Raw genomic sequence first — 108,158 nt, forward strand, 5'->3', positions numbered from 1 at the left:
GGGAGACGGGCGGCCTGTATGATACCGTTGAGCCGTATAACGAGGAAACCGGGGAAGGAACCGGGTTTACCTTTGTCAATTATAATGCGCATGAAATGCTGGAGGCTGTGGGGCGTGCCGTACACACTTACAGGTGTTCGCCGTCATGGCAGAAGATGATAGACAATGCGGGGAAATTGGATTCCAGCTGGAGACAATCGGCAAAGCAGTACAGCGCTTTGTATGAATGCTTGCTCACACCATGAGGAGGAAAGACGTATGTTTTCCAGTAAAGAAGTTTTTAAAGAGGAATTTATTGAGAAATTAGAGAGCATGCAGGGAAAGACGGTAGAAGAAGCGACCAATATTGACAAATATCAAGCGTTGGGACATATGATACGCGAGTATAGCAATAAAAATTGGATGGCTACAAACACATGCTATTTCGAGAAACATGAAAAGCAGGTGTATTATTTCTCAATGGAATTTCTCCTCGGCAAGCTCATGGAAAGCAATCTTATGAATCTCGGTGTACGGGGCGTATGTGAGGAAGGATTGCATGAACTGGGGATTCGGCTCGATGACATTGAAGCGCAGGAACCCGATGCGGGGCTTGGAAACGGGGGCCTTGGCCGGCTGGCTGCCTGTTTCCTCGATTCCCTGGCCTCGCTGCATCTGCCGGGACACGGCTGCGGCATTCGCTATAAGTACGGTTTGTTTGAGCAAAAGATTGTCGACGGGTATCAGGTTGAACTTCCGGAATACTGGCTGAAGGAAGGGAACATATGGGAAATACGCCGCTCCAATCTGGCGGTGGAGGTACGCTTCGGCGGAGAAGTACGGATGGAAGAGCAAAACGGACGGTGGTATTTTCTGCATGAAAAATATGAATCCGTCCTGGCGGTTCCATATGACGTGCCGGTCATTGGCTATAAAAATAAAACAGTGAACACCTTGAGGCTATGGAGCGCGGAATCGAATATCCGCGACTTTGACTTCCAGACGTTAAATAAACGCGATTATCATAAAATATTAGAATATAAACGTTCCGTTGAATCGATTTCAGAGCTTCTGTACCCGGATGATTCCAACCATGAAGGAAAGATTCTCCGGCTTAAACAGCAGTATTTTTTTGTGTCAGCCGGGCTGCAGAGCATTATCCGCAGCTATAGGAAGCTGGAGGACACATTGGTGGATTTTCACCGTAAAGTGGCGATTCATATCAACGATACACACCCGGCGCTGGCCATCCCGGAACTGATGCGCATTTTGATGGATGAAGAGGGAATGGACTGGGATGAAGCCTGGAAGATTACCGTCCAGACGATATCCTACACGAACCATACAACGCTAAGCGAAGCGCTTGAGAGGTGGCCTGTTGATATATTTAAGCCGCTGCTCCCGCGCATCTACATGATTGTGGACGAAATAAACGAACGCTTCTGCCGGGAACTGTGGGAGAAGTACCCGGGCGATTGGGAACGCATCCACAAGATGGCGATCCTTGCTGACGGGCAGGTGAAGATGGCCCACCTGGCGATTGCAGGCAGCCACAGTGTGAACGGGGTGGCAGAGGTTCATACGGAAATTCTAAAGGCAAGGGAAATGAAGGAATTCTATGAACTATCACCGGATAAATTCAACAATAAAACGAACGGGATTACCCACAGGCGCTGGCTGCTTAATACGAATCCGCGCCTGGCTGGGCTTATAACAGAAACGATAGGAGACCGCTGGATTCAGCACCCGGCCGAGCTTCTTCATTTGCGAAAGGCGGCAAACGACAACTCATTTCAGGAGCGGACCGCGCAAATTAAACAGCAGAATAAGGAAAATCTGGCTCGTATGATTAAGGATAAAAGTGGGCTTCTCGTAGACACCCAGTCGATTTTCGACGTGCAGGTTAAGCGGCTCCACGCGTACAAACGGCAAATTTTAAATGTATTGCATATTATGGACCTGTACAACCGGCTGCGCGCCAATCCGAATTTAGATACCGTGCCGCGCACGTTCATTTTCGGTGCCAAGGCGGCGCCCGGCTACCACCTGGCAAAAAGCGTAATTAAATTAATTAATACCGTTGCGGCAAAGGTAAACCGGGATAAGACGATCCAGGGGAAATTAAAAATCGTGTTTCTCGAAAACTACCGCGTATCCCTCGCCGAAAAGATTATTCCGGCGGCAGATATAAGTGAGCAGATTTCTGCTGCCAGCAAAGAGGCTTCCGGCACCGGAAACATGAAATTTATGATGAACGGAGCCATTACGCTTGGAACGCTGGACGGAGCCAACGTGGAAATCCACCGGGAAGTCGGGGACAACAATATCTTTATTTTTGGCTTAACGGTAGAGGAAGCGCTGTCCTGCTATGCGGGCGGCGGGTACCGTGCGAAAGACATTTACAACCGTGACCTGCGCATAAAAACCGTGCTCGATCAGCTCGTCAATGGTTTCTTCTCCGATGATGGTGTTCAGTTCAACGATATTTATTACTCTCTGCTTACGAACAATGATGAGTTTTTTGTTTTAAAGGACTTCTCATCGTATGCCAGAGCGCACCAGATGGTGGACGATGCATACCGCAATAAGAAAAGGTGGTATGAGATGAGCATTATAAACATCGCGCACTCCGGAAAATTCTCAAGCGATCGGACCGTTTCGGAGTATGCAGAACACATCTGGAATATACATCCGGTGACAATAAGTTGATCCCCGGGAAGGAGGGTGAGTTCGGTGAACGAACAGTGGATGGTTCATGATTCTTATGATACCCGGTTCAGAAATCCATTCGGCGCGGTACCTGCCGGACAGTCCGTCACCCTTCGCCTTCAAGTGCGGGAGCCGGAAGCGCCGGAGGTTGTTCTGCTTCGAATCGGGAAAGACGGAGCACAAATGCAGGACATTCAGATGCAGCCGGTGTGGAGCACGGATGGAAAAACGATGTTTGAGGCGGTTATTTCTGCTCCTGTGGAGCCCGGATGGCTGTGGTACTATTTCCTTTGCCAAAAAGACGGGCACACCTTTTATTATGGCAACAACAGTAGTGAATATGGCGGAAGAGGAGATATCTCGCACCGGGTTCCACCCCCCTACCAGATCACGGTATACCGGCATGGCGCGGCAACCCCTTCCTGGTTTAAGGAAAGCGTAATGTACCAGATTTTTGTTGACCGTTTCTATAATGGCTGCGAAGATGGCGCGGTGCTGCAGCCTAAAAAGGAATGCCTCCTCCACGGGCAGTGGAACAATACTCCCCTGTATATTCGCGATCCGAAAACAAACCGGGTGATACGCTGGGACTTTTATGGAGGAAATCTGTACGGCGTGAAGAAGAAGCTGCCGTACCTGCAAAGCTTAGGCGTTAACGTTATTTATTTGAATCCGATTTTTGAGGCCCCGAGCAGCCACAAATACGATACGGCAGATTACCACCAGGTTGATCCGATGTTCGGCAGCAACGCGCTCTTCCAGGAATTGTGCCGGGAAGCGGAGACATTTGGCATTTCCATTATTTTAGACGGAGTGTTCAGCCACACAGGCAGTGACAGCCTGTATTTCAACAAGGAGGGCAGCTATCCCGCTGTTGGAGCGTACCAGTCGAAAGATTCGCCTTATTATAAATGGTATTGTTTCAAATCGTATCCGAATGAATACGATTGCTGGTGGGGGGTCGATGTGCTTCCAAATGTAAATGAGGAGGAACCTTCTTACCGCGATTTTATTATTCATGGTGAGGACAGTGTGCTGAAGCACTGGCAGCGTCTTGGAGCGAAAGGTTGGCGCCTTGACGTGGCTGACGAACTGCCGGATTCATTCATTCAACAATTCCGTGCCGTTATGAAACAGCAGGACGAGAACTCGATCCTGATCGGGGAAGTGTGGGAGGATGCCTCCAATAAAATCAGCTACGGTGAGCGGCGCGGCTATTTACTGGGGGATGAGCTTGATTCTGTCATGAACTATCCGTTCCGCCGCATTGCGCTCGATTTTGTGCTCGGACACTGCGATGCGGGAGCGGCACACGCTGCGCTTATGAGTTTGTATGAGAATTATCCCCCCATCATTTCTACAGCCTTATGAATCTCATTGGCAGCCATGATGTGCCCCGCGTACTGAGTGCACTGGCGGAGGCCATCCCACTGGATTTCCCTGCAGAGGAAAAAGAAGCCATCCCTCTCAAGAGGTTAAAGCTGCTAACGCTATGGCAAATGACGTTTCCCGGTGTTCCATGTGTGTATTATGGCGATGAAGCGGGGATGACGGGAGGGGATGACCCGATGAACCGGGGGCCTTATCCATGGGGCTGCGAAAACAATGACCTCCTTGCCTGGTACCGCACTGTCATCGGGCTGCGAAACCGCTATGATGTGCTGGGTACGGGGGAATGGTTTTCTTTCGCATTGGAGAACAATGTATACGGCTATGTGCGAAGCATTACAGACGGCTGCGATCGGTTTGGCCGGCCGAAACAGGACAATACGGCGCTTCTTCTTTTTAACCGGGACCTGGTCAAAGAATGCACCGTTACGGTAGATTGCGGTGCGTGGGGGATTGAACGGCTGTATGACGTGCTTGATAACGAGCGGGAAGTAAAAGTGGCTGGCGGAATACTAAGGCTGTCCCTTCGCCCTCTGGAAGGAAAAATTCTCGCCCAAAACGTACAGCGGTAGTTTTCTTTGGCAGTAAAATCGTTTATCGTAAAGAGAGAAACATAATTTAAACATACGGGAGAGAACAATGGATTTTACAATACAGTTTCTTTCCTTTTTTGTTGTGCGCGTCGATGGACAGGGCGAACAGGCAGAAAAGGCTTTTAAACATTACCAAACAGTTGACGACACAGAATACGAAGCAAGTGAACTTAAAGATTTTCTTGATGGAGAGTTTACACGAATCGCAAAGCGAAAGGTCGAAAGAAACCCGAAGTCCGAGCAGGTTCCCACGAAAATCGGCCGCTTTATCGTCGAGCCGGGATATGACGTGGACAGCAATCCTGACTACAACATGTTTTCCCGGATCCGTAACGCGCAAACGAAGGATGAGTTTCATAAGCACAGCAACGAACTCGTACGGGCGTACATGGATACAAGCGCCATCCGCGGTGGTGTCCTGCTTGTGGCTTCGGCTAAGCTGACGAAGTATTTCGATGAACCGTTTGTTTTTGTGCTGAAATGTGACTTTGAGCAGAAAATTGCTTCCATTTCCGATGAAAGAAACATGATTCGCCAGGTGGAAATGGCGATTAACGCTAAGAACATGAAATCGATCCAATACCCGTATATGCCGGAAGAGGGGATGATCGAGGAGTGGGAGCTGAAAATCCACCAATCTTCCCATGCCCGTTACTTTGAGGATTTCCTCAAGTTTGTCGGATATGAGAAATCGATTCCTGAGATTGTGAATACGCAGGTATTCGAAATGGTCCACCAGTATATCGAAGAAAGCTATGAGAAGGAAAGCGAAGAGCGAAAGCAGGAAGAACAGGACGTTGAGCTATGGGCAGCCAGCGAGAAGCGCGAGCTGCAGCAGAAATGGTCTGCTGAACAGGTGAGGGAAGCTACCAGCTACCTCGTAGAACAGAAGCCGGATTTGGAAATGAAACTAAAGCTTGACCATGTGTCAGTCAAAGCACTGCTTGCGGATTTCGGCGAAAATATCCACATTGCGAAAATGGCGGATCGCTACGTCATTCTCATTGAGGGCGATATGTTCCAATTCGAGAAGGGAGTTTCACCTGTTGAATTGCTTCGGCCGGACCAGCTCGACTCGGTTTTGGAAAAAATCAAGGCAAAGAGCCACATGAGGGCTTCAGCCCCCTTTCACGCAAGCGACGATGAGCCGCCGTTTTAAAACAACCAGGGATTAAAAATGAATCACCCGTTTCCTGCGTATATATTTCTTAAGATGGGTAATAGAAAGAAAAGAAATCATACAACAGGAGAGGGTACCATGATCGTTGATTTTAAAAGGGCTGCTATCGCCCGGCACACTAGAGATTACATGGATATCTACGTTGAGTACCAGATAGCTCGAAAACCCGCAAAATATTTACTTCATTCACGGAGAAACGATATCGCCCAGCGGTACGAATTTCTTTCCCTGAAGAAGTGGAACGAAAGTTCAGGGCAATATGAAGTCATTAGCGAGAATATTGAGCATTCTGAATATGAGATGATTGCTTTCCTTGCCTTACATACTGCGATTGGCTGCGATACAACGGACGAGCAGTTCTGGAGCATTATGAAAAAATTACGGATTGCACCAGCGCACCAGGAGAAACGAAAAACAGGCACCCTATAAAAGGATGCCTGTTTTTTGCTGTGATCTTGCACATTCGGCTTGTAAAAAAACATGAGAATGGCCATAAAAGCGAGCAGGATAAATACCAGCATAAGAATAAGACGACGGACAAATTTTTTCTCCTCCATGCGTCCCTCCCCCTTATTATGTTTTTTCCATTATACTATATTTCGAGCGGTACCATGGACATGGCCGCCTGTTTTCCGCTCACCCGGATTCCTTTATCCTGCCTGCCGCAGTTTTTTAGATCGCCGGCCATACGTTTCAGGAGTTCCGAAGCCCGCGCTGCTTCATTCCCTTTTTGAAGCCGGACGATAAACTCAACCTGATCGCCTGAGCGCAAAATTTTCTCTGCCTGTCTTAGCTTCGTTTCGTAATCATGGACTTCAATCGATGCACTCAGCCTGATTTCCTTCACCTTCGGCCCTTTTTCTTTTTTCAGCTTTTGCTGCTTCTCCTTCGTGATTGCTTCCTTTGCTTTTTTGTAATCGACAAGTTCACACGGAGGAGGGCTGGATGATAAGGATGTACATACAAGGTCAACCTTTAATTGTTTGGCCATGCGAAGCGCCTCTTTAAGAGAAACAATGCCGAGGTCCTCTCCGTTTACTCCCTTCAGCTCCACTTCGGACGCTTTTATCTTTTCGTTCATAATCATCGTAAGCATTCCTTTCGTTCTTCTTTATCCATAAGTGGATTGTACTGGAGTATTTGGGCGTATGCAATGGTATATAGGCTTTCTGCTATGGAATAACTACCCATTTTCTCTGCATTTTACGTTTGTGAGTAAACAATGGAGCCTCACTTGATTACCATAGTAATAAGAAGACATGGCACCGAACGAAATAAATTGTGAGGTGATGGGAGGGTATGGAATGTTTCAATGTGGGAGACTGGGTGCAATTTCCATATAAAGAAAATGGGAAAGTGATCCATCTAAATGGATATGTAAAGGACATAAACGAAGGGAACATGATGATCACTGTTTTTGTTCCAGTGACCAATGAGCCGTTAAAACAATCCCTGGTACGCGGAGGGCACTTCAGAGTTCCGCTTGATTTAGCCGAACAAATAAGCAACCTTGAATTGTATAAGGAAGACTACAATGCGCTTATCGATATCGCGCTGGACACAAAGGACATCAGATGGTTTCACGAGTTAGTTACAAAACGGGATAAATAAGAGCGGAGCGAAAGGGGTATCGTAAAAAAGATATTCCTTTTGTCTGTTTACAGAAGCCAGGTATTGCTATTGCTATTTTTTAAAAATGATCTTATGATATAATTCTAATACAAAAAAATATCTGTCGACTTCTCTCGTCTGCCTGTTCGTAAGTAAAACTAACACGAAGGAAGTGGCATTATGAATAAAAAAACATGGAAAACACTTATCATTAGCTTGATTACTGTTCTTGTTTGCGGAAGTGGGATAAGCTATGCCTATACATCCTTTACCCAGAAAGGAAGCGTTGCTGCCATGCCAGATGCCAGCACAGGCCAGGGCAAACCAGTGCCATTTGAAACGATTGCTCCGCTGCAATTTAAAGACAAGGCCAATTTGCCGGAAAAAGTTAAGCAATGGTATGACACACACCGCCAAACCGAGTTTAAGGGCGTTATGCAGGACGGCAGCGAATCGTATGTCCTCATATCCCGCGGACAATCACCTAACCTGGGCTACCGGGTTGAGCCGGTAAATGTAACAGAAACGGATAAAGAAGTCATTGTCACTGTTAAGTATATAAATCCGGAACCGGACAAAATGTACGCACAGGCGATTACGTATCCTTCCGTTATCGTGAAGGTGAGCGACGTCCAAAAACCGATCCATATTAACATTGTTAAATAATAAAGAATAGCGTGCTGGTGTTCTTAAACCGGCACCGGTTTGAGGCTGTACTCCGCGATGAGTGCAGCCTCTTTTCTTTGCAAACACTATTTGGAAAAGCTTGCAGAGAATAGCTGGATTGAAATTAATAAATACTTAATATAGCAGGCTAATAGGGGATGGAGAGGAATGAATAACAAGCATAGGGCAGAAAAGCTGTTCTGGTCAATTGCACTTCCGGGTTTCGGTCAGTTACTGAATGGAAAATATGTCAAAGGGCTGGTCCTCATCGCCCTGGAAATTATAATTAACACGAGATCTAACTTGAATGAAGTTATTATTTTCAGCTTCCACGGCCAAATTCAAGAGGCAATTGGGCAGACGAATTACCACTGGCTTATGTTTTACCCTTGCATTTATATGTTCGGAATATGGGATGCGTACCGGGACGCAGGAAACGAAAACAATCCGTACAGTTTCCTTCCTTTTGTTTTTGCGGCATATATCGGAACGATAGGGGTTATTTATTCACCAACCTTAAGCATATATGGAGTTAAATTCGGGCCTGTGTGGCTTCCCATTTTGTTTCTGTTTCTGGGGGTTGGGATTGGTTATTTGCTTAAGCGTATGTGCATGAGAATAGCATTGGGAATGGGAGGGAATAAGACAAATAAATTAGTTTTTATTCGTACCTATTCCCGAGGCAAGTGCCATTTTCACTGGAAAAGATAAAAGGGAAAAGAGTTGTGCCCTCTTTTCCCTTTTAGTTAAGTATTATTTGTTCTGCCTGTACCTATCCTGTATATTGTTGGTTGCTCCTAGCGACCGCCAGCACCGCCGCTAGTACCGCCCCCGCCCCCGCTAGTACCGCCACCACCGCCGCTAGTACCGCCGCCACCACCAGCGCCACCGCCATGTGTACCGGCACCGCCGCCACCTTGTGGACCGCCATCAGATGCAAAAGCTGGAGCTGATGAGCAAACAAGACAAAGAGCTAGAGTTAATGCAGTTATTTTTTTCATTTTCATTCTCCTTTATATTGGGATTATAGGTCATCTTCCTACAAATCGTAGGTTTCCTTTATTTTTTATTTTTATTCAGGTAATTATTTATTCTAGTGTTTCGCGTTGAACCGATGCGATCGGTTTTGCCTGATCGATTTCCTGCCGGGTCGGCATTACTTCAGAGGCGGTAACTTTAGCAGGTGCAGGTACCACTTTGGTTTTTTCGGTTTGCTGGTGTTCAGACGATGGATTATGCGGCATTTTTAGTTCCTCCTGATTGAAAAAATAGTGGTTATGTTAAAGGGTGGGGGGCCGGGTCGTTTTCAAAATCCTTCTCCAGGTGGATATTAGGATGCGGCATCTGGTTTATCATTTCATGCTCTACCTCCTGGCTGGCATCCATAAGCTCCCCATCAAACCGGTTAAGAAGCCCGATGGTGTTTTTAAATCCGTTATACAGCTGCAATGAATGATAAGCCTCTGCGTTCATGGTTTGCTTTTGAGAATCAGATGCTGATTCAAATTGTTCTTTACTCTCGCCGAGAATACGCCGGTATGCCTGTACAGACTCATCCTGGGATTGTTCCAGGCGGTTTGTCATTTGCTGTACAGTCATCCTCAAGGAAGTGATGCCTTTTCGCACTTCTTCCATTTGTTCGTTTGCTATTCCACTTGTATTCGCGCTGTTTGCCAGCTGCTTGAATGATTGCTTAATAGCATGAATGGATTGGTTATAATGAGAGAGCGCCCTGTCCTGGCCAGCCAGTGACTGAAAGGAATCCGTAAGCTGTTGAAGCAGGTCGAGCGAATTCTTGAAATCTTCGTTTTCCATTACATCACCCCCAAAAAGTTTATGCGTATATTACAAGCGTTTGCATTTCGGTTTAAAAATATGTAGGTGAGTTCTTCTATCCATGAATGTGGGAGAACAAGCCAACATAGGCGAGAATGGTGCCTGCTATAGAGTAGTTGGTATAAAGGGTAGAACCATCTTCTCACATAAATAAACCATACATATAGGAAAATTAACATATTTTCAACTTTTTAGTTAATTCTGTATAGTAAAAGCTTTGTGTTTCCTATAAAATACATTCATAAGCTTTTCCATATACTACAATTATAGATTGAGAAAGGGGTCCATTAATGAAAAGAGTTGTCTTCACCACCGTCACAGCAGCAGCAATCGCATTATCGTCTCTTTCCGCACCATTTATTCCGGTTAGTACACAGGTTGTACAGGCTGCTGCTGCAGAAGCTTTACCTACATATAAATCTCGTGCCGATATTCCGGCAGAGTACAAGTGGAAAACAGAACAAATTTACCAGGACAAAGCAGCATGGGATGCGGATGTGCAGAAGATTGAACAGCTCGCCGGCAATTTTGCGAAACTGGAAGGAACGATTACATCGTCGGATACGCTGAAAGTTGTCCTGGATTCTTACAGTGATTTAATGAGCTTAAACGACAAAGCATACGTATACGCCCATTTAAATTTTGACGTAAATTCTTCAAACAGCAGCATGCAGGCGCTTTCGGATCGGGCGGACAAGATGTCCAACTTCGTGAAGCAGAAAACAGCCTGGCTTTCCCCGGAACTAAACAAAATTGATGATAAGCAGATGGCGGAATACCTGGCCGATCCTCGCCTTGTCGATTACAAAACATTTGTGGGCGATATTCTGCGGGGTAAGCCGCATACGCTCTCCGCAGATATGGAGAAGCTCCTTTCCGAAGTGGCTCCGCTGGGAGACACGCCGGACGATATTTACACCATGCTTGCCAAAGATGTGAAATTCCCAACGATTAAGGATGAGAGGGGCAAGGATGTTCAACTAACCCGTGCTAATTTTATCAGCTATATGGAAAGCAAAAATCCGACAGTCCGCAGGGCAGCCTTCCAGGCGTACTACCAGACGCTGGATAAGTTCAGGGATACCTTTACGAAAACACTTGCCGGCCAGGTGAAGGTAAACAATGTAAATGCCAAAGTGCACAAATATAACACTGCCCTGGAAGCAGCCCTTACACCGAACAACGTACCTACAGCTGTGTACGACGAGCTTATCAGTACAGTTGATCAAAACCTGCCGCTCCTTCACCGCTATATGGGTTTGAAGAAGAAACTGTTAGGGTTGAAAGAACTCCACATGTACGATATTTACACGCCGATCGTTCAAGCGGATCAGAAGTACATCCCGTATGACAAAGCGAAGCAAATGGTGCTGGACGGCCTTAAGCCGCTTGGTGAAGAGTATGTCGGTGTGCTTCGGGATCAGGCATTCTCTAAGGATGGCGGCTGGATTGATGTTTATTCTACCGAGGACAAAACATCCGGAGCGTACCAGTGGGGTTCCTATACAACGCATCCGTACTTACTGCTGAACTATCAGGGGACCGAGGATGATGTGTCCACCATGGCCCATGAGCTCGGCCATGCGATGCAATCGTATTATACAAACAAAAATCAGAAATACATCAATTCCAACTATCCGATTTTTACCGCGGAAGTTGCATCGACGATGAACGAGGCGCTCCTATTTAAATACAATTATGCGAATGCAAAAACAAGAGAAGAAAAATTATTTTTGCTGAATCAGCATCTTGAAAACTTCCGCACGACGCTATTCCGCCAGACGCAGTTCGCTGAATTCGAAAAAACGATTCACGAAGCCGAGCAGCGCGGCGATGCATTAACATCGGATTTCTTAAAGAAAACGTACCTTGATATTAACAAGAAGTACTATGGGCCATCGATGGTTTCAGACCCTGAAATCGCGATGGAGTGGGCGCGAATCCCGCATTTCTATATGAATTTCTATGTGTACCAGTATGCAACCAGCTTTGCGGCTTCTACGGCACTCTCCAAGCAGGTGCTTGAAGAAGGGAAGCCAGCAGTCGATCGTATTCGTGATAAATTCCTGTCAGCAGGCAACTCCGCGGCACCGATCGACGTTCTGAAAGCAGCCGGAGTAGATATGTCTACTCCACAGCCAATTGAACAGGCGATGCAGGTGTTTAAGGAGTCACTGGATGAATTCGAAAAACTTGTGAATCAGAAGCCGTCCAAACCGGCAGCGGGAACGGGCGGGAAAATTACAGTGAAAGTAAATGGCAAGACGGCATCTTTCACCCAGGCGCCTTTCACTGAGCAGGGCAGAACATATGCCCCGATGAGCGCCATTTTGAAATTGATGGGTGCGAAAGTGGACTGGAACAGCAAGACAGGGGTCGTAACAGCGACGAAAGGAAAGGATACTTTCACCTTGAAAATCGGTGAGGCAAGCGCTCTTTTTAACGGGAAGAAAGTTGACATGAAAGGGAAATCCCAGGTTAAGAAGGGCACAACGTTTATCCCTGTGGCGGCGATTGGCCAGGCTTTTGGTGCAAAGGTAGCGTGGGATACAAAAACGCAAACGGTGAGTATTACGACAGGAAAATAGTTTTATAAAAAGGAGAGGGTATTCCAGAAGTGAATTTTGGGACACCCTCTCCTTTGAAATGTACTTTCTCGAAGAAAAAACGTGGATTTCCCTTTTTAAATGAGAGGATTTCTTGTTTTTAACGTATAATATAAAGGGATTTTATGAATATGTGAAGGAGGGCTGGTTCTCAATGCAAATAACCGTTACGAAGTGGATGGGCATGAACTTTCTTCCGGCTCTCCTGTGGAGCTCTATGTGTACGACAAGCACGACGAACGGCACGATTGGGTAGCAATACGAATTGAACATGCAGACCAATATGGCGGATATTACGCTTAGCTTATGGTTATCCGGAATTTCCGTTGGAAGGTGCAAACGCTCGCGTCCGTTACCAATGGTAAGAAGATACCTGCTTCAAACTGAACACATAAAACGAATGGGCAGCCATAACGGCTGTCTTTTTTGTTAGCTAAAAAAAAGAAAAGCCCCCGACTATATATCGGGGACAGTACGAATCATTAACTTGTTAATTAACACTGAAGGGGTATATAAGTGTTTTACCCCTTTATTCCTTAATCAAACAAAATCAAAAACCCTTTCAAATTAAGAAAGGGTTTTTGATTGGAGGAGTGAAGAATCATGAACACCTGTAAATGATTTTACGCAGTTTAAGGGTGTCCCCCCTGAATTAAATCCAGAGGGAACGGGTGTGGAGAAGGGGTGGATAATCCCCTCATGATAATTCTCGCCCATATATTATTGTTTTAAACAAAGAACAACAGGAAGCCCTCCCATTTATCATGAAAAACAATCATCACCTTATCTATTGTTGTATGTACTGTAATATTAACTATCAGCTTTCTAAGGTTACGTATATATTGCTTTAAAGTGTTAAAGGAAATTACTATCATGGGACCGTGCGGTCCTGAATTCAAAGAAAAACATCGCGGGCGATGACGGCTCTTTTCTTTCCCCCCTGTGGAGCGCGCCTGCCATAGGGCGAAAAAAGACCGGCAATTGTCTTCAACACCTAAGCTACCCAGATGTTTTGCCGGTCCGCCCGGCGTGAGACTAAGTGGCCGTCCAACTTCCAGAAGGGGAAAGGACGAGCGGCATGCCCGCGATGTTTTTCTTATGTCGGCGGAAAACAAACAAAAATAAAAAACCTCACCATTTAGGCAGGGATTAATCCATGTTTATCCTTCTTTTATCTTTCCTTCTTCACGTAGCCGGTCTAGTTCATTCTCATTGACTATAACTTCTTCTATTTTAGTTTTAATAATTGGAGTGACTGGCAATCCTTTTGTTCTACGACGTATAGATTTAGCGAGATTTTCAGCATCTAACTTCGCTTGATTCCTGGTAAACCAATGGGTATGCGTGCCGATTTCATCCAGGCCAACCTTAGCAGCTGTATCATTAAGGATCCGGGAAGCTTGGATTCGAGTGATTGGCTTATCTGTTTTCTTTGAAGGGAATAAATAGTCTTCCTCATCTAATCCAGCAACGTAAGCGTCTATCTCCATCCTCAGGTTCCCGTTAATGGGAAAACGTTTATCCTTTCCTGCTTTTTATTTTACCCTGCATGTAATATTCTCAAAGCAAAAATTTCAGATAAATAAAAAATGTGATCTTATAGGCGGTATTCGTATAATTCCCCCCCTTATATACAGCGACTGTTTTCGTCGTTTTTAGGCTTACGCACATTTTTAGGAAGCTCCACGCTTGTCCGGTTCGAATTCATTCAACTTTGCATTATCTATAGTAAATCGAATGAAGGAGGTGATGGACATGCCACAACAAACTCGCAGGTTCGACGTAGTAACCATCCATTTTAGACGTAACCGTGCTACAGGGAGAAGGCATATTACCAGCTTCAATGTTATGGGGCGTGCTTTTCCTTGCAGACACTTATTACGTGTAGGAAACCGAGTAAGCCCAGTTCGAAGATGCCTGCTGCTAAATGGTTTTGTTCTTACAGCTTCTACAGCAACCACTTTAGTATTTAGACGCAGACGATAAAAAATCCAAAGCCATTTAAGAAGTCTCCGCCGCCCAGATTAGGGTGGCGGTTTATACATACGGATTTTTAAGTCAGATTCAGATAGAGTATGAATAATATGAACAGTATAAAGTGAGCAAACTATGCTCCCGATATCATCACCAAAAAAGCCGCCCCCCACCAAAGAGCGGTACAAAAGTGAAGGCATATCCACGAAGAGCGAGGTACAGAATGATAACATTACTGACCTGTCATACATGTTAGTCTCTTTATTTGCATGAGTGTGGGTAACTGTTAATTTATTCCAATGTATAAATGGGTCTTTTATGTTAAATATCAAGCATGGTAAAATCAAGGAAATGTACAATTGTAACGGGGGTTACTATGCAAAAGCCAGAAATTGAACTGCTTTCCATTCTCTCCAAAATGATTTATGAATACGAGGAAACAAATGGACCTTTGTATTATTACATAAAAAAAATAAATGGTATTTTTTTATTTGTTTATGTAAACCAAAATTTATTAGAAGGTTTGGGTCTACCGAAAAGCTTCATTGGAATGGATATATACAACCCCATTTTTTCAAAGCAGTTTTCCGATCGAGTTTATACTATATTCGAGGAAGCATGGGGAGGGAATACAGTCTTTTATTATGCAATGCTCCCTACAAATCCAGATGTATTTTTTGTTTGTATGTTAAAACCAATCAAAAAGGAGGGAATAGTGGTTGAGGCAAAGGGACATTGCGTCCTATTCAATAAAACGGACTTTGAGCAATTTACAGGGGTAGTTACCAGCATGGGGGTATGTGAAATATGTGAAAAGCTGGGTGGTGGCAGGAACCTCCAGTGATGTGTTTTTATTATTAAGATAGATTTAATTCTCTTTGCTCTTGTTAATGTTTTCACGTAAATTTCGAATAATGGAAACGATAAAATCAACCTCTCCTTCGGTTAATCGTTCTCCATCCAGCTTCAGGTTATATTTTTTCTTTAAATCTTCCGAAGCAATTTCTAAATTTCCTAGAAAATCACATTCTGTAGGGGAATATTCACTTTCTTCCTCAAAAAATGTCTTTATATCTACACAGTAAACGTCTGAAATTTTTTGAATCAACTCAAGGGAAGGGCGATAAATCCCACGCTCTACTTTAGAAAGGTTGCTGTAATCATAATTTATTTTTGCTGCTAATTCTTTTAATGTATGACCATTCTTTTTCCTCAATTCTTTAATTCGGTTCATTATTTGTAAATCCCCTTTTACATTTCCTTCTTTCATTGTAAACGCAGATAAATTATCTGTAAATAATTGAATTTTTGTATCTTTAATTGGTTTTTTTGTAAAAATCCATACTTACTGATTTATATTTTACATAAACAAAAAACAAACCACCTTTGTTTGAGATGACTTACTTATATTGAACGTAAGTAATTAAATATATGTCTTATTCAACTTTTACCCCGGTAGCTGAACAAGAAAACCCCAACAAGGTTTACCATATTGACCTTATTGATGGTTAATCGTAACAGAATAGGTATTGTGTTACATTGATTGCGAAATTTTATAAAAGAAAAAAGTCCCACTCTATGAAAGAATGGGATTCATTATATTTTAAAAGTAGGGGGAATTAGTGAAAAAAGTGTGCCTTAGCTATGGAACATTAATTTTGAGAAGTTACAGCAGAAGTTTCAGTACTTGTGCTGCTGTTGGATGTTGAAGCATCATCATTCGTTTCGCCATCACCATCTGTTTTAGCATCATGCTTCTGCTGCCATGTTTGATCCACCATCTTTGTTAGACGATCCTTTTCATTTTGAACCAGTTTATTAATCAAATCATCTTTCGTGATCCCTTTGTCTTGGGCGATTTGAGCCAGCGTTTTTCCGGATTGTAATTGGGTTTGGAGTGACTGTTCATCGATTCCTAACACAGAGGCTGCTTCTTTCAATTTTCCTCCTCGTTCACCATGTTCTCCTCTGCCAAATCCGCCTTTATTTTCTACCCTGTTCTTGATTTTAGTCTGTGCGTCCGCTTTTTCTTTTGTCGCTTGATCCTGTGTTAATTTACCGGCTTGTACGGCTTGATCTAATCGTTGAGCGTCTTGACTTACCAAGAGGTCAATCACTTTTTGTTCGTCTACTCCTTGCGCTGCAGCGATATCGGCCAATGATTTACCACTTTTGAAATTTTGCTGTAAAGTGCTGGCATCCAGATTCAACAAGGAAAGAAGCTCTTGATTATTAAATTGTCTATCATGTTTATGTACAGAAGCTTCTTGTTGTGTTGTGGAAGTGGTTGAAGTGGTGGTAGCTGTTGAAGCGGCAAAAGCAGACCCCGCAATGGCCATGACAGCTAACCCAGTCGTAGCGAAAGTAAGTAATTTTTTCATGGATAACACTCCTTAAAATTGTTTTTTTTGTTTGGGACAGTTCCTACTTTACCCAGGAAAAGTGAAAAAACGGTGAAATTTTCAAGAGAAAGAATTTTTTTTATACCGATGGAACTTTTGTTTTACTTTCCATATATCAGAAGAAAGGCACTCCATCGACTTGATGATGACCGGACGGGCCCTTTATCAAGTCGATTAGTTGCGCTTTTTCTTTTGCAACCCCCTTTTTTTCATTTTCATCATTTTTTCACTTTTCTTCTCTATACTCAAATCTGTCAGAAGGACAAGCAAGAGGAGGAAAAAGATGGGGATTTTTAAGCGAATCAAGGATATTACAATGAATGAGGTACACACACTGCTTGATAAAGTGGAAGACCCGATCAATATGTTGAACCATCACATGCGGGAAATGGAGGAAGAAATCAATAAGGGGCAACAAGCCTATGCCCATCAGTTCTTTCTTGAGAAAAAACAAATGACGTTAATCGTGGATACACACACAATCATAATTAAAAGGGAACGCCAGGCAAAACTGGCTGTCGATAAAGGGGAAGAATCTATTGCCAAAATGGCTTTGCAAGAAAAATTGAACCAGGAGAAAAACCTAAATTTATATAATGAGCAGTACGAAACCATTGCAAACCAGACAAAAATCCTGGGTGAAAAGCTGCATCAACTTAAAGACAAGTATAGTGAACTGCAGAACAGAAGACTGCTTTTGCTTTCGAGAGCCAATGTGGCCCAATCGATAAAGCAGATGGACAACATGGTTGTTTCATTCAATACGGATCATATCGCCAAAGGCTTTGCTCGTGCGGAAGAACGCGTCTTACTCTTGGAGGCGCAAGTAGAGGCAAGCAACCGCCTCTCCCATCAACCGCAAGAGATTCACGACTATTCCATTAATCCTACAATGCAACAAGAAGTAGAGAAGGAATTTGAAAAATTAAAGGCGATCCAAAAAGAATAGTTTAATTCTTCTGCTTGCTTCAGGCAAAATGCATGTAGTTATTGCATGAAGTAACATACAACCACATGTGGTAAGTTATCGCATGTGGTTTTTTCATGCTCTTTTTTAAAATTAGCAGGAGAAAAAATAAAATAGTTCTCCAGGAACATACTACGCATCATTAAAACAAGACATACATTAAAAACGGGAAGGATTCAAGTCATAAGAACAGGAAAGTCTATTTGTGACAAATTTATGAAAAATGAGGGGATACGACAACCGATAAATGTAGTTTTATGATAATATTAGACAAAAATAACTATAATTCGTCAGATCATCTTATCAAATTAGGACAACATAATTGGATAAAAAGGCATGTCAGTCATACATATAACCATTATTAATACGAAATGAATAAGTGTCACCATTTGTCGAGATAATTTTGTGGTATGGAATTGTTCGGTAATACATAATGGAAAATGTGCTTGTTGAATTTATTGCTTGCTAAGGAGAGATAAGGTTGAATCAGAGAGTGGAGTTAGATTTAATGATTGACCAATTAAAGAAAGAATTAGCAGATAGAGTAGCACAGCATGATTTCAACTTCCAACATCCAGATGTACTGCACATTAGTCAGGAACTCGATTCTTTAATTGTAGAGGAAATGAAGTGTAGAAGATCGGAATTAATCTATTCCTAATTTGTACGATGTACAGTAAAACAAACTTTTCTTTGCTATAGAAAAGAAAATGAGGAGAAGCCATTGCGCTTCTCTTTTTTTATACTCTTATTTACATTAACGAGTGAATATGTAAACACCTACAATTTATTGATTTACTTATTTTTATTAAGAGGTATAATTTTCTATAGGAAAAACATAGGGGAGGTATTATATTAATATGGATTTCTTTGAAGAGATAAAATCAATCAACGATGTGGAAGTGCTAACGTCATTTAAAAAAGATATTCAGGATAGAATAACCCAACCTATGCACTGGACAGAACGTATGGACTTATACACTGAAGTTCAGTTGATTAATAAGCAAATACAAGAAATAAATAATAGAAAACAACTCCAACAGCGGTAACTTTTGACCAGATTAGCGATGAACTCTTAGTAGGCTCATTTATTTTAAAAAACAAACCTCCTTATCAGGGCTATTTTGAAGGAGCAGAATATGAATTTCTGCAGTATGAACAAAACGAACCAGATATACTTATCAACCGGCAGCCATAACGGCTGTCTTTTTTTATTAGCTGAATCTCCAAGGATAAAAGAAAAAGACCCCAGTATGTAACTGGGGCCTTACTAAGATAACATAGCATGTGTTTAAAGAAGGTTGTATTAATATTTCCCTTTTTGTTCCACAACTAAACAATGGAGATAAATTAAATAAACATTTATACAAAAACCACCTTTATCGGTGGCTATTTCTTAAAACTTATCGATACATAAAACAATGGGCTGATATTTAAATGGTATTCTGTTGGATCGGATAATTTGAATAGCCACTCTTTATGTTCTTCATCTACACCCGAAATAATGATTTTACCCTGCAATTCCTTTTTATTAAAATAGCCAGCGATTTCTGTAACGGCTTCTCCATTACCACCAAGATGTACAGTTATTTCTGTTTCATTCTCCATAAATTTAACAGTCATGTTAGCAAAGATTAGTTCATTAACAGTAACAATACAATCACTTAGGACCATACGATATTCTCCTCCCTAACCAATTATAAATTCGCCAAAAGTAATTATTTCCCTTTTGAAAGGTAGGATTATTGGATAAGGGACTTAATACGTTCCTATAATTTGTTTCACTTACTTTTTACAAGGTCCGATAACGTACGTTCAGTAAACTAAAATAAAACATATAAACCTTTTGTACGACTGGATTTATCCTCTTATTCAAGTTTACATAATAAAATAAAAGCCATATTCAGATGGTGATTCGTTGTATTCACACTTTTTTAGAGAACGTTTGTTTGTATTTTTTGTCACTGTCTTAAATTTGAGATTATATTCCATTAATGAAATTCTGCATAATGAGGATGGAATAAACTCCCTTAATTCTTAAATTTTTAATGGACTCGCCATAGAACGATAATAATTAATCGATACACTATCTTTAGTAACTAAGGAAATTACTTAAATTAAGAAAAGGGAATGACAGTAATGAATCGTTATATTGAAGGTACATTCTTTAAGGCTTCGAATGATTCTCCTATGATTTATATAAATGAAACTTCAGTGGTTTTGCTCATGAATGGAGAAGTAGTGAGAGTTAATTTTGATGGAGAATGGATAAGCGGTATACATATAGGTGGAGATATTATTAATTATGGCGGAAAGGCTAAATTGCGAATCGGGGATAGAATTAGAATTAAAAATGCATATTATAAAGCCTTCTCTAATAACATTTGATAATATTATTGTTTTCCAGAACCCCTGGCCAGCAGTGGGGAAAATATAAATTACCGTAATCTGGTTTTGATTGCATTCCAAATTAGCTTGTATGGTGTTATAAAACGAGTTGGTTCCTAACCATGTACAGTGAATACATCACATTAACAATCGCTGGTATATTATTTGGGAAGTAGGAGGGAAAAAGGTTATGATACTTGAAGGGCTTCCTCCGAAAACCATATAATTGAATCAATTTCATAATTGCTTTTTAAAATTTCAATACCTACAGAATTTTTGTATTCAATTTTAAAAACGACCGGAGGTCGTATTCTGCTAAGCGGCTTTAACGCTCAATTTGGTATTGATACGATTGACAGCTAATTTAGAAGCATTAAACAATAGACACAGCAAATCAACCTGGACTTTCGCTAATTCTCCAGAACGATATCGGATATTGTTGAGCTGAAAATACTCCTTTAAGTACGCATTCACTCCTTCAACAGAAGTACGTTCCTTGTAAAGCTCTTTCCATGACTTACTTCCACGAGCGGGAGCTGGATACCGGCGCAAATCGGCTGTCTTTTTGATTTTCATGCTTTTTTGACAGAGTGTGTCGTGAGCAAGTGGACAGTCCGCACATTCCTTTGGTCTTGTATACTTGAGTGTTTCGTATTTTTTATCATAGCTGTCATAACGGTAGGAATACTCACGAACACAGGTCGGTGCAAAATACTTATCGACACCGATAGGTGGCGCTTCATTCCGCTTATTATAGGCAATGATACCATCTGCTTTCATGCGGTAAATCTGCTCATAAATCGGGTTGTAATCATACCCGGCGTCCGCCATCACTTTCGTGATGGTAAGCTCAGGAAAACACGCAGCGACTCCTTTTAACAAAGGAATGGCAGCTTTCGCATCATTCATGTTTCCTGATGAAAGCAGATGGCCTATAACATACTGGCTTTTTGTTTCTACCGCTAAATGGAGTTTGTAGCCGTACCAAAAAACATTTTTATTTTCGGAGTTCTTTTTAACTCCCCACCTGGGAGCGTTTGGCATTTCTTTTTGAAGCTCATCGAAGGTGTAATTCAATTGTTTTTCGATTTTCTGCTCAAAAACAGGCAGGTTATATGGCTGCCATCAATAAAACCTTCTTCCATCGCTTGTGATAGAAGTTGATGGTTCATTTCGGCCAACACGTTTGAGGTTTTGATTTTTCGGATTAAACGTGAAAAAGAAGCTTCAGATGGCACCCGATCGGAAAAGGAAAAACCACAATCCAGACGGAAAAGAACATCTTGTTTTAAACGGCGAACAAGAAGTTTTATTGTTGGGATCCCTTCCAAAATACGAGCCAGCATGGAATAAATCATCGCTGGATAATTAAGCGACTGAGGGGTACCATCACATGTTTTCTTAAACGTAATTTTAAGCAGTGGCATAATATTGATGCCTTCAAAAATCGCCGTGTAACGTTCGGTAGGTTCTAAATCTAACAAATCTTGCAGGGAAAACAAATGTCCTTGACGAATAGAGTACATAAGGAGACCAACCTTTCTCATTGAGTTGTGGTAGCAACTACTCTATTCGAGATTTAGGGAGGTACTCCTTTTTTTCATGTCGATTGAACCTTACGGTTCAAGGACTTTGAGTTATGAAATTGATTCAATTAAATTAACATTATATATAAAAATAAATGTGATGTGTACTGTAGATGATTGCTCCCTTAAAAATTGAGAAAAACCCGTTCACCCGTTGAGCGCTTCGTCCCCATACGCAGTACACCTGCGCATGGAAACAAGACATAAAAATCATCGATTCCTCTACGATTTCGCTTTGTTTAACCAAATACAAGTGGGCCACGTTTCGAAAGACCAAAGCGGGCGTAAAAATCCACCTTCGTCTTGCCTTTCTAAAGGACAACGACGTTGTCCCTGAAAAAGTGAAAGTGACCCCGGCAAAGCCGACTGATCGGACGCAGATGGAGATCTTGATTGATGAAACGGATGCCACCTATGTATTTGACCGTGGCTACGTAGAGTATGACAAGTTCGATGAGTATCGTGATAGGGGCATCTTTTTCGTGACGCGTCTGAAAAAAATGGCATGACACGAGCGATTTATTCTTTTCGACTTCCTGAAAATAGCTCCGTCCTTTCGGACCAAATGATACGGGTTGGCACGCCACAGAAACGAATGGACAATTACCTGCATCTCCTGATCAAAATCGAGACAAAAGCAGAACGAACCTTGTTATAACTGTCTCGACTCTTACGAAGTTATCTGTGGCAACCTTATGAAAAATGGTTGGAACGGAACCCAAACGAACGTCGCGTGGGCGAAAAAAGAAGCAATAGAGGCATTTCCCTACATAAAAAAGGAGCCGGAAAAATAGCCAGCTCCTTTTTTTGCGTGTCTCTATGATGAATTTTCAACAACTGTTAGAATGTCAATTAAAACAAGTATATTAACAGTAGACTTAAGGCTTTGCAGCGCGGAAAAGAGTTAAATCTGTTGTAGGATGGTAAATAAAGGAGTTGAAATCCCCCCTTGTCTCTTCCTTTTGGGAGGTTTTTTTTTGTTTAAAACAGGTTTATAGTAATTTTTAATAGAGTGTGAAATAAAGGGATAAAATGTCGAACTTTTATGATGTTATAATAATCGAATCAAAAAAATTCATTTGTACTTCTGATCTTTTTATTATCCGATTGACAGAATGAAGATAAATATGTATTTTAAGCCTCGTGAAGAAAAATAACTTTCTTAAACCCAGATTCCTTACCAAGAAGAAAGTAGAGTAGAATATGAAAGAATCTATTAAATTAATTGCTGACGTCAATGAATTGATTACACTTAAAGAGAAAATTAAGACAGAAATTATTTTTCCTACTTTACATTGGGAGAAGCGAATTAAGTTATATAGACAGGTTGCTTCGATTAACGAACGAATTAAAGAACTGTTGTGAAAAAAGATCTTAAGTTCGCAAGGATTGAGTGGCAGAGAACCATGGAACGTTGCTCTCCTTTGCGGACCTTCTGTTACTCTGGTCCTTGTCATTATTTCGCTGATTTTACAACTACTTGTAGAGCATGGTTGCAAAAGAAGCAAGTCGAGCTTAAATCACTACATTCTAAAGATGAATAGGATTAAGGGTGAAAGGAACCTATGGAAAACAAAAACTATAAAAGGCGATATATCTACCAAGCAATAGAAGAAGCTGGTATTCCTCCTTTGTTAGCTCTCTGTATTATAAGAGAAGTCTTTGTTGAGTTAGGAGAAAAAGACGCTGTAGAAGTATTGGAGAAGTATATCAGATGGTTTTAATCGGGGAGTTACGGCGTTTTACTGTTGTATAGAATATATAAAGAGTTTAAATGTCTTGATTTTTGTATTTCTTCCTTTTGAATTTCTTGTGAATATCAATTTTTACCACTAAAATCCTTCTCGATTATTTTGCTTTAAAATGGACAACCGCCGAATAAAACGGTCTGCCGGACGCCGGGTCAAAGGCAACCTGGTGGCTTACCGAATGCACCTCCAGCATAAGCACCTTATTATTCTCAATCTGTTCGTCTACTTTCTTCTCCAGCGTCTTTATATCCCACGCTTCAAAAAATTCAACCTTATCATTGATTCTTTCCAGTTTAAAGTCCATACGATCTCCTCCTTAGTGGTATAACCGCCCCTGGTATTATCACCCTCGTCCGTATCCATATTACTACTACCCGCCATACGGATATGGGTATCGTGAGGGTGAATAGAGCGAAATAAAGTTTGATGCTTTACAGAGGCCTCCTTTCTCCAAAAGCAGAAGGAGGCTGTTTTTTTATGAGATCTTCTTTGTGTGCTTGCATATGAAAAATATCATAAACTACCATATAAAGAATATCGGCGGACATTTTTGTCGCATGCTCAAGGTGGTATTTTGTTTGCAAAGACAGGCTATCCACGGAAACATGATTTACATTTAGAAAACGAAGTACATCGTCTTTCGTCACTGCGCTTGAATCTGCAACAGGATAAGGATACGTAAACGATAGGGCAGTACCCGAACGCTCCGCGGCACGGGTTACATACATGGCAAAAGCTTGCCGGCTTCGCTCCTCGTCCAGCTTATAGTCATTCATATATCCGCCTTCAATAATGGCATATTTCCGCAGAAAGGCTACGCCAGGGTAAGCCCAATGAAGCGTGAACGGGTCCGGGAAAGAGAGAATAGGGCGTAAATAAGCTTGTCTGGCAACAAGCAGGCGCTGTATCTCCTTTATATGCGACCCGTCTTTCGCGTTCGTTATCATGTGAAAATCTACATGGTGCGTGTTGGCGTAAGCGGAAGCGATGCCTGCCGCCTGGCCGACTGCCATGCCCACAGGAACGACCCGGATGCTTCCATGGGCAAGAGAATCATAGCTTGCGCTCCTCGACGCGACCAGAAGGTTCGTGTATTGCTTTGGCGTAAGTGCCCGAAAAGGAATACTGTACAACGCCGGGTCGCCGATAACCATGCCAGGCTGGTCAGGGCTCCTCTGCACGTCAACGGGATAAGAACCGAATGCGATTTTGTCAGGAAAATCACGGTTTTCCAGCACATCATCAAGCGTAACCCGATACTGGCCCACCATATGGCGCGTTTCTCTTACATATAACTCGGGTGCTACACTGACTAATTTCACATTAGAAAGACCGGGCATATGCTTCATATACTGAATAACCCGGGGGACTTCGGCTTTTCCTTTCTCCCACGCCGCTCTTCTTTCATCTGGATTCAAAGCGTTCATATCCAGTATTTGCAGGGCGTTTATGAGAGCATTGCCATTAAACTGTCTTCCCATATTCAATCCACGCATCCGAATGGAAGGATCCGAACTTCTGTAGCGCTCCATTTCACTGCCAAAACCCCAGGCGGAATAACCATCCGAGCCGCTTGCGCTGTCTCCATCGCTCTTCAAATACGAGCGCAGTTCATCCCAGTTCACCCCGGAAACTTCAAACAGCAGCGTGACACACATCATCGTTTGCACCCGCCGGTAATCCTGCTGTCCGAGCGTAAAAGGAACACCCGCAGCGGCGGCGAAATCAGCATCCTGTGTTGAATCGATAAATTGCTTTCCGGATATGACACGGGATGCGCCTGCAGCATCCGTATAGCTGACGGCCGTTATTTTGTTTTCGCTCTTTAACGGAGCGACTCTATTTGCAGAGAGCGCGATCGTTAAATTTTTCTCTCGGTATGCCATCGTATCAAACAGGCTCTGCGCCTGGTCGGTGTCAAAAGAGCTGCTTCTGCCAATTCCATTGAAGAACTCCTCGAACAGTCCTTTCGTAACAAGGATGCCGCCACTGGGCGTATAATTCATATCGAGTGTATTGAGCCGGCCTAATGTATAAAGGCCGCCAAGCCTCGGTTTTTTATCCACAAGAAGCGTTCGCTGTCCTTCTCTTGCGGAAGCAACTGCAGCAGCAATCGCTTCCGGCTCGCTTCCGATTACAACAACATCATAAGAGGGGAGGAGCGGCTTCGGTGCAAATAAATGAATCGCCTGTTCTCCTCGAAAGCGGACGATATGCCCTCCGAATGCGTCACTGGTTTCTTGAAGCGGGACGAAGGGCTCGCCGTATATTTTCACCGGTGCTGCCCTCAGTACGACCTGTTTTCCATTTAACAGGGCCGCTTTCTCCCCGATTGTAAAGCGAGATTGAGTATCTCCCTTTCTTCCTATAAATACACCTGATTTCTCATTCCATTCCGGCCTGATTCCATAGCTTTCACACAATTTGTCAGCGGAAACAAGCATGGTTCCTTCTCTGACAGCAAGCGGAATAGCTGATTTTTCTTCATCTACTAGAACGATAAGGTCGAGATTGATTTTAGGATCTATGATAGAAAATGATAAAGTAAAAAGGAAAAGTATAGGTAAAGCTAAAAACAGTCGTTTAATCGTTTTTCTCCCTCTCCGTACAATAAATTCATCGGCTACTATGCAGATAGATGCCCGTATTGTATGCTATCATTCTATTATAGGGGAAACAAGCGAAAAAAATACTAGTACACTTCTGGATGTAAAATAACAAAGAGAAGGTGGAATTATGGAGCAAACAGGCCTTGTATTGGAAGGAGGAGGAATGAGAGGAGTTTATACGGCAGGCATTCTTGACTTCTTTATGGAGAAGGGGGTGTACCTGCCGTACGTCATCGGCGTATCTGCCGGCGCATGCCACGGCTCTTCCTACGTATCACGGCAGCCGGGGCGCAGCAAAGCGGTAACGGTAGACTATATCGAGCATCCGCGTTATGTGAACTACAGGAATTTTATCCGTGAACGAAGTCTCTTCGGAATGGACTTTATCTTTGATGAACTGCCCAATCGCCTTGTGCCGTTTGACTTTCCGGCTTTTTTTCAGTCGTGCCAGGAATTTGTTGTAGGAACGACCGACTGCGTAACAGGAGACCCTGTTTATTTTACGAAAAATCAGGACGCTGACATGCTTTCTGTGCTGCGTGCCTCCAGCAGCCTGCCGCTTCTATCCCCGCCTGTATCTGTAGATGGGTACACCCTATTGGACGGCGGGATTTCTGATCCGATCCCCATTCGTAAATCCGAGAGGGATGGAAACGCTAAAAATATTGTCATTCTAACGAGGGACAAAAACTATCGGAAAACACCTGTCAAAATGGAGTGGCTGGTAAGAAAACTGTATCCCCGGTATCGGAAGCTGGTAGATAAAATAATCGAACGCCATCGGATTTACAACGAGACGCTTGATTATATCAATAAACAGGAGAAGGATGGAAACGTGTTCATTATTCGTCCTGCGAACCCTGTACAGGTAGATAGAATTGAGAAGAACAAAGAAAAGTTAAACAACCTGTATGAACAGGGCTATGAAGATGCGCAGCACGCCTACCAGCCGCTTTCACAGTGGTTACATACCAAGTAAAAATAGAAGACCGATTTGGATGCCTGGCAACTCTTGCTTCACTCATGGAGTTTCGCCAGGCATTTTGCTTTTTTTCATAGGACAGTAGAATCGTTTAACGGTACTTTTTCGCACGATTGCATGTTTTCCCGTTTCTCTTTATTCTGCGGAGGTATGGTAATAAGAGAACGAGATGAACCAACATTTACAGCGAGGTGAAAAGTATGAAGGAAGAAACGATCTCAATTCGCATCAATGGGACAGAGAAAACAGCTTTAGAAGGACAAACGATTCTTGAGGTCGCAAAGGCCAGCCAATGCTACATACCTGACATTTGCTACCATCCGCAGCTAGGCTCGATTCAGACCTGTGATACATGCCTTGTTGAAATAGACGGTGAACTGGTGCGATCGTGCGCAACAAAAGCCAGGCCGGGAATGGAAGTGACAACCTCGAGTGAACTTGTGAAAGAAGCCCAGCAGGAAGCGATGTCGCGCATACTGAAAAATCACGAGCTGTACTGCACGGTTTGTGACAACAATAATGGCAACTGCAAGGTTCATAACACGACGGAACGTCTTGAACTGGCACACCAGAAGTATGAGTTCCAGCCAAAGCCGTATGAGGCCGATACCTCCCATCCTTTCTACCGGTACGAGCCTGACCAGTGCATTCTGTGCGGCCAATGCGTAGAGGCCTGTCAGGACCTGCAGGTAAATGAAACGCTGACCATCGACTGGAACCGTGAAAACCCGCGCGTAATCTGGGATAACGATGTCCCGATTGATCAGTCGTCCTGCGTTTCCTGCGGACACTGCGTAACCGTATGCCCTTGCAACGCGTTAATGGAAAAATCGATGCTGGGGGAAGCGGGCTATTTAACGGGGATTGTGGCGGATGTTCTTGAGCCGATGATCGATTTGACGAAGGAAGTAGAGCCAGGATACCGGGAAATCTTTATGGTTTCGGAAATGGAAGCGGCCATGCGCAAATCACGCATTAAACGGACAAAAACCGTGTGCACGTATTGCGGGGTAGGGTGCAGCTTTGAAGTGTGGACAAAGGATCGGCAGATTTTAAAAATTGAACCGCAGGTTGAGGCACCGGTCAATGGTATCTCCACATGTGTCAAAGGAAAATGGGGCTGGGATTTTGTAAATAGTGAGGAACGCTTAACAAAGCCTCTTATCCGCCAGGGGGATTCGTTCGTTGAAGCTACCTGGGATGAAGCGCTCGATTTGATTGCAAGCAAAATGTCGGGAATCAAGGAAGAATACGGGCCGCATTCGATCGGTTATATCGCCTCATCCAAGTGTACAAATGAGGAAAATTATATTTTTCAGAAGTTTGCCCGTGCAATTATGCACAGCAATAATATAGATAACTGTTCACGCTACTGCCAGTCACCGGCAACGTCAGCATTGCTGCGTACGGTGGGCATGGGCGGCGACGCGGGCACAATGAAAGACATTGAAGGCAGTGAGCTTGTCATTATTGTTGGAGCTAATCCGGCTGAATCGCATCCGGTGCTGGCTACACGGATTAAGCGCGCCCATAAACTCAATGGACAGAAGCTCGTCGTGGCTGATTTGCGAAAAAACGAACTGGCAGAGAGGGCGGACATGTTCCTTCATCCGAACCACAGTACGGATTTAATCTGGTTAAACGCAGTAACGAAGTACATTATCGATCAGGGCTGGGAAGACAGAGAGTTCGTAGGAAGGAAAGTAAACGGATACGAGGAGTTCGTTGCTTCTCTTGAGACGTATACCATGGACTATGCGGAGAAAATGACCGGAATTAAACAGGAAGACCTTATCAAGCTGGCAACGATGATTCATGAAGCCGGGTCTGTGTGCATGCTGTGGGCGATGGGTGTAACCCAGCACATGGGCGCGACGGATACGAGTACAGCCATCTCGAACTTGCTGCTTGTAACAGGAAACTATGGCCGCCCTGGAACCGGAGCCTATCCGCTGCGCGGGCACAACAATGTACAGGGCGCGTGCGATTTCGGAACGATGCCCGCATGGTTCCCTGGATACGAGCCGGTGCAGGATGAGAAGGTGCGGGCCCGCTATGAACAGCGATGGGGAGTCAAGCTGCCGGAAGAGCCGGGATATGATAACCATCAAATGGTCGAAGGAATTTATAAAGGAGAGATTAAAGCCCTCTACCTGTTTGGAGAAGATATGGCGCTTGTGGACGCGAACTCCAATCATGTAGACAACGCATTCGAGAAGCTGGATTTCTTCGTCGTCCAGGATATCTTCTTCTCCAAAACCGCTCAATTCGCAGATGTCGTGCTGCCTGCCGCACCAAGCCTTGAGAAAGACGGAACGTTTACGAATACAGAGCGCAGAATCCAGCGCTTCTACAAGGTGTTTGAACCGATGGGAGAATCGAAACCGGATTGGGAAATCATCCAGATGGTTGCCAATCGCCTCGGTGCAAACTGGAACTATACGCATCCGGGCGAAATTATGGCGGAAGCGGCCAGCCTTGCTCCACTGTTTGCAGGCGTATCGTACGAGCGGCTGGAAAACTGGAACAGCCTCGTATGGCCGGTTGCACCGGACGGCAAGGATACACCGCTCTTATATACGGAAGGTTTCCCTTTCCCGGATGGAAAAGCGAAGCTTGTCCCTGTAGGCTGGACCCCGCCTTATCAGCCAGGAAAAGATTATGATTTACACTTAAATAACGGGCGTCTGCTGGAGCATTTCCACGAGGGCAACATGACATACAAATCGAAGGGACTTACGCACAAGGTGCCGAATCCGTGGCTGGAAGTATCCCCCGAGCTTGCGGCTGAACGCCGATTGAAGAATGGAGCGCTTGTTCGTCTCACCTCGCCTTTTGGTGTCGTTGACGTTCGCATCCTCATCACAGATCGTGTAAAGGGCAATGAGCTGTATTTGCCGATGAATACATCGAAGGATAATCAGGCTGTAAACCGGTTAACGAGCAGTGAGCATGACATTATCACCCATACGCCGAACTATAAGGAGATGGGTGTTAAGCTGGAGATTCTTGAAGAGGAAGGGGAAACGCCGCTGCCAAGGGTGAACCACCGGTTTGCCAATCGTGTGCCGCAGATAGGTGTGAAGGTTGAGAACAAATGGAGCCGACCTGAATATGTCACTGTAGAGGAGACAGTAAAGGAAGAGAGGGCTAGCTATGGCAAGAGCGATTACACGCGTTGAGAAGCGGATACCGACACAGGCCCAGAGGCAGGAGGAGTCGTTCGGGGACATTCTGCGTGTCCTCAGTGAAAATCGAGAATCCGTTGTCGCCTTCCTCGACATTATGAAAGAACTGCACCAATCGGGCCTATTTGACATTGTTCAAGGCGTTTTAAAGAACAAGCATGAGATTGGAAAAGTAGGATTCGAGTTTATCCAGGTTGCCGGCATTCCTTCCATGCTCAAAAATGGCATTGTTGCCATGCAGTTCTTAAGCAAGCTGGATCCATTGAAAGTTCAAATGATATTAAGCGGGCTGAGCAACGGTTTAGAGAAGGCAACGTCGGAAGAGGACAGCCATACCAGTGTATGGGGGATCGTAAAAGCGCTTCGCGATCCGGAAATTAACACAACGGTTACTTCCCTTCTCGGTTTTCTGCGCGGGATGGGTGAGGAGTTAAACAAGGATAAGGCGGAAGTGAAGAGGGATATACACGAGAAATAAAAAGCTGCTCTAAAACAAAATGCAGGCAGAGAAAGAGCTGTTTCACTGTAAACAGCTCTTTTCTAGTATTTACTCATATTAGTAAGAGACAACTGTGAATACTCTATGAATATTCGGTGAACATTTAGTGAATATTTACCCTTCTTACTCATATGTTTTTAATGGTGACTGTAATTATGTTATATAATTAATATAGAAATACTGTGTTTATCTTATTTAAAGGGAGGAAAATGACGATTGGAGTATGTAAAGGAACAAAGCAAAACGCACAAAAAGCTATCAAAAACAAAATTAGCAAAACGAATTCTATTTATCTTTTTAGGTGCTGCCCTTGTCTCTGTAGGATTAGAAATTTTTTTGGTGCCAAATCACATTATTGACGGTGGAATTGTAGGCATATCGATTATTCTTTCTCACCTGACAGGTATGCAGCTGGGAATTTTTCTTTTTTTGCTTAATTTGCCGTTTTTGCTGCTTGGTTATAAACAAATGGGGAAAACCTTTGCGCTCTCAACCCTCTTCGGTGTAATCGTAATGTCCATTGGCACTAGTTTTCTTCACCCTGTACCGGAACTAACCGATGACCCTCTGTTGGCTGCGGTATTTGGTGGAATTATTTTAGGTATAGGCGTTGGCTTAGTTATTCGGTTCGGCGGTTCGCTTGACGGGACAGAAATTGTTGCGATTGTTTTTAATAAAAAACTTCCTCTTTCCGTTGGGGAAACGGTGATGTTTTTCAATATTTTTATTCTCGGCAGTGCAGGATTCATTTTTGGCTGGGACCACGCCATGTATTCACTCATTGCTTATTATATTGCCTTTAAAATAATCGATGTTACCATCCAGGGGCTCGATGAATCCCGCTCGGTATGGATTATTAGTGATAAACCTCAAGAGATCGGAGAGGCGCTGCTTGCACGCCTGGGCCGTGGAGTCACGTACTTAAAAGGAGAAGGTGCCTACACCGGTGACGACAAAAAAGTGATTTTCTGTGTTGTTACCCGCTTAGAGGAAGCAAAGTTGAGGTCCATCATTGAGGATATTGATGAAACCGCCTTTCTTGCTGTTGGTTCAGTCAACGATGTCAAAGGCGGGAACTTTAAAAAGAAGAGTATCCATTGAAAAATAATAGCAAGCGCCGGTCTCTCAAGAATGAGGAACCGGTGCTGTCGTTTTTTACAGGTTACCGAACATACTCCGCGTCGTACGAGTTTTCTCCCGCATGCACCGCGAGAAGTGTGTTGGCATAGCCGACCAGCCGGTTTACCACCTCATCGGCAATAGAATAAACAAGCGGATGAAGTTCAGGCTTATATAAAGCAGGGTCATCAAAAATAATCGTTGTATTGATAAAAATATCCCGGTTTCCATATAAATTGTAATGAAGTATCGCTTTGCCCGCCGCGCCTTTTGTCCGTGGATCGAGATAACCGGGCAGGAAGACATACCATTCCTCTGCTGTAGCGGAGCGGAAGTTTTTTGTGAAGGTTAACCCGCTGATTTCCGCCGCGATTTTTTTCTTCATTTCAGGTGTCATCATATTTACGATTTTTTTATTCATCTGTCCTCTCGCATCCTTCGTTATATTTCATACTGTCTGTTTTCTAGTGTAACCATATAGAGAGGGTATAATTTGAAGACAAATTGAATGAAAAAGGAAAACTGCGGATACATTGGAATAAAGCGAATAGTAAATGAGAGGAGCATGCCGATGCAAAAGGTTTTGTTTCGCAAGTTTTTTGGTGGGATTGACTCAGCAAACTTCCATGTTACGTATTGGGATGACGAAACAGATAAGCACGGGGACGGAGAGCCCGCTTTTTCACTCAAATTCCATAAAAAAATTCCTTTTTCGGCTTTGGCTTCGAACCCGGTCCTTGCGTTTGGTGAAGCGTATATGGATGGAACGATTGATATTGATGGCCCAATTGAAGAAGTAATGAAAGCGGCCTACCGCAATAAGGAACAGCTATGGACGAGGAAGCTGCCCCGTATCCCCTCGTTTGCTTCTTTGCGTAAACAAAAAGAAAACGTACAGCACCACTATGATGTAGGAAACGAATTTTATTCTTTGTGGCTCGATGATACGATGAGCTATTCGTGCGCATATTTTCGCAGCCCGGAAGATTCTATTACGCAGGCGCAACTGCAAAAAATCGACCATGTTCTCAAAAAATTGCAGCTGAAACAAGGAGAGACACTGCTTGATATCGGCAGCGGCTGGGGCTGGCTGATTATCCGGGCCGCTAAAGACTACGGCGTAAAAGCAACAGGGGTCACGCTAAGTGAAGAACAGTATCGAAAGACGAAGGAGCGCATTCAAGAAGAGGGGCTGCAGGATCAAGTAGATGTGCAATTAATGGATTATCGCGAGCTCGCGCGGTCCGGACGAACGTTTGACAAAATTGCCAGTGTCGGCATGTTCGAGCATGTTGGGCAGGCCCAGTATCCGCACTTTATGAAGGCGGTCCGGACGATGCTGGCAGATAGAGGGCTTATGCTGCTGCATACGATTACCCATCCGACAGAAGAGGCACCGGATCCGTGGATTGAAAAATATATTTTTCCGGGCGGCTATATTCCGTCGCTGCGTGAGGTGATGCACCTGCTGCCGGATTACGATTTTCATACAATGGATGTGGAAAGCTTAAGGCTTCACTACGCAATGACGCTGGATCGGTGGGCTGAGCGGTTTGAGAACCAGGTTGATAAAGTGAGAGAGATGTACGGGGAGCGGTTTGTACGAATGTGGCGGCTTTATTTGCGTGCCTCTGCGGCATTCTTCCGAACAAGCGGTTTAAACATCCACCAGCTTTTATTTTCGAAAGGATTAAACAATGAACTGAATATGACACGGGATTTTCTCTATCGTTAATCGCTTGATCTACATTAGGTTCATCAAAAGCATTTGCCTGCCGCATAAAAACGGGCAAGTGTTTTTCTTTTTTACTGACAACTTTTTAGTGTTCTCATACAGTTCTGAGCGAATAATTTGTTCGATCCCTGCGAAAGTTGGTAATACAGTTATATAAGGACACAACTCGGAGGGAATTATGGAGAGACCTCGCATTCAAGAAAAAAAAGTAGAGACGGCCTTAATCCAGTTTGTCTTTCCTTTCTCTATCCGGAAAGGATGTTCAGAGGCACTAAAAGAACGGCTAAAAAAAGATGGGTACGAGTATTTTCACCTGGAAAGAACGGAGATGGAAAACAGATATTACGGAGAGGGGTACAAGGTTTCCCACCGGAATATGGAGCGTTATTATTTGCCCTTCACAGCGAGCGTTTTGTTCCCCCATTCTGAGGAGCAGGAGGGGTTTCAACGCTATTCAAGATGCCTTGGAACGGACGGTGTTTTATCCCTCGCTCATAGTGATATAGGCTTTCGCATACATTCTATCGACATTGCTCTCTGCCCATTTGACCTCGGGTTCATTACATACCGGACGGAAATTACGGATGCAGACATCACATTCAGCGCTGCTCTTGAGTTCGCGAACAAGCTTCGCCAGCTGGAAAATATCTTGCATGACCCGCACTATCCGAATCTGTACGCAAATAGCAGGAAATACCCGGAAGTGCAGGCGTATTTGCTGAAGGAGCTGGCTTCAAGCCTGCTTCCTTATCTTGATAGAAAGAACGAGAAGGAAGCATACTTTGAGACCCTGCCCTTTTTTGTCGATGAAAAAATGCATGTTCAGGCCTTATTTTCTTTTAGGAAGGGCACAGAGCTTAACGAAGTTGACGTTTATCGGGCGGGCCAGCTGGACGGCGTTGATGAAGATGGAACTCCTTTTATTAGTGCATACAATACCCGCTACATAGAAGCGTACAGCAAGACGAACGGCTATGACAGATGGGCGCCGGAAACGTACTATATAACGGCCGAGAGTACCTTTATTTGCCTAACGAGTGAAGACGAACGCCGTGCCGTCCAGCTGGCCAACCAAATGTACGGCCCCTACTATTACAGCCTGCTGTTGAACCTGTTTCATAAAATCGCGCTTTTAAAGCTGTCCAGTGAATATGCGTCCGTCCGAATCGAAAGGGATGAGGAAAAGGTTGAAGATCTTATCCGCTCGATTACAACCTTTTCTTCCAAGTTCTTTTTTGTCGAGCTTGTTGCGCAAACACAGGGAAGGGAGCTTTTTATTCAGCTAAGGAAAGTTTTTGGGAACGATGAGTTGTATGAGGATGTAAAACAAACGCTGTCGAGCCTGTACCGATACCAGGAACGAGCCTCAGCGAGAAATAACAATTATTTGCTCTTAATCTTTACGGTTTATACTGTCATTACCGGAATATATGGAATGAATCAAGTCATTGAGGATTTGAAAGGAAACATACAGTGGGAAAAAATAAAGAATTATTCTATTTTTGAATACCTCGCTCTATTTGTAACGATAAGCGGGCTTGTGATCGGAATTTATATCGGGATAACGGCCCTTGCGAAATGGATGAAAGAGCACCGGAAATATAAAGAAAGAAAATAGGGAGCCAGCGGATTGCGGCTCCCTGCTTTTATTTACTGCCTGAATGGGGAAGTTCCCATAGCTGACAGGGGATTGTACGTGCCGTTCATTGCGTGGGGCTGGTAGATGTCCATTAATGCCTGCATGGTTTGGTTCTGTAAAGTAGGAACCTGATAATACCCTCTTGCATTCATATACTGGAATACTTCATATGCTTGCTCGGCGCATGAATTGGCTGCCTGCATCATGGTACGGCGCAGCTGCGGGTCGGCGCATTCGAGAGTGGCATGCATGCGGTATGTTGCCGATGACTTATGAGCGCCAAGCATGGAGGATGCGATTTCCCGATCATCGAGTCCTCTCACCGAGGAGTTCGGGCTTTCGTTTGAAGGATTGTGCAGGCCATACATGGGTGTGAAATTCTGCCGGGCCGGGTCCATATATCCGCGGCCTTGTTCCATGCCCCGATTCGCCAGCAGACCAACGATATTGTTATATTCCTGCACCATAAATGCGGTTTGATGATCGAGGATGCTTCGCAGCTGCCCATCCTTAATGTACGGACGGTATAACTGGAATTGATTAATGGCATTAATGGACCAGGTAAGCACCTCATGGATTTCCATCGTTTCATGGGCGCCTAAATGTCTATGCATCATAATGAAATTCCTCCCTCTTATTGTATTGAACAACTATAATATGATCTGCAGCCACCATGAATATGTATGTACCCTCATCCCTACCCGATTGTCTCCTGATGAAAAAGGAATTGCGCGCTGTGAATTTGTGCACAATAAGAAGAACTTGGTTTTTCAGAAGAGTGGCTGGAGCAGGTATTTATTGAAATGTATCTTAATGCTGGCAATTTAGATTCATTTGGTGAAAACAGTGGAAATATCATGAGGGTACCGTATAAATCCAACGAGTACAATGTACATAGTAGAAACAGAACAGTGGACAAAAACAACGGATTCAGGAGGTGACATGGTGAGACTTATTGCACTGGATATGGACGGTACCTTATTGAACAGCAAAGGTGAAATAAGTGAAGCAAACGCAGCATCAATCAGGGAAGCGCAGAATAATGGGTGCATTGTTGCGATTGCCACAGGGCGTCCGTATTACAATGCCAAAGCAATGCTTGAACAGGCAGGCCTGTCCTGCCCTATCATTGGCGTAAACGGTGCATCTATCTTCCTGGAAACGGGAGAGGAACTGCACAGCGTACCGCTGGAACAAGCCCTAGTGGAACAAATTCTTACCCGCTGTAAGCAACTTGATATATATTGCGAAATATATACGGATAAGTTCGTTTATACAGACGATCTTAGAGGGAAAGCGGCCGTTGAGATTGATATCTTACAGAGTGGCAATAAAGAAGTAAACACAAAGGAAATTTGGACAGCCATTGAGAACCACGCGCGCCAGACGGGCTTTGTCCCCGTAAGTAATATGAGAGAAATGGCCTTGGGTAAAGGCGTAAAGGTACATAAAATCCTTGCCTTCTCCTTGATTAAAGATAAACTGGAAAAGGCGGCGGCACAGTTGGAACGCTTTGGGCTGTCGATTACATCATCCGGGGATAACAACATTGAGATTAATCACAAGGAGGCGAGTAAAGGAAAGGCGCTTGAAGTTCTGGCCGCTTATTACAACATACCGCTGCGCCTGACGATGGCTGCAGGGGATAATCTGAACGACCTGTCTATGCTGGCGGCTGCCGGGTTCGGTGTTGCCATGGGAAATGCAAAGGATGAGGTGAAAAACGCCTGTACATATCGTACAAAAACAAATGATGAGGACGGAGTTGCCTATGCAATCCGGGCTTTTATTGAAAAAACACAAACTATTGGAGGGAAAAAGGATGTTTAATAGACTTTTTGGCAAGAAAGAAAAACCACTCGATGAAACGATAGTAGCTCCAGTAAACGGAAAGGTTGTAAGTTTGGAGGAAGTGCCTGATCCGGTATTCTCTCAGAAAATGATGGGGACGGGGTGGCCATAGAACCGGCAGACGGGGAAGTTGTCTCACCGGTAGACGGACAGATCATTCAGTTCTTTCATACAAAACATGCGATTGGAATCCGCTCCAATGCAGGGCTGGAGATTTTAATTCATATTGGCCTCGAAACCGTGGCGATGAATGGGGAAGGCTTTGAAGGGCATGTGAAGGAAGGGGATAAAGTAAAAACCGGGGACAGGCTCATTACCTTCAACCTTCCCCTTATTAAGGAAAAGGCGGTCAGTACGATTACGCCTATCATCATTACGAACGGGGATATCATTGAAACAATTGAGAAACAATATGAAACAAAGGCAGAAAAAGGAAGCACAGGAATTATGCAAATAAAAGTAAAAGCTTAAAAACAAATGTTATCGTTGATGTTTAGGAGGCTGTGGAATGGACATTAGAAAATCAACAGAGGAAATCGTTCAAGCTGTCGGGGGGAAGGAAAACGTCGCAGCTGCTACGCACTGTATTACAAGATTACGGCTAGCATTAAGGGATGAAAGCAAAGTAGATAAGGCAGCACTTGAGAACATCGACATTGTAAAAGGGTCTTTTTCAGCGAACGGCCAGTTCCAGGTTGTCGTAGGCCCGGAACTCGTTGACAAAGCCTACATGCAATTTGTCGATATTACCGAGCTGGGACACGCCACGAAGCAGGATGTGAAAAACGAGGCGGATCAAAACCTGAACCCGATTCAGCGTGCCGTTAAAGCGCTCGCGGACATCTTCATTCCGATTCTGCCGGCCATCGTAACAGCCGGTTTGCTTATGGGGATTAACAACGTTTTAACGGGCCCGGGCATTTTTTACACCGGAAAATCATTGGTTGATGTCCACCCGAACTGGAGGGACTTTGCCGACATTATTAACCTTATCGCGAATACTTCCTTTACTTTCCTGCCCGGATTAATTGGCTGGTCCGCCGTGAAGAAGTTCGGCGGCAGTGAGCTGTTAGGGATCGTTCTTGGTTTAATGCTGATCCACCCGTCTTTGTTAAATGCATGGACATATGCAGACGCGTTAAGCAAAAACGCGGTACCGTATTGGAACCTGTTCGGATATAACGTTGCTAAGATAGGGTATCAGGGCCAGGTTCTGCCTGTCCTCATCGCTTCCTACGTCCTTGCCAAAATAGAAGTTGCGCTGAGCAGGCGGATTCCGGAATCGTTTAAAATGCTAACGGTGGCTCCGATTGCCCTTCTTGTTACTGGGTTTCTCGCTTTCATTCTTATCGGGCCGGTTACTTTCGGGATCGCAAATGCGGTTACCCGCGCCTTCGTAGGTATATTTAATAGTTACGCTGCGCTGGGTGGTTTAATTTATGGAGCACTGTACGCGCCCCTCGTCATTACAGGGCTGCACCATACCTTCCTGGCAGTGGACTTTCAGCTTATCTCAAGCATTGGCGGCACGTTCCTGTGGCCGATTGTAGCGCTGTCTAACATCGCCCAGGGTTCCTCTGCTTTAGCGATGATGCTTGTATCGAAGGATGAAAAGGTAAGAGGCCTTTCGCTTACCTCCGCGATTTCAGCTTATTTAGGGATTACCGAACCTGCTATGTTCGGCGTGAACTTGCGATTTAGGTATCCGTTTTATGCAGCGATTACCGGTTCTGCCATTGCGGCGATTTTTATTACGGTAAATAAGGTCATCGCCCCTTCAGTCGGGGTAGGAGGACTTCCGGCGTTCCTCTCCATTATTCCGCAGAAGTGGGGGCCTTTCTTTATTGGGATGGCGATTGCTATTGTCGTTCCGTTCATACTGACTTATGTGATGGGAAAAGTGAAAAGAAAATAACCGGTAAGGAGACGGGACATGGAAGAACCGTGGTGGAAAAAATCAACCGTATATCAGATTTATCCGAAGAGCTTTAACGACACAACAGGTACGGGCGTCGGCGATTTGGAGGGAATCATTCAGAAATTAGATTATATAAAAGAACTCGGAACGGACGTAATATGGTTAACTCCTATCTATTCATCTCCGCAGCGGGACAATGGATATGACATTAGCGATTACTACAGCATTTATAAAGAATACGGCACAATGGAAGACTTCGACAGGCTGCTGGAAGAGGCGCACAGACGCGAGATAAAAATCATTATGGATATTGTTGTCAACCACACCTCAACGGAGCATGGCTGGTTTAAAAATGCCCGGCAGTCCCGGGCAAACAAGTACAGGGAATTTTACATATGGAAGGACGGCAAAGAAGGGCGCGAACCGAACAACTGGGAATCGAAATTCGGCGGTTCTGCCTGGCGATATGATGAAGAAACAAGCCAGTACTATTTGCACCTCTTCGACGTCACACAGGCAGATTTGAACTGGGAAAATGAAGAGGTGCGCAAAGCTGTCTATGAGATGATGCACTTCTGGTTCAAAAAAGGAGTCGATGGATTCCGATTGGATGTCATCAATTTAATTTCCAAGAATCAGGAATTTCCGAACGATGAAAACCCACTGCCGACACAGAGCGGGAAGAAGTTTTATACGGACGGCCCGAGGGTCCATGAATTTATTCACGAGATGAACCGGGAAGTGTTTTCGAAATATGACAGCATGACCGTCGGCGAAATGTCGTCCACAACGATTGAGAATTGTATCAAGTATACGAACCCGGAACGGAATGAGTTAAGCATGACGTTTAATTTTCACCATTTAAAGGTGGATTATCCGAACGGGGAGAAGTGGGCTGTCGCCAATTTTGACTTCTATGCCTTAAAACGAATCCTCTCTGAATGGCAGGCAGAAATGCATAAGGGGAAAGGGTGGAACGCCCTGTTCTGGTGCAACCACGACCAGCCGAGAGTTGTCACGAGATACGGTGATGATAGGACGTACCACAAGGAATCAGCAAAGATGCTGGCAACCGTCATCCATATGATGCAGGGCACGCCGTATGTTTATCAGGGTGAGGAAATCGGGATGACAGACCCGAAATTCGGCTATATCGACCAGTTCCGTGATGTGGAAACGCTCAACATTTATGACCTGAAGAAAAGGGAAGGCATGAGCGAAGAAGATATTATGGAAATTATCAGGCGGAAATCACGGGACAATTCCCGGACACCGGTTCAGTGGGACGCAAGCGTAAACGCCGGCTTCTCCACCGGGACCCCATGGATCGATGTAGCACCCAATTACGAGCAGATAAACGTACAAAAAGCGCTGCAGGAGCCGGATTCGGTTTTTTACCATTATCAAAAATTAATCAGGCTCCGAAAAGAACTTGCCATCATTACGACCGGAGACTACCAGCTGCTCCTGGAAAACCACCCGGCCATCTTTGCTTATAAGCGAGGAGGCAACGATGAATCGCTGCTCGTGATAAACAATTTCTACGGCGAACATACACGGTTTGAATTGCCGGAAGAGGCGGGGTTGAACGGATACCAGGGTGAAGTGTTGATTTCTAATTACACTGACTCTCCGGCCGATTATGCAACAATCGAGCTTCGGCCATATGAATCTATTGTGTATTATTTAAAGAAACAACTGTAATTTATTTGTTTGCTATAGAGGTTTCAATCATGTGGTCCAGCAGCCGGGAGAAAGAAATCCCGGCTGCTTTTCGTGTAAACTAAATTTTCTCATTAAAGCCATATTTTTATCGTAAATTTGCATGAAATATTGTTTACACATAAAGTATTATTGTGTAGACTATTAACACCAACAAATCAGTGGAACCTAGTTTTCAGAATTTTGAAGAACCATGTTTGCAAAGAATGCGAGAGATAGTAGAGCAGATGAATGTATATGCGGTATGTAAAAACAATGCTATGCTCGTTGAATTTATTGAAAATACGAAAGAATTGATGTAATAGAAAGAAGAGGTAACTATGTCAAAAGCAAATGCACATCTGGAAACAGGTAGAATTCAATCCCCGGCTGAAGCCAAACGGCATACAGCTGACGGGGCAGGGGGGTATAAGCAAGAACTCAATCGAACCCTAACGTTCAAGGATCTTCTCATATACGGTATGGTGTTTATGGTTCCTGTAGCGCCAATGAGTGTATATGGGCTCGTTTCCCAGCAGAGTTTTGGAATGGTTCCGCTTGTTTATCTTGTCGGTATTATTGCGATGGTATTTACGGCGTTAAGCTATAGCAGGATGAGCAAAGAGTTTCCTGTCGCAGGTTCAGTATATTCGTACGTGCAGCGTGGGCTAAATGCACACGTCGGATTTGTTTCCGGTTGGATGATTCTTGTTGACTATATTCTTGCTCCGGCCCTTCTTTATGCGTTTTCCGGTATGTGGATGAACATGATTTTTCCGAGCGTCCCAACCTTTATATGGGTTCTATTGTTTGTTAGTTTTAATACGCTTGTTAATGCGCGTGGAGTTACGCTTGCGGCAAGAACCAACTTTATTCTTCTAGGAATTGAAATTTTAGCCTTGCTCGTATTTATTGGATTTGGAATTAAATTCGTATTTGTTGACGGTCTGGGAGTTGGTGGATTTTCTCTTGCCCCTTTATACCAGCCGGAGCACCTTAACCTTGGATTTATCGCTACTGCTACATCAATTGCGGTTTTAAGTTTCCTTGGTTTTGATGGGATTAGTACGCTTGCTGAAGAAACAAAAAATCCGCAGCGTACCGTCGGAAGGGCAACCGTTGCTGCCCTCGTTATTTTAGGATTAATTTTTATGGTGGAGACGTACATCGCAGCATTAATTCACCCTCAGTACAAGGGATTAAATCCGGATATGGGCTTTTTTGATATTGCCAGAGAAGCTGGCGGGCCTGTTCTTTACTACTCATTAATTATTGTAAACGTAGTAGCGGCTGGTATTGCAAATGCGCTTGCGGCTCAATCCGCTATTTCGAGAATTCTTTATTCTATGAGCCGGGACAAACTGCTTCCTTTCTCAGGATTTTTGGGTAAAATTCATCCTAAATATCAAACACCGTTCAATGCAACGCTTTTTGTTGGCGCGATTTCCATTATTGTCAGCTTGACGCTGTCAATTGAAACCATTATCAAGTTCGTAAACTTTGGGGCACTCACTTCCTTTATGGTGCTTAATCTTACTGTGTTTGTTTATTTCTTCTTAAAGAAGAAAGAGCGCGGTATACAAGCGGTAATTAAATATATTGTTTTACCTTTGCTCGGATTCATCATCATCGCCTATGTTTGGTCCGGTTTTGATAAGATGACTTTTATTGCTGGATTCAGCTGGATGGCCCTTGGAATTATCGTAGGGGCAATTAAATCGAAAGGCTATAAAGAAGTACCTGCAGTATTAAAGGATATGTAATGGTAAAATAGTAAAAAAGAAAGCAGGAGGTAGCACATGTATCGAATTAATAAACAAGATGCCATTTATGCAATGTCTCCGGAAAACAAGCCTGTATTAACTGTTCTATCCGGAAGTACTGTCGTTTTTGAGACGTGCGATTGTTTCGAGGATCAAATCAGAACAGCAGACACCGACTTCGGTGAATTGGACTGGAATCGGATTAATCCAGCGACAGGCCCTGTTTATGTTGAAGGAGCAGAACCAGGGGATATGCTTGCAGTTCACATTCAAAAGATCGATATCGCCGAACAGGGCGTGATGGTTACCGGGCCTGGCCTTGGCGTAGCAGGCGCTGAATTTACCGAGAACGTTATCCGGATGATCCCAGTCCAGGATGGCCATGCGGTTCTGTCTGATTCACTAAGAATTCCGATAAACCCGATGATAGGAGTCATTGGCACTGCACCTGCCGAGGAAAGCATTTCCTGTGGTACGCCGGGCGATCATGGCGGCAATATGGATTGTAAGCAAATCCGGGAAGGCTCGACTTTATTTCTGCCGGTCAATGTTCCAGGCGCGCTCTTCGCGCTCGGAGACCTGCATGCAGCAATGGCAGACGGCGAAGTGGCGGTGTGCGGTGTTGAGATTCCAGGTGAGGTGACAGTAAAGATCGATGTAGTGAAGGGGGAGAAATGGCCGCTCCCAATGATTATCAATGAGGAGCATATCATTACGGTCGCTTCCGAGGTGGAACTGGATAAAGCAGCAGATCGGGCGGTTGTGAATATGGTTCACTTCCTGAACGAAGAAGCTGGGATGGATAAAGCGGAGGCAACATTCCTGCTTTCTCTCGCCGGCGATGTGCGAATTTGCCAGATTGTTGACCCGCTTAAAACTGCGCGTGTGGAACTGCCAAGAAAATATATAAATTCAAGAATACTGTAACAAACCAAATCAGCTACCTTGAGGGTGCCCTTAAGGTAGCTGATTTTTTTATGCTTTAAATTTGCTTTGAAGCAGGATGAACAAGGTTAAGACGGTGAAACTGTAATTTGCTGCGAACTGTTGGCCGGAATCGTGATTTGGACTTCCATAGCCTGTTTGTCGCCTTGCGTTTCTGTCTGATAAAGAGAGCCGCCTGTCGTTTTATAAACCCCTTTTTCCATATAAAATGGAACGTATAAAGTAACCGGGCGGTTTAAGCGGTTGTAAATAACAGCGGTTTGTGAAGCAGCAGTTCCGTCATTAGGAGAAGCATACTGTACCTCAAATGACATGACACCGCCGGCCGTATCGCCATTCTGATAAACAGGAAGCGAACGGTCAGGATTCTCGTATACATAAGAAGAATCAAGCTTGCCATTATTCATCTGGAAAATTCGATATCCTATCCACGGTTTACCGGTTAATTCAACCGAAGTCGTCGTAGAATACAAAATCCCGTCCTGCTGGGTAATATTATCAACATGCGTATGTCCATGCAGGCCAAGCTGCACATGATACTGTTTCATTAAATTGATAATCTCCTGCGCACCTTCCCCATGCCACAGTTGATCGTATTTCGTTCCGAGTTTCTCACCCAGTATCAGGTTTGCAGGTGTCTGCGGATTGTGCTGGCGATCATATTCTTTCCAGTACTGCTGCACTTCCGGATCGCTCTGCGGCCACATATCACGATCGCGGAAGAGCGGGTTATTGTGGGCTAACAGGCCATGTAACTGTCCTGCCTGGGCAGTTGCCGCGTTTTTAGCCAGATCGTCCTTCATCCACTGCAGTTGTTCATTTAACACTTGTCCGCCCCATGTCGGTACAGACACCGTGCCGTTTCCGCTGCGGTCGATTTTGTTCCAGTCAAATGAATTAAGGCCAATAAAATGAGCGTACGGTCCATAATTGAATGAAAAATAAAGCGGTCCAAAATAATCGTTCCAGTATTTCAATCCATCTGTTAGCGTAAGATCCTGCGCGTATCCGTCATGATTACCTGGTACGATATAGACCGGCACATTAAGCTGTTTCAGCATCCTGTACACTTCTTCATATTCATATGCATACTCTTTCGGATTCATTTGCCCGAATACTAAATCTCCGGTGAGGGCAACAAAATCCGGTTTAAGCAAATTAACTTCACGAATGGCTTTTTGCAGATACAGCCATCGCTTATTCGGATCAGGATTCCAGAAACCGGCTTCCTCAGCGTTTGTCGGATCACTTATGTTGCGCGGGGAAGCGACATGAATATCGGTAAGGTGAAGAAAGGAAAAATTCTTTTTGAAACTCTTTACCACTTTTACTGCATGGGCCTGGCTATCTGTTACTGCCGAACCGCCAGCGGTATATGTAACCTTAAGATCGTAAAGCGCCTCCGGTATATTTGAAGGGACTTTCACTGTTACGTCATAAATGGAGCCGTCTTTTTTCCAGTAGGAAGTACCTGGTTTTGCCGAAACAAAAGGAAGGACATATTCATTTTTTACCGGGGATTGCTCCAGGCTGTCCAGGCTGATTTGCCATCCGCCTGGAGACTTGCCCTGTGTATCTACTTTAATGGTAAGGTTTGTCCCCTGCTTTTGAATGGCAGGTGTTGATAGAAGAGGATAAATGATGTGATCGACTTTTTTGCCCGGGGTAAATGAGGGCTGGAACTGTGAATAGTGAGTAGTATTTCCAATTCCTCCATCTTGCGGGTCTAAGACAGCACCATACGCCGCTTGAGGCAAAAAAACGAGAAAAGCCAGGAACGAAAGGACTAAGAAACGTACATGCTTAAAAAGAAATACATTCTGAATGTGCACTGGTTATTCACCCTTTCTTTGCTGATACGTTCAGTGTAAAGGACTTTTATGGAGCACATATTAAATTTTAGTTAATATTTCTTTATCAGTTTTTAAGTGGGCGGACTCGCTTGTTGGAGAATGTTTGTTCTATTTATCGGCCAGACTGCTAAAATTCCCGATAGTTTGTGTTGTGCAAGAGCGCAAAAGGGCCGCTATTCCCAAGGCGGTTTTTTTGTATTATATTGAAAGAAATAACATAAAGTGTAGGGTGGGATTTTTTGTCTAAGCTCAGAATACAAAATAGGGGGGTTACTTTATGCAAAATCAACTCGTCCACCAAAACGAGAAAAGCTACTTTGCTATTTCGGTTGTTATCAGCGTTATTATCTATCTTTTTCTTATCATCTCAATCGTAGGTATCTTTTATATTATCCTGGGGGCTCTTTTTAGTATTTTCTTTCATGGAATCATGATGGGCCACATACGCAATAATGGAGTGAAAATTACGAAGCAGCAGTTTGGCATAATCTATAACAGGGTCGAGTCATTATCCCGCCAGATGGGGATTCGCGAAGTGCCGGATATTTTTGTTGTTCAATCGGACGGAATGTTAAATGCATTTGCTACACGGCTGCTCGGAAGAAATTTCATTGTGCTGTACTCTGAAATCTTTGATTTAATTGAATCAAACGCGGAAGAGGAGTTAACATTCGTCATCGCTCATGAACTGGCGCATATCCAAAGAAGGCACATAACAAAACACTGGTTAATCCTACCCGCTATGTGGATTCCTTTCCTCGGGAACGCATATTCCCGCGCCTGCGAATATACATGCGATCGGTTTGCCGCATACTATACCGGGAATCCGGAAGCAGCGATGAATGGTTTGACCTTGCTCGCGATCGGAAAAGTCCTGTATAAAAAGGTACACCGGGCGGAGTATTTGCAGCAGAGCAGAAGTGAGACGGGCTTCTTTACCTGGTTAAGCCACGTTCTCTCATCCCATCCGCCGCTGCCATTAAGAATACTGGAATTGGAACGCCTTACGAAATACCCGCAATTTTACACCTATGCACCTCTCGCTGATACTGCGATAGATGCACAGCCAGTATCAGGAATATGATACGAGGGGGGACGAAGGTGAAGATACCGAATTACTACCTTACCTATGGGATAACCGCTACTATGGAATTGAGGATTATACAACGGTAACGGAGGAACAGGTTTTTGGGATTCCGGAATATCAAAATATGATGGATTTAATTGAAGTTTGCTTCGCAGAACTACAGGTGGTGTTGCCAAGTAAAAAAATTGGCGGCGTTTTCTACCATTTCACCGGGGAGCTTGAGCATGGAATCACGTTTGCACACGCACTCGTAGAGTTGTGCGAGATGGGCTATTCGGACCTTTATCAAAAAGGCTTACCGCTCCATCGTTTGCAAATGCACCTGAACCGGCAGCGCCCGGAAGAGGTTATTCATGAGGCTATCATAGCGCCCGGATTTACCTCTATTCTTGATGCCCGGTATTGGAATAGGCCTTACAATGACCCACATAGCATTAAGGTTCCCTTCTCAGCGATGAGCCTTCTCCGTTATTTGCCGGAAGAAGAGCGGTCCAAAGTGGAATTTAACGTATGTAAAATTCTCTGCCAGAATAAGTGAATTTCTACGTGAGGGAGAGAAGACGCCGCAGAGTTAGGCGTCTTTTTCCTTCCAGGCGGTAAGGCCGCCCTCCAGTGGTACAGCGTTGAATCCTTTTTCGCGCAGAAGAGAGGCTGCTTTTCCGGCCTTGTTCCCTGTCGTGCAAACTGTGACAATTACCGTTTCTTTTGGCAAGCGGGACACCTGTTCTTTTACGATCGCTTCCTCATCTCTCATCGCAACATACGGAATGTTGGTGGGTTGAATGGCCTCCGCTTGAAGGCTGCCTGTTTGAAATTTCTCTTCATCGCGAACATCAAGTATAAAAACTTTTTCTTTATTTTTGAATTTATTCTCCAACTGTTCAACCGTTATCACATTTTTATCCATTGCAATCCCTCCTGCCGGCTATTTTATCATCTTTCACAGCGATATATTCTGCTAGTTTTTTGTGTGGCAAATGGTATTCATGTGAAAAATACTACCACACGCTGCATTTTATGTAGTATATAGTACAACAAAAGTTATCATTGTCACCATTTTAATTAGGGGGGCACAGTATGGTTAACGTATCACTCATAATTAAATTCGTTCAGTTTGTACAAAAGGGAAGGCAAAAACAACCGTATGCTTATACTAAGCATCGGAAAGAAAATGGTTCTAACAGGAAAAGAAAGAAGCACAGGACAAGAGATTACAGCTCCGGAGATTCCGGCTTCTCCTGGTCCGATACAGGTACTGGTTCGGATTGCGGAAGTGATAGCGGTGGAGACTGCGGCGGCGTGGGCGGAGATTAAACATAAAGATATAAAATCAAAACTTGCTTTCTTTTCAAAAACGAGTTATTTTAATTTCTGAACAGAATCAAGAAAAATAAGAGGAGCAATCATGAGCAAAAATTACAACTTACCGTGTAATATCGCCCGCACGCTAGATTTGGTTGGCGATCGCTGGACCCTTCTCATTATCCGGGAACTGCTCAAGGGAAACTCAAAATTCAACGAGATAAAAGCATCGCTGGACGGGATTGCGCCCAATATTCTATCGGATCGCCTGCAAACATTAGAACAGGAAGGGATCGTTTTATCTAATCTGTACAGCAAACACCCGCCGAGATATGAGTATGAATTGACCGATAAGGGAACAGAGTTAAGGCATGTGCTCAACGCACTGGCAATCTGGGGAAACCGGCACCTTGAGCCCAAATATTTAAAGCTTGTTCATACGGACTGTAACCATGAGGTAGACATGGCTTATTATTGCCCGCACTGCGAGGCTTACACGGACGATGTTGCCTATACAAAAAACAAAGAGTAGAACGTGTTACCGTTAAAATTAAAAAGGGTGTGCTGTGAAGGAAGAACGAATTCACAGCACACCCTTTTTTATGTTAGACGGACGGAGCAGAATATGGAATAATTGATTCTTTTTTGACCTGCTTCTCCTGGTAGGATCCGGACAAGTCAAATAGCTCACCTGGTTTTAAAGCTTCCACGCCCACTCCGTACTCCACTGCTTTTGCCATGAACCTCTCGAGTGGATTGGCTGTTTCGGTGTAGAAGGGAGGGTTGTGGAATGCGTGATAGTGAATCGGCACAGCTTTTTTTACACCAAGGATAGCGGCTGCCTCCACAGCTTCCTCAGGTGTCATAGCAGCGGGCAGCATGCTCTGGCGGCCCAGGCCCTTAACGTCTAGAATCGGTCCGTTTATCGGCAGGCAGGCAATATCGATCGGTCCGTGCTCCCGCGCAATCTTCCACCAGAACCCATGCCAGAGTGAATCCCCGCAGTGAATAAGTTTGTTTCCGCCGGCTTCAACAACCCAGGCGACCTGCGGTGTGCCGAATCCGTCCGCTGAATGGGCAGCTGTAATACGAAAAGGGCCATAAGTAAAACTGTCACCGATGGAAGCACCCTCCACATTGCTGAACCCCTTTTTTCTGGCATAAGCAGCGGATTCATCCGGAAGGACGAGCGGAACATTTCCACCAAAAGCGGAACGAATGGAATCGTGATCAAAATGATCGGGATGTATATGAGTAACAAGGACAGCGGCAGGGCGGGATAAATCGCTAAGCGGGAGCAGAGGTTCCAGGGGAACTCCAAAATTGGCTGTCAGCGGTTTGTCTTCGGTATTACCAGTGTTCTCAAGCGGATCGATGAGCAGCGTTGATTCTTCGTGCCTGATTAAAATTCCTGCCCATGATAGTCTTTGTACGATCATAATAGAAGCCCCCTTCATTTACTGTGGAATAATTATAATATATTATACTTAGTATAAAAAAACAACTAAGTAATAAAATAAAAAAAGACTCCCTCTCATTTGTAATTCTTGTTTTTGTTTACCTAAAAATGTTAAAGGGAATATATAAAGAAAGGCACACTTAACTTGGCGGGAAAGCGTTGACTCCGGAACCGTACAGAGCCGCTTATAGCATTTAGCAAAGAACACAACACAATGGAGGTATTCGACATGCCGGAAACAAAACGTATTCTTATGGTTGTTACGAACCACACCAGGATAACAGATGACCACAAAACGGGGCTTTGGCTGGAAGAATTCGCAGTGCCTTATAATATCTTTAGAGATAAAGGCTATAACATTAAAGTGACAAGCATTCGCGGAGGAGAAGTTGCGCTTGATCCGAACAGTATACCGGAAGAAAAGAATGCTGAATGGGCAGCCGCAGAAGAGGAATTAAAGAACACGGCTCAACTAAGCAGGGACGATGCACAGGGATTTGACGCCATTTTTCTCCCGGGTGGCCACGGCACGATGTTTGATTTTCCCGATAATGAAACACTGCTCTATGTATTGCAGCAATTTGCTGAAGAAGGTAAAGTGATCGGCTCGGTTTGCCATGGACCGGCCGGCCTGGTCAACGTGACGTATAAGGACGGAACCCCGTTCGTGAAAGGTAAAAAGTTGACCGCTTTTACCGACGAGGAGGAAAGAGAGATGGAACTGGACCGGGATATGCCGTTCTTACTTGAAACCAGGCTTCGTGAAAAAGGCGCATCTTTTGTCTCAAGTGAGAAATGGAAAGATTTTTCGGTTCGGGACGGAAATTTAGTGACCGGGCAAAATCCGCAGTCCAGCAGAAGTGCCGGGGAAAAAGTCGTGGAAGCGTTAGAAAATCCAGCGTAATGATTGGGAATTGGCATGTAGCAGAGCCCTGTCCACGAAAGGACAGGGCTCTTGTTCTTATTGCTCATTGAACTGCGGAGAGTTTTTCATTGATTTAAAAGGTAGGAACTCGATATACTTAATGGCGTGGCAATCATTTTCTGAAATGTTAAACAAAACAAAAGAGGAGAATACGAGATGCGAGTTCTTGTAGTAGGTGCGGGTGCAATCGGAGGCTATTTTGGAGGCCGACTCCTGGAAAAAGGGGCAGATGTAACCTTTTTGGTCAGGGAAAAAAGACAAAAACAGCTGAATGAGCAAGGATTAGTCATTCACAGCATCCATGGGGATGCGCATTTGACACCGCAGACAATGGTTGCGGGAGAGGAACGGGCACCGTTTGATTTAATCATTATGACGACAAAGGCCTATCATTTCGAAGAAGCGTTGGAAACGATTCGCCCGTATGCAGGTGAGGCGACAATGCTTCTGCCTTTGCTGAACGGCATGGCCCATATGGACCTGCTTCGGGAGAAATTCGGCAGCAAAAACATCTTAGGCGGGTTCTGTTTTATTGAAGCCACCTTGAATGAGAGAGGAGAAATCGAACAAAAAAGTAAGTCCCATGAACTGGTGTACGGGGAGCTGGATGGCAGCAGAAGCGAGCGTATTACTGCCCTGGAGCAGTTTTTTCAAGGAGCCGGGGCGACGTATACCGCAAGTGAAAAGATTGTTCGGGACATGTGGCATAAATATCTCTTCATTTCTACATTCTCGGGCATGACTACACTGGTGCAGGCACCCGCAGGGCCGGTACTTGAAGCAGAATATGGCCCGGAGCAGACACGCCAGTTGTTTGAGGAAATCGCGTCTATAATGAAGGCGGCAGGAGCACCCATTGATGAAGGAATTGTAGAGAAGCAAATGAACCTCTTTGGCAAACAAAGCTATGGGATGAAGTCATCCATGCTTCGGGATATGGAAAAAGGGATCGCAATTGAATCAGACCAGATGCAGGGGTACCTGCTCGCTTTAGCCAGGCATCACGGTCTTGGGGCTCCGCTTTTGCAGACTGTATATTACAACCTTAAAGTTTATGAAATGAAAAGGGAAAAAGAGATGTTAATGTAAGGCAAAGGATAGAAGAGAGCAGAAGATTATTTCTTTTTCTTCTTCCCGATTGCTTCTTTGGCAAGCTCGTCCGCCAGCGTGTTAAAAGGATTTTCACGGTGGCCTCTGACTTTTACAAAGTGAATGTCGATTTGCTCCAGCGCCTCATCGATAAAGCGCTGATAAGCAAGAAGCACCGGGCTGCTTACATTCGCCTGGCGATAGGCAGCTAATCCAAGTGTAACAAGATCGTGAAAAATCACGACTTTTTGCTTTTGCTGTTCAATGGCATAGGAAATCGCGCTCTGGACGGCGAGTATTTCAGCCAGGGAGGACGTGCATTTCTGCTCCTGTATTTTCTTACTATCGGATAGCTGGTGAACGACTTGATTATGCTGCACAATGACAGCAGCATAGGCGGCGAAATTCTTATAGATGGAGCCATCCGTATAAATGACAAGCGTATTTTCTTCCCGGGAATGCGATTCTGTCAGCAAAAGCTCTTCTTTTAACGACTTTTCATTGGATGATACCTTGTCCTGGAATCTCTTTTTATTTTGTTCCCGCAGAAGCCAGTCGTGGTCGATCCGGCAAATGGAGTTCAATACGAACTGTTTCGCCTCTTCGAAGGTTAGACAGCTTTTCCATTTTGCCCGGGAAAAATCCCGGGTTTGCTCCAGGGCTTCTTTTTGTTTTCGATAGATGCCAGGGGCTTTGCCAATTCCAACAGCATAGAAACGCCTGCTCATACATTCACCTTCGCTTCCGCTCGTTCTCTTTCTTTACTGTTACTATTCCTCCGTTTTTATATTCAAAAACAGAGGAATTGGAAGTATTTATGGGTAAGCTTACTATGGAGAAGGTTTTTATCATTATGTGCTAGATATAGAAAGGTAGGTTGAACATGGAAAAAAGAAGAATAGGCAAATCGGAGCTTGAGGTTTCTGCACTTGGTCTTGGATGTATGGGAATGTCTGATTTTTATAGCGGGCAGGATGACGAAGAATCCATTCGGACGATCCACCGGGCGCTGGAGCTGGGAATTAACTTTTTGGACACCGCCGATATGTATGGGGTGGGCCGAAATGAAGAATTGCTCGGAAAAGCGCTAAAGGGCCGTCGTGGCGATGTTATCCTTGCTACGAAATTCGGAAACGTGAGAGGGGAAGACGGCTCGTTTCAGGGCGTGAATGGCCGGCCTGAGTATGTTAAGCAAGCGTGTGAAGCCAGCCTGCGGCGTTTGGGTGCCGAGCATATCGATTTATATTATCAGCATAGGGTCGATCCGAATACGCCAATTGAGGAAACGATCGGTGCCATGTCTGACCTGGTGCGGGAAGGAAAAGTGCGGTACATCGGCATGTCGGAAGCGGCGCCCGATACAATTCGCAGAGCCCATAAGATTCATCCGATTACAGCGCTGCAAACCGAATATTCTCTCTGGAGCCGGGACGTGGAAGATGAAATTCTGCCAACGATACGGGAGCTAGAGATTGGCTTTGTGGCCTACAGTCCGCTGGGCAGAGGATTTTTGACGGGACAAATCAAATCATTTGATGATTTGGCTGAAGACGATTATCGGCGTTTCTCCCCACGCTTCCAGGGTGAGAATTTTCAGAAAAACCTTGACCTTGTTGCCCGCATCCGCGAGATTGCGGAGGAGAAAGGGTGCCAGCCTTCCCAGCTGGCGCTCGCCTGGCTGCTGGCCCAGGGCGATGATATTGTTCCGATTCCGGGAACAAAAAGAAGAAAGTATTTAGAAGAAAACGTCGGGGCATTGGATGTAAAATTAACGGAAACAGATGTAGCAAGGATTAACGAGGTTGCACCGCATGGAGTAACGGCGGGCGGGCGTTATCCGGAGGCTTCAATGGGCAGTGTGAATCTATAAATATTGCATTTACACTTTCATTTGTATTTGTAATAGTGTTGCTAAGTAAATTGAATACGGTTTTAAACTTGGAGGAGCCTGTGGTTGCAGGCTCCTTCTGTCATTTCCTTTTAATTTTAACACTACATTGTTTGATAAAATGACACAAATAGGGTACTATCTATAAGTTACAAACTATAGTTAAAATCCATTCCAAATAGAAGAAGGCGAAATTAGATCATGAAAGAATTATCACGCACCAAAACAGTTAGTCTCATTGCGTTCCTTGTGATTATATGGGGAATTGCGTGGCCGATATACAAAACGGCATTGCCCTACACACCGCCGCTTTTGTTTGCCGGAATGCGCACGCTTTTAGGCGGCTTGCTGTTAGCTGTTCTATTATATCCAAAACGGAAGCAAATTCGCTGGAAAGAAAACTGGCCTATTTATTTTATTTCATCCGTATTTAATGTGACCTTGTTTTACGGATTGCAGACGGTCGGTTTGATGTATACACCGTCTGGGTTGTTCTCGGTCATCGTCTACCTCCAACCGGTACTTGTCGGTATTTTCGCCTGGTTATGGCTGGGAGAATCGATGTCCCTGTTAAAAGTCATCGGTTTACTTATCGGATTCCTCGGTGTCATCATGGTCAGTGCCGGTGGGTTCTCGGGTCATATCGCCATGCTGGGGATTGTACTTGCTCTCATTACAGGACTCTGCTGGGCGATTGGCACGGTCTACGTGAAAAAAGTTAGCACCAGGGTAGATTCGATGTGGCTTTCTGCCATACAGTGTATTATCGGCGGCATCGCCTTAACCGGCGTCGGCTCAGGGATGGAGAAATGGTCCAGCATCGTCTGGAACGGACCTTACTTGTTTGGTCTTATTTTTGGCATTGTCCTTGGGATTTCGGCCAGCTGGGTCGTTTATTTTACACTCGTCAATCTCGGTGATGCCAGTAAGGTAGCCTCCTATACATTTCTCGTTCCGCTCATATCTGTTTTAACCGGGACATTATTTTTAGGCGAACCCTTTACGATTGACCTTTTAATCGGGCTGGTTTTAATTGCGATTAGCATTTATTTAGTGAATCGGAAATCGAAGCCGAGCATGGAGCAGAGTAAAGAAGTCGCTTTATATTGAATGCCTGTTTGTTTATTTTAGAAGCCTGGCTCATAATACAGCCGGGTTTTTTTGTGATGGAATAGAAACAACCAAACCCGGGTAAGGCTAAAGGTTATCTAAATCATGAAAAACAGGGGTGTACAGAATGAATAATAAAAAATTAACAGGAACTAACGCCGTGATTACAGGGGCTTCCAGTGGACTCGGCTATGCGATGGCCGAAGCTCTGTTAGAGGCGGGCGCTGCGGTCGCATTGGCATCACGCGAGGGGAGTAAATTAGATGGAGCAGTAGCCGGTTTAAAGGCCAAAGGGTACGATGCCCACAAATTGCCTTTAGATGTTCGTTCCGAACAATCTGTAGCGGACGCTGTTCAATGGGTTAAAAAAGAATGGGGCACAATTGATGTTCTTGTCAATAACGCAGGAATTGGAATGAGAACAGTGAATCCCCGTTTCCTGGTTGAGCCGCAGCCTTTTTATAAGGTGACGCCAGAAGGATTCCGCAATTTAATGGATACAAATGTAACGGGCTACTTCCTGGTGGCCAGACAATTTGCCCCGATGATGGTGGAACAAAGGAAAGGGCGCATTATCAATATTTCTATGAATTATGAAACGATGAAAAGAAAGGGATTTGTTCCCTACGGTCCGTCCCGCGCAGCTACGGAGTCCCTTTCTCACATTATGGCGGAAGACCTGAAAGAGTATGGGGTAACCGTAAATATGCTTTTACCGGGCGGGGCTACCGTCACAGGCATGATCCCGGATGAGGTTAGAGAGGAAGTTGAATCGCAGTTTTCACTTATAAATCCCCGCGTTATGGCGGAACCGATCGTTTTCCTGGCATCGCCGGCGTCCGAAGGCTTGACAGGTGAGCGGATTGTAGCGGTTGAATTTGAACAATGGTTAAAAGAAAGAGGCATTAATTTAGCATAAAACTAAGCATACTAACGTTGTTTATGATACAGATAAAAGGGGAAAGAAACCTCTGAAGCTAAATTCTGGATTTGGAGGGCTGCCCATGTTTTTTCACAAAAAAAATCTTATGTACGAAGTAAAAGTGAGCCAGGCTGATCCGCGTTTTGCCCGCATCTTGCTTGAGCAATTCGGAGGAGCCAATGGAGAGCTTGCCGCTGCCATGCAGTATTTTGTCCAGGGATTAGGATCCCGCGATACGAAAATGCGCGACATGCTGATGGACATTGCGGCAGAAGAAATCAGCCACCTGGAGATGGTCGGTACGTGTATTGACATGCTCATCAATGGCCACCCGAATGAGGAATTTTACCAGACGGAAATATTCGATTTTGTGGGCGGAAATGGACCGAACCTTATGAACAGCTATGGAATTAAGTGGACAGCGGATTATTTGAAAGTAAGCGGGGAAACGGCTAGCGATTTACATAATAACATCGCTGCGGAAGGCCGGGCCAAAATAACGTATGAACGCCTCATGACCCAAACAGACGATCCTTCCGTCCTTGATATGCTAAAGTTCTTAATGACCCGGGAGGTTACACACATTCAAAACTTCCAGGAAGCGCTCTATTCGCTGGAAGAGCAAATGCCTGGTGTGATGTCCGGCAGCCCTGAATTTGTAAAAAAATACTTCAACATGTCAACCGGAGCAACCGACGCGCGCGGACCGTGGAATGAAGACGGGAAATTCGAATATGTGGAGGACCCGGTTCCAATGGGGAATAATCCTGCTGAGGAAATGAAGGCGAAGAACGAATAATGATAAAGCCAGCTTACCGTTTTTTGTAAGCTGGCTTGTTTCTTATAGCATAAGCTATTTATTCGCAGGCGGATTGCCAGGTGTTGTCTGGCCGGGTGCAGATGGTTCGGAACCTGGCTGCTGCGCCGGCTGGTTTTTAATCATAGAAGCCGGAATGGTTTCCTTCTTGATGATTTTCTGAAGCCCTGAATGGAAGAACTCACTTTCCTTGCCCATCGCCAGTGAATCCTCAATTTGTTTCTTCGCTCCCTCGTACGTCTGTTCACTTCGTTTCTCTACCCGCATAATGTGGTATCCGTATGTGGTTTCAATTGGATCGCTAATTTTATTTAAAGGAAGTGTCATCGCTGCGTTACGGTAGGCTTCTACCGTTTGTCCGAGTGGCTGGGTTTCATTATATTGGTAGAGGCCGCCTGTTTGAGCGCTTCCCGGATCATCTGTATTTTCTTTTGCCAGCTTCGCAAAGTCTGCACCGGCGCGAAGCTGCTTGACGAGATCTTCTGCCTTCTTCTTTGCTTCTGCTTTGGAACGTTTTTCTGTACCAATGAGAATATGGCGCACATCAGCCTGGATAAAGGCCCCCTGTTTCTTCGCATTCTCATACGTTTTCTTTTTATCTGCCTCCGGGATATCCTTTGCGAAGTAAGAAATCATTTTTGCCTGGTCTAAGAAAAATGCTTTGACTTCATCTTTAGTCACATTATTTTCTGTATAAAATGAATCGATGCTTTTCCCTGTACCCAGCTGCTGTTTTATCGAAGCTTCGAACTGGTTAAAGTCATTTTCTGCTTTTTTCTTATCTTCATCTGTGTCTTTGACCTGATCAGCTATATAGCGGTTCATAACCTGAAAATGAAGAATTTGAGTAAGTGCTTCCTTATTACCCGCATCAAGCTGTTGTTTCATGTTGGGTTCAATGGCCTTTATTACCTCTACGTAGTTCTTATACTCGGGTTCACTAATCTTCTTCCCGTCCCCGTACTCTGCTACCCCTGGTTTGGTTTGGCCGACAATAATCATGCCTATAAGGATAAGGGCTAAGATTAGAAGTCCGTAATTTTTATTTATTCGCAATATGTTTTCCACGCCTTTCTTATCTTTGAGATTTATGAATAAAGTTTTTCTCTAGTAATTATACACGAAAAGTATGAAGGGAATAAAAGAAATCATAGGAAATTACGAGGGAATGAATGATAGATAAAATAGATACACTGCATGCGGCCTGTTTTATTTATATTTTTTGATTTTGTTGTGAACCATAAGATGAATCCTTAAATACGTTTTTAAAAACATCGGGTGAGGTATGAGAAGTATGCCGAAGAGATATGAAAACCTTAATGGTATTAAAAACAAGAAGACAATCATTCAAATATATAAGCGCAGGAGGGAAAGAAGAAAAAATGTGAAGGATTTAACGATCCAAATCCCTCATGCGAGAAATAAGCGTATAAAAGAACTGCAGGAGAACCGGGAACGAACGACGTACACCTGGATTGGGCACTCGACTTTTCTCATCCAAATGAATGGGTTAAATATTTTAACGGATCCTGTGTGGGGGAAAAGAATGGGGTTTGACAAACGGCTGACAGAACCGGGGATGAGAATCGGAGAGCTTCCTGAAGTCGATATTGTTGCCATATCCCACGGGCATTACGATCACCTTGAATTCTCATCCCTTCGAAAACTGAAGGGGAATCCAGCCTATTACGTTCCGGTTGGCCTCAAACCGCTTTTCGAAAAAAAGGGATACCATAAGGTCATTGAGGCGAATTGGTGGGAAGCTTTTCAGCATGATACAATCCAGCTTCACTTTGTTCCAGCCCAGCATTGGACAAGAAGGAGCCCCTTTGATATAAATACATCTCACTGGGGGGGCTGGGTGTTTCAATCAAATAAAGAAACCTTTTATTTTGTTGGAGACACCGGGTATTTTAAAGGCTTCCGGGAAATTGGGAAGCGTTTTGCTATCGATGTTGTATTTATGCCGATTGGGGCGTATGAACCGGAGTGGTTTATGAAGGTTGCCCATATTAACCCGGAGGACGCCATTAAAGCGTTTTTAGAGCTCAAAGCGGGGATTTTTGTGCCGATGCATTACGGAGCGTATCGACTGGCGGATGATACGGGTCCAGAAGCGCTCGACAGATTATATAAGGAGTGGAGAAGACTGGGGCTGCCCGCAGAAAAATTAAAGGTACTTAAAATCGGGGAAACAGTGATTAGCGGGCAAAAGAGCCTTGTTTAATAAAAAGCCAGGAATAAGTCATTCCTGGCTTTAATAAAAACTAGTGGGGTTGCGGTGTATACAATGAACGGGATTCCATCAAGTAATGTTGAAGCAAAGATATAGAACACTACAAAAATGAATTAAAGATTATTTGACATTAATAGCCTCTACTTCAACTGTCCATCCAAACTTGTCTTCAATTTTTCCGTTTTGGATGCCCGTAATCGTATCATAAAGTTTCTGAGATAATTCACCGATTTCACCATTATTAATAGTCATTTTTTTATCCATCCAACTCAATTCACCAATAGGGGAAATAACAGCTGCGGTTCCCGTTCCAAAAGCTTCTTCCAAAGCTCCGTTAACATGAGCTCCATACAATTCTTCAACAGAAACCTTTCTTTCAATAACAGGAATATCCCATTCTTTTAAAAGGTGGATAATAGAATCTCTTGTAATTCCATTTAAAATACTACCATTCAGAGCGGGAGTGACTACTTCACCGTTAATTTTGAAGAATACATTCATACTTCCTACTTCTTCAATGTATTTTTGCTCAATTCCATCTAGCCATAGAACTTGAGAGTATCCATTTTTCTCGGCATCTTCCTGTGCTTTCAAACTGGATGCATAATTACCAGCAGTCTTAGCAAATCCTGTACCACCACGAACGGCACGAACATATCCGCTCTCTACGTTAATTTTTACAGGTTTTATTCCCTCTGGATAGTAAGCACCAACAGGGGATAGGATGACAAGAAATAAATAGCTGTGGGAAGGATGAACGCCAAGTGTAGCATCTGTGGCGATAATAAACGGTCGGATATAGAGGGAGGTTCCTTCTTTAGTTGGAATCCAGTCTTTATCGATATGAACCAGCTCTTTTATAGCCTGAATGATAAATTCGCCATCGATAGGAGGAATACTTAGTCTTTCATTGGATAGATTAAGTCTTTCCATATTTTTATTCGGTCTGAATAGAAGGATCTTATCCTCTTCGGTTCTGTAGGCTTTTAATCCTTCAAACACTGCTTGACCATAATGCAACACCATTGTAGAAGGATCCAAACTTAATGGGGCATAGGGGAGAATTCTGGCATCATGCCAGCCTTTTCCTTCTGTATAATCCATTAAAAACATATGGTCTGTAAAATTATGACCAAATTCTAAATGATCCTGATTAGGCTTCTCTTTTGGTTTTTTTGTTTTTTCAATCGTAATTTGATTTACCATAGCACATTACTCCTTCACAATTTTCTTTCTTTTTATGTGGAATCTGTTTATTAATAAATGATATACATCCTCTGAACTTATTAACAACATTTATTATAATAAACTCAACTTTCGCAGTATACATTCGGCAGGTAAGCCTTGATGTAGCTGGGCAAACCAGAGATCCATCGCTGGAGTTGATTTTGAATGAATGTTGAGAGTTTCTTGCTGGTTTTTGGCAATATCCGTGATCAATTCGAAGAGTTGATGTAATGCAATCGCCCAATCCAGTTCGCTAACTTCATCGCAAAGCGCAAGAAATAAACCGCCCAACGAACGCTCATCCGTACTTTGCCGATGCTGCCAGGCCAATACAATATACCGATTTACCAAATGGAACGGTGTTTTTCTATTTTCAGCGCACTTTTCAGCGATGTTGTCCATTTATGTTTCTGAATGGCTATCAGGCCTTATACAGTAAAGATCCTCATGGCTTATCGCTCTGCGAAAGTTGAGTTAATTATTCAACTAGAGGTGTACGGGTTGGCGATTTACTTTTTCATTAGTGCAATTCGATTTATGAAAAAAGATAATGATAAAGGTAAGTAAAAGAGTTATACTTATCTTTTGTTGAATCATATAGTTATTAAGTTCCCATATAAGAACGAGTTTTTCTTACATTGTCTGTGGTTTGGTTTCGCTGCATGGATGGCTAACAGGAATCGATTGTTGAAAGTTACTTTTAACCTGCTCCGTAATGAGGCCGGGTTTACTGCATTAATCTTTGCGATTTTTGGCGAATTTATTATCATTTAACACCCGTATCATGGTGGCATAAAACCGAGTAACTCCCCTTTTTTGTTCTGTGTATTGACTTGGACAACTATGAACACACCCAATATAGGGGCGCTTATAAATAAACATTTTTCAGGAGAGGGAAGTGGAATCGATAATGAAGCAATACAATACACGGGCCATCATGACGTCGCTGCTCATCTGCGGCTTCCTTGGCATGTTCAGCGAGACGGCGCTCAACATTGCGATCAGTAATTTAATGGATGTGTTTCAAATTTCGGCCGCGACCGCACAGTGGTTGACAACGGGGTTCCTGCTGACTCTTGGTATTCTGATGCCAATGACTGGGTTGTTGTTGCAATGGTTTACGACGAGGCAACTGTTTATCGGTTCGCTTGCGAGCTCGATCATCGGCACATTGATTGCGGCGCTCGCGTTCAATTTCGAAATGCTAATGGTCGCTCGCATTCTGCAGGCAACTGGCATGGGCTTGCTGATTCCGCTCATGTTCAATACGATCCTTGTCGTGTATCCGCCGGAGAAGCGTGGGGCGGCGATGGGCTTCGTTGGCCTTGTTATCATGTTTGCGCCGGCGATCGGCCCGACCGTGGCGGGTCTCCTAATCGAATATTTAACATGGCACTACATCTTCTGGCTCCCACTGCCGTTTTTGGTCATAGGGCTGTTGGTAGGGCTAAAGTATTTGGAAAACGTAACCGATGTCACGAAGCCCCGCATCGATTTACTATCCGTCGCCCTGTCAACGATCGGCTTCGGCGGCGTCGTCTTCGGGTTCAGCAAGGCTGGCGAAGGTGAGGGAGGATGGACCAACGCAGTCGTGCTCACTTCGATCATCATCGGGCTGGCCGCGCTCGTACTATTCACGCTGCGACAGAAATTTATGCGTGATCCGATGATGAACCTTGGCGTCTTCAAGTACCCAATGTACATCGTGGGACTGCTTACGGTGCTGTCGTGTATGATAATCATCTTATCGAGTATGATTATTCTGCCAATGTACCTACAGAATGGTATGAAACTGTCCGCGTTCGCCGCCGGGCTCATGTTGTTGCCAGGCAGCGCACTGAACGGCATCCTGTCGCCGCGCATGGGGCATTTATTCGACAAGTATGGGCCGAAGTGGCTTGTTATTCCCGGCTTCGTCGTCGTCGCGGTAATGTTATGGTTTTTCTCCAACATTTCGCCCGCGTCTTCGGTCGCTTTCATCGTCATCTTGCATATCGGACTAATGGTCGGCATCTCCATGGTGTGGATGCCGGCGCAGACAAATGGCATGAACCAGCTGCCGCCAGAGCTGTACCCGCACGGTACGGCGGTCATGAACACGCTGCAGCAGGTCGCGGGCGCGATCGGCACAGCGATCGCAATCAGCATCCTTACGAGCGGCATGGAGAAGTATTTGCACGACTCTCCCGCGCCGACCAAACAGACCGAGATGGCCAACGCAATGACGGTCGGCTCACAGAACGTGTTCATGTTCGCAATGATTGTAACGCTGATCGGTCTGGCCATAGCGTTCTTCATCCGCCGCGTTGTCGTCAACCATGCGGCGATGAATCCGAAGCATTGATGTTCCTAGAGGGAGCCTATGGGCTCCCTTTTCTCTTCGTTCTTGTAAAATTGCAGTCCTATGAGCGGCTAACCGGTTGGCTAATACTACAGGTAAAAGGTGAGAAGGGTAGAGCAGGAATTGTTTGAACGTGTCTGCGCTTCCGTTGTGCGCCGGAAATTGACCTACGAGGGCTTGTATTATACCCGGTCTTGGTTGAACATTAATTTTTCCTTAATGATTCTTATCTTTTAGAATGAGACTACTAAAGTCGTGGAACCACGATTGACATTTTTATCTGAGTGTCTCAAGTTCTAAAAAACGGGGGGATATTTTGTATGTCCTTTGCAGAATCGACGTATATATCCTATTTATGCCGGTCGCGTCATAAAGACCTACATCTTGAAACCTGAGACAAGCAAAATTGAGGTCATCAGCCAGCCGGGCTTGCTGCAGGTTCTTTCAAGGGGAACACTTCTTCCTTTATCAGAAGTTGTATATTTATATATAAAATATAGTAACATATTTAAAATTAGTTTTTATCTGTAGTATACCCCATGCACTATGTTCGTTTGCGGTATATTTAGTACAAGGATATAAGGAAAATGTAGAGAGAAAGGAATTCTTTTACTATGCTCGATACACACTATCATCTTGATCAGCTTGATGATGAGACGCTGCACAGGCTAATGGAAGAAGCGGCCGTAATTCGCAACATTATCGCGCCGGCTACAGGGCTTCATTCTTTAGAGCGTTTACTAAAGATTAAAAACCAATACAATGAACGGGTGGAAGTAGGTGCAGGGATTCATCCGGAAAGAGAAATGAACGGTGAAATAAGGGAAGAAAAAAAGAAACTCATTCAATGGATAAAGGAAAATCCGTCAAAAATTCGTGCGATTGGAGAAGTTGGACTGCCCTATTATTCGCTGGAAAATAAACAACCAAACGCGATTCCGGAAATCGCATGGGAAATCCTGCATGACTTCTTAGCTTTAGCTTCGGAGCTTAAACTTCCTGTTATTCTGCACGCTGTGCATACGATGGCACAACCATGCCTTGAGGCAGTAAAACAACATAACATTGAAAAAGCGGTATTTCATTGGTTAAAAGCCCCTGATGAAGTGGTACGTCAAATTATGGATAGCGGATATTACATTTCTGTCACCCCTGAAGTGGTGTACCGGGAGCGTGACCAGCACCTTGTCTGGCTCGTTCCTATCGAACAACTGCTGCTCGAAACAGACGGACCGTATCCGCATCAAGGTATTTATGAAGGGAAGCTAACCCACCCGCTATGGATTAGAGATAGCATTCAGGCGATCGCCGGCATCCACGGAAAATTGGAGGAAGAAATAGAGCAGGTGACAACGCAAAATGCGTTGCGCTTCTTCTTTGGTTAATGGAGCTTAAGCTTACTATGGATAAGCAAGGCACATACGCAGAAAGGAAAAACGTTTTCTAAGGAAAAGGGTCACTCTCCTGAGTGGCTCTTTTCCTTTCGAAAAACAAGCGTAAACCCTATCTTTTTTGTCGTAATTAATTGATAATAATTGTAAGGAGGGGATTGATACGAAAAATTTAAAGACAGAAATTTTACTGCTTTGTGTTGTACTGTTTTGGGGAGGCAACTACACATTCAGCAAGTTCGGGATGGAAGTACTCAGCCCTGAAATGTTTACACTCATTCGGTTTGCGATTGTTTTCCCTATACTGCTCATCGGTCTTTGGTGGAAGGAAAAAAGCATAGCCATCGAAAAGAGAGACATCCCCCGGCTTATCATTGTTAGTCTGGTTGGGATTTCGATTTATCAGACGCTCTTTATGGTTTCGATACATAATACTTCTGCGACGAATTCTTCTCTTATGATTGCATTGTCGCCTATTTTTACGGGAATATTATCCATCGCTGGTGGAAAGGAAAAGTTTACGTGGAGAGTCCAGGCGGGTTCCCTTCTGGCATTCCTTGGGGCGGCTGCAGTCATTGGAATGGGAAACGAAGGATTTGCCTTTCGCTCGAATCATCTTTACGGAGATCTTATCGGTCTTATTGCGGCCCTGTTCTGGGGGTGGTATCCCATTCTTGCCGAACCCCTCGTGAAAAAGTACTCGTCCCTTCGGGTTACCGCCTGGTCGTCTGGCATTGCGGCTGCGCTTCTTGTACCGATTAATATGACACAATTATTGACAACATCCTGGCACTGGAGTGCTGGAGTATGGGGTTCCCTTCTGTATGCTGCGATTCCGGTAACAGTTTATGGCCTGGTCGTCTGGTATTATGGTGTCAGTAAGATCGGGCCGACGAAAGTAATGGTCTACATGTATATGGTACCGCTCGTTGCGATTCTCATCGCGGCTGTTGTTCTCCATGAATCACTTAATCTGCTGCAGGGGCTTGGCGGCATTGTCATCCTGCTCGGAATCACGGTTGTGAAATGGGAAGGGAAGACAAAGGTCAGCCATTCCATAGCGAAATAGGAATAAGAAATACTACGAAGGAAAGAGTAACAGAAAGTAAAAAGTGAACGAGAAGGAGTCACCATGATACGATTTGGCATAATCGGAACGAACCGGATTACCGAACAGTTTATTGAATCAGCAAGGGAAATAGAGGATTTTGCTTTGACGGCTGTTTATTCCCGGACGGAAGAACGAGCGAAGGAATTCGCAGCGAAATTTGGCATTCAGAATACCTTTACGGAATTGGAAGCGATGGCAGCAAGTAAAGAAATCGATGCCGTTTATATTGCCAGCCCTAATTCCTTTCACGCAAAACAGGCGATAACGTGCATGAACTATGGAAAGCACGTGTTGTGTGAAAAGCCCATTGCCTCTAATACAGCCGAGCTGCAGGAGATGATTAAAGCAGCAAAAAAGAACAATGTGGCGCTAATGGAGGCAATAAAATCAACCCTTGTTCCTGGCTACAGAGCCATTCAGGAACATTTGCACAAAATTGGGCCGGTCCGTCGCTATTTTGCAAGCTATTGCCAATATTCCTCCCGCTATGATGCTTATAAAGAAGGCACCATCTTAAATGCATTTAACCCTGCTTTTTCGAATGGGTCATTAATGGATATTGGAATTTATTGTATCTATCCAATGGTTGTATTATTTGGCAAGCCTTCCGGTGTAAAAGCCCATGGAGTGATGCTTGATTCGGGGTGGACGGGGAAGGAAGCATCCTTATGAAGTATGAGGAAAAAGACGCGGTTGTTATGTACTCGAAAATAACCGATTCACATCTTCCTTCTGAAATTCAGGGGGAAAACGGGACCCTTGTCATTGATAAAATCAGCAGTCCAGCGAAAGTTGAAATCCGCTACCGGGATGGAAGGACAGAAGATATTACAAAACCACAGGCGAATCCAGCGATGTATTATGAAATAAAAGAGTTTATGGAGTTAATTAAAAACGGGAAATTGGAATCGCCGACTAATTCTCATACAAATTCCATGGTTGTGATGGAAATAATGGAGGAAGCCAGAAAACAAATAGGGCTTGTATTTCCAGCGGATAAGGCGGTGAAATCCGAATTTAAACAGTAGTGCCTCTGTTTAGGAATAAACAACCCTTGCGTAAAAAATACGCAAGGGTTGTTTCATTTTCATGCATAGGATTAGGTTTTTTATTGACCGGGTTCCTTGATTTTGACCTTATCCTTCATCGCTGTCTCCATGTAGGTTTTACCCCATTCATACATCGCCTCAAGGACAGGCATAAGGGTTCTTCCATGTTCTGTCAGTGAATATTCCACTTTTGGCGGAACAACAGGATATACTTCACGATGGACAATTTGATCTTCTTCCAGTTCCCGCAAATGGTTAACGAGCATTTTTTGCGTAATATCCGGGATCAGGTTTTTTAGTTCGCTAAAACGCTTCGTCCCGCTTTTTCCCAAATGCCATAAAATAATCATCTTCCACTTTCCGCCGATGACGGAAAGCGTCAGTTCTTTTTCGCAATTAAACGTCTTATTAGGAATGCGTGCCATCCATTTCACCTCTGTATTTATTGTAACACATAGTATCCTTTATGATACTATGTGTTTTTTTATCACTATATGATAATAAAGTGCGTACTTACAATAGCATATTATACACGTTATACTAACTTCTGTGTTAAAAATAACGAGCACAGGTAATGGTCATACTAAAGATGCTTGAGGGAAAAAATCTAACTCGCCATCGATAGTTAACCTGTTAACAACACGAATTCATTTTTATTAGGAGTGGACAATTCATGGAACTGCAATTAGCGTTAGATCTTGTAAACATCCCGGAAGCAAAGAAGCTGGTAAAAGAAGTAGAGAAATACATTGACATCGTCGAAATCGGCACGCCGGTTGTTATAAACGAAGGCCTTCGGGCAGTAAAGGAAATCAAAGAAGAGTTCCCTTCTTTAAAAGTTCTGGCAGATCTAAAAATTATGGATGCAGCCGGATATGAAGTCATGAAAGCATCCGAGGCTGGCGCAGATATTATTACGATATTGGGAGCTGCTGAGGACATGTCCATTAAGGGTGCTGTTCAAGAAGCGAAAAAACAGGGCAAGAAAATCCTGGTGGACATGATCGGCGTGAAAGATATTGAAGGACGGGCAAAAGAACTCGATGCGCTTGGTGTGGATTATATTTGTGTGCACACCGGCTACGATCTTCAGGCAGTCGGACAAAATTCTTTTGAAGACCTTCGAAGAATTAAAGGCGTCGTGAAAAATGCAAAAACAGCGATTGCAGGCGGTATTAAATTAGAGACGCTGCCGGAAGTGATTAAAGCCAATCCTGACCTTGTGATTGTAGGGGGCGGGATTACCGGACAAGAGGATAAACAAGCTGCAGCTGCCCAAATGCAAAAAATGATTAAACAAGGGTAAGGACAGGGCATGCAGACGACGGAATATTTTACTGAAATTATAAATGAGTTAAACCGTACCGCGGGCTTGCTGATAAGCGAAGAAGCCGAAAAATTGGTGGACGGAATTCTCGAGGCAAAGAAAGTGTTTGTCGCTGGCGCAGGCCGGTCTGGATTAATGTCCAGGGCCTTTGCCATGCGGATGATGCAGATGGGCTTCGATGCTTATGTCGTTGGCGAAACGGTCACCCCGAACCTGGAAAAAGGCGATATGCTGCTCATCGGTTCCGGTTCAGGGGAAACCAAAAGTTTGGTTCCAATGGCGGAAAAAGCAAAAAGTTTAGGGGGAATCGTTGCCGTTGCAACGATTTTCCCTGAATCAACGCTTGGCAAAATCGCCGATATTGCCATTACACTGCCTGGCTCACCGAAAGACAAGGCGAACAGCTCATACAAGACGATACAGCCAATGGGAGCCTTGTTTGAGCAGACGCTCTTATTGTTCTACGATGCTGTCATATTGAGACTAATGGAGAAGCAGGGAATGGGCTCCGCTGCCATGTTTAGCAGACATGCCAATCTTGAGTAGGGCAATCCATTAAAGCTGCAACACTAAAAAGGATAGAATCAGGCGGAAGCAAACCTGCCTGATTCTATCCTTTTATTTACTGAAAGCTTACCCTCCAATGTGTGACATTTCCACTTTTTTCTTTACAGCGCTACTATTTGTAAGTTCATCGCGCTCTTCCGAATAGCGATCATGGCGGTTACTCCAAATATTTTCCACAATGGATTGCATTTCTTTGTCTGACAACCCGGATCGCAGGGGAGTTTTTAAATCATGTCCCCTCGAGGCAAACAGGCACGTGTATAATTGGCCTTCAGCGGATAACCTTGCCCGATTGCAGCTGGAGCAGAAAGCATCGGTCACAGAAGAAATGACACCGATTTCCTCATGCGATCCAACATAGCGGTATCTTGTAGCTACTTCCCCTTCATAATTAGGGTCAATCGGTTCAATTGGCATCGCGCGGTTAATATCCTCAATGATTTGCTTTTTTGGATAAACGGAATCCAAATTCCACTGATTTGTATTTCCCACATCCATAAATTCAATAAACCGTATAATATGTCCCTTCTCTTTAAAAAACGAGGCCATCGGAACAATTTCAGATTCATTGACACCTTTTTGGACAACCATATTGATTTTAACGCCAAGTCCTGCTCTGGCAGCTGCATCAATTCCTGCCAATACTGTGTCAACGGTAACGCCTCTGCCGTTCATTTTTCCAAATAGCTCGTCATTTAAAGAATCCAGGCTGACTGTCACCCGCTTCAGGCCGGCATCCCTTAATTGCTCCGCGTACCTGGGCAGAAGGGAACCGTTCGTTGTCATCGCAATTTCTTCAATCCCGTGTATTTCTGAAAGCTTGCTTATGAGAACAGGGAGGTCCTTCCGCATTAAGGGCTCGCCGCCTGTGAGGCGAATTTTTTTTATTCCAAAGTTTTCCGAAAAAATGCGGGCGATCCTTTCTACTTCTTCAAAAGAAAGGAGCTGCTCTCTTTTAAGAAAAGGGTAGTCAGGGCCGAAAATTTCAGCCGGCATACAATACGTACAGCGAAAATTGCATTTATCTGTAACAGATATGCGCAAATCACGAAGGGGGCGGTTCAATTTATCAAGCAAATGAATCGAATTTGTCATGCTGCATTCCTTCTCTCTAGCTCCCGTCTTGTTTAATCCTTTCAGGGTGCGAATAAACATTGAAAGAGTTTCCTCTAATAAATCCAACAGCCGTGATGTTTAACTCTTCAGCCAGCTGTATTGCCAGGTCTGTAGGAGCAGACTTCGACAATACAACACCGACGCCAATTTTCGCAGCTTTCAATAGAACTTCAGAAGAAATCCTTCCGCTAAAGACGATGGTCTTATCTTGAACAGGGATACGATGCTGTATACAATAACCAAAAAGTTTATCTAAAGCATTATGCCTGCCAATATCCGTTCGACTAATTAGCATTTCACTATTTGTACACAGGGCCGCATTATGAACGCCACCCGTTTCTTTAAAAACGGTACTGCTTTCCTGCATCTGTTTCATTAGGAAAATGCATTGTTCCGGCGTAAGTGATACCTTTGATGTAGATGTTCTAGCTGTGCGTGCGTCGTTTTGAAAGTAAAATTGCCTGCTTTTCCCGCAGCAGGAGCCGATGAATCTTTTGGAGTAAAATTGCTGGCTTGTAGGGGTCTGAAACGTTAAATCTACATAAGCGAACCCGCGAGACTGATCAATGTGCATTTGTTTAATGTCATCTTTAAATCGTATCACACCTTCTGATGCGAGAAAACCAATAACGAGTTCTTCTAAATCTAATGGGGTGCAGACCATTGTTGCAAATTCTTCACCGTTTAGCATAATGGTCAATGGATATTCGGAAACAATCTGGTCATATTTTTCCTCCAAAGAACCATTTTCAAACTTTGTAACTTTTTTTTGAATCGTATACTCGCCTTCCATAACCTGCCACCTTCTTGTCAACAAATAATTATTTTAATAATAGCATATATTCATTGTGTAAAAACTGTTGTTATATTGAAAAAAGAGTGTCGCTATTTTTAAAAAGTTCGTACAATCATATGTTTTGTGATACATTGTAGTGAAATGATTGAAACGTTAAATAAAAGGCCCACGGCTCGAAGAAGCACGCTCAGAGTGGGAGATTTATGGGGACGTGTTCCAATGGGGAGGCACCTGGCTGTGTGAAGACGGTGTATGTCGCATAAAAGGATCAGCGCTACGTGGAAAAGAGAGTCGAAGAGCTGGAAGAAGCGGTTCAAAAATATAATGGCATTTTATCAGGAGAGGGAGCCGTTTCCCTCCTCTAACGAACTATCTATTTATGGTATTAACTTCATTTATATAAGTCAAGTCGGAAAAGCCCCTGCCATTGTGGCAGGGGCTTTAAGCCTGCAGCAATAAAAATGAACATTATTGAGCCGAGTAACTAACCAGTACGGGAGGTTCACCGGCTTTGTAAACGAGGTTTAGCTTCTTTCCTTCCATGTCCGCAAATGACTCCGCATTTCCGTTAGGAATCATTAAGACTAGAATTTCCCCATTGTCGGCGGCAAATTCCACAAAATTGCCGTCTGCCACACCATTCACTGTTGCTTCAATACGAATGGTATTATCATGCGCAATCGTAAGATGCTGGCCCACCTTAAGCATGTCGGTTTTTAATCCATTCGTTCGTTTAAGCTCTTGTACGGTAACTTTATATTTTGCAGCGATTTTGAAGAGGGTATCGCCTTTTTTAACGGAGTAATTATCACCAGCAGCGGAAGCGGATGAAGCTCCGATAAAAGCGCTTATGGCAAGGATAAGCGAAGCTGTTATTCCAATTGCTTTCGCCTTATAGGCTTGTACAGCAGCCTTTCTTTGAAAAATGCCGCCTGTTTCGGGTACTGTTGTTGTTATTGTCTTTGTTTGTTTTATCATACTTGACCCTCCATCTTTCATTTGTATTATAATTACCACGATTCTTGCATTAATCAACATAATATGGAAAGAAAATAAAGAGGAATGATATAGAAAGGCTCATACGACATGTATATGTCATTGATAAGCATTGTATGACACCGAATTAGTAACAAATAAAAAGGAGGGGATAGTATAGGGGAAGGGAGAGAGACGGAAATGAAAAATGATAACGTTGTTAAACATAAGGTCAAGCATCAGGAAAATGAGGAGATAAGGAAAGGGAACGGCGAAGGGATTCAGTGGTGGCAGCTTACGCTCATCGGCATCGGCTCGATTATCGGCGCCGGTTTTTTTCTCGGTACAGGGCTGTCTATTCAAACCGCCGGCCCTTCCATGCTGCTCGCCTACCTGGCAGGGGGCGTCATTGCGTTTCTAACTTTTAACGCGCTAGCGGAAATGTCAGTCCATGACCCGCAACCAGGGTCGTTTCGCACTTATGCGGGAAAAGCGTTTGGGCCGGGCATAGGGTTTGTGAGCGGTTGGATGTACTGGCTCGCCGGTGTATTGATTATGTCCAGCGAGGTTACGGCCTTAGCTATTTTTACGAAGTTTTGGTTTCCCCACGTTCCCCTGTGGGTTTTTTCGATTGTTTATGCAGCGGCAGGACTGGGCATAAACCGGCTTGGCGTGCGTAATTTCGGGACAATCGAATCGTTTTTTGCCATTGTGAAGCTCTCCACTCTTATTGTCTTCATTGTTTTCGGAGCGATGATTCTCACAGGCGTTATCCCGCCCTCCGCTAATCTGACAATCAACCGGCCAGCCTTTCTTCTTCAAGGAAGCGTATTTTTTCCACATGGATTCATCGGCCTCTGGTCGGCCATGATTTTTGCGCTTTTTTCCTACGGGGGAATTGAAATTATGGGCGTGACGGCGAATGAATTGAAAAACAAAAATGACGTTACGAAAGCGGGCACCGTATTGCTTCTTGCGCTTGTGTTCCTCTATGTCACTGCTTTGTTTTTTGTTATTATTATGGCGGATTGGAGCAAAATCAATGAATCGGAAAGCCCTTTTGTGACGGCTCTGTCTGCGTTTAACCTTCCTTATTTGAGCACCATCTTCAATTTAATTATTATTAGTGCCGCCTTTTCCACGATGGTAGGCTCGCTCTTTTCCATCACTCGGGTGATGCTTTCGCTTGCGAACGACGGGGACGCGCCGAAGATGTTCGCCCAAATAAACAAACGCGGCGTCCCGGCAAAGGCGCTGTTTCTGGGGAGTTCCGGGCTTGCCCTGTGCATCGTTCTGTCTTTCCTTCTTCCAAATACGGTGTACGAATATGTAACAACAGCGGCGGGGGTTATGCTTATTCTAAACTGGGTTATTATTATGTCTTCGCAGGTGAAAAACCATCGGAACTACATAAAATCAGGCGAGAGGCTGGCTTCTGTAATGCCCGGAACCCCTTACAGTTCGTATTTTGGCATTGCTTTGATTGTTGTCTCGGTTAGCGGGGCGCTGTTTCGCCCGAATGAGCGGGTTGGTTTTCTGGTGAGCCTCGGCATTATTGGGATTATTTTTGTCAGCTATTATTTGCGCAGCCGTTCCGTTGTCGTCCCGGCAAGGGAAAAGAGAAAAGAGCGTTCGTAATATAGGGTACTATTGTATAATAGTAATAAAAAGACTGGAGGAGGAAACATATGGATAATTGCAAAGCGATTGTTTTTGACGCATACGGTACGCTCTTCGATGTACATACTGTGACAGAGAAGTGTGAGCTTATCTTTCCGAGGCTTGGCGGAAAGATAAGCAATACCTGGAGGCAGAAACAGCTGGAATATACGTGGCTCCGTTCTTTGATGGGACGATATGAAGACTTCTGGGAAGTTACGCGGGATGCACTCGTTTTTACTTTGAAAGAGCAGAAAGTTGAATGGTCTGATGAGGCGCTATCCGATATCCTTAACGAATATCTTCATTTAAAGCCGTATAATGAGGTCCCTGCGGCATTAGGAAAGCTGCAAGTGCAGGGCAAGCAGCTGGCCGTCCTTTCAAACGGAACCCCGCACATGCTGCAGTCGGTTATCCGCCATGCGGGCCTGGCTTCTAAGTTTTCTTACGTCATCAGCGTAGATGAGCGCAAAATATTCAAACCGTTTATGGACGTTTACCAGCTCGCCCCGGACAAGCTGGGGGTTCATAAAGAAGAGGTACTGTTTATTTCTTCAAACCCATGGGACGTCTCAGGAGCAAAAGTATTCGGGTTTCAGGTGTGCTGGATTAATCGGTTTGACAAACAGTTTGATGAGCTCGGTGTAGAGCCTGATGTTGTTGTCCGAACATTGGATGAGCTGGCGGAAAAACTACAAAGAGAAGGGTAAAAAGATAGAGGATCCATGCTTGCATGGCATCCTCTATCTTTTTAATTGAATAGTTTTCTCACTTGTTTGCTATTTGCATAGCAATAATAAACCAGTTTGCAGCATTCTTGCTGCCAATCTGCCAGAGAAGGGCGATGATTTCTTGCGTGGTAAAATGCTCCTTCACCCGTTCCAGCAGCTCTTCGGGCAAAACACCATGGTAGGCCATAATTTGATCGGTAAGTTCCAGTGCGGCTCTTTCCCTGTCCGACAGGGAAGCTTCTTTCTGCCTGGCCGCTGCCATGTTTCTCTTTTGCTCATCCAGAGCAATTCGCTGGACGTTCAGTCAGTAGTCACACCCGTTGTTTGCGGCGGAGCGAAGACGGATAAGTTCAAGCAACTCAGGCTCCAGTATTTCTCCAAGCGCGCTTTCCATCTGCTCGAATGCACCGAGCAGTTCTGGGGAATTTGCAAATGCTTTGCGAAATGGGCTTCCTTCTACGTCTGTAAGCGGTAACCTTGCCAAAGTAGCACCTCCTATTAAGTATAGATACTTCTTTAAATTCCCATCCTTCCTATTATCAAATCACGAATTCCGTTTCTTTGCTATAGGTTCCGGCACATTGCAGAGTGCAAGCAGCAGCTATTCCGCTTGTGCATGCTGGACAGAATGGAGAAACAGCCGGGTTAATTGGGTCATTTCAACATGCGCTGCCTGAATATACGAGAGCTGGCGCAAAAAAGTCCGGCCTTGAATCGACAAGGAAGCGAGTTCACCATACTGCAGCGGTTTTCTTACAGCCCAATCGGAAAGGACGGTCACACCAAGCCCCGCAGCAACCGCTTCTTTCACCGCCTGGTTACTGCTGAATGTAACCATTTTTTTAACCCGCAGACCGAAGTTTTCAATCACATAATCGGTGTATACCCGGGTCCCTGAACCTTCTTCCCGGACAATCCAGGTGCAATCGTGAAGCTTATCCGCATCGATCATTTTAAATGCGGCCAGCGGATGGTTGGTCGGAACGACCAGCACCATTTCATCCTGCATGAACGGAGTAATTTGCAGATCTTTGTCATTTGTTTGCCCTTCGATAAGTCCAACGTCCATTTGCAGCAGCTTCACAGCCCGGGCGATGCTTTCCGTATTGCCAACGGTCACCTCAACCTCTGCTTCCGGATACTCATGGCTGAACGCTGCCAGAAGCCTCGGAAGGATATACTCACCGATCGTATAGCTGGCCCCAATGTGGAGCTTTCCTTTTATCGTATGCTGGTGGGTGTACAAATCCTCCCGCGCTTTTTCATACAAATTCAGCATCTGTTTCGCCCGTTCATACAGCATCTCGCCGGCCGCTGTAATATAGAGATGCTTAGGAGAACGATCGATCAGCTTTGCCTGAAATTCGGATTCCAGATTTTTAATGTGCAGGCTCACGCTTGGCTGTGACAGCCGGAGCTTTTCTCCCGCCCTGGTAAAGCTTTTTTCTTCCACTACGGTAACAAATGTTTTCAGTGCATCATAATGCATACGATTCTCCTATTTATCATTAGAAATATTAATCTTTACAATAATATAACTGTATTTTCCTTATTATTCAACCTCTCGTATAGTAAAAGAAGAGGAAAGAACGGAAGGCGATGAAGCGGGGGAAACCACAATGGAACAGACGATAAAAAAGAGTGTAGTGAGGCCGGATAGGAAAGGGATTTCGCTATATTTTATCCAGGGAGTTGGCATCACACTGCTCATAGCAATAGTGTCCAGGTATATCGCAACGCTCCCTTTTTTCAGTATGGTTGGGCAACTGGTCGTTGCCATCCTGCTCGGAATGCTGTGGCGGGCGGTACTTGGCGTTAAAGAGCAAACGATGAGCGGGACTTCCTTCTCCAGCAAAAAGCTGCTGCGGCTGGGAATCATTGTGCTCGGGATGCGGTTGAATCTGTTTGGCATTGTGGAGGCAGGTTCGCATGTCGTTGTTCTGGCGACGGTGAATCTTGTGTTTGCTCTGCTCGTTGTATACGGTTTGTCGCGTTATTTGAATGTAGATCGTAAACTTAGCATACTGGCGGCGTGCGGCACCGCGATTTGTGGTGCGGCCGCGGTCGCTGCCATTGCCCCGCTCGTGAAAGCGGATGATGAAGAATCGGCAGTGGGTGTAGCTGTCGTAGCCATTCTTGGTACTATTTTTACGGTTGTGTATACTTTGCTATACCCTGTACTCGGCTTAACGAAAGCGGGTTACGGCGCGTTTGCGGGAGGGACCCTGCATGAAATCGCGCATGTTATCGCAGCCGCAGTTCCTGGGGGGAAAGAAGCGGTGGATGCAGCGGTCATTGTCAAGCTAACGAGAGTAGCGCTGCTCGTACCGGTGGCTCTCTTCATCGGCTGGTCGTTTGAGCGGGGGACAGCGCCGGCTTCACAGGATCGTTCGTTTAAAGAAAGGGTAGCGAAATTGCCGGTTCCGTGGTTTGTTTTTGGCTTTCTTATCGTAAGTGGAATTCATACCCTTGGCATTATACCTGAGAGCGCTGCGAAGCAAATGGTGTCGATTTCGTACTTGCTGTTAGGGATGGCAATGGCGGGCCTGGGGATGAATGTGAGGATAAGTACGTGCAGACGGTTGGGGATGAAGCCCCTCGCAGCCGGGTTTGTTGGGTCGGTGCTGCTGTCTGTCATCGGTTTTTATCTTGTTCAACTACTTGGTCTTAGCTGAATGATTTGATACATTTATATTTAATAAGGCTACGTGTTCTAAATTTGGGTAACGGGGTGACTTCATGGCTAAGCTGTTTTCGATTGGAGAAGTTTTAATTGATTTTATCCCTTTGCAGAAAGGAAGAGCCCTGCAGGATGTCGTTTCGTTTGAACGTGCGCCCGGCGGTGCGCCCGCAAACGTTGCGGCCGCTGTTGCAAAGTACGGAAATCCTGCAGCCATGATTACAAAGCTCGGCAATGATGCTTTTGGGAATTTTCTCATAGAAGAATTGAAGAAGGCAGGCGTTGAGACAGACAAGGTTTTAAGAACGGATGAGGCGAATACCGGACTTGCTTTTGTATCGTTACGGGAAGATGGGGAACGCGATTTTTCCTTTTATCGTAATCCATCTTCCGATTTGCTATTAACAGCGGAAGAAATTGATACAAACTGGTTTCAAGACGGTGATATCCTGCATTTTTGCTCCGTGGATTTAGTGGAAAGCCCGATGAAAAAGGCGCACAGAAAGGCGATTTCAGCCATGAAAGCGCAGGGGGGACTTGTCAGCTTTGACCCTAACGTGCGTCTTCCGTTATGGAAAAGCGAGCAGGCCTGCCGGGAAGCGATTTTGGAGTTCATCCCAACTGCCCACCTTGTGAAAATTTCGGATGAAGAACTTCCTTTTATTACAGGGATTTCAAATGTAGAAGAGGCTATCCGCACCTTGTTTGCTGGTGATGTACAGGCTGTTATCTACACGAAGGGGCCGGGGGGAGCTGAGTTGTATACAAAAACCAGCAAATACAACGCAGAGGGCTACCGTGTACAGGTACAGGATACAACAGGAGCGGGAGATGCTTTTATCGGAGGCTTCCTATTTCAACTGCTGAAGAGAAAAATAAGCCAGGATACAGTCGAAGAAATCATAAAAACACACCATAAGGAAATACTGGCTTTTGCCAATGCAAGCGGTGCGCTTACAACCGCAGGCAAAGGAGCGATTTCTTCGCTTCCGACGATAGAACAAGTTTATGCGCTCCTAAACGGTGGACATGCATAGAAATAATTTTTACACAAAGGAGTTGGCTATCTTAGATGAATAAGCACTGGTGGAAGGAAAGCGTTGTATATCAAATTTACCCGCGGAGCTTTGTGGATAGTGATGGGGACGGCATCGGAGATATCCAGGGAATCCTGTCAAAACTCGATTATTTAAAAGATCTCGGGATTGATGTTGTGTGGTTATCCCCTGTCTATACTTCTCCAAACGATGATAATGGCTACGATATTAGTGATTACCAGGATATTATGGCTGAGTTCGGGACGATGCAGGATTGGGAACAGTTGCTTGCGGAAATGCACAAGCGGGGCATTCGCCTTGTTATGGATTTGGTAGTGAACCATACATCAGATGAACACGCCTGGTTTGCAGAATCACGTAAATCAAAAGACAACCCGTACCGTGATTACTATATATGGCGCCCAGGTTTGGACGGAAAAGCACCGACAGACTGGAGGGCTTCTTTTGGCGGTTCAGCCTGGGAATATGATGAAGCAACCGGAGAATACTTTCTTCACATGTTTTCTAAAAAGCAGCCGGATTTAAACTGGGAAAACAGCGCGCTTCGTCAGGAAATCTACAATATGATGAGGTTCTGGCTGGATAAAGGCATCGACGGATTCCGGATGGACGTCATTAATATGATTTCGAAAAAGGAGTTTTTAGCCCCATACGAGGACTTTATGAATGGAAAGGCGGAAAACAACGGGTACGAACCGAACGGAGAACGGGTACACGATTTTCTGCAGGAAATGAACCGCGAAGTGCTGTCCCACTATGATATTATGACGGTCGGCGAATGCCCGGGTGTTACACCCGAGCAGGCGCAGCTGTATACCGACGAAGATCGGCATGAACTGAATATGATCTTTCAATTTGAACATATGAGCCTGGATAAACAGAAAGGTTTGAGAAAGTGGGATGTAAAGCCGTTATATTTACCGGACCTGAAGGCAAATTTATCGAAATGGCAAAAGCAGCTGCACAACAAAGGATGGAACAGCTTATACTGGAACAATCATGACCAGCCCCGTATTGTTTCGCGCTTCGGCAATGACAGGGAGTACCGGGTTGAGTCCGCGAAAATGCTTGCTACGGTCCTCCACATGATGCAGGGGACGCCTTATATTTATCAAGGCGAGGAGATTGGCATGACGAACGTCCGGTACAAGACGATCGAGGAGTATAAAGATATCGAAACGCTCAATATGTATAAAGAAAGAGTATTTGAACAGAAGCGGGATCCGGGAGAAGTGATGGAATCGATTTATGCGAAAAGCCGCGATAATGCAAGAACGCCGATGCAGTGGGATAACAGCAGACATGCAGGCTTCACTGCGGGTGAGCCATGGATTCAGGTAAATCCTAACTATACGGACATTAATGTGGCGCAAGCGCTAAAGGAGCCGGATTCGATTTTCTATTATTATAAAAAGCTGATTGAGCTGCGCAGGCAGTATGAGATTATCATATACGGCTCTTATGAGCTTATTCTAGAAAATCACGAATCTATATTTGCCTATATTAGAACAATGGGAAACCAGAAACTGCTCGTTATTGCGAACTTCTACCAGGCTGAGGCTGTATTTACCCTGCCGAAGGATATCTCCTTTATTTCTAAGGAGTTACTAATAGGGAATTACCATGTAGAGGAAGAAGAGATTAAACAGTTTACCCTTCGCTCGTATGAATCGCGGGTATATAAATTAGATTGTACTGTGCAGTAAATCTAATTTAAGTTTGAACGATTTAACGAAACATTCGAAAAATCAAAGGCTGATTTTCCCGGCAGGTAAAATCGATAAAGTAAGCTCTTTGATAAATTCGGATGTTTTGCTGTTTCTGGCATAAAATGTAACAACATTAAAAATCTCTTACTGTATTTCAGGTGATTTTCCGTGTATAGTTCTCTAAAAGACATTAAAGAAGGGAGAACAGTTTTATGAAGAGCATAAAACCCGGTCGTGGACCTTCAGCGATGGGAGCTATTGGAAGTCTAGTTGCTGTTATCTTTGGTATTTTTTGGACGATTATTGCTTTTTTTATAACGAAAGATTCTCCTTTCCCTGTTGGCGGCACGATATTTCCACTCTTTGGGGTTGTCTTTATTGCAGTTGGAACGATTCAAGCGTTTTATCATTATAAAAATGCGACAAATAAGGAAAGAATGTCGTTGTTGGATATTGTAGATGCAGAGGAAGAGGGAGATCCTTTACACCAGTATTTTGACGAGAAAACCAAAGGAAATAATGGAGGGCAGAAATTATTTTGCCCGTATTGCGGGCGCCCGGCAAAAGAAGAATTTGCGTTTTGTGCTTACTGTGGCAAGGAGTTGAGCAGTATATAGATGCAGTGTGAAAAGGATGGGAATATGACGGAGAACACACGGGTAACGAAATGTCCAAAATGTGGTGGGACTGAAATAGGGGAAGGAAAGCAGTCCGGCTATTCGGTTATGGTTCCTGTTGGCCGCTTCAGCCTGAGAGGCTCAGATATTACATATAGAATTTGTACCAGATGTGGATACATAATAGAAGGTTATGTGAAAAATCCGGACAAATTCAAAAAAAAAATAATTATAGGAAGGGGAGAAGAACGGATGGACTTACGTTATCCTGTTGGCCAATTTAAACACAACGGCGACCTTACGCCCAGTCTAATCGAAGGCTGGATTAAAGAAATTGAGGGGGCACCGGCTCTTTTAAGAAAGGCTGTACGAGACTTGCAAGATAATCAGTTGAATACACCGTATCGACCTGACGGCTGGACGGTCCGCCAGGTCGTCCATCACCTTGCAGATAGCCATATGAATGCCTATGTTCGTTTCAAGCTCGCTTTGACAGAGGACAATCCAACAATTAAGCCGTATAGAGAAGAGAAGTGGGCGGAATTGTATGATTCCAGGCTGCCGATTGAAGTTTCGCTTGTATTGTTGGAGGCTTTGCATGCCAGATGGGTTACCCTGTTACGCAGCCTGAGCGCTGCGGATCTGGAAAAAACATTTATTCATCCGGACTCAGGTGAAGTTAAAGTTGGTTTTAATATCGGTATATACGCATGGCACAGCTGCCACCACATTGCTCATATTACATCCCTGCGCAATCGGTTAGACTGGTGAAGATTTTTACGTCTTTATACGGTTATTACACAAACGCCCAGTCAAGTTTAGGGCAACGGTAATAAGATGTGTTAAAAAGAATGGGAGTTGTGTAATATGATGACGCAGGAGGCTTACCAGGCATGCCGCGCCCATATGTATCACTACGTTAAATTAACGACGGGAGACGGGAGCCGGCACAAAGGATATATCCTTAATGTGGATGGGGAAAACGTGACCGTTGCGGTGCCGAATAGAGAGACAGAAGCAGGCTTGAGCGCTAACCTGAGTGACCAGCGGTCATTTCCCTTCCTGCTCCTCACTATTCCATTAGCTTATCTGGCCGGGGTCGCTACTGCAAGACCGAAATATCCTTACCCTCCTTATTATCCTTATACGCCATATCCTCCGACCCCGTATCCTTCAACCGTCTATCCCTCAACCGTGTACCCGTCCTATCCTTCAACGCCGTATTATCGTTAGAAAGAAAAAATTAAAACGGATAAATGCTTTCGGCAGCAGGATAACTATTATACCCGTAGAATATTTGCAATAGGTGGTGTTTCAAATGAAAGAATTTCATTGCTGTGCAACTTGCAAAAATTTTACCGTAGAAAAAAACGACAGGGGCATAAACTACTTTTGTAAAAGACTCGGGTATAATACAAATCCGAACTATCGTTTCGATTGCTGGGATCCAAAAGAAAACGTCAGCAGGTTAATGGAGAAGCAAGTAAACAAAAGGTAAACCGATAGAGCGACGTGTAAAAACGCGTACTGAAAAGCAACAAGGACAGGAATATGTATGATATATACGGCGTACGTGTTCTGGGCAAGGCTTTTCGATAGGCTGCTTGAAGTATTGAAAAATGTACGGAATAAATAGAGCAAACCAATAATAAGACCGGTACACTCGAATGCTTCATAGAAAGGATAGATAAAGGCACGTAAGCTAAGACCGCCCTGTATTGCAGGAGCGAACCCTAAATAACACAATACGGCAAGAATAACGCCGACGGCAAGCCACACCTTTCCTGTGCGGGCGGGAAGCTGCTGCAGCCAGTTTCTCCGGTAGGCCATAATGCCAAGCACAAAAAAACTAATGTACTGAGGGATGTGGGCCACTTCCATTTGGATGAAGCCGAACAAACCAATCCAGTGATCGATCGGGAACCAGATGCGGACGATAAATGTAATAAGTGAGAGCGCAGCGGCAAATAACACGATTCCAGTATGAGTAGGCGCCGACTGCGCAGCGGTTCCTACTGCTTTTTTTGTTTTCATAACCAGGGTGCATAGTAGGTAAACAAGAGAGTAGAAGAGTGAATTTTCAATAAACCAGAGGTGCCCGAAATTTAAGTCCGGCCAGGCCGGCCCGATCCAGTGTGCGGGTTCGGCTGTCATTCCTAAATAATAGGTTTTATAATAGCTCCAGAATGAAACCGCCGGGTATCCGCGATAATGCAAATGGAATATGTACATGAGCACAGGGATAAGGAGGGCTACACCAAACAACAGGGGCCAGCCGGGACGTTTTACACGGTCCTGTAAAAACCTTTTCTTTCCTTTCTTATGGAAGAATTCCGGCAGCTTATCACTCCATTTTTTGTGATTGGCCAGGAAACGGGGGAATATACAGCGAAAATGCCACCGGAAATGCTCGCCGATATGCTAATTCAAACGTATCAGGGGGTGCTCACCCACTGGTGCCTTGGATGTGGCGATGACGATACCCTGACCCAGATGATGCTCAGTTTTACCCTGTTTTTTGATGGGATAACAAAAAAGTAAAAAAGGCGAAATTTTAACGGGGGATTTCTACCATTTTTCTTATCCATCGTTTTTAGGTATCTACCTTGGTCAGGCAAAAGGAATGGATGCTGTAACGGTAGGAGCTATTCTGGCTGTAAGTTTTTTAGTCGCGACTTTCAGCAGTTTTTTAGGAGGCGCTTTGTCAGACTATATTGGAAGATACCCGGTTATGATTGTTTCTATGCTGTTATGGAGCCTTGTATTCCTTGGCTTTTCGGCGGCGATTTTTCAGTACAAAAGATGGCATAAGTCAGGGGACAAAAGAAAAAGGGGAGAGTTTCTAAACTCTCCCCGGTTAAAAGTAACGACATGGTTTATAGGAGTCCAAAGCTCCTTACGACAGTAGCGACAATATAGGTGACGAGAACAGCAAGGGCCGTGGGAATCGCAAAGGAAAGAAAAGTCCACTTTGCGCTTTTCGTTTCCTGATAAATATTAAAGAGCGTCGTGCCGCACGGGTAATGGAGCAGGGAAAAGAGCATCATATTTAACGCGGTTAACCACGTCCAGCCGTGGGCAAGAAAGATGTGTTTAAGTTCCGCCATGTCCTGAATATCTGTCAGAGCCCCGGTTGATAGGTAGCCCATAAGCAGGATGGGGACGACAATTTCATTGGCCGGCAGCCCGAGAATAAAGGCCGCTACAATAAAGCCGTCAAGCCCGAGCGCCTTGCCGAACGGGTCCAGGAAATTGACAATGTGCATCAAAACGCTTGTATCGCCGATGTTTATGTTGGCCAGCACCCATGTCACAATAGAAGCGGGGGCCGCGACAATGACAGCGCGTTTCAGTACGTTCCAGGACTTATCAAGGCTTGCACGGAAAATCGTGTGTAAAACCTTCGGCCTTCTGTACGGAGGAAGCTCCAGGGTGTAGTGCGTTGGAACACCGCGCAGCAATGTTTTCGAAAGCGTCCATGATACAGTGAGGGTAACGACGATGCCGATAAGCACCATCCCCATCACTGTCGCAGCTGTCACCAGCGTTGCCATTCCGCCTGTGTAGGTTGCGGCCATAAACAGGGACGCGAGCAGGATTAAAGTAGGCCAGCGCCCATTACACGGGACGAAGTTGTTTGTTAGAATGGCCAGCGTCCTTTCGCGTGGGGATTCAATAATGCGCGTCGACATGATTGCCGCCGCGTTACAGCCGAAGCCCATCGCCATTGTTAACGATTGCTTGCCGTGCGCTCCGGCTCCTTTAAATAACCGGTCCATGTTAAACGCGACACGCGGCAAATATCCATAATTCTCTAAAAGAGCAAAAATAGGGAAGAAAATAACCATTGGGGGCAGCATTACGCTAATGACCCATCCTGTTCCACGGAAAAAACCGAGGACAAGCATGCCATGGAGCCATGCCGGAGCATGAATAGCCTGAAACAAGAGGGTTAGTTTTACCTCGGCGGCTGAGAATAGCTCGGCAATCATGCCGGAAGGAACGTTAGCCCCGGCAATCGTTATCCAAAATATAACGCCGAGAATAGCCAGCATAATCGGAAACCCCCAGAGGGGTGAAGTGAGGATCCGGTCTATTTTCTCCGTCTTCACTCTTTCCTTATTCGCATACATTACGCTTGCATCGCATATGCTTCTGCTCGCTTGAAAAATACTGGAGACAATTTCATCTCTTGTGTTGGAATCAGACAGCGTCCCGGCTTGCTCGGTCCAATCCTTTAAGGGATCAGGACTGAATGCTGAATTTGAAGTCATGCAGGCTGCCTCCCTTTCCATGGGCCTTCACCCTTTGCTTCAAAGATTGGATAAAGATGTCGTCCCCGTCCAATAGCCGAAGCGCAATCCAGCGGGTAGGGAAGGAATCCCCGAGCCATTCTCTCACCATCGGTTCCACTTTCTTAATATTTTCCTCCAGCTTATCGGTGTATTGTATTTGATAAGGCGCTGTCTGTATTTTTCCTTTCACCATTTGATCAACGGTGTTCAGTAACGTATCAAATCCGACTTTGTTTCGCGCTGAAATTTTGACGACGGGGACACCTAGCTGTCTGGAAAGCACTGTATGATCGATAGAAATGCCTTTTCGATTCGCCTCGTCGATTAAGTTAATGCACACAATAACGCGATCCGTCATCTCCAGAACCTGCAGAGCTAAATTTAAATTCCGTTCCATTGCAGTCGCGTCCAGTACAACAATCGTCACATCCGGCCTCTCGAAAATAATATAGTCACGCGCTACTTCTTCATCTGCGGAATTTGAATAGAGGGAGTACGTTCCTGGAAGATCGACCAGGGTGTACGCCTGGTTCAGGTGTGTGAATGTTCCTTCGGCATGGGCAACGGTTTTTCCGGGCCAATTTCCTGTATGCTGGCGTAAACCGGTGAGTGCGTTAAATAGGGTGCTTTTTCCTGTATTTGGGTTGCCCGCTAAAGCGATGCGGTACGATTTCATGTTACAGGCCTCCTATCTGTTCTCCTACTATTTTAGAACTTTCTTCTTTCCGTAACGCGATGGTCGTATTGCTCACATAATACGCAACCGGGTCACCCAGGGGGCTTTTCTTCAAAACTTCAATCACGGCTCCAGGAACGAAACCTAAGTCAAGCAGCCTCCTGCGCATTGTTCCTTCTATATTGAGTGCAGTAATGCGAAAACGATTTCCCGGGGTTACATCTGAGAGAGGGATTAGGGTTTTGGACATCTATCTTTCCTCCATCAATCTATATTGGTACAAGGTAAAAGATTTGCCTTTAGTCAACTTTATATTTTTATCTTATGCACGAAATTATGAAATGTCAACGATTTTTTTGCGATCGTAAAACAAAGTTTCCTTTAGGCAACTTTAAAGGTGTAATTATGTGCAGGCGTTGTTTAATCCTGCAAAGCAGGGTATACAAATAAACGCAAAAAAGCAGCCGCGCTTTTTATAAAGAGGGCTGCCGTTCTGAGTGATATTTTAGGGGGTTACACACTAATGTCCAGGAGCGATCGTTCTACCGGCAACGAATGCCGACGCTGTATTTTCCGTAAATGAATGGATAAAAAGATAGCGCCGAAAGCAAGGCCAGAGATGAGTCCAATCCAGTAGCCAAAAGCGCCGTAGGATGTAAACCGTGCGATGAGGTAACCGATGGGCAATCCCAATATCCAATAAGAGATAAAGGTCATTACAAGCGTAACATTTACATCTTTGTAACCCCGCAATGAGCCCTGGATGGGTGCTGCGATTCCATCAGACAACTGGAAGAAAATAGCGAACAGCAAAAAGGTCTTTGTTAATTCGAATACAGCCGGATCGTTCGTGTATAGCTGGGCTACTTGCTCATTAAATGTAAACAGCCCAACCGCACAAAGAAGGGATAAGCCAACCGCAATGCCGATTCCTAATAAGCTGTATTCCTTTGCGTCTTTGAATCGGCCGGCCCCGACCTCGAAGCCGACGGTAATCGTCAGGGCCATTGCAATACTCATCGGTATCATATAGAGAAGAGAGGCGAAGTTCAGCGCCGCCTGGTGCGCGGCAATGGTAGTCGTGTTAAATTCACTCATTAAGAGTGTAACCGCAGCAAAAATGCTTGTTTCGAAAAAGATGGCAAAACCGATAGGAACCCCGATTTTCAGCTGTTCCCACCATGCCCGGAACGAAACGCGATATAATCGGCCGAACACTTGATACTCCTGGAATGCCTTTCCGCGCCTGATAACGAAGAATGCGATAATCGCAATGCACCAATACGTAATGGCGGTGGAATATCCGGCACCAACGCCGCCAAGCCGCGGAAACCCAAGCTTACCGAAGATTAATAAATAGTTAAGGCAAACGTTAATTGGCAGCGAAACAAGCGTAATAAGCATGGTCGTGCGTGTATGGCCGAGCGCATCAATGAAACAGCGGAATACAGTATATACAAAAAGCGGAACCATTCCTAAGGAAAGAGCAGCCAGGAAATCATGCGCCACCCGCTGCACCTCAGGATCGAGCTTCATTGCGTTCAAAATAGGATTGAGCAGAACGGTTCCACACACGATAACGGCAATCGCAATCACTACAGCCAGGTAGATTCCCTGGACTACATTAAAGGGGACCCGTTCCTTCCGCTGCGCCCCAATGAGCTGAGCGATAATCGGGGTTAAAGCAAGAAGGATTCCGCTAAGCCCTGTAAATACAGGAGCCCAGAGGCTGGATCCAATGGCAACGCCCGCTAAATCATTGCGGCTCGCGTGACCCGACATAATTGTGTCAAAGAAGTTCATAGCAAACAGGGCGATTTGCGTAATCAAAATCGGCAGCAGGATAATGAAAAACTGCCGCACCTTTTGCCCTAATGAGTTGGTTTGTCTCATCGTCAATCACCTTTCTTATAAAGCTAGAGGCACGCCATAAAATAGTAACATAGATTTGACGGCATCAGAACATCTTTCGTTGCATTATTTGTATTGCATGAAAATATTACCAGTATGATAACAGTATAAATTGTTGCCTTCGTGGGATTTTAAGATTAGCAAGTAACAACATCTTCTATATGGAAGGAAAGATTACAATGCCTAGAATGCAGCAACAAAGCTACGTACAGCAGGGCTATGTACAACCGTTTTACGCACAGCAGGGCAATGCGCAGCAAGGCAGCAGCAGAAACCGGCTGCTTGTTCCATCCGCCCGGGCTGCACTTGAGCAAATGAAATATGAAATTGCGCAGGAATTCGGCATTCAGCTTGGTGCCGACCAAACTTCCCGTGCCAACGGTTCTGTAGGTGGAGAAATGGTGAAACGCATGATTCAAGTTGCTGAACAAGCAATCGCAGGCCGCATAGGGCCCTTACAGTAACAGCACCAGGCGTTTAAAAGGATACAATCAAGCCTCCTGCCACAACGGCGGGAGGCTTCCTTATTTTATAAGTGGATAACATGCGGGGAAGAATGGGAATACAAAGGGAAAAGGATATAGGAAAACAAGGGCAGTGACGTTGAAACCAAGGAGGAGTTATAGCATGGGCACAGACAGGGCTCTTAATTGCGATAAGTATGCATTAACAATGATGCAGGGCTTCTGGAAACAAAACCGCCATAATGAACAGGTGGTCACAGACGGCTTTTTTAGAAAGCATCCTTTCAAGAACGGATATTCCGTTTTTGCGGGACTGGAGACGATGATTGACTATATTCAAAGCTTGTGTTTTACAGAAGAGGATCTTGCGTACTTAAGAGAAGATAGCTTATTTGAAGAAGGGTTTTTGAAAGAATTGAAAGAATTTCGCTTCACCGGTGACTTGTTTGCTGCAAGAGAAGGGGAAATCATTTTTCCGAACGAGCCGGTGTTTAGAGTGAAGACGCGAATTTTTGAATCCATCCTTATTGAAGCAGAATTGCTTACCCGCTTTAACTTTCAAACCCTTATCGCGACGAAAGCTTCCCGCATTATGCAGGCAGCCGGGAGCGACCAGGTAATTGAGATGGGGAAGAGAAGGGCGCAGGGAACGGAGGCATCGATCCTTGGGGCAAGGGCGGCCTACATTGCTGGTTTTCACGGTACGAGCAATATGACGGCTGGCAGGCGCTATGGAATGCAGACTGCCGGAACGATGGCGCACTACTGGGTTCAGCTGCATGAGACCGAATTAGAGGCTTTCCGCCGCTATGCCGAATTCTACCCTGATAGTTGCGTCCTTCTTGTCGATACGTACGATACCTTACGCAGCGGGATTCCGAATGCGATTCGCGTGGCAAAGGAAATGGAAGAGAAGGGCAGCCGATTAGCCGGTGTGCGAATCGATAGCGGCGATCTCTCTTATTTGTCAAAAAGGGCAAGGAAAATGCTGGATGCGGAAGGGCTGGATTATGTCAAAATTACAGTTTCAAGCGATTTAGACGAAATGCTCATTTCCGATTTGAAAGCACAGGGGGCGAAAATCGATATATGGGGAGTCGGAACGAATGTGATTACAGGCGGAAACCAGTCTTCGCTTGGCGGAGTGTACAAGGCCGTTGCATATGAACGAAAGGGACAATGGGATCCGGTTATTAAAATATCAGAGAATGTCGAGAAGATTACGAATCCGGGGTATAAGAAAGTATACCGGTTAATCGATCGCAACACATGGAAAGCAAGGGGGGATTATATTTGTTTCCAGAACGAAACGCTTGATGGCACGGAGAAAATAAACATGGTGCACCCGGTGCATACGTTCAAAACGAAAACCGTTGCGAACTTCATACCGGTTGAACTGCTTATCCCGGTTTTTAAAAATGGAGATCTGGTGTATTCTTCTCCGGATGTGGAAGAAATCCGCGAATACCACCAGGCTCAGCTATCCCTTTTCTGGGAGGAATACCGCCGGCGTACGAATCCGGAAATTTATCCTGTGGTTCTGTCTGATAAACTGCGTGAGCTGAAAAACGAACTGCTTCATAGTAAGGTGCGTGAAATAAGAGGAGAAGGATAAAACACGTTCCGTTCATTCTGCTGTGTAATTATTTATATATGAAGTGTTATAATGGTAATACTTCCTGCCCGCTTAGGACAGGATAAAATAAGCTCGCTGCAAATGTGTCAGAAGAAAGGAAGAAGATATATGGACGCAGAAACTACGCACCAGGAACCCGAAAAGTCTTCAGCCTTATGGTTGAATGAACTATCAAATCCGGAAATTCAAGAAGCATTGGCCACGCTCATTCGAAAGCTCCCCCAGATTACAGACGCTATGGAGAAGGCAGAACAGGGCATCGAAATGGTATCAGCCTTTGCCAGCGACGCGGAGTCTATTAATTACCTGGCCGGCCGTGTCTCCCCGCTCTCTAAAATGGCTCTTTCACAAGAAAATCTGGAGGCCCTTACCGTTATTATAGAGAAGCTGCCATCCATTGCTAAATCAGTGGCATTGCTTGAGCGTGTATCTTCACTCGTGGAACCTCTTGCAAACAGAGACATGCTTATCGCTGTTACAGAGACGGTTGAGCTGGTTACTTCCCCGGTGAAGGAACGCGTGCAGGATGGAGCATCAATCGTGAAGGAAGCGAAGGAGAGAGCCGAACGGAATCAATCTACCGTCTCTATATTCGGCCTGATGAAAATGCTGAAAGACCCGGCGGTACAAAAAGGAATTAAATTTGTTCAGGCGCTGCTCGATGTTTTATCCGAGAAAAAGGTCATTAAATAACGCGGGCTGTTGCCTGTAGGTAACCATGCGAAGAGTGTTCAGTAAGATTTCTCTTATTGGGTGCTCTTTTCTTTTACCGTATAAGCAAGGATGTCCACTTCAGCGAAAGGTGCTTCGAATACCACTGCTATTTCATTATAGCAAAACAAAGAGCAGCCGGTCTGGGCATAGCCCGGACAAGCTGCTCTTTTTTATGAGGTACAGGAGGGCTGCTTTACACTTGGGATTTCTGCTAACGGGCTGCCTTCTTTGTAATAGAGGGAATGGTTAAGCAAAATAAAAAAGATGTGCACATGGCTGTACCCGTATTCGCTTACCATTGCATGAAGCCTTGAAGCAAGCCGATCATGTGTTTCCTTTTCTCTCGGGAACATTAAAATTTCGAGGGAAGGGGGATGGTCGGTTATTTGTTCCACGGCAACGAGCTCGATTTTTACAATCTCCTTCGGAACGTTGGCAATATGGGAAAACTCAGCAACAAGGTCAGGGGCAATTTGCTGCAAGATTTTCTTCTCAAATCCTTTAAAGCGTAAAAAAGGCATGCTAATTTTCCTTTCTTGAACTATGTGTATCGACAATCAAAAACAAAGTTTAGCTCATTTTAATAGTTTATTCCTAAATAAAGTATACAACGATTCATGCCTTCGTATCAAAAAAATTGATGCACGCAAGAAAGCCGGCGGTATCATTACGGTATTGATTCCCACCGGCGTTTGCCTGCGCTTATGAATAGAATGGAAGTTATTTTGCGGGCCGGATAAGCTTAATCTATGCTGCAAATTTCCGGGGGGCAATCCTCGCAGTTGTTCATAATCTTTAGCTTTTCCAAATCGTGAATGACGATTTTTTTCCCCTCAACAGAAAGCAGGTTCTCGCTGCGCATCTCCTGCAGAATGCGGTTTACGCTTTCTCTTGTTACACCGCAGAAATTCGCCAGTTCTTTGTTGGAGAAAGGCACGTCAATCAGAATGCCATCCTTTGTTTGTTTTCCATAGCTGTTTGCCAGGCGAATTAAAATGGAATAAATCGCCCCTTTTTTCCCATTTAACACAAGGTCTCTAAACTTGGTTTGCGTTCTGCGAAAATGATCGCTCATCCACCTTATAAATTCCAGGGCCATCTCATTATTTTGCCCCAGCTTACTCTCAAACTCCTCCCGCCGGATTACGCCCACTTCCCCATCCTGTAAGCATTTGACGGTAAAAAAATAGGTTGGATTGTCTTTAAATAAAATGAGTTCCCCTACAATGTCATCTTTTTTACAAATTCTTAAGGTAAGTTCTTTCCCGTCCTTGTCAACTTTTGCGACCTGGAATTTTCCCGAACGAATTATGTACATAAAAGATGCTTCTTCTCCTTGCTTGAAGAGGTATGAGTCCCTTTTTACTTTTTTAGCTGTGACACTTTCGTTTAAAAGCGCCCACAGTGAACTAGAAAGGTTCTGCATAAGATAGAAGAAACACCCCGCTTTCACTTTATTTGTTTCAAGTATATTAAATACAGGGGCTGCACACAATTGCTTTTTCCATCCTGTGTGATGAATGTTACGGAACGATGGCAAAAGGATAAGTACAATAAAGATAAATCAATGATTTTGGGGAATTGAAATGTTTAATACAGAAGGCAGATGTGCAGCGATGGGGAATTTTGATGTGAGCAGTTATTGCGATGCGATCCAGATGCTGTTGAATGAGCATCCGCCGCTCGTTGCCCGCATTCATAAGCTGGCTGAGGGAGCGAAGTGGCTCGATGATGCAGCAGACGGGCAGTGGAATGAGGGAATTCAGGGACTATGTGAACAGGAAGCAAGCTTTAGAATAGATTTGGAGATTCATTCGGCAAAAGAAGAAGAGGGACTTTTCCCTGTATTGGGAAGACATATCGGAACACAGCAAGGCCCGATCGCCGTGATGGAATGGGAGCACAGTGAAGCAAAAAGATTGCTGTCGGCCTTCGAAGGGCAGATAAAGCATAGGGAGCAAGCTGGGGAGGCCGCGGCTTCACTTCTAGGTGCCTGTGAGACGCTGCTCTCTCATTTCGCAAAGGAAGAGAATGTTCTGTTCCCTATGGCACAAAAGATATTGAGTGAACAGGAAAAAGAGGCATTATGGGGTCTCCTGCAAAACAAGCAGCTTTAAGATGCTAATAGCTGGAGGGGATTAAATATCAAAAAAAGCAGCTCAACATTTGAGCTGCTTTTTACATAAGTGATATTATCGAATATTTCAACAAGTGAGTGGTTTATTTTACTTCAATCACGATACTGCCAAATGATTTATTGTCAACATAAGCATCCAATTTCCAAATGCCCTTTGAAGGTAAAATTAAATAACCGACAGCTTCGGAATAATAATGTGGCGGCTTTATAATATTTTCATTGGGTACACCAATGGCTCCTTCAAAAGCTGTAACAACTTTGCCAGTTTCTTTGCTGGTTCCTATCACCTTTACTGATTTGTTAAAAAGTTGTTCCGTTTTTTCTGGTGTTCCTCCCCAGATATGAACTAATTGTTTATTTTTTGCTCCTGCAATAACTGGACCATCAACGATAGCAAACTTGTTGTTAACCCCTTGCAAACCATATGGCACATCTTTCCCGTCAGGGCCAGGTTTAGGAATGGTAAAGACAGGACTTACCTTCCACTCATCTGCTTTGTTACTTGCAGTCACCGTTCCATTACTCTGCTTAGCTGGCGATGGTTCTGCCTGGGAGCACCCGCCTAGAAATAAACAAAACAAAAGAAAAAACATGAAGGGCTTCACATCGTCACCTATTTCCATTTATTTACAATTATAATTCGAAATAGACAATGTAAAAACCTGCCAAAAGTCCTGAGCTTCCTTTTTTCCTGGTTTATCCTCCGATTTGCGACATCATGCGGGTGGTTGGAATGCCGCTTTTCAGCAATTGTGCCATTTCATGCTGCTGCGGTTTGCGCCGGACGGCTTGATAAAACCTTTTTTTCATCTCATACGGGTCGTCAAGCACCGGGCGCAAATCCACTTCGTCCTGCCAGTACAGGCACGGTTTTAAGCGGCCGTCAGAAGTTAGGCGCAGCCGGTTGCAGGAATCGCAAAAATGGCTGCTGATCGGATGGATAAACCCGATACTGCCTTTTGCCCCCGCAAACGTAAACTGCTCGGCAGGCCCATTGTTTTTTACTTTCCCATACGGCTGCAGAGTACCGAACTTCTTCGCTTTTAAGCGGACAGTATCAAGGGATACATACTTGCTATCCCACAAATCGCCTGCATGGCCAATCGGCATGTATTCAATAAACCGAACATGGAGCGGGGCATCAATAGCAAGCTCAATTAAACGCTCAATATCAGCTTCATTAATATCTTTCATCAGAACGGTGTTTATTTTAATCGGAGCAAAGCCAACCGCAAGGGACGCTTCGAGCGAGTCAAGAACGTCTTTGAGTGTTCCGCCGCGCGTAATGTAACTGAAGGTTGCCGGATCAAGCGTGTCCAGGCTTATGTTAACCCGGTTCAATCCCGCCCTCTTGAGTTCAGAAGCGTACTTATGAAGATAAATTCCGTTCGTCGTTAATGCGATATCTTCGATCCCCGGAATACTGTGCAGCTTTTCGACGAGGACCGGCAGGTTTTTACGCAAAAGCGGCTCTCCGCCGGTCAAACGGATTTTACGGACGCCGAGTTCAGCCCCCACCTTTACGATTTGTTCGATTTCTTCATAAGATAGAATATTTTTCTCCGGCTGGCAGTGGTGCATACCATCGGGTACACAGTAGCGGCATTTAAGGTTGCATCTGTCCGTTACCGAGATGCGCAAATAATCATGGTGCCGGAAAAACGGGTCAACAAGCGTAGATTGTTCTTTCAATGCATGCACCTTCTCTATTATCAAATTACGGGTATCATACCAGAACACTCCTTGTCCGACTGTGAAATAAATCACTTCTCCGGCAGCTGCACGGCACTTTGTGAACGTAATGTGAAACCCCGAAAATGTGTGAAAAAGATCACTCCGGCACCTGAAAATTTCTTTTACTATAAAGCTAATCAAACGGCCGTACTTTTTAAATCAGCATAAGGGAAGTGGGAAGATGAACCCGGATAATCTTGAGAAATCATTTTATTCACGTGCAAGCATGTACAGTTTCTTCATTATTCTTATCGTATTCGTTACGATGTTCCTCGGAACAAACCAGTTTAAACATATCGATTTAGCTTTGTCCGGCTATATGGTGGCCGCCGGCGTTTGTTTCATCGGCCTTACCTTTCGCATTGTCGCTTTCTCGATGAGACCGGCGACAAAAGCGGTGGATAGAAGAAGCCGGAAAAACCTGAAGGATAAAAAACGCAAGAAGCGTTCCTTTAAAGCGATTGCCGTTACCCTGTTTGAAAACATTATCCTTCAGAAATTTATCTTTAAACGCGGAATTTACCGCGGCATTCAGCACTTTCTCGTCGCGTACGGCTGTATGGGCTCCTTTATTATCACATTTGGACTTGTGTTCGGCTGGTTCCACTTTACACTTGTGGATCCTCAGCACTATGCCATATCCGTTATGGGAATGAAAACCATTGTGATGGATGTGGAAGGCTTTCTCGCTTTCATGATTTACAACGGGCTGAACTGGACGGGGGGCATGTGCCTGATCGGATTGTGCATGATGTTCTACCGCAGAATCAAAGACCGGGATTTACATGTTACACAACGATTTGAATTCGATATTGTCCCGCTCATGATTCTCCTTGCGGTGACCGTTACCGGCCTTGCTCTCACAGCCAGCGCTGTCTTGTTTCACGGCACATTATACATGACGATATCGATGATTCACCAGCTGACCGTCGTAACCTTGCTCATTTACTTTCCGTTCGGCAAGCTGTTTCACTTTCCGATTCGGCCGCTGGCAACCGCGGTTCCGATGAATTATCAGGTAGGGGAGGATATACCATTGCACAATTGCAAAGGCTGCGGCAAAGAATACGCCGCCCAGGAACAAATCGAAGACGTTGTCAGCATTCTAAAAGAGAATGCCTTTGATTTACAGCTCGATGATGGAAGCTACTTAGCTGAATATTGCTGGGAATGCCGCCGCAAAATGCGCGCCATGCGCCAGATGAACTTACTAAATCCGCGAAGCAAAGACCCGTATGCTCCGCTCGATACGAACACAGGAATTTCAATGCCGGGCTTCAGTAAAAAGAAAGCGTAGGAGGAGAACGACATGGCACTTGATTATATGGCATCGAAAGCGAAAAATTTGCACCGTGAAGGAGAAAGCTTTATCCCGACCCACTGTTCTTATTGCGGTATGCAGTGTGGAATGAACATCCGCGTGGATGATAAATCAGGAAAAGTCGTAGGGATTGAACCGCGCTACGAGTGGCCGGTAAACCAGGGACGGCTTTGCCCAAAAGGGGTTACCGCATACCAGCAGGTAGAACATCCCGATCGCATTCTGCGTCCTCTCATTAAAAAGAACGGGAAATTCGTTGAGTCCTCCTGGAAAGAAGCGTACGACCTGATTGAACGCAAATTTAAAGAAATTCAGGCGAAGTACGGTAAAGATGCGCTCAGTGTATACGGCGGTGTGTCCATGACCAACGAAAAGTGTTACCTTGTTGGGAAATATGCACGGGTAGGCTTGCAAACGAAACACCTTGACTACAATGGACGCTATTGCATGTCTTCCGCGGCAGGCGGGTTCAACCTCTCCCTCGGAATGGACCGGGGTTCTACGTTTCCGTGGCCCGACCTTATGCATTCCGACTGCTTCTTCCTTGCAGGTTCCAATACGGCCGAATGCCACCCAACAAGCATTACCTGGTTCTGGCGCGGCCGGGATAAAGGAGCGAAACTAATCGTAGCCGACCCGCGTGAAACGCCGACAGCCCGCATTGCGGATGTTCACCTTGACCTTCGCCCGGGAACGGATTCGGCTTTAGCGAACGGGATTATGCACCTTCTTATCAAAGAAGGGTATGTCGATTATGAATATGTAGAACAGCGTGTCAACGGATTTGAAGAACTGAAGCAAGTGGCCGAACAGTTTACTCCGGAATATACATCGAAAATTACGGGAGTCGCCCCGGAGAAAATCATCAAAGCGGCTCACATCTACGGCCAGGCACAGAAATCGGTCGTCATGTTCTGCCGCGGCGTCGAACAGCAAAGAAAAGGGGTCGACAACGTTAGAACGTATACGAATCTGGCTCTCGTGCGTGGACAAATCGGCAAGTTTGCCAGCGGGGTTGCTACACTGACCGGCCAGGGCAATGGCCAGGGCGGACGGGAACACGGCCAGAAATCCGACCTGCTCCCTGGGTACCGTAAGCTCACCGATCCGGAAGCGGTGAAATACGTCTCCAAAGTATGGGGCATCGATCCGAGCGAAATGCCCGGGCCGGGCGTGTCCGCCTATGAAATGCTGGATTCCATCCACCACGGAACAGTAAGAGCCATGCATGTTGTGTGCAGCAATCCGGCCGTATCATCGCCAAACCTGCCAAATGTATGGAGTGCGCTGGAGAAGCTTGAATTCCTTGTCGTCAGCGACTTCTTCCTTTCTGAAACAGCGGAGTTCGCCGATGTGGTTCTGCCGGCGACAACATGGGCGGAAGATGAAGGAACGACAACGAACACAGAAGGACGCGTAATCAAAATTAACAAAATCCGTGAGCCCCTGGGCGAATCGAAACCCGACTGGCAGATTTTTAGTGAAATTGCTGATCGCATGGGACGCGGCCAGCACTTTCAGTACGAGAAATCAGAAGATATTTTCAATGAGCTCCGCCTCGCATCCAAGGGCGGCAAAGCCGACTACTATGGCATTACGTATGAAAAAATCGAGAAAAACGAGGGCGTATTCTGGCCTTGTCCGGACCTTGAGCATCCCGGTACACCGTATGTATACCAGGATTCCTTCCCGACGCCGGACGGAAAAGCCAACCTGCTTGCGGTAGAGTGGCAAGAACCAGGCGAAGTACAGAGCAAGGAATTCCCGGAAATTCTTACGACCGGCCGCGTTGTTTTCCATTATCTGTCCGGGAATCAGACCCGCCGTATTGACTTTCTTATGGAACAATGCCCGGAACCGTATGCCGAGATGCACCCGGAAATGGCAAGCAGATACAACGTACAGGACGGCGATATCGTTGAACTCGAAACGCGCCGCTCTAAGATGAAAGTAAAAGCACGGATAACGAAAGCCATCCGTAACGATACCGTATTTATTCCTTATCACTGGGGCAAGGAGCTTGCGGCTAACCAACTGACCAATGATTGCCTTGACCCGATTTCCCGCATGCCGGAATTTAAAGTGTGTGCCGTACGTCTGAGAAAATCCCAGGGAGTGTGAACGACCAATGAATAAAGTACTATACCTTGAATTTGAGCGCTGCATCGGATGCCGCTCCTGCCAGGCAGCATGCCGGGAATGCGGCGGCCATGACGCGAAAGAACGCAACTATGTGGAATACGTGGATTTTATGGAAAGCAGACAAACATTCCCGATGATGTGCATGCACTGTAAAGATCCGGCCTGTGCCCGTGTTTGTCCGGCCAACGCCATCCAGATTACGAAAGAAGGGGTTGTCCTCTCCGCAATGGAGGAGAAATGCATCGGATGCCGCAACTGCACCTTCGGCTGCCCGTTCGGAATTCCGAAATTCGACTTCGAGAAAAACATCATGTACAAATGCGACATGTGCTACGAACGCACAAGCCAGGACATCCCGCCGATGTGCGCATCGGTTTGCCCGTCAGAAGCCATTCGTTTTATCGATTTTGACGAGATGATGCAGCTGCGCAGAAAACGCACACAATCAAACCTCGTAGAAGGCAGAAAACCTGCCGAGCAGGATAAATGGAAATACGTACCCGAGACATTCGGCGTCTATACCGACTAACCATCTCAATTCGAAAGGAGGATAACGTCCCATGCCAAAACATGAAACCGGAAAAAACACTGAATCTGATTTGCTGCACCTCGTAGATAACGTAAACCGTAAGGAGGACACTGATTACAATCGGAGAAGTTCCTGAAATCAATGGTCCTTGCCGGCATTACAATGTCGGCAGCGACCCTTCCCTTCTCGGCAGGTACGCTCATGGGGAAAACCAAAGAAGCCATGCCAAGGGTAAAAATCATCGACCTGAAAGATCTGCCGAAAGGGGAATCGTTCGTCTTTAACTACCCGGATGATAGCCAGCCGGCTGTTCTCGTTCATATGAAAAACGGGCAGCTCAAGGCATATAACAACAAATGCACACACTTGCAATGCGGAGTGTTTTGGAGCTCGGAAGAGGAAAAGCTTGTCTGCCCATGCCACCACGGCTTCTTCTCCGTCGAGACAGGGCATCCGATCGCCGGACCACCGCAGCGGGAGTTGCCTCTTATCGAATTGGAAGTGAAAAGCGGTACAGTATACGCGGTAGGAAGGAAGGTGCGTCACGGTGCAGAACGTGCGTAAACCAAAGAAATCGTCGAATCCTTACTTTTATCTGCTTATTGCATTAACCTTTGTCCAAACGCTGCTTCTGCAGTATGTAGTTGAGTCTTATTTTGCCACACATGACGAGAAGATTCCTTATGTCTCCGCTGTTTCTATCATTGTCTCTATGTGTATGTTTGCTCTTTACAGGGCCTGGAAGAAAAAAGAGAGAGAATAAAATAAGTAACCAATGAAGAGAGAGTACCTCTCGAAAAGGAGAAATGTATGATGGATAAAAAAGGTCAAACCTCAGCGCTGCTTATGGCGACCCTTGCAATGGCTATTGCTTTCGCAGTATGGGCCTGCTTGTCACCCCTTGCTTCCCAGCTGCAGAAGATCCTTCACTTAACGGCGACGCAAAAAAGCGTGCTTGTTGCCACACCTGTGCTGCTCGGTTCTGTTATGCGCATTCCGCTTGGCATTATGACCGATAGATTGGGCGGCAAGAAGCTGTATACACTGCTTATGTTGTTTATGATTATCCCGCTTGTAGGGATCAGCTTTGCGAATAGCTATACATCCTACTTATTCTGGGCTTTCTTTATCGGGATGGCCGGCACAAGCTTTGCAATTGCTATCGCGTATGTATCCCGCTGGTACCCTGCAGAAAAACAGGGGACCGTACTTGGAATTACCGGAATGGGGAACTTCGGGACCGCCATTGCAGGCTTTACTGTTCCTTCCCTTGCTAAAGCGTATGGCATTCACAATGTGTTTCTGATTTTAGCTGCTGCGGTACTCGTTATGGCCATTGTTTTCTGGTTCAGTACGAAAGAGCTTCCTAAACCGGCACAAACAAAAACAATTAAGCAGGCGTTATCGGTTGTTAAATTTAAAAACACGTGGCTTCTATCCGCGTTTTACTTCCTGACATTTGGAAGCTTTGTGGCCTTCAGTATTTACCTGCCAACACTGCTGCAGGACTTGTTTAAAATTTCACCGGTCGATGCAGGTCTTCGGGCTGCGGGCTTCGTTGTTCTCGCTACGATTATGCGTCCGATTGGCGGATATCTTGCTGATAAAATCGGCGCTGGCCGCATTCTGACACTTGTGTTCGCTATGATGGCGCTCGCAGGAGTCCTCATCTCCTTTATGACAGACAATATCATCGCCTTCTCTACCGGCTGTCTGACGATTTCTTTCCTGGCCGGCCTTGGAAATGGAGCGGTATTTAAACTCGTTCCTACTTTATTCCCTGGCAACACAGGAGCTATCACAGGGTTCGTAGGGGCTGCAGGCGGCCTTGGCGGGTTCTTCCCTCCCATCATTATGGGAACGGTAAAAGATATGACAGGGTCTTACTTCATGGGATTTGGGTTTTTCGTAGGCTTTGCTGTGATTTGCTTCGTGCTTAACAAAAAATTCTTTGACTCAAAGAAGAATGTGCAGCTTGTGAATAAGCAGGCGGTGTAACGATACAGGAAGGAAAGCTCTCGGGCAAATGTGAGAGCTTTCCTTCTTGCTACAATATTAATGAGGAAAGGTGAAACCAATGCCACTCAACGTATACATTTTACAGCCGAATGCGGATTTTCATACGATTACAGCGTTCTTGCAGCAGGCAGGTTATAAGCAGAAAACACTGAATGATTATTCCTATTTCATTGATCATAGAGAATGCCATGCGCGTGTAGGTTTAGAAGGAACGATTACGTTTCAAATTAATGAGCACATTTCACTTCCCGCGCTTGAAAAGGTAAGGTGGACCATCATTGATACAAAAAATGAAGTCGGCGGTACGATTGCGGAAGGGAATTATCATATCGGCTACCTGGAAGATGGGACGAAAGCAAGCCTGTTCTCTAATTGGGAGGAGTGGCTTACCTTCCTGTATGGCGCCCGCTACAAGGCAATTGAAGGGAATTATGTCCGGGTTTATGATCCGCAATATAATCTGCTGGAGGACGGGATCCTTGAATCCTATCATACCGGAAATGACAGTGACGGAATTTCCCGCATCGTTTCCTGCTCTTTAAGAATAGAGGAACAAATAAGAGAGCTTGCAGCTGAACGTTTTTTTATTGTAGAAGCAACCGGGGAATTTGGAAACCAGCAGTAGTTAAGAAGGGATATGAAATAAGATGCCTGCGAGGAGTTATGATGAAAACCCCTTTATTGTCATTTGGGAGGTTACCCGCGCCTGTGCACTCAAATGCCTTCACTGCCGGGCGCAGGCGCAATACAGCCCTGACCCGCGTGAGTTAACCTTTGAAGAAGGAAAACGGCTTATCGATCAAATTTATGAAATGGATAACCCTCTCTTTGTTTTTACGGGCGGCGACCCGTTAATGCGGAAAGATTTATTCCAGCTTACTGAATATGCGGTAAAGAAAGGGCTTCGCGTTTCCATGACACCAAGCGCCACACCGCGCGTAACAAAAGAGGCAATCCGGCGGGCAAAAGAAGTCGGACTTTCACGCTGGGCTTTTAGTGTTGATGGGCCTACAGCCGAGGTGCACGATCGATTTCGTGGTACGGCAGGATCATTTGAATTGACCCGTAAAGCGCTGGGGTATTTAAATGAACTGGGGATCCCGATTCAGATTAACACTACTATCTCGCGGTATAATGTAAACCAGCTTGAGGAAATGGCGAAATGGGTTGAGGAATGGAATGCGGTGCTTTGGAGTGTGTTTTTTCTTGTTCCAACCGGGCGTGGGAAGACGGAAGATATGATCTCTCCTCGGCAGCATGAAGAAGTGTTTGCCTGGCTCTATCATAAAAGCAAAACGGTTCCTTTTGATATAAAATCTACAGCTGCCCAGCATTACCGCCGGGTTGTTCTGCAAAATAAGGCTGCAGACAAAAAAACGTCCATGATAAACTATGAGGCGACACTCAAAGACGGCACAATAAACCAAATTGGCGGGATGGGAAGAGCGCCCAAAGGCGTAAATGACGGTAACGGATTCGTATTTATCTCCCATACGGGCGACGTTTATCCGAGCGGGCTGCTGCCGATTCCATGTGGGAACATCAGAGAGACCGGACTCGCCGAAATTTACCGTCATTCTCCGGTTTTTCAGGCGCTGCGAAATCCTGATTTATACAAAGGCAAGTGCGGCGTGTGTGAATACAGATTTGTGTGCGGAGGCTCCCGGGCCCGTGCCTATGCGACCACAGGGGACTATATGGAAAGCGAGCCTTATTGTGTTTACGAGCCGAAGGCGAAATAAAAGGAAGATTTATGAAAAAATCAAGGCAGCTTCTCTTATACGATCAAGAGCAGTTGCTTTTTTTCATTTCATGGCAACCTTCAAAAGTAAGAAGGAGAAGGAAAATACGAAGCCGTGGTATAATATAGAAATATAAAACAAAGGAGGTTATTTATAATGCCAATGCGTTTAAAAAGCCCAATGCCTGAACTTAAAGGGGCAACCGAATGGTTTAATGCGGAGGGATTCGATCCGAAGGAGCTGGAGGGAAAGCCTACGCTTATCCATTTCTGGGCCGTATCTTGCCATATCTGCCACGAAGTAATGGATGAAGTTGTATCGTACGTCCATCAATACAAAGATAAAGGGTTACAAGTGGTGGCCGTTCACATGCCGAAGCAGGAAAGCGATATGGACATAGAAAAAGTAAAAAAAGACATCCAGGAGTACAAAATTGTTCAGCCGGTTGCTGTTGACAACGCTTATGCGCTCGCTGACGCTTTTGAAAATCAATTCTTTCCGGCGTTTTTCCTGTTCGACCAGGAAGGCAAATTGTTCTATCGTGCGGCCGGGGACAAAGGGTTTAAAAATGTAAAGCCGAAGATTGAACAATTGCTCGGAATACAGGAATAAACAAAAGCCAGGAAAAATAAAGGACTTTACCTCCTTGATAGAGATTAGACATACATAATCTGTATTGTTCAAGGAAAGGTAAAGTCCGTCTTATTATGTGTAGAAAGCGTTATGCAGCACGAATGAAGGGACGGGAAAACTATGGCACCCAATTTATATGTCAGGCATGCGGTAGGGAGCAGGCTGCTCCTCGATTGCCAGCGCGATGAATTGCCGTTTGAAATCATTCCGCAAGAGGGAAAATGGCGAATCGTCATTGGAAATGTGCATAGAGATACATACGAATTGTTAGATTCTAATGGCAAAGAGCTAAATTTATTCGTAGTGAATAATAGAGAGAAATCAACGGAGAAGGACTGGTATTATGCCAGCGATTATCCTGAACTCTCATATAGCGATGAGGATAAAACCGTAACGATCGTGGTTGATTCTAAAATGGGTTACGAAGGATGAGATTTTTAAGCAAGTATCGAAAAAAATACTGGAAAAGTTTTTGTATTGCTGTCATTTTCTTAATATTTGAGGCCATTTGCGACCTTATGCAGCCTACCATCATGTCTAAAATCATCGATGTGGGCATCGCGGGCAAGCAGACGGATTATGTCATCCGCATGGGAGGCCTTATGCTGCTCATTACGGGGCTGGGGGCTGTATCGGCTTCCATCCGCAATATTATCTCAAGCAATGTATCCCAGCGGTTCGGAACTGAACTTAGAGCAGACTTATTCAGGAAAATTCAAACCCTCTCATTTGAGAATATTGATGCATTTGATAGAGCTTCTCTCGTCACCCGGCTAACCAATGATGTTACCCAGGTGCAAATATTTGTGAACGGGCTTATGAGAATTTTTCTGAAGGCTCCTTTTTTTATGTATAGGAAGCCTTATTATGGCCACACGCCTGAATCCCCACCTGGCCGTCGTCCTGGCCATCGTTGTTCCCATTGTTGGGATATTAATCGTCATTAACATGAGAGTCGGGTTCCCTTATTTTATTAAAGTGCAGAAGGCGCTTGATCGCGTGAATGGGGTAATAAGGGAGTATTTGACCGGGGTAAGGGTCGTAAAGGCATTTAACCGGTTTGATTATGAAATGAATAAATTTAATAGCGCAAACAAAGAATTTCAAGACAAGTCCGTTACAGCTATGCGGGTGATGGCCGTATTCAGCCCGGGAATTATGCTGACTGTAAACTTTGGTATTGTTGCGGTGCTCTGGCTCGGAGGACTGGGCGTCAGCAGCGGACAAATGCAGGTGGGGCATATTATTGCCTTTATTAACTATATGACGCAGATTCTCTTCTCGTTGATGATTATTTCGATCGTTTTCAATATGTTTGTAAGGGCAAGAGCTTCAGCAGAGCGGATTGGCGAGGTATTTTCACAGGAAAACAGCATGGAATGGAAAGAGCACATAGAAGAGAATACAGCCGCAGCGGGCCGGATCGATTTTGAAAACGTCTCTTTCTCCTATAAAGGAACATTAGAACAACCCGTTCTTAAAAATATAACGTTCACCTGTCTGCAGGGTGAAACGGTTGGAATTATCGGCTCTACAGGCTCCGGAAAAAGCAGTCTCGTAAGCTTAATTCCCCGTTTCTATGATGCAACTTCAGGTTCAGTTAAAGTCGGCGGGGCGGATGTCAGGCAGATTAACCCGAAGAGATTACGGGAAAAAATAGCGGTGGTTCCTCAGAAAATGATGCTGTTTACCGGTACTATTGTTGAAAATATAAGGTGGGGTAAGGAAGACGCCGGGTTCGAAGATATCGAACAAGCGGCAAAGATCGCACAGGCGCATGAGTTTATCTTATCATCCCCGGAAGGCTATCAAACAACAATCGGGCAGGCGGGGGTTAATTTTTCCGGCGGGCAAAAACAGCGGATGTCCATTGCGAGGGCGGTCGTTAGAAACCCGGAGATTCTTATCCTGGATGACTGCACAAGTGCGGTCGACGTCGCGACTGAGGCAAAGATCAAACAGTCTATAAAGAAATATGCAAACAAGCTTACCTGTCTTATCATCGCCCAGCGAATTACATCCGTCATAGATGCAGATAAAATCATTGTTCTAGATAATGGAGAAATCGCCGGGATAGGAACACATGAGGAGCTTATGGAATCCTGTGAGATATACCGGGAGATATTCCAGTCGCAGCTAGGGAAGGAGGTGCAGTAAATGCCTGAGCAGAAAAAACACACAAGGCCGGGCAAAGAACAATACGGCAATCCGGCAGGAAACAATCCAGCTAGATTTGGCGGCGGTTTTGGCCGCCACCGCGGAAGAGGGCCTGTCATCAAACCCAAAAACTTCCAGAAAACTCTTAAAAGACTGTGGTTTTATTTCGGCAAGGAAAGAAAACGGTTGACGGTTATCTTTCTTTTTATTTTAGTTGACTCCATCCTCACATTATTAGGTCCCTACTTCATCGGTGTATGCATTGATGCTATGTCTGCCTCCAAAGGAGGAGTGAACTTCGGGGTGCTGAAAATGCTCCTGCTGGCACTTGCTGCCGTGTATGTCTTTGATGCCTTTCTCACTTTCCTGCAGGGGTGGCTTATGGCAGGCGTGTCCCAGCGAATCGTTATGAATCTGAGAGGCGCACTGTTTGAAAAACTGCAAAAACTGCCTGTGGCTTTCTTTGATGCCCGCCCTCACGGTGAAATAATGAGCAGGCTGTCTAACGACATCGATAATGTAAGCAGCACAATTTCACAATCGACGACCCAGCTAATGACTGGCTCTATTGCGATCGCTGGTTCGCTTGCTATGATGCTGTTCTTAAGCCCGGCGCTTACTGCCGCCAGTCTGCTTGCTGTCCCTGTCATGTTTCTGCTAACCCGCACCATTGCGAAGAAAACGAGCGTATTGTTCAAAGACCAGCAGGTGCAGCTTGGAAAGCTGAATGGCCATATCGAGGAAACGATTACGGGAATCCAGGTAGTCAAAGCATTTAATCATGAGGAGAAGGCCATTGCAGAGTTTGACACGGTAAACACCAGGCTGTATGAGGCGGGGTTAAAGGCTCAAATCTGGTCCGGGTTTCTCATGCCCCTTATGAATGTCATTAATAATGCAGCATTTGCTATTATCGCGATTGCAGGTGGCCTGCTGGCGGTAAAAAACCTGGTTACTGTCGGTGTCATTGCTAGTTTTTTAAGCTATTCGCGGCAATTTGTCAGGCCGTTAAATGATTTGGCTAATATATTTAACACGCTGCAGTCCGGTGTAGCGGGGGCAGAGAGGGTATTTGAGGTTCTTGACGAACCGGAGGAACCGAAAGATTCGCCGGATGCAATCGTGTTGAAAAATCCAACAGGGCATGTCGTATTTGAAAACGTCTGTTTTGGCTATAGAGCGGATGTGCCGGTAGTGGAGGGAGTGAGCTTCGCATCAGATCCGGGAAGCAGCACTGCACTCGTAGGCCCGACAGGCGCGGGGAAAACAACGATTGTAAACTTGCTTACACGATTTTATGATGTAACGGGCGGAAGAATTTTAATTGATGGCAGGGACATAAGGGAGTATACAAGAGACAGCTTAAGAAGAAGCTTCGGGATTGTACTGCAGGACACCTATTTATTCTCGGGTACGATTAAAGAAAATATAAAATACGGCAAGCCGGATGCAACCGATGTGGAAGTGGAAGCGGCGGCAACCATGGCGAACGCAGATGTTTTTATTAAGCGTCTTCCGTATCAGTATGATACGCAACTCTCAGAGAACGGCGGGAATTTAAGCCAGGGGCAGCGTCAGCTTCTGGCGATTGCAAGAGTGCTCCTGGCGAAGCCTTCCATCCTCATTCTGGATGAGGCTACGAGCAGCATAGACACGCGGACAGAGCTTCATATACAGGAAGCGCTACTAAACATTATGAAGGGACGAACGAGCTTTATTATCGCCCATAGGCTAAATACAATTCGCGATGCCGATACATTATATGAGGTGCAAATGTGTTCAAAAGCGCGTTCATTAGGCTGGTCATCTAATGTTAGAAGGATATCGAAAGAAGAAATACATTTACTATATGATTCCAGCCATCAAACATAAGCATTTTTCCTTTTTGCTCTCTAACTAAATAGGGAGGGCAGTTAGTCTTTTTTCTAAGCTATTTGTTCTTATTACCCTCTTGCTTTTTTGGTTGAAAGAAACTAAAGATTTCAATTCAAACGATGAATTTTTACAACCGAAATATATCCCGGAAACCCTGTTGATTTTAAGACAAAAACAAGCCGATGCAATCACGCTTGAAAAGTTTATATATGAAGTTACTATGGTAGGTTGCCACCAATATTTAGATGGTGTAATGTACTCCGAAAAAGACTGAGCATCCTACATCTGTTACACAGATAAAGGATGAATAAGCTTGTAATGTTAATTAAAAAAGGCCTTTTTCGCAAAGATGGTTGTTATTAACTTATATTGTCTTAAAACACGTAATGAACCGTATGGAGAAAAATTATTTCAAATGAGAACGGATGGTACACAAGGTGAAATTGTAGGTTAGTGACTGGATTTAAATTTGTTATTTAAATATCACTAATGAGAGAGGGAAAGGTAGTGTCAATAATTTTGGTTATAGAACAAGAGCTATCCAAAGAGACAGCTCTTGTTCCCCGTTAGCCACCCATGCCTCGATTTGAAGCACCACAGATGATGCAAGAAAATTTCATTCTTACATGGGAGCTTAATCAACCCTCGGTTTATCCCGCTCTTCTGCAGATATGATTTACATCGGGGCGGTTTGTTTTTATTTGCAGATGATTTTATCTTCTTGTGTTTTCTTATATTGTTTATTTGCTTTAAATGCGAAATACAAATATATGATTATCGCAGCCGGGAAGATTAACCATAAGAAGCCTCTAAACAGGGCGAATGGCGTTTCGAAGAGAAAAGCCTCCAGAAAGCCGCTCCGTTTAAATGCCATAGTCCTGGAGTATAATATAGTGATTTTGGATCAAACAATACTCCCGGATCGATCGTGTCAGTAGAAATAAGTGTCGCCAGTATAGGGATGCAGGAAAAAACTAACGTAGCCCACATGTCCGACAGCCGCTTATACCGGCCAGCTTTGGAATCAACATCCGAAAAGATCTCTTCACTTCCCTGTTTGCTTGCTTTCTTAAAATATTGATATCCCGAGCTTTTTGTTCCCGCGATATGTTCCCAGCCGCTGTCCTCAAATAAAGCACAATAATCCTCGAAATCTTCCTGCTTTTTAAAGGTGCGGTAATCCATTTTTATAATTACATTCTCTGGCTTTTCAGGTTCGAATTTATAGCCGAATATCGTCTTTTTTGTGAATCGGTAACCCTGTTTTGCCATGTCATTCAGCCAGTTTTCTTCTTCGTCGAAGTTAGTAAAGAATTTGTATTTCTTCATTCATAGCTCCTCCATTCTCATTTCAATCGATCTGCCGTCACGTTAATCATGTGCTTCATTCGCTCAAGGTCAAGGCGTAGAATATCCAATCCTTTGTTGGTAATGGCATACACCTTGCGGCGGCTGTCCTCGCTGGCCACAGGCTGAATGAACTTCAGTTTTACTAGATTCTCAATCGCACCATACAGGGTACCAGCGGCCATTCGAACTTGCCCGCCGCTGAGCTCCTCTACCTTCTGCATTATTAGATAACCGTGCGCTGGCTCAACCAAGGCCAACAGAATATAATAAACGGTTTCGGTCAACGGCAAGTGTTTATCTCTTTCCATGCTTACCCTCCTGGTTAAAAACTTTATATCGTTTAACTTTATATCGTCAAGCTATATAGTTATACTATATACAGTTATACTTTATATTGCAACATAAAAAAACGGCAATCGAATCCAATAGGCTGGCTGCTGTTCCTAAAGTTTGTTGAGCTCGTTAGCCACCTATGCCTCGGTTTGAGGTACCACAGATGATGTAAGAACGAAGTTTTCTTACATCATCTGTGGTGCTGCGCCCTGCGGCATGAGTGGCTAACGGGAATCTTTAGTGAAACAAGAGGCTGCTTTGGTGGTCTTCTTTTATTACGTTAACGGAGTTTAACGAAATAATCTTCCGTTGCTATATTGATAATACATTCGAAGTTAAGGAATGAGAATGCGCTTGTTTTTTTGCTTTTCGAAGTTTCGTGTTCGTCCCAAGATAAGCTAATGTATATTTCTTCTATTAGTGAACATGTTATAAGTAATTGATTTTCAAAGGTGGTAACTAACTTGGGCGAAAACATATTGAGGGAAAGGGAGTTAATTACAGAATTAGTTCGAATTAATATTGAAAGGTTCTTTAATTTTGCTTTTTTAAGCTCTCAATGGTGGTTGCTTTTGGCGTTTTTAATCGTTCCCTGGCTTATTTGGGCGAAGGTTGTTGACAAGCGACGAAAACTCGAAATTCTTGTTGTTGGACTATTCATCGCGATTATAACTAAACTTTTAGATTTGGTCGGTTATAATTTAAATTTTTGGGACTATCCAATTGAATTAATACCGCTTGTGCCTGAGGCTTTTGCTTTTGATTTGTCTATGATTCCTGTTGCGTATATGTTGTTATATCAGTACCTTAGGACTTGGAAGTCATATTGCATTGGTTTAGTTTGCATGAGCGTGGTTTATGCTTTTATCGGAGAGCCTTTTTGCAATTGGATTATGGTTGTTGCTTATATTAAATGGAGATATATTTACTCGTTCGTTTATTACATCATAGTAGGGATTACCGTGAGAGCCATTGTAGAAAACCTTAAAGGAAAGACGATCCCTTATTCAACTACACATTCCTGTAGAGGCTAAGAAATAGTCTTTACCAAAAAAGGAGCGCCTCGGTATGATGGGGGTGTGCACAGGGTCAAAGCCCTAAAAACCCATCAAGGAGGCGCTCTTATTATGAAGTTTAAACAATCTCAGGGTCAAAATCAACGGATAGAAAGAATTATCCCTTCCCATCTTGTTATTGGAATTGATATGGCGAAAGAAAAACATGTCGCGCAAGCGACAAACTTTCGGGGGATTGTACTTACCCCTCGACATCTTACTTTTACCGATGAACAGAAAGGATTCAAGAAATTAGAACGATGGTTTGACGGACTACAGAAAAACACCGCTTGAACCGGATCATTATTGGCATGGAGCCGACTAGGCATTACTGGTTTAACCTGGCAAACTGGCTTCTCGACAAGGGAATCAACGTCGTATTGGTCATAATCAACTCACAGAAAGGAATAAGAGCCGTTTATTCAAGGGAAAGAGTGGGGAAACAAATGAATACAGCTAATGCATGGGCTATGGTAATTGTTTGCTGGGTAGCTGCTTATGCTTTTATAAGGGCAGGCATTCGTTTTACAGAATACAAACATAAGGAAAACGAGGTATACAGGTGCTGGACTTGGGATGGGTGATAATGTCATTTTTTATTTTATAACAGGACTCTTTTTTGAAATGATTGCCTTCCTTCTAAAAATCATGCCATGGAAAATGATAAAAGCGTTGTTAATCACTATTGGAATTGGATTTGGTGCTTTGGGGTGTATTGTCATCTTACATATGTAATTCAGGTGATAAAATTATGAACCTGTTCAATTTGTTACTAAGTCAACTGGTTTAATATATTGATGTTATTAA

At 44.6% G+C, this 108,158-nt stretch carries 108 protein-coding genes and 7 pseudogenes (1 of these 115 running past the window's edge); 77 read left to right on the top strand and 38 right to left on the bottom strand.

From position 1 onward, the window contains the following. The 6 genes from glgA to MBEAL2_RS04375 all read left to right on the top strand — a co-directional run. Positions 1-245, top strand: partial view of a glycogen synthase GlgA gene (glgA, locus tag MBEAL2_RS04355; RefSeq protein ID WP_047151208.1) — the final stretch only. It extends 1,186 nt beyond the left edge of the window; only the last 245 of its 1,431 coding nucleotides appear in the window; the start codon falls outside the window, past its left edge; the stop codon is at positions 243-245. Between the two features lie 13 nt (positions 246-258). Continuing rightward, positions 259-2,688 (top strand): glycogen/starch/alpha-glucan phosphorylase, encoded by a 2,430-nt coding sequence (locus MBEAL2_RS04360; protein WP_047151091.1) that lies wholly within the window; start codon positions 259-261, stop codon positions 2,686-2,688. A 24-nt stretch (positions 2,689-2,712) separates the two neighbouring features. Then, complete coding sequence (locus MBEAL2_RS33480) at positions 2,713-4,059, top strand: glycoside hydrolase family 13 protein (RefSeq protein WP_201780801.1); 1,347 nt, start codon at positions 2,713-2,715, stop codon at positions 4,057-4,059. Continuing rightward, positions 4,056-4,649, top strand: a complete 594-nt coding sequence (locus MBEAL2_RS33485; RefSeq protein ID WP_439644823.1) for an alpha-amylase family glycosyl hydrolase — start codon at positions 4,056-4,058, stop codon at positions 4,647-4,649. The genes MBEAL2_RS33480 and MBEAL2_RS33485 overlap by 4 nt, the downstream gene beginning before the upstream one ends. Before the next feature lie 67 nt (positions 4,650-4,716). Further along, on the top strand, positions 4,717-5,829 hold the full coding sequence (locus MBEAL2_RS04370) for a DUF3900 domain-containing protein (protein WP_047151092.1): 1,113 nt from the start codon (positions 4,717-4,719) through the stop codon (positions 5,827-5,829). Between the two features lie 99 nt (positions 5,830-5,928). Further along, the gene (locus MBEAL2_RS04375; RefSeq protein WP_047151093.1) at positions 5,929-6,279 is read left to right on the top strand and encodes a hypothetical protein; all 351 of its coding nucleotides are present in this window, start codon (positions 5,929-5,931) and stop codon (positions 6,277-6,279) included. 163 nt (positions 6,280-6,442) lie between these two features. Here MBEAL2_RS04375 and infC read toward each other — a convergent pair whose 3' ends face one another. After that, the gene (gene infC / locus MBEAL2_RS04380; RefSeq protein ID WP_047151209.1) at positions 6,443-6,937 is read right to left on the bottom strand and encodes a translation initiation factor IF-3; all 495 of its coding nucleotides are present in this window, start codon (positions 6,935-6,937) and stop codon (positions 6,443-6,445) included. 212 nt (positions 6,938-7,149) lie between these two features. On the opposite strand from infC, the gene MBEAL2_RS04385 reads away from it, so the two are divergent. The 3 genes from MBEAL2_RS04385 to MBEAL2_RS04395 all read left to right on the top strand — a co-directional run bounded on the left by MBEAL2_RS04385 (position 7,150) and on the right by MBEAL2_RS04395 (position 8,838). Beyond that, positions 7,150-7,461, top strand: a complete 312-nt coding sequence (locus MBEAL2_RS04385; RefSeq protein WP_047151094.1) for a hypothetical protein — start codon at positions 7,150-7,152, stop codon at positions 7,459-7,461. Between the two features lie 180 nt (positions 7,462-7,641). Continuing rightward, positions 7,642-8,127 (top strand): protease complex subunit PrcB family protein, encoded by a 486-nt coding sequence (locus MBEAL2_RS28880; RefSeq protein WP_052947465.1) that lies wholly within the window; start codon positions 7,642-7,644, stop codon positions 8,125-8,127. A gap of 168 nt (positions 8,128-8,295) precedes the next feature. Further along, a complete protein-coding gene (locus MBEAL2_RS04395; RefSeq protein WP_369405465.1) occupies positions 8,296-8,838 on the top strand; it encodes a hypothetical protein in 543 nt (180 codons plus the stop codon). Between the two features lie 86 nt (positions 8,839-8,924). On the opposite strand, the gene MBEAL2_RS31600 is transcribed toward MBEAL2_RS04395, so the two are convergent. The 3 genes from MBEAL2_RS31600 to MBEAL2_RS04405 all read right to left on the bottom strand — a co-directional run bounded on the left by MBEAL2_RS31600 (position 8,925) and on the right by MBEAL2_RS04405 (position 9,942). Next, positions 8,925-9,128, bottom strand: coding sequence for a hypothetical protein (locus MBEAL2_RS31600; RefSeq protein WP_047151095.1), 204 nt, complete (start codon positions 9,126-9,128; stop codon positions 8,925-8,927). An 87-nt stretch (positions 9,129-9,215) separates the two neighbouring features. After that, positions 9,216-9,371 (bottom strand): hypothetical protein, encoded by a 156-nt coding sequence (locus tag MBEAL2_RS31605; RefSeq protein ID WP_161798165.1) that lies wholly within the window; start codon positions 9,369-9,371, stop codon positions 9,216-9,218. Between the two features lie 31 nt (positions 9,372-9,402). After that, positions 9,403-9,942 carry a hypothetical protein gene (locus tag MBEAL2_RS04405; RefSeq protein WP_047151096.1) on the bottom strand — a complete coding sequence of 180 codons (540 nt, stop codon included), beginning with the start codon at positions 9,940-9,942 and terminating at the stop codon, positions 9,403-9,405. A gap of 311 nt (positions 9,943-10,253) precedes the next feature. On the opposite strand from MBEAL2_RS04405, the gene pepF reads away from it, so the two are divergent. Both pepF and MBEAL2_RS33920 read left to right on the top strand, forming a co-directional pair. Further along, positions 10,254-12,551, top strand: a complete 2,298-nt coding sequence (gene pepF, locus MBEAL2_RS04410) for an oligoendopeptidase F (protein WP_161798166.1) — start codon at positions 10,254-10,256, stop codon at positions 12,549-12,551. Between the two features lie 192 nt (positions 12,552-12,743). Continuing rightward, positions 12,744-12,872 (top strand): DUF5348 domain-containing protein, encoded by a 129-nt coding sequence (locus MBEAL2_RS33920; RefSeq protein ID WP_161798167.1) that lies wholly within the window; start codon positions 12,744-12,746, stop codon positions 12,870-12,872. Positions 12,873-13,906: 1,034 nt separating this feature from the next. Here MBEAL2_RS33920 and MBEAL2_RS34315 read toward each other — a convergent pair. Next, positions 13,907-14,026 (bottom strand): annotated as a pseudogene (locus MBEAL2_RS34315) (site-specific integrase); the annotation flags it as partial. An 893-nt stretch (positions 14,027-14,919) separates the two neighbouring features. Here MBEAL2_RS34315 and MBEAL2_RS04420 point away from each other — a divergent pair. Continuing rightward, positions 14,920-15,387, top strand: a complete 468-nt coding sequence (locus MBEAL2_RS04420; RefSeq protein ID WP_047151097.1) for a hypothetical protein — start codon at positions 14,920-14,922, stop codon at positions 15,385-15,387. Between the two features lie 24 nt (positions 15,388-15,411). Here the strand turns inward: MBEAL2_RS04420 and MBEAL2_RS04425 are convergent, their stop codons facing one another. Further along, positions 15,412-15,777, bottom strand: coding sequence for a helix-turn-helix domain-containing protein (locus MBEAL2_RS04425; protein WP_369405466.1), 366 nt, complete (start codon positions 15,775-15,777; stop codon positions 15,412-15,414). Positions 15,778-16,195: 418 nt separating this feature from the next. Further along, positions 16,196-16,924 (bottom strand): hypothetical protein, encoded by a 729-nt coding sequence (locus tag MBEAL2_RS04430; RefSeq protein ID WP_047151098.1) that lies wholly within the window; start codon positions 16,922-16,924, stop codon positions 16,196-16,198. Between the two features lie 304 nt (positions 16,925-17,228). Here MBEAL2_RS04430 and MBEAL2_RS04440 point away from each other — a divergent pair, with 304 nt between their 5' ends. From MBEAL2_RS04440 to MBEAL2_RS04450, 3 genes are all read left to right on the top strand, one after another. Then, a complete protein-coding gene (locus tag MBEAL2_RS04440) occupies positions 17,229-17,894 on the top strand; it encodes a PspA/IM30 family protein (RefSeq protein WP_047151100.1) in 666 nt (221 codons plus the stop codon). A gap of 499 nt (positions 17,895-18,393) precedes the next feature. Beyond that, positions 18,394-18,573: an aspartyl-phosphate phosphatase Spo0E family protein gene (locus MBEAL2_RS04445; protein WP_047151101.1), complete on the top strand. Its 180-nt coding sequence runs from the start codon at positions 18,394-18,396 to the stop codon at positions 18,571-18,573. A gap of 199 nt (positions 18,574-18,772) precedes the next feature. Continuing rightward, positions 18,773-18,961 carry a hypothetical protein gene (locus MBEAL2_RS04450; RefSeq protein ID WP_047151102.1) on the top strand — a complete coding sequence of 63 codons (189 nt, stop codon included), beginning with the start codon at positions 18,773-18,775 and terminating at the stop codon, positions 18,959-18,961. A gap of 340 nt (positions 18,962-19,301) precedes the next feature. Here the strand turns inward: MBEAL2_RS04450 and MBEAL2_RS04455 are convergent, their stop codons facing one another. Then, on the bottom strand, positions 19,302-19,586 hold the full coding sequence (locus MBEAL2_RS04455) for a hypothetical protein (RefSeq protein ID WP_047151103.1): 285 nt from the start codon (positions 19,584-19,586) through the stop codon (positions 19,302-19,304). A gap of 465 nt (positions 19,587-20,051) precedes the next feature. On the opposite strand from MBEAL2_RS04455, the gene MBEAL2_RS04460 reads away from it, so the two are divergent. Then, entirely contained in the window at positions 20,052-20,300 is a 249-nt protein-coding gene (locus MBEAL2_RS04460) for a hypothetical protein (protein ID WP_047151104.1), read from the top strand. Between the two features lie 315 nt (positions 20,301-20,615). Here MBEAL2_RS04460 and MBEAL2_RS04465 read toward each other — a convergent pair. After that, positions 20,616-21,826 (bottom strand): annotated as a pseudogene (locus MBEAL2_RS04465) (transposase). Positions 21,827-22,089: 263 nt separating this feature from the next. Here MBEAL2_RS04465 and MBEAL2_RS30005 point away from each other — a divergent pair. Both MBEAL2_RS30005 and MBEAL2_RS31615 read left to right on the top strand, forming a co-directional pair. Then, positions 22,090-22,395, top strand: a complete 306-nt coding sequence (locus MBEAL2_RS30005) for a transposase (protein WP_082129754.1) — start codon at positions 22,090-22,092, stop codon at positions 22,393-22,395. A 1,056-nt stretch (positions 22,396-23,451) separates the two neighbouring features. Beyond that, positions 23,452-23,610 carry a hypothetical protein gene (locus MBEAL2_RS31615; protein ID WP_161798168.1) on the top strand — a complete coding sequence of 53 codons (159 nt, stop codon included), beginning with the start codon at positions 23,452-23,454 and terminating at the stop codon, positions 23,608-23,610. 124 nt (positions 23,611-23,734) lie between these two features. Here MBEAL2_RS31615 and MBEAL2_RS04475 read toward each other — a convergent pair whose 3' ends face one another. Beyond that, positions 23,735-23,941 (bottom strand): YrzA family protein, encoded by a 207-nt coding sequence (locus MBEAL2_RS04475; protein ID WP_047151105.1) that lies wholly within the window; start codon positions 23,939-23,941, stop codon positions 23,735-23,737. Positions 23,942-24,068: 127 nt separating this feature from the next. Further along, positions 24,069-26,285: an FAD-dependent oxidoreductase gene (locus MBEAL2_RS04480; protein ID WP_439644825.1), complete on the bottom strand. Its 2,217-nt coding sequence runs from the start codon at positions 26,283-26,285 to the stop codon at positions 24,069-24,071. Positions 26,286-26,370: 85 nt separating this feature from the next. Here MBEAL2_RS04480 and MBEAL2_RS04485 point away from each other — a divergent pair, with 85 nt between their 5' ends. From MBEAL2_RS04485 to MBEAL2_RS04500, 4 genes are all read left to right on the top strand, one after another. Further along, positions 26,371-27,225 (top strand): patatin-like phospholipase family protein, encoded by an 855-nt coding sequence (locus MBEAL2_RS04485; RefSeq protein ID WP_152667694.1) that lies wholly within the window; start codon positions 26,371-26,373, stop codon positions 27,223-27,225. Between the two features lie 203 nt (positions 27,226-27,428). Further along, complete coding sequence (gene fdhF / locus MBEAL2_RS04490; RefSeq protein WP_047151107.1) at positions 27,429-30,410, top strand: formate dehydrogenase subunit alpha; 2,982 nt, start codon at positions 27,429-27,431, stop codon at positions 30,408-30,410. Further along, positions 30,385-30,894 carry a helical membrane plugin domain-containing protein gene (locus tag MBEAL2_RS04495; protein ID WP_047151108.1) on the top strand — a complete coding sequence of 170 codons (510 nt, stop codon included), beginning with the start codon at positions 30,385-30,387 and terminating at the stop codon, positions 30,892-30,894. The genes fdhF (MBEAL2_RS04490) and MBEAL2_RS04495 overlap by 26 nt, the downstream gene beginning before the upstream one ends. A 237-nt stretch (positions 30,895-31,131) precedes the next feature. Then, on the top strand, positions 31,132-32,016 hold the full coding sequence (locus MBEAL2_RS04500) for a YitT family protein (protein WP_047151109.1): 885 nt from the start codon (positions 31,132-31,134) through the stop codon (positions 32,014-32,016). 61 nt (positions 32,017-32,077) lie between these two features. Here MBEAL2_RS04500 and MBEAL2_RS04505 read toward each other — a convergent pair whose 3' ends face one another. After that, positions 32,078-32,455: a hypothetical protein gene (locus MBEAL2_RS04505; protein WP_047151110.1), complete on the bottom strand. Its 378-nt coding sequence runs from the start codon at positions 32,453-32,455 to the stop codon at positions 32,078-32,080. A gap of 150 nt (positions 32,456-32,605) precedes the next feature. On the opposite strand from MBEAL2_RS04505, the gene MBEAL2_RS04510 reads away from it, so the two are divergent. After that, on the top strand, positions 32,606-33,769 hold the full coding sequence (locus MBEAL2_RS04510) for an SAM-dependent methyltransferase (RefSeq protein WP_201780803.1): 1,164 nt from the start codon (positions 32,606-32,608) through the stop codon (positions 33,767-33,769). A gap of 178 nt (positions 33,770-33,947) precedes the next feature. Continuing rightward, positions 33,948-35,387 (top strand): magnesium transporter CorA family protein, encoded by a 1,440-nt coding sequence (locus tag MBEAL2_RS04515; protein ID WP_047151111.1) that lies wholly within the window; start codon positions 33,948-33,950, stop codon positions 35,385-35,387. 32 nt (positions 35,388-35,419) lie between these two features. Here the strand turns inward: MBEAL2_RS04515 and MBEAL2_RS04520 are convergent, their stop codons facing one another. Further along, positions 35,420-36,025, bottom strand: a complete 606-nt coding sequence (locus MBEAL2_RS04520) for a spore coat protein (RefSeq protein ID WP_201780804.1) — start codon at positions 36,023-36,025, stop codon at positions 35,420-35,422. Between the two features lie 325 nt (positions 36,026-36,350). On the opposite strand from MBEAL2_RS04520, the gene MBEAL2_RS04525 reads away from it, so the two are divergent. The 6 genes and pseudogenes from MBEAL2_RS04525 (at position 36,351) to MBEAL2_RS04550 (ending at position 43,568) form a co-directional block, all read left to right on the top strand. Continuing rightward, positions 36,351-37,238: a Cof-type HAD-IIB family hydrolase gene (locus tag MBEAL2_RS04525; RefSeq protein ID WP_047151112.1), complete on the top strand. Its 888-nt coding sequence runs from the start codon at positions 36,351-36,353 to the stop codon at positions 37,236-37,238. Next, positions 37,231-37,730, top strand: a pseudogene (locus MBEAL2_RS04530) (PTS sugar transporter subunit IIA). The gene MBEAL2_RS04525 and the pseudogene MBEAL2_RS04530 overlap by 8 nt, the downstream one beginning before the upstream one ends. A 37-nt stretch (positions 37,731-37,767) precedes the next feature. Then, a complete protein-coding gene (gene treP / locus MBEAL2_RS04535; protein ID WP_047151113.1) occupies positions 37,768-39,174 on the top strand; it encodes a PTS system trehalose-specific EIIBC component in 1,407 nt (468 codons plus the stop codon). Between the two features lie 18 nt (positions 39,175-39,192). Further along, complete coding sequence (gene treC / locus MBEAL2_RS04540) at positions 39,193-40,881, top strand: alpha,alpha-phosphotrehalase (RefSeq protein ID WP_047151114.1); 1,689 nt, start codon at positions 39,193-39,195, stop codon at positions 40,879-40,881. A 338-nt stretch (positions 40,882-41,219) separates the two neighbouring features. Continuing rightward, positions 41,220-42,641, top strand: coding sequence for an APC family permease (locus MBEAL2_RS04545; RefSeq protein ID WP_082129756.1), 1,422 nt, complete (start codon positions 41,220-41,222; stop codon positions 42,639-42,641). A 36-nt stretch (positions 42,642-42,677) separates the two neighbouring features. Continuing rightward, positions 42,678-43,568 carry an acetamidase/formamidase family protein gene (locus tag MBEAL2_RS04550; protein WP_047151115.1) on the top strand — a complete coding sequence of 297 codons (891 nt, stop codon included), beginning with the start codon at positions 42,678-42,680 and terminating at the stop codon, positions 43,566-43,568. A gap of 86 nt (positions 43,569-43,654) precedes the next feature. Here MBEAL2_RS04550 and MBEAL2_RS04555 read toward each other — a convergent pair whose 3' ends face one another. Beyond that, positions 43,655-45,418: a metallophosphoesterase gene (locus tag MBEAL2_RS04555; protein WP_047151116.1), complete on the bottom strand. Its 1,764-nt coding sequence runs from the start codon at positions 45,416-45,418 to the stop codon at positions 43,655-43,657. A gap of 298 nt (positions 45,419-45,716) precedes the next feature. On the opposite strand from MBEAL2_RS04555, the gene MBEAL2_RS04560 reads away from it, so the two are divergent. Both MBEAL2_RS04560 and MBEAL2_RS04565 read left to right on the top strand, forming a co-directional pair. Beyond that, a complete protein-coding gene (locus MBEAL2_RS04560; RefSeq protein WP_047151117.1) occupies positions 45,717-46,523 on the top strand; it encodes a M48 family metallopeptidase in 807 nt (268 codons plus the stop codon). Further along, positions 46,498-47,064 carry a hypothetical protein gene (locus tag MBEAL2_RS04565; RefSeq protein ID WP_052947469.1) on the top strand — a complete coding sequence of 189 codons (567 nt, stop codon included), beginning with the start codon at positions 46,498-46,500 and terminating at the stop codon, positions 47,062-47,064. Before MBEAL2_RS04560 ends, MBEAL2_RS04565 begins: the two co-directional genes overlap by 26 nt. A 33-nt stretch (positions 47,065-47,097) precedes the next feature. Here the strand turns inward: MBEAL2_RS04565 and MBEAL2_RS04570 are convergent, their stop codons facing one another. Further along, positions 47,098-47,433, bottom strand: a complete 336-nt coding sequence (locus MBEAL2_RS04570; RefSeq protein ID WP_047151118.1) for a rhodanese-like domain-containing protein — start codon at positions 47,431-47,433, stop codon at positions 47,098-47,100. 237 nt (positions 47,434-47,670) lie between these two features. Between MBEAL2_RS04570 and MBEAL2_RS04575 the strand changes: the two genes are divergently transcribed. Both MBEAL2_RS04575 and MBEAL2_RS04580 read left to right on the top strand, forming a co-directional pair. Next, positions 47,671-47,901 (top strand): hypothetical protein, encoded by a 231-nt coding sequence (locus MBEAL2_RS04575; protein ID WP_047151119.1) that lies wholly within the window; start codon positions 47,671-47,673, stop codon positions 47,899-47,901. A 30-nt stretch (positions 47,902-47,931) separates the two neighbouring features. Then, entirely contained in the window at positions 47,932-48,360 is a 429-nt protein-coding gene (locus MBEAL2_RS04580; protein WP_047151120.1) for a winged helix-turn-helix transcriptional regulator, read from the top strand. Positions 48,361-48,433: 73 nt separating this feature from the next. On the opposite strand, the gene MBEAL2_RS04585 is transcribed toward MBEAL2_RS04580, so the two are convergent. Further along, positions 48,434-49,267, bottom strand: coding sequence for an MBL fold metallo-hydrolase (locus MBEAL2_RS04585; protein ID WP_052947470.1), 834 nt, complete (start codon positions 49,265-49,267; stop codon positions 48,434-48,436). Positions 49,268-49,516: 249 nt separating this feature from the next. On the opposite strand from MBEAL2_RS04585, the gene MBEAL2_RS04590 reads away from it, so the two are divergent. Further along, positions 49,517-50,191 (top strand): type 1 glutamine amidotransferase domain-containing protein, encoded by a 675-nt coding sequence (locus MBEAL2_RS04590; protein WP_047151121.1) that lies wholly within the window; start codon positions 49,517-49,519, stop codon positions 50,189-50,191. 177 nt (positions 50,192-50,368) lie between these two features. Continuing rightward, positions 50,369-51,301 (top strand): ketopantoate reductase family protein, encoded by a 933-nt coding sequence (locus MBEAL2_RS04595; RefSeq protein ID WP_047151122.1) that lies wholly within the window; start codon positions 50,369-50,371, stop codon positions 51,299-51,301. A gap of 26 nt (positions 51,302-51,327) precedes the next feature. Here MBEAL2_RS04595 and MBEAL2_RS04600 read toward each other — a convergent pair whose 3' ends face one another. Then, the gene (locus MBEAL2_RS04600; RefSeq protein ID WP_047151123.1) at positions 51,328-52,029 is read right to left on the bottom strand and encodes a ribonuclease H family protein; all 702 of its coding nucleotides are present in this window, start codon (positions 52,027-52,029) and stop codon (positions 51,328-51,330) included. A 155-nt stretch (positions 52,030-52,184) separates the two neighbouring features. Here MBEAL2_RS04600 and MBEAL2_RS04605 point away from each other — a divergent pair, with 155 nt between their 5' ends. The 4 genes from MBEAL2_RS04605 to MBEAL2_RS04620 all read left to right on the top strand — a co-directional run bounded on the left by MBEAL2_RS04605 (position 52,185) and on the right by MBEAL2_RS04620 (position 56,020). Continuing rightward, on the top strand, positions 52,185-53,171 hold the full coding sequence (locus MBEAL2_RS04605) for an aldo/keto reductase (RefSeq protein WP_047151124.1): 987 nt from the start codon (positions 52,185-52,187) through the stop codon (positions 53,169-53,171). Between the two features lie 219 nt (positions 53,172-53,390). Further along, a complete protein-coding gene (locus tag MBEAL2_RS04610) occupies positions 53,391-54,299 on the top strand; it encodes a DMT family transporter (RefSeq protein WP_047151125.1) in 909 nt (302 codons plus the stop codon). 127 nt (positions 54,300-54,426) lie between these two features. Next, entirely contained in the window at positions 54,427-55,218 is a 792-nt protein-coding gene (locus tag MBEAL2_RS04615; RefSeq protein WP_047151126.1) for an SDR family NAD(P)-dependent oxidoreductase, read from the top strand. Between the two features lie 85 nt (positions 55,219-55,303). Further along, on the top strand, positions 55,304-56,020 hold the full coding sequence (locus tag MBEAL2_RS04620) for a manganese catalase family protein (protein WP_047151127.1): 717 nt from the start codon (positions 55,304-55,306) through the stop codon (positions 56,018-56,020). Positions 56,021-56,074: 54 nt separating this feature from the next. Here MBEAL2_RS04620 and MBEAL2_RS28890 read toward each other — a convergent pair whose 3' ends face one another. Beyond that, positions 56,075-57,094, bottom strand: coding sequence for a peptidylprolyl isomerase (locus MBEAL2_RS28890; RefSeq protein WP_052947471.1), 1,020 nt, complete (start codon positions 57,092-57,094; stop codon positions 56,075-56,077). Positions 57,095-57,332: 238 nt separating this feature from the next. On the opposite strand from MBEAL2_RS28890, the gene MBEAL2_RS04630 reads away from it, so the two are divergent. Next, on the top strand, positions 57,333-58,265 hold the full coding sequence (locus MBEAL2_RS04630; RefSeq protein WP_047151128.1) for an MBL fold metallo-hydrolase: 933 nt from the start codon (positions 57,333-57,335) through the stop codon (positions 58,263-58,265). A 129-nt stretch (positions 58,266-58,394) separates the two neighbouring features. Here the strand turns inward: MBEAL2_RS04630 and MBEAL2_RS04635 are convergent, their stop codons facing one another. Continuing rightward, on the bottom strand, positions 58,395-59,480 hold the full coding sequence (locus MBEAL2_RS04635; RefSeq protein ID WP_047151129.1) for a branched-chain amino acid aminotransferase: 1,086 nt from the start codon (positions 59,478-59,480) through the stop codon (positions 58,395-58,397). A 104-nt stretch (positions 59,481-59,584) separates the two neighbouring features. After that, positions 59,585-59,846 (bottom strand): annotated as a pseudogene (locus MBEAL2_RS04640) (IS4 family transposase); the annotation flags it as partial. A gap of 565 nt (positions 59,847-60,411) precedes the next feature. Here MBEAL2_RS04640 and MBEAL2_RS04645 point away from each other — a divergent pair. The 4 genes and pseudogenes from MBEAL2_RS04645 to MBEAL2_RS04660 all read left to right on the top strand — a co-directional run bounded on the left by MBEAL2_RS04645 (position 60,412) and on the right by MBEAL2_RS04660 (position 65,372). Next, the gene (locus MBEAL2_RS04645; protein ID WP_047151221.1) at positions 60,412-61,845 is read left to right on the top strand and encodes a DHA2 family efflux MFS transporter permease subunit; all 1,434 of its coding nucleotides are present in this window, start codon (positions 60,412-60,414) and stop codon (positions 61,843-61,845) included. Positions 61,846-62,456: 611 nt separating this feature from the next. After that, positions 62,457-63,227 (top strand): TatD family hydrolase, encoded by a 771-nt coding sequence (locus MBEAL2_RS04650; protein ID WP_047151131.1) that lies wholly within the window; start codon positions 62,457-62,459, stop codon positions 63,225-63,227. Between the two features lie 196 nt (positions 63,228-63,423). Continuing rightward, positions 63,424-64,302, top strand: a complete 879-nt coding sequence (locus tag MBEAL2_RS04655; RefSeq protein WP_369405468.1) for a DMT family transporter — start codon at positions 63,424-63,426, stop codon at positions 64,300-64,302. Between the two features lie 63 nt (positions 64,303-64,365). Continuing rightward, positions 64,366-65,372, top strand: a pseudogene (locus tag MBEAL2_RS04660) (Gfo/Idh/MocA family protein). An 80-nt stretch (positions 65,373-65,452) separates the two neighbouring features. Here the strand turns inward: MBEAL2_RS04660 and hxlR are convergent. Further along, a complete protein-coding gene (gene hxlR, locus MBEAL2_RS04665; RefSeq protein ID WP_047151133.1) occupies positions 65,453-65,818 on the bottom strand; it encodes a transcriptional activator HxlR in 366 nt (121 codons plus the stop codon). A 248-nt stretch (positions 65,819-66,066) separates the two neighbouring features. On the opposite strand from hxlR, the gene hxlA reads away from it, so the two are divergent. Continuing rightward, positions 66,067-66,699: a 3-hexulose-6-phosphate synthase gene (gene hxlA, locus MBEAL2_RS04670; protein WP_047151134.1), complete on the top strand. Its 633-nt coding sequence runs from the start codon at positions 66,067-66,069 to the stop codon at positions 66,697-66,699. 9 nt (positions 66,700-66,708) lie between these two features. Next, complete coding sequence (gene hxlB / locus MBEAL2_RS04675; RefSeq protein WP_047151135.1) at positions 66,709-67,266, top strand: 6-phospho-3-hexuloisomerase; 558 nt, start codon at positions 66,709-66,711, stop codon at positions 67,264-67,266. Between the two features lie 87 nt (positions 67,267-67,353). Here hxlB and moaA (MBEAL2_RS04680) read toward each other — a convergent pair whose 3' ends face one another. From moaA (MBEAL2_RS04680) to MBEAL2_RS04695, 3 genes are all read right to left on the bottom strand, one after another. After that, on the bottom strand, positions 67,354-68,382 hold the full coding sequence (gene moaA / locus MBEAL2_RS04680; protein WP_047151136.1) for a GTP 3',8-cyclase MoaA: 1,029 nt from the start codon (positions 68,380-68,382) through the stop codon (positions 67,354-67,356). A 16-nt stretch (positions 68,383-68,398) separates the two neighbouring features. Next, complete coding sequence (gene fdhD, locus MBEAL2_RS04685; protein ID WP_047151137.1) at positions 68,399-69,196, bottom strand: formate dehydrogenase accessory sulfurtransferase FdhD; 798 nt, start codon at positions 69,194-69,196, stop codon at positions 68,399-68,401. Between the two features lie 471 nt (positions 69,197-69,667). Beyond that, positions 69,668-70,177, bottom strand: coding sequence for a LysM peptidoglycan-binding domain-containing protein (locus MBEAL2_RS04695; protein WP_052947472.1), 510 nt, complete (start codon positions 70,175-70,177; stop codon positions 69,668-69,670). Between the two features lie 198 nt (positions 70,178-70,375). Between MBEAL2_RS04695 and MBEAL2_RS04700 the strand changes: the two genes are divergently transcribed. Then, positions 70,376-71,812 carry an amino acid permease gene (locus tag MBEAL2_RS04700; protein ID WP_052947473.1) on the top strand — a complete coding sequence of 479 codons (1,437 nt, stop codon included), beginning with the start codon at positions 70,376-70,378 and terminating at the stop codon, positions 71,810-71,812. A 50-nt stretch (positions 71,813-71,862) separates the two neighbouring features. After that, positions 71,863-72,543 carry a haloacid dehalogenase type II gene (locus tag MBEAL2_RS04705; protein ID WP_047151139.1) on the top strand — a complete coding sequence of 227 codons (681 nt, stop codon included), beginning with the start codon at positions 71,863-71,865 and terminating at the stop codon, positions 72,541-72,543. 58 nt (positions 72,544-72,601) lie between these two features. Here MBEAL2_RS04705 and MBEAL2_RS04710 read toward each other — a convergent pair whose 3' ends face one another. From MBEAL2_RS04710 to MBEAL2_RS04720, 3 genes are all read right to left on the bottom strand, one after another. After that, positions 72,602-72,826, bottom strand: coding sequence for a carboxymuconolactone decarboxylase family protein (locus tag MBEAL2_RS04710; RefSeq protein WP_047151140.1), 225 nt, complete (start codon positions 72,824-72,826; stop codon positions 72,602-72,604). A gap of 42 nt (positions 72,827-72,868) precedes the next feature. Beyond that, on the bottom strand, positions 72,869-73,048 hold the full coding sequence (locus MBEAL2_RS04715; protein ID WP_047151141.1) for a hypothetical protein: 180 nt from the start codon (positions 73,046-73,048) through the stop codon (positions 72,869-72,871). A gap of 117 nt (positions 73,049-73,165) precedes the next feature. Then, positions 73,166-74,053: a LysR family transcriptional regulator gene (locus MBEAL2_RS04720; protein ID WP_047151142.1), complete on the bottom strand. Its 888-nt coding sequence runs from the start codon at positions 74,051-74,053 to the stop codon at positions 73,166-73,168. A 130-nt stretch (positions 74,054-74,183) separates the two neighbouring features. Between MBEAL2_RS04720 and MBEAL2_RS04725 the strand changes: the two genes are divergently transcribed. The 6 genes from MBEAL2_RS04725 (at position 74,184) to MBEAL2_RS04750 (ending at position 79,861) form a co-directional block, all read left to right on the top strand. After that, on the top strand, positions 74,184-75,239 hold the full coding sequence (locus tag MBEAL2_RS04725; protein ID WP_047151143.1) for a YeiH family protein: 1,056 nt from the start codon (positions 74,184-74,186) through the stop codon (positions 75,237-75,239). Positions 75,240-75,303: 64 nt separating this feature from the next. Next, a complete protein-coding gene (locus MBEAL2_RS04730; protein WP_047151144.1) occupies positions 75,304-76,281 on the top strand; it encodes a carbohydrate kinase family protein in 978 nt (325 codons plus the stop codon). Positions 76,282-76,316: 35 nt separating this feature from the next. Further along, the gene (locus MBEAL2_RS04735) at positions 76,317-78,008 is read left to right on the top strand and encodes a glycoside hydrolase family 13 protein (protein ID WP_047151145.1); all 1,692 of its coding nucleotides are present in this window, start codon (positions 76,317-76,319) and stop codon (positions 78,006-78,008) included. Positions 78,009-78,223: 215 nt separating this feature from the next. After that, a complete protein-coding gene (locus tag MBEAL2_RS04740; protein WP_047151146.1) occupies positions 78,224-78,628 on the top strand; it encodes a zinc ribbon domain-containing protein in 405 nt (134 codons plus the stop codon). A 252-nt stretch (positions 78,629-78,880) separates the two neighbouring features. Next, positions 78,881-79,399 (top strand): YfiT family bacillithiol transferase, encoded by a 519-nt coding sequence (locus tag MBEAL2_RS04745; RefSeq protein ID WP_047151224.1) that lies wholly within the window; start codon positions 78,881-78,883, stop codon positions 79,397-79,399. A 96-nt stretch (positions 79,400-79,495) separates the two neighbouring features. Beyond that, a complete protein-coding gene (locus MBEAL2_RS04750) occupies positions 79,496-79,861 on the top strand; it encodes a hypothetical protein (RefSeq protein ID WP_047151147.1) in 366 nt (121 codons plus the stop codon). Between the two features lie 192 nt (positions 79,862-80,053). On the opposite strand, the gene MBEAL2_RS04755 is transcribed toward MBEAL2_RS04750, so the two are convergent. Then, a complete protein-coding gene (locus tag MBEAL2_RS04755) occupies positions 80,054-81,046 on the bottom strand; it encodes an acyltransferase family protein (protein ID WP_082129760.1) in 993 nt (330 codons plus the stop codon). On the opposite strand from MBEAL2_RS04755, the gene MBEAL2_RS31620 reads away from it, so the two are divergent. Together MBEAL2_RS31620 and MBEAL2_RS34320 are read left to right on the top strand one after the other, a co-directional pair. Next, positions 81,023-81,169, top strand: a complete 147-nt coding sequence (locus MBEAL2_RS31620) for a hypothetical protein (RefSeq protein WP_161798169.1) — start codon at positions 81,023-81,025, stop codon at positions 81,167-81,169. The two genes, MBEAL2_RS04755 and MBEAL2_RS31620, sit on opposite strands and share 24 nt — an antisense overlap. Before the next feature lie 10 nt (positions 81,170-81,179). After that, entirely contained in the window at positions 81,180-81,536 is a 357-nt protein-coding gene (locus MBEAL2_RS34320; RefSeq protein WP_439644826.1) for an MFS transporter, read from the top strand. Here MBEAL2_RS34320 and MBEAL2_RS04765 read toward each other — a convergent pair. From MBEAL2_RS04765 to MBEAL2_RS04780, 4 genes are all read right to left on the bottom strand, one after another. Next, complete coding sequence (locus MBEAL2_RS04765; protein ID WP_047151149.1) at positions 81,505-82,902, bottom strand: nucleoside recognition domain-containing protein; 1,398 nt, start codon at positions 82,900-82,902, stop codon at positions 81,505-81,507. The two genes, MBEAL2_RS34320 and MBEAL2_RS04765, sit on opposite strands and share 32 nt — an antisense overlap. After that, on the bottom strand, positions 82,874-83,599 hold the full coding sequence (locus MBEAL2_RS04770; protein WP_047151150.1) for a FeoB small GTPase domain-containing protein: 726 nt from the start codon (positions 83,597-83,599) through the stop codon (positions 82,874-82,876). Before MBEAL2_RS04770 ends, MBEAL2_RS04765 begins: the two co-directional genes overlap by 29 nt. Position 83,600: 1 nt before the next feature. Continuing rightward, a complete protein-coding gene (locus MBEAL2_RS04775) occupies positions 83,601-83,849 on the bottom strand; it encodes a FeoA family protein (RefSeq protein WP_047151151.1) in 249 nt (82 codons plus the stop codon). A gap of 263 nt (positions 83,850-84,112) precedes the next feature. Continuing rightward, positions 84,113-85,492 carry an MATE family efflux transporter gene (locus MBEAL2_RS04780; protein ID WP_047151152.1) on the bottom strand — a complete coding sequence of 460 codons (1,380 nt, stop codon included), beginning with the start codon at positions 85,490-85,492 and terminating at the stop codon, positions 84,113-84,115. A 296-nt stretch (positions 85,493-85,788) separates the two neighbouring features. On the opposite strand from MBEAL2_RS04780, the gene MBEAL2_RS04785 reads away from it, so the two are divergent. The 3 genes from MBEAL2_RS04785 (at position 85,789) to MBEAL2_RS04795 (ending at position 88,303) form a co-directional block, all read left to right on the top strand. Continuing rightward, the gene (locus tag MBEAL2_RS04785; RefSeq protein WP_047151226.1) at positions 85,789-85,974 is read left to right on the top strand and encodes an alpha/beta-type small acid-soluble spore protein; all 186 of its coding nucleotides are present in this window, start codon (positions 85,789-85,791) and stop codon (positions 85,972-85,974) included. Between the two features lie 163 nt (positions 85,975-86,137). Then, positions 86,138-87,589 carry a nicotinate phosphoribosyltransferase gene (locus MBEAL2_RS04790; protein ID WP_047151153.1) on the top strand — a complete coding sequence of 484 codons (1,452 nt, stop codon included), beginning with the start codon at positions 86,138-86,140 and terminating at the stop codon, positions 87,587-87,589. A gap of 129 nt (positions 87,590-87,718) precedes the next feature. Beyond that, positions 87,719-88,303: a DUF1641 domain-containing protein gene (locus MBEAL2_RS04795; protein ID WP_052947475.1), complete on the top strand. Its 585-nt coding sequence runs from the start codon at positions 87,719-87,721 to the stop codon at positions 88,301-88,303. A gap of 191 nt (positions 88,304-88,494) precedes the next feature. On the opposite strand, the gene MBEAL2_RS04800 is transcribed toward MBEAL2_RS04795, so the two are convergent. Both MBEAL2_RS04800 and MBEAL2_RS04805 read right to left on the bottom strand, forming a co-directional pair. Then, positions 88,495-88,845 carry a DUF1904 family protein gene (locus MBEAL2_RS04800; protein ID WP_047151154.1) on the bottom strand — a complete coding sequence of 117 codons (351 nt, stop codon included), beginning with the start codon at positions 88,843-88,845 and terminating at the stop codon, positions 88,495-88,497. Positions 88,846-89,066: 221 nt separating this feature from the next. Beyond that, entirely contained in the window at positions 89,067-89,750 is a 684-nt protein-coding gene (locus tag MBEAL2_RS04805) for a Crp/Fnr family transcriptional regulator (RefSeq protein WP_047151228.1), read from the bottom strand. Positions 89,751-89,910: 160 nt separating this feature from the next. Between MBEAL2_RS04805 and MBEAL2_RS04810 the strand changes: the two genes are divergently transcribed. Beyond that, on the top strand, positions 89,911-90,441 hold the full coding sequence (locus tag MBEAL2_RS04810) for a hemerythrin domain-containing protein (protein WP_052947476.1): 531 nt from the start codon (positions 89,911-89,913) through the stop codon (positions 90,439-90,441). 103 nt (positions 90,442-90,544) lie between these two features. On the opposite strand, the gene MBEAL2_RS28895 is transcribed toward MBEAL2_RS04810, so the two are convergent. Both MBEAL2_RS28895 and moaA (MBEAL2_RS04820) read right to left on the bottom strand, forming a co-directional pair. Then, positions 90,545-90,973, bottom strand: coding sequence for a DUF4871 domain-containing protein (locus tag MBEAL2_RS28895; protein ID WP_152667696.1), 429 nt, complete (start codon positions 90,971-90,973; stop codon positions 90,545-90,547). A gap of 184 nt (positions 90,974-91,157) precedes the next feature. Next, positions 91,158-92,153 carry a GTP 3',8-cyclase MoaA gene (gene moaA, locus MBEAL2_RS04820; protein WP_047151155.1) on the bottom strand — a complete coding sequence of 332 codons (996 nt, stop codon included), beginning with the start codon at positions 92,151-92,153 and terminating at the stop codon, positions 91,158-91,160. A 223-nt stretch (positions 92,154-92,376) separates the two neighbouring features. Between moaA (MBEAL2_RS04820) and MBEAL2_RS04825 the strand changes: the two genes are divergently transcribed. From MBEAL2_RS04825 to MBEAL2_RS04880, 12 genes and pseudogenes are all read left to right on the top strand, one after another. Next, a complete protein-coding gene (locus MBEAL2_RS04825) occupies positions 92,377-93,492 on the top strand; it encodes an MFS transporter (RefSeq protein ID WP_047151156.1) in 1,116 nt (371 codons plus the stop codon). 12 nt (positions 93,493-93,504) lie between these two features. Then, positions 93,505-95,637 (top strand): formate dehydrogenase subunit alpha, encoded by a 2,133-nt coding sequence (fdhF, locus tag MBEAL2_RS04830; RefSeq protein ID WP_047151157.1) that lies wholly within the window; start codon positions 93,505-93,507, stop codon positions 95,635-95,637. Positions 95,638-95,644: 7 nt separating this feature from the next. After that, positions 95,645-96,187 carry a 4Fe-4S dicluster domain-containing protein gene (locus tag MBEAL2_RS04835; protein ID WP_047151158.1) on the top strand — a complete coding sequence of 181 codons (543 nt, stop codon included), beginning with the start codon at positions 95,645-95,647 and terminating at the stop codon, positions 96,185-96,187. 141 nt (positions 96,188-96,328) lie between these two features. Further along, positions 96,329-96,751, top strand: coding sequence for a Rieske 2Fe-2S domain-containing protein (locus MBEAL2_RS04840; RefSeq protein WP_236692677.1), 423 nt, complete (start codon positions 96,329-96,331; stop codon positions 96,749-96,751). Beyond that, positions 96,735-96,950 (top strand): hypothetical protein, encoded by a 216-nt coding sequence (locus MBEAL2_RS04845; RefSeq protein WP_047151159.1) that lies wholly within the window; start codon positions 96,735-96,737, stop codon positions 96,948-96,950. The genes MBEAL2_RS04840 and MBEAL2_RS04845 overlap by 17 nt, the downstream gene beginning before the upstream one ends. A 50-nt stretch (positions 96,951-97,000) precedes the next feature. Next, positions 97,001-98,185 carry an MFS transporter gene (locus MBEAL2_RS04850; RefSeq protein WP_047151160.1) on the top strand — a complete coding sequence of 395 codons (1,185 nt, stop codon included), beginning with the start codon at positions 97,001-97,003 and terminating at the stop codon, positions 98,183-98,185. Between the two features lie 79 nt (positions 98,186-98,264). After that, positions 98,265-98,831 carry a hypothetical protein gene (locus tag MBEAL2_RS04855; RefSeq protein ID WP_047151161.1) on the top strand — a complete coding sequence of 189 codons (567 nt, stop codon included), beginning with the start codon at positions 98,265-98,267 and terminating at the stop codon, positions 98,829-98,831. A gap of 22 nt (positions 98,832-98,853) precedes the next feature. Continuing rightward, a complete protein-coding gene (locus MBEAL2_RS04860) occupies positions 98,854-99,948 on the top strand; it encodes a TIGR04053 family radical SAM/SPASM domain-containing protein (protein WP_047151162.1) in 1,095 nt (364 codons plus the stop codon). A gap of 156 nt (positions 99,949-100,104) precedes the next feature. After that, the gene (locus MBEAL2_RS04865) at positions 100,105-100,560 is read left to right on the top strand and encodes a redoxin family protein (RefSeq protein WP_152667697.1); all 456 of its coding nucleotides are present in this window, start codon (positions 100,105-100,107) and stop codon (positions 100,558-100,560) included. 141 nt (positions 100,561-100,701) lie between these two features. Continuing rightward, positions 100,702-101,013, top strand: a complete 312-nt coding sequence (locus tag MBEAL2_RS04870; RefSeq protein ID WP_047151163.1) for a hypothetical protein — start codon at positions 100,702-100,704, stop codon at positions 101,011-101,013. After that, positions 101,010-102,738, top strand: a pseudogene (locus MBEAL2_RS04875) (ABC transporter ATP-binding protein). Before MBEAL2_RS04870 ends, MBEAL2_RS04875 begins: the two are co-directional and overlap by 4 nt. Further along, entirely contained in the window at positions 102,739-104,610 is a 1,872-nt protein-coding gene (locus MBEAL2_RS04880) for an ABC transporter ATP-binding protein (protein ID WP_047151164.1), read from the top strand. A gap of 700 nt (positions 104,611-105,310) precedes the next feature. Here MBEAL2_RS04880 and MBEAL2_RS04885 read toward each other — a convergent pair. Together MBEAL2_RS04885 and MBEAL2_RS04890 are read right to left on the bottom strand one after the other, a co-directional pair. Further along, positions 105,311-105,942, bottom strand: a pseudogene (locus MBEAL2_RS04885) (DUF2812 domain-containing protein). A gap of 17 nt (positions 105,943-105,959) precedes the next feature. Then, entirely contained in the window at positions 105,960-106,271 is a 312-nt protein-coding gene (locus MBEAL2_RS04890) for a PadR family transcriptional regulator (protein WP_047151165.1), read from the bottom strand. A gap of 489 nt (positions 106,272-106,760) precedes the next feature. On the opposite strand from MBEAL2_RS04890, the gene MBEAL2_RS04895 reads away from it, so the two are divergent. The 4 genes from MBEAL2_RS04895 (at position 106,761) to MBEAL2_RS31625 (ending at position 108,086) form a co-directional block, all read left to right on the top strand. Then, on the top strand, positions 106,761-107,330 hold the full coding sequence (locus tag MBEAL2_RS04895; RefSeq protein ID WP_152667698.1) for a CBO0543 family protein: 570 nt from the start codon (positions 106,761-106,763) through the stop codon (positions 107,328-107,330). 93 nt (positions 107,331-107,423) lie between these two features. Next, positions 107,424-107,645: a hypothetical protein gene (locus MBEAL2_RS04900; RefSeq protein WP_047151167.1), complete on the top strand. Its 222-nt coding sequence runs from the start codon at positions 107,424-107,426 to the stop codon at positions 107,643-107,645. Next, on the top strand, positions 107,642-107,935 hold the full coding sequence (locus MBEAL2_RS32650) for a hypothetical protein (RefSeq protein ID WP_047151168.1): 294 nt from the start codon (positions 107,642-107,644) through the stop codon (positions 107,933-107,935). Before MBEAL2_RS04900 ends, MBEAL2_RS32650 begins: the two co-directional genes overlap by 4 nt. Beyond that, a complete protein-coding gene (locus tag MBEAL2_RS31625) occupies positions 107,928-108,086 on the top strand; it encodes a hypothetical protein (RefSeq protein WP_161798170.1) in 159 nt (52 codons plus the stop codon). Before MBEAL2_RS32650 ends, MBEAL2_RS31625 begins: the two co-directional genes overlap by 8 nt. The last annotated feature ends 72 nt before the right edge of the window (positions 108,087-108,158 follow it).

This window comes from Aneurinibacillus tyrosinisolvens (assembly GCF_001015055.1).
GTDB classification, from domain to species: domain Bacteria; phylum Bacillota; class Bacilli; order Aneurinibacillales; family Aneurinibacillaceae; genus Aneurinibacillus_A; species Aneurinibacillus_A tyrosinisolvens.

Bases quoted from the DNA above. Each gene is read 5' to 3' on its own strand.
- MBEAL2_RS31625 (WP_161798170.1), top strand. From the start codon at position 107,928: ATGGGTGATAATGTCATTTTTTATTTTATAACAGGACTCTTTTTTGAA.
- hxlR (WP_047151133.1), bottom strand. From the start codon at position 65,818: ATGGCACGCATTCCTAATAAGACGTTTAATTGCGAAAAAGAACTGACG.
- MBEAL2_RS04740 (WP_047151146.1), top strand. From the start codon at position 78,224: ATGAAGAGCATAAAACCCGGTCGTGGACCTTCAGCGATGGGAGCTATT.
- MBEAL2_RS04595 (WP_047151122.1), top strand. From the start codon at position 50,369: ATGCGAGTTCTTGTAGTAGGTGCGGGTGCAATCGGAGGCTATTTTGGA.
- moaA (WP_047151136.1), bottom strand. From the start codon at position 68,382: ATGACAAATTCGATTCATTTGCTTGATAAATTGAACCGCCCCCTTCGT.
- MBEAL2_RS04385 (WP_047151094.1), top strand. From the start codon at position 7,150: ATGGAATGTTTCAATGTGGGAGACTGGGTGCAATTTCCATATAAAGAA.
- MBEAL2_RS04375 (WP_047151093.1), top strand. From the start codon at position 5,929: ATGATCGTTGATTTTAAAAGGGCTGCTATCGCCCGGCACACTAGAGAT.
- hxlA (WP_047151134.1), top strand. From the start codon at position 66,067: ATGGAACTGCAATTAGCGTTAGATCTTGTAAACATCCCGGAAGCAAAG.
- MBEAL2_RS04610 (WP_047151125.1), top strand. From the start codon at position 53,391: ATGAAAGAATTATCACGCACCAAAACAGTTAGTCTCATTGCGTTCCTT.
- MBEAL2_RS04570 (WP_047151118.1), bottom strand. From the start codon at position 47,433: ATGGATAAAAATGTGATAACGGTTGAACAGTTGGAGAATAAATTCAAA.
- MBEAL2_RS04795 (WP_052947475.1), top strand. From the start codon at position 87,719: ATGGACGCAGAAACTACGCACCAGGAACCCGAAAAGTCTTCAGCCTTA.
- MBEAL2_RS31600 (WP_047151095.1), bottom strand. From the start codon at position 9,128: ATGAAAAAAATAACTGCATTAACTCTAGCTCTTTGTCTTGTTTGCTCA.
- MBEAL2_RS04805 (WP_047151228.1), bottom strand. From the start codon at position 89,750: ATGCAGAACCTTTCTAGTTCACTGTGGGCGCTTTTAAACGAAAGTGTC.
- MBEAL2_RS04525 (WP_047151112.1), top strand. From the start codon at position 36,351: ATGGTGAGACTTATTGCACTGGATATGGACGGTACCTTATTGAACAGC.
- MBEAL2_RS04495 (WP_047151108.1), top strand. From the start codon at position 30,385: ATGGCAAGAGCGATTACACGCGTTGAGAAGCGGATACCGACACAGGCC.
- fdhF (WP_047151157.1), top strand. From the start codon at position 93,505: ATGGCACTTGATTATATGGCATCGAAAGCGAAAAATTTGCACCGTGAA.
- infC (WP_047151209.1), bottom strand. From the start codon at position 6,937: ATGATTATGAACGAAAAGATAAAAGCGTCCGAAGTGGAGCTGAAGGGA.
- MBEAL2_RS04790 (WP_047151153.1), top strand. From the start codon at position 86,138: ATGGGCACAGACAGGGCTCTTAATTGCGATAAGTATGCATTAACAATG.
- treP (WP_047151113.1), top strand. From the start codon at position 37,768: ATGGACATTAGAAAATCAACAGAGGAAATCGTTCAAGCTGTCGGGGGG.
- pepF (WP_161798166.1), top strand. From the start codon at position 10,254: ATGAAAAGAGTTGTCTTCACCACCGTCACAGCAGCAGCAATCGCATTA.
- MBEAL2_RS04880 (WP_047151164.1), top strand. From the start codon at position 102,739: ATGCCTGAGCAGAAAAAACACACAAGGCCGGGCAAAGAACAATACGGC.
- MBEAL2_RS04620 (WP_047151127.1), top strand. From the start codon at position 55,304: ATGTTTTTTCACAAAAAAAATCTTATGTACGAAGTAAAAGTGAGCCAG.
- MBEAL2_RS04850 (WP_047151160.1), top strand. From the start codon at position 97,001: ATGGATAAAAAAGGTCAAACCTCAGCGCTGCTTATGGCGACCCTTGCA.
- MBEAL2_RS04600 (WP_047151123.1), bottom strand. From the start codon at position 52,029: ATGAGCAGGCGTTTCTATGCTGTTGGAATTGGCAAAGCCCCTGGCATC.
- MBEAL2_RS04730 (WP_047151144.1), top strand. From the start codon at position 75,304: ATGGCTAAGCTGTTTTCGATTGGAGAAGTTTTAATTGATTTTATCCCT.
- MBEAL2_RS04700 (WP_052947473.1), top strand. From the start codon at position 70,376: ATGAAAAATGATAACGTTGTTAAACATAAGGTCAAGCATCAGGAAAAT.
- MBEAL2_RS04565 (WP_052947469.1), top strand. From the start codon at position 46,498: ATGCACAGCCAGTATCAGGAATATGATACGAGGGGGGACGAAGGTGAA.
- MBEAL2_RS04825 (WP_047151156.1), top strand. From the start codon at position 92,377: ATGAACCCGGATAATCTTGAGAAATCATTTTATTCACGTGCAAGCATG.
- MBEAL2_RS04745 (WP_047151224.1), top strand. From the start codon at position 78,881: ATGGACTTACGTTATCCTGTTGGCCAATTTAAACACAACGGCGACCTT.
- MBEAL2_RS04590 (WP_047151121.1), top strand. From the start codon at position 49,517: ATGCCGGAAACAAAACGTATTCTTATGGTTGTTACGAACCACACCAGG.
- MBEAL2_RS04855 (WP_047151161.1), top strand. From the start codon at position 98,265: ATGCCACTCAACGTATACATTTTACAGCCGAATGCGGATTTTCATACG.
- MBEAL2_RS04460 (WP_047151104.1), top strand. From the start codon at position 20,052: ATGAATCGTTATATTGAAGGTACATTCTTTAAGGCTTCGAATGATTCT.
- hxlB (WP_047151135.1), top strand. From the start codon at position 66,709: ATGCAGACGACGGAATATTTTACTGAAATTATAAATGAGTTAAACCGT.
- MBEAL2_RS28880 (WP_052947465.1), top strand. From the start codon at position 7,642: ATGAATAAAAAAACATGGAAAACACTTATCATTAGCTTGATTACTGTT.
- fdhF (WP_047151107.1), top strand. From the start codon at position 27,429: ATGAAGGAAGAAACGATCTCAATTCGCATCAATGGGACAGAGAAAACA.
- MBEAL2_RS04770 (WP_047151150.1), bottom strand. From the start codon at position 83,599: ATGAAATCGTACCGCATCGCTTTAGCGGGCAACCCAAATACAGGAAAA.
- MBEAL2_RS04560 (WP_047151117.1), top strand. From the start codon at position 45,717: ATGCAAAATCAACTCGTCCACCAAAACGAGAAAAGCTACTTTGCTATT.
- MBEAL2_RS04520 (WP_201780804.1), bottom strand. From the start codon at position 36,025: ATGATGCATAGACATTTAGGCGCCCATGAAACGATGGAAATCCATGAG.
- MBEAL2_RS04440 (WP_047151100.1), top strand. From the start codon at position 17,229: ATGGGGATTTTTAAGCGAATCAAGGATATTACAATGAATGAGGTACAC.
- MBEAL2_RS04360 (WP_047151091.1), top strand. From the start codon at position 259: ATGTTTTCCAGTAAAGAAGTTTTTAAAGAGGAATTTATTGAGAAATTA.
- MBEAL2_RS04575 (WP_047151119.1), top strand. From the start codon at position 47,671: ATGCTTATACTAAGCATCGGAAAGAAAATGGTTCTAACAGGAAAAGAA.
- MBEAL2_RS04405 (WP_047151096.1), bottom strand. From the start codon at position 9,942: ATGGAAAACGAAGATTTCAAGAATTCGCTCGACCTGCTTCAACAGCTT.
- MBEAL2_RS04420 (WP_047151097.1), top strand. From the start codon at position 14,920: ATGCAAAAGCCAGAAATTGAACTGCTTTCCATTCTCTCCAAAATGATT.
- MBEAL2_RS04605 (WP_047151124.1), top strand. From the start codon at position 52,185: ATGGAAAAAAGAAGAATAGGCAAATCGGAGCTTGAGGTTTCTGCACTT.
- MBEAL2_RS04450 (WP_047151102.1), top strand. From the start codon at position 18,773: ATGGATTTCTTTGAAGAGATAAAATCAATCAACGATGTGGAAGTGCTA.
- MBEAL2_RS04870 (WP_047151163.1), top strand. From the start codon at position 100,702: ATGGCACCCAATTTATATGTCAGGCATGCGGTAGGGAGCAGGCTGCTC.
- MBEAL2_RS04550 (WP_047151115.1), top strand. From the start codon at position 42,678: ATGTATCGAATTAATAAACAAGATGCCATTTATGCAATGTCTCCGGAA.
- fdhD (WP_047151137.1), bottom strand. From the start codon at position 69,196: ATGGAAGGCGAGTATACGATTCAAAAAAAAGTTACAAAGTTTGAAAAT.
- treC (WP_047151114.1), top strand. From the start codon at position 39,193: ATGGAAGAACCGTGGTGGAAAAAATCAACCGTATATCAGATTTATCCG.
- MBEAL2_RS31620 (WP_161798169.1), top strand. From the start codon at position 81,023: ATGCCACCGGAAATGCTCGCCGATATGCTAATTCAAACGTATCAGGGG.
- MBEAL2_RS04705 (WP_047151139.1), top strand. From the start codon at position 71,863: ATGGATAATTGCAAAGCGATTGTTTTTGACGCATACGGTACGCTCTTC.
- MBEAL2_RS04635 (WP_047151129.1), bottom strand. From the start codon at position 59,480: ATGGTAAATCAAATTACGATTGAAAAAACAAAAAAACCAAAAGAGAAG.
- MBEAL2_RS04515 (WP_047151111.1), top strand. From the start codon at position 33,948: ATGGAGAGACCTCGCATTCAAGAAAAAAAAGTAGAGACGGCCTTAATC.
- MBEAL2_RS04425 (WP_369405466.1), bottom strand. From the start codon at position 15,777: ATGAACCGAATTAAAGAATTGAGGAAAAAGAATGGTCATACATTAAAA.
- MBEAL2_RS04835 (WP_047151158.1), top strand. From the start codon at position 95,645: ATGAATAAAGTACTATACCTTGAATTTGAGCGCTGCATCGGATGCCGC.
- MBEAL2_RS04810 (WP_052947476.1), top strand. From the start codon at position 89,911: ATGTTTAATACAGAAGGCAGATGTGCAGCGATGGGGAATTTTGATGTG.
- MBEAL2_RS04650 (WP_047151131.1), top strand. From the start codon at position 62,457: ATGCTCGATACACACTATCATCTTGATCAGCTTGATGATGAGACGCTG.
- MBEAL2_RS04475 (WP_047151105.1), bottom strand. From the start codon at position 23,941: ATGGACTTTAAACTGGAAAGAATCAATGATAAGGTTGAATTTTTTGAA.
- MBEAL2_RS04455 (WP_047151103.1), bottom strand. From the start codon at position 19,586: ATGGTCCTAAGTGATTGTATTGTTACTGTTAATGAACTAATCTTTGCT.
- MBEAL2_RS04430 (WP_047151098.1), bottom strand. From the start codon at position 16,924: ATGAAAAAATTACTTACTTTCGCTACGACTGGGTTAGCTGTCATGGCC.
- MBEAL2_RS04580 (WP_047151120.1), top strand. From the start codon at position 47,932: ATGAGCAAAAATTACAACTTACCGTGTAATATCGCCCGCACGCTAGAT.
- MBEAL2_RS04630 (WP_047151128.1), top strand. From the start codon at position 57,333: ATGCCGAAGAGATATGAAAACCTTAATGGTATTAAAAACAAGAAGACA.
- MBEAL2_RS04710 (WP_047151140.1), bottom strand. From the start codon at position 72,826: ATGGCAGCGGCCAGGCAGAAAGAAGCTTCCCTGTCGGACAGGGAAAGA.
- MBEAL2_RS31605 (WP_161798165.1), bottom strand. From the start codon at position 9,371: ATGCCGCATAATCCATCGTCTGAACACCAGCAAACCGAAAAAACCAAA.
- MBEAL2_RS04720 (WP_047151142.1), bottom strand. From the start codon at position 74,053: ATGCATTATGATGCACTGAAAACATTTGTTACCGTAGTGGAAGAAAAA.
- MBEAL2_RS04775 (WP_047151151.1), bottom strand. From the start codon at position 83,849: ATGTCCAAAACCCTAATCCCTCTCTCAGATGTAACCCCGGGAAATCGT.
- MBEAL2_RS04370 (WP_047151092.1), top strand. From the start codon at position 4,717: ATGGATTTTACAATACAGTTTCTTTCCTTTTTTGTTGTGCGCGTCGAT.
- MBEAL2_RS31615 (WP_161798168.1), top strand. From the start codon at position 23,452: ATGGAAAACAAAAACTATAAAAGGCGATATATCTACCAAGCAATAGAA.
- MBEAL2_RS04585 (WP_052947470.1), bottom strand. From the start codon at position 49,267: ATGATCGTACAAAGACTATCATGGGCAGGAATTTTAATCAGGCACGAA.
- MBEAL2_RS04395 (WP_369405465.1), top strand. From the start codon at position 8,296: ATGAATAACAAGCATAGGGCAGAAAAGCTGTTCTGGTCAATTGCACTT.
- MBEAL2_RS04725 (WP_047151143.1), top strand. From the start codon at position 74,184: ATGGAACAGACGATAAAAAAGAGTGTAGTGAGGCCGGATAGGAAAGGG.
- MBEAL2_RS04840 (WP_236692677.1), top strand. From the start codon at position 96,329: ATGGTCCTTGCCGGCATTACAATGTCGGCAGCGACCCTTCCCTTCTCG.
- MBEAL2_RS04890 (WP_047151165.1), bottom strand. From the start codon at position 106,271: ATGGAAAGAGATAAACACTTGCCGTTGACCGAAACCGTTTATTATATT.
- MBEAL2_RS33485 (WP_439644823.1), top strand. From the start codon at position 4,056: ATGAATCTCATTGGCAGCCATGATGTGCCCCGCGTACTGAGTGCACTG.
- MBEAL2_RS04765 (WP_047151149.1), bottom strand. From the start codon at position 82,902: ATGACTTCAAATTCAGCATTCAGTCCTGATCCCTTAAAGGATTGGACC.
- MBEAL2_RS04695 (WP_052947472.1), bottom strand. From the start codon at position 70,177: ATGATAAAACAAACAAAGACAATAACAACAACAGTACCCGAAACAGGC.
- MBEAL2_RS04645 (WP_047151221.1), top strand. From the start codon at position 60,412: ATGAAGCAATACAATACACGGGCCATCATGACGTCGCTGCTCATCTGC.
- MBEAL2_RS04510 (WP_201780803.1), top strand. From the start codon at position 32,606: ATGCAAAAGGTTTTGTTTCGCAAGTTTTTTGGTGGGATTGACTCAGCA.
- MBEAL2_RS04900 (WP_047151167.1), top strand. From the start codon at position 107,424: ATGAAGTTTAAACAATCTCAGGGTCAAAATCAACGGATAGAAAGAATT.
- MBEAL2_RS04735 (WP_047151145.1), top strand. From the start codon at position 76,317: ATGAATAAGCACTGGTGGAAGGAAAGCGTTGTATATCAAATTTACCCG.
- MBEAL2_RS04800 (WP_047151154.1), bottom strand. From the start codon at position 88,845: ATGCCTTTTTTACGCTTTAAAGGATTTGAGAAGAAAATCTTGCAGCAA.
- MBEAL2_RS04615 (WP_047151126.1), top strand. From the start codon at position 54,427: ATGAATAATAAAAAATTAACAGGAACTAACGCCGTGATTACAGGGGCT.
- MBEAL2_RS04545 (WP_082129756.1), top strand. From the start codon at position 41,220: ATGTCAAAAGCAAATGCACATCTGGAAACAGGTAGAATTCAATCCCCG.
- MBEAL2_RS04865 (WP_152667697.1), top strand. From the start codon at position 100,105: ATGCCAATGCGTTTAAAAAGCCCAATGCCTGAACTTAAAGGGGCAACC.
- MBEAL2_RS04860 (WP_047151162.1), top strand. From the start codon at position 98,854: ATGCCTGCGAGGAGTTATGATGAAAACCCCTTTATTGTCATTTGGGAG.
- MBEAL2_RS04750 (WP_047151147.1), top strand. From the start codon at position 79,496: ATGATGACGCAGGAGGCTTACCAGGCATGCCGCGCCCATATGTATCAC.
- MBEAL2_RS04780 (WP_047151152.1), bottom strand. From the start codon at position 85,492: ATGAGACAAACCAACTCATTAGGGCAAAAGGTGCGGCAGTTTTTCATT.
- MBEAL2_RS04505 (WP_047151110.1), bottom strand. From the start codon at position 32,455: ATGAATAAAAAAATCGTAAATATGATGACACCTGAAATGAAGAAAAAA.